Annotated in this window: 102 protein-coding genes and 2 pseudogenes (2 of these 104 only partly in view); 64 read left to right on the top strand and 40 right to left on the bottom strand. The window is 59.5% G+C overall.

The features are described 5' to 3' along the window. The 4 genes from ACF6ZU_RS24335 to ACF6ZU_RS24350 all read right to left on the bottom strand — a co-directional run. On the bottom strand, positions 1-1,427 hold the 5' portion of the coding sequence (locus tag ACF6ZU_RS24335) for a cryptochrome/photolyase family protein (protein ID WP_392887742.1). Its footprint begins 112 nt before the window's first position; only the first 1,427 of its 1,539 coding nucleotides appear in the window; its start codon is at positions 1,425-1,427; its stop codon lies beyond the left edge, outside the window. A 223-nt stretch (positions 1,428-1,650) separates the two neighbouring features. Next, positions 1,651-2,019, bottom strand: a complete 369-nt coding sequence (locus ACF6ZU_RS24340; RefSeq protein ID WP_392887744.1) for a DoxX-like family protein — start codon at positions 2,017-2,019, stop codon at positions 1,651-1,653. Further along, on the bottom strand, positions 2,016-2,468 hold the full coding sequence (locus ACF6ZU_RS24345; protein ID WP_392887746.1) for a thiol-disulfide oxidoreductase DCC family protein: 453 nt from the start codon (positions 2,466-2,468) through the stop codon (positions 2,016-2,018). Before ACF6ZU_RS24345 ends, ACF6ZU_RS24340 begins: the two co-directional genes overlap by 4 nt. 81 nt (positions 2,469-2,549) lie before the next feature. After that, the gene (locus ACF6ZU_RS24350) at positions 2,550-3,719 is read right to left on the bottom strand and encodes a PDZ domain-containing protein (RefSeq protein WP_392887748.1); all 1,170 of its coding nucleotides are present in this window, start codon (positions 3,717-3,719) and stop codon (positions 2,550-2,552) included. 207 nt (positions 3,720-3,926) lie between these two features. On the opposite strand from ACF6ZU_RS24350, the gene ACF6ZU_RS24355 reads away from it, so the two are divergent. After that, positions 3,927-4,493: a hypothetical protein gene (locus ACF6ZU_RS24355; protein ID WP_392887750.1), complete on the top strand. Its 567-nt coding sequence runs from the start codon at positions 3,927-3,929 to the stop codon at positions 4,491-4,493. 266 nt (positions 4,494-4,759) lie between these two features. Here ACF6ZU_RS24355 and ACF6ZU_RS24360 read toward each other — a convergent pair whose 3' ends face one another. Together ACF6ZU_RS24360 and ACF6ZU_RS24365 are read right to left on the bottom strand one after the other, a co-directional pair. Next, positions 4,760-5,722, bottom strand: coding sequence for a GntR family transcriptional regulator (locus tag ACF6ZU_RS24360; RefSeq protein ID WP_392887752.1), 963 nt, complete (start codon positions 5,720-5,722; stop codon positions 4,760-4,762). Positions 5,723-5,764: 42 nt separating this feature from the next. Further along, positions 5,765-7,081 (bottom strand): CitMHS family transporter, encoded by a 1,317-nt coding sequence (locus ACF6ZU_RS24365; RefSeq protein WP_392887753.1) that lies wholly within the window; start codon positions 7,079-7,081, stop codon positions 5,765-5,767. Positions 7,082-7,433: 352 nt separating this feature from the next. Between ACF6ZU_RS24365 and ACF6ZU_RS24370 the strand changes: the two genes are divergently transcribed. The 8 genes from ACF6ZU_RS24370 (at position 7,434) to ACF6ZU_RS24405 (ending at position 18,010) form a co-directional block, all read left to right on the top strand. After that, complete coding sequence (locus ACF6ZU_RS24370; protein ID WP_392887755.1) at positions 7,434-10,040, top strand: aconitate hydratase; 2,607 nt, start codon at positions 7,434-7,436, stop codon at positions 10,038-10,040. A 31-nt stretch (positions 10,041-10,071) separates the two neighbouring features. Further along, positions 10,072-11,220, top strand: a complete 1,149-nt coding sequence (gene prpF / locus ACF6ZU_RS24375; RefSeq protein ID WP_392887757.1) for a 2-methylaconitate cis-trans isomerase PrpF — start codon at positions 10,072-10,074, stop codon at positions 11,218-11,220. 65 nt (positions 11,221-11,285) lie between these two features. Beyond that, positions 11,286-11,999: a TerC family protein gene (locus ACF6ZU_RS24380; protein ID WP_392893904.1), complete on the top strand. Its 714-nt coding sequence runs from the start codon at positions 11,286-11,288 to the stop codon at positions 11,997-11,999. After that, the gene (locus ACF6ZU_RS24385; RefSeq protein WP_392887759.1) at positions 11,996-12,736 is read left to right on the top strand and encodes a transporter substrate-binding domain-containing protein; all 741 of its coding nucleotides are present in this window, start codon (positions 11,996-11,998) and stop codon (positions 12,734-12,736) included. The genes ACF6ZU_RS24380 and ACF6ZU_RS24385 overlap by 4 nt, the downstream gene beginning before the upstream one ends. A gap of 31 nt (positions 12,737-12,767) precedes the next feature. Continuing rightward, positions 12,768-13,814 carry an AbrB family transcriptional regulator gene (locus ACF6ZU_RS24390; protein ID WP_392887760.1) on the top strand — a complete coding sequence of 349 codons (1,047 nt, stop codon included), beginning with the start codon at positions 12,768-12,770 and terminating at the stop codon, positions 13,812-13,814. Between the two features lie 125 nt (positions 13,815-13,939). After that, a complete protein-coding gene (locus ACF6ZU_RS24395) occupies positions 13,940-14,461 on the top strand; it encodes a sigma-70 family RNA polymerase sigma factor (protein ID WP_392887761.1) in 522 nt (173 codons plus the stop codon). Beyond that, entirely contained in the window at positions 14,458-15,414 is a 957-nt protein-coding gene (locus ACF6ZU_RS24400; RefSeq protein ID WP_392887762.1) for a FecR domain-containing protein, read from the top strand. Before ACF6ZU_RS24395 ends, ACF6ZU_RS24400 begins: the two co-directional genes overlap by 4 nt. A gap of 118 nt (positions 15,415-15,532) precedes the next feature. After that, entirely contained in the window at positions 15,533-18,010 is a 2,478-nt protein-coding gene (locus ACF6ZU_RS24405) for a TonB-dependent siderophore receptor (RefSeq protein WP_392887764.1), read from the top strand. Between the two features lie 81 nt (positions 18,011-18,091). Here the strand turns inward: ACF6ZU_RS24405 and ACF6ZU_RS24410 are convergent, their stop codons facing one another. Beyond that, the gene (locus tag ACF6ZU_RS24410; RefSeq protein WP_392887765.1) at positions 18,092-19,588 is read right to left on the bottom strand and encodes a methyl-accepting chemotaxis protein; all 1,497 of its coding nucleotides are present in this window, start codon (positions 19,586-19,588) and stop codon (positions 18,092-18,094) included. A gap of 393 nt (positions 19,589-19,981) precedes the next feature. On the opposite strand from ACF6ZU_RS24410, the gene ACF6ZU_RS24415 reads away from it, so the two are divergent. Continuing rightward, complete coding sequence (locus tag ACF6ZU_RS24415; protein ID WP_392887766.1) at positions 19,982-22,525, top strand: hypothetical protein; 2,544 nt, start codon at positions 19,982-19,984, stop codon at positions 22,523-22,525. A 161-nt stretch (positions 22,526-22,686) separates the two neighbouring features. Here the strand turns inward: ACF6ZU_RS24415 and ACF6ZU_RS24420 are convergent, their stop codons facing one another. Then, positions 22,687-23,121, bottom strand: a complete 435-nt coding sequence (locus ACF6ZU_RS24420) for a GFA family protein (RefSeq protein ID WP_392887767.1) — start codon at positions 23,119-23,121, stop codon at positions 22,687-22,689. A 29-nt stretch (positions 23,122-23,150) separates the two neighbouring features. Beyond that, a complete protein-coding gene (locus tag ACF6ZU_RS24425; RefSeq protein ID WP_392887769.1) occupies positions 23,151-24,092 on the bottom strand; it encodes a carbon-nitrogen hydrolase family protein in 942 nt (313 codons plus the stop codon). Positions 24,093-24,194: 102 nt separating this feature from the next. On the opposite strand from ACF6ZU_RS24425, the gene ACF6ZU_RS24430 reads away from it, so the two are divergent. Next, positions 24,195-24,884 carry a winged helix-turn-helix transcriptional regulator gene (locus ACF6ZU_RS24430; protein ID WP_392887771.1) on the top strand — a complete coding sequence of 230 codons (690 nt, stop codon included), beginning with the start codon at positions 24,195-24,197 and terminating at the stop codon, positions 24,882-24,884. Between the two features lie 93 nt (positions 24,885-24,977). Then, positions 24,978-25,463, top strand: coding sequence for a DUF6130 family protein (locus ACF6ZU_RS24435; protein WP_392887772.1), 486 nt, complete (start codon positions 24,978-24,980; stop codon positions 25,461-25,463). Between the two features lie 165 nt (positions 25,464-25,628). On the opposite strand, the gene ACF6ZU_RS24440 is transcribed toward ACF6ZU_RS24435, so the two are convergent. Beyond that, complete coding sequence (locus ACF6ZU_RS24440; protein ID WP_392887774.1) at positions 25,629-26,549, bottom strand: aromatic alcohol reductase; 921 nt, start codon at positions 26,547-26,549, stop codon at positions 25,629-25,631. A gap of 91 nt (positions 26,550-26,640) precedes the next feature. On the opposite strand from ACF6ZU_RS24440, the gene ACF6ZU_RS24445 reads away from it, so the two are divergent. The 3 genes from ACF6ZU_RS24445 (at position 26,641) to tauD (ending at position 29,431) form a co-directional block, all read left to right on the top strand. Further along, a complete protein-coding gene (locus ACF6ZU_RS24445) occupies positions 26,641-27,039 on the top strand; it encodes a winged helix-turn-helix transcriptional regulator (RefSeq protein ID WP_392893906.1) in 399 nt (132 codons plus the stop codon). A 569-nt stretch (positions 27,040-27,608) separates the two neighbouring features. Further along, complete coding sequence (gene tauA / locus ACF6ZU_RS24450; RefSeq protein ID WP_392887776.1) at positions 27,609-28,595, top strand: taurine ABC transporter substrate-binding protein; 987 nt, start codon at positions 27,609-27,611, stop codon at positions 28,593-28,595. A 2-nt stretch (positions 28,596-28,597) separates the two neighbouring features. Then, the gene (gene tauD / locus ACF6ZU_RS24455; RefSeq protein WP_392887778.1) at positions 28,598-29,431 is read left to right on the top strand and encodes a taurine dioxygenase; all 834 of its coding nucleotides are present in this window, start codon (positions 28,598-28,600) and stop codon (positions 29,429-29,431) included. 40 nt (positions 29,432-29,471) lie between these two features. Here tauD and ACF6ZU_RS24460 read toward each other — a convergent pair whose 3' ends face one another. Further along, positions 29,472-29,855, bottom strand: a complete 384-nt coding sequence (locus ACF6ZU_RS24460) for a DUF6966 domain-containing protein (RefSeq protein WP_392887780.1) — start codon at positions 29,853-29,855, stop codon at positions 29,472-29,474. Between the two features lie 606 nt (positions 29,856-30,461). Between ACF6ZU_RS24460 and ACF6ZU_RS24465 the strand changes: the two genes are divergently transcribed. The 3 genes from ACF6ZU_RS24465 to ACF6ZU_RS24475 all read left to right on the top strand — a co-directional run bounded on the left by ACF6ZU_RS24465 (position 30,462) and on the right by ACF6ZU_RS24475 (position 32,836). Next, positions 30,462-31,280, top strand: a complete 819-nt coding sequence (locus tag ACF6ZU_RS24465) for a GIY-YIG nuclease family protein (RefSeq protein ID WP_392887782.1) — start codon at positions 30,462-30,464, stop codon at positions 31,278-31,280. Between the two features lie 387 nt (positions 31,281-31,667). Then, entirely contained in the window at positions 31,668-32,210 is a 543-nt protein-coding gene (locus tag ACF6ZU_RS24470; RefSeq protein WP_392893907.1) for an adenylate kinase, read from the top strand. Positions 32,211-32,218: 8 nt separating this feature from the next. Next, a complete protein-coding gene (locus tag ACF6ZU_RS24475) occupies positions 32,219-32,836 on the top strand; it encodes a hypothetical protein (RefSeq protein WP_392887784.1) in 618 nt (205 codons plus the stop codon). A 119-nt stretch (positions 32,837-32,955) separates the two neighbouring features. Here the strand turns inward: ACF6ZU_RS24475 and ACF6ZU_RS24480 are convergent, their stop codons facing one another. The 3 genes from ACF6ZU_RS24480 to ACF6ZU_RS24490 form a co-directional block, all read right to left on the bottom strand. After that, positions 32,956-33,501 carry a hypothetical protein gene (locus ACF6ZU_RS24480; protein WP_392887785.1) on the bottom strand — a complete coding sequence of 182 codons (546 nt, stop codon included), beginning with the start codon at positions 33,499-33,501 and terminating at the stop codon, positions 32,956-32,958. Between the two features lie 195 nt (positions 33,502-33,696). Beyond that, on the bottom strand, positions 33,697-34,524 hold the full coding sequence (locus tag ACF6ZU_RS24485; RefSeq protein ID WP_392887787.1) for an EamA family transporter: 828 nt from the start codon (positions 34,522-34,524) through the stop codon (positions 33,697-33,699). A gap of 215 nt (positions 34,525-34,739) precedes the next feature. Beyond that, positions 34,740-34,994, bottom strand: coding sequence for a hypothetical protein (locus ACF6ZU_RS24490; RefSeq protein WP_392887791.1), 255 nt, complete (start codon positions 34,992-34,994; stop codon positions 34,740-34,742). Positions 34,995-35,237: 243 nt separating this feature from the next. Here ACF6ZU_RS24490 and ACF6ZU_RS24495 point away from each other — a divergent pair, with 243 nt between their 5' ends. The 8 genes from ACF6ZU_RS24495 (at position 35,238) to ACF6ZU_RS24530 (ending at position 40,689) form a co-directional block, all read left to right on the top strand. Beyond that, complete coding sequence (locus tag ACF6ZU_RS24495; RefSeq protein ID WP_392887793.1) at positions 35,238-35,594, top strand: hypothetical protein; 357 nt, start codon at positions 35,238-35,240, stop codon at positions 35,592-35,594. Positions 35,595-35,874: 280 nt separating this feature from the next. Beyond that, complete coding sequence (locus tag ACF6ZU_RS24500) at positions 35,875-36,414, top strand: PAAR domain-containing protein (protein WP_392887795.1); 540 nt, start codon at positions 35,875-35,877, stop codon at positions 36,412-36,414. Then, positions 36,414-37,136 (top strand): peptidoglycan recognition family protein, encoded by a 723-nt coding sequence (locus ACF6ZU_RS24505; RefSeq protein WP_392887797.1) that lies wholly within the window; start codon positions 36,414-36,416, stop codon positions 37,134-37,136. The genes ACF6ZU_RS24500 and ACF6ZU_RS24505 overlap by 1 nt, the downstream gene beginning before the upstream one ends. Further along, a complete protein-coding gene (locus tag ACF6ZU_RS24510) occupies positions 37,133-37,420 on the top strand; it encodes a hypothetical protein (RefSeq protein WP_392887798.1) in 288 nt (95 codons plus the stop codon). The genes ACF6ZU_RS24505 and ACF6ZU_RS24510 overlap by 4 nt, the downstream gene beginning before the upstream one ends. Before the next feature lie 215 nt (positions 37,421-37,635). Next, positions 37,636-37,941, top strand: a complete 306-nt coding sequence (locus ACF6ZU_RS24515) for a hypothetical protein (RefSeq protein ID WP_392887800.1) — start codon at positions 37,636-37,638, stop codon at positions 37,939-37,941. Between the two features lie 89 nt (positions 37,942-38,030). Further along, positions 38,031-38,882 (top strand): DUF2806 domain-containing protein, encoded by an 852-nt coding sequence (locus ACF6ZU_RS24520; RefSeq protein ID WP_392887801.1) that lies wholly within the window; start codon positions 38,031-38,033, stop codon positions 38,880-38,882. 142 nt (positions 38,883-39,024) lie between these two features. Further along, a complete protein-coding gene (locus ACF6ZU_RS24525) occupies positions 39,025-39,831 on the top strand; it encodes a hypothetical protein (RefSeq protein ID WP_392887802.1) in 807 nt (268 codons plus the stop codon). A gap of 162 nt (positions 39,832-39,993) precedes the next feature. After that, positions 39,994-40,689 carry an abortive infection system antitoxin AbiGi family protein gene (locus ACF6ZU_RS24530; protein ID WP_392893909.1) on the top strand — a complete coding sequence of 232 codons (696 nt, stop codon included), beginning with the start codon at positions 39,994-39,996 and terminating at the stop codon, positions 40,687-40,689. Between the two features lie 212 nt (positions 40,690-40,901). Here the strand turns inward: ACF6ZU_RS24530 and ACF6ZU_RS24535 are convergent, their stop codons facing one another. Next, on the bottom strand, positions 40,902-41,174 hold the full coding sequence (locus ACF6ZU_RS24535; RefSeq protein WP_392887803.1) for a hypothetical protein: 273 nt from the start codon (positions 41,172-41,174) through the stop codon (positions 40,902-40,904). A 301-nt stretch (positions 41,175-41,475) separates the two neighbouring features. On the opposite strand from ACF6ZU_RS24535, the gene ACF6ZU_RS24540 reads away from it, so the two are divergent. Further along, positions 41,476-42,834: an MATE family efflux transporter gene (locus tag ACF6ZU_RS24540; protein ID WP_392887805.1), complete on the top strand. Its 1,359-nt coding sequence runs from the start codon at positions 41,476-41,478 to the stop codon at positions 42,832-42,834. Between the two features lie 89 nt (positions 42,835-42,923). Continuing rightward, on the top strand, positions 42,924-43,583 hold the full coding sequence (locus ACF6ZU_RS24545; protein ID WP_392887806.1) for a phosphoribosyltransferase: 660 nt from the start codon (positions 42,924-42,926) through the stop codon (positions 43,581-43,583). Positions 43,584-43,672: 89 nt separating this feature from the next. Here ACF6ZU_RS24545 and ACF6ZU_RS24550 read toward each other — a convergent pair whose 3' ends face one another. Further along, a complete protein-coding gene (locus ACF6ZU_RS24550) occupies positions 43,673-45,145 on the bottom strand; it encodes an amidase (protein ID WP_392887808.1) in 1,473 nt (490 codons plus the stop codon). A 127-nt stretch (positions 45,146-45,272) separates the two neighbouring features. On the opposite strand from ACF6ZU_RS24550, the gene ACF6ZU_RS24555 reads away from it, so the two are divergent. The 5 genes from ACF6ZU_RS24555 to ACF6ZU_RS24575 all read left to right on the top strand — a co-directional run bounded on the left by ACF6ZU_RS24555 (position 45,273) and on the right by ACF6ZU_RS24575 (position 48,497). After that, positions 45,273-46,169 carry a LysR substrate-binding domain-containing protein gene (locus ACF6ZU_RS24555; protein WP_392887809.1) on the top strand — a complete coding sequence of 299 codons (897 nt, stop codon included), beginning with the start codon at positions 45,273-45,275 and terminating at the stop codon, positions 46,167-46,169. Between the two features lie 153 nt (positions 46,170-46,322). Beyond that, entirely contained in the window at positions 46,323-46,766 is a 444-nt protein-coding gene (locus tag ACF6ZU_RS24560; protein ID WP_392887810.1) for an Ohr family peroxiredoxin, read from the top strand. A 70-nt stretch (positions 46,767-46,836) separates the two neighbouring features. Then, positions 46,837-47,289, top strand: coding sequence for an Ohr family peroxiredoxin (locus ACF6ZU_RS24565; protein ID WP_392887812.1), 453 nt, complete (start codon positions 46,837-46,839; stop codon positions 47,287-47,289). Between the two features lie 150 nt (positions 47,290-47,439). Next, the gene (locus ACF6ZU_RS24570) at positions 47,440-47,901 is read left to right on the top strand and encodes a MarR family winged helix-turn-helix transcriptional regulator (protein ID WP_392887813.1); all 462 of its coding nucleotides are present in this window, start codon (positions 47,440-47,442) and stop codon (positions 47,899-47,901) included. 26 nt (positions 47,902-47,927) lie between these two features. Next, positions 47,928-48,497, top strand: coding sequence for a YceI family protein (locus ACF6ZU_RS24575; RefSeq protein WP_392887814.1), 570 nt, complete (start codon positions 47,928-47,930; stop codon positions 48,495-48,497). Positions 48,498-49,123: 626 nt separating this feature from the next. On the opposite strand, the gene ACF6ZU_RS24580 is transcribed toward ACF6ZU_RS24575, so the two are convergent. From ACF6ZU_RS24580 to ACF6ZU_RS24610, 7 genes are all read right to left on the bottom strand, one after another. Next, the gene (locus ACF6ZU_RS24580; protein WP_392887815.1) at positions 49,124-50,431 is read right to left on the bottom strand and encodes an MFS transporter; all 1,308 of its coding nucleotides are present in this window, start codon (positions 50,429-50,431) and stop codon (positions 49,124-49,126) included. Positions 50,432-50,630: 199 nt separating this feature from the next. Further along, entirely contained in the window at positions 50,631-51,611 is a 981-nt protein-coding gene (locus ACF6ZU_RS24585; protein ID WP_392887816.1) for a transketolase family protein, read from the bottom strand. 2 nt (positions 51,612-51,613) lie between these two features. Continuing rightward, positions 51,614-52,501, bottom strand: a complete 888-nt coding sequence (locus ACF6ZU_RS24590; RefSeq protein WP_392887818.1) for a transketolase — start codon at positions 52,499-52,501, stop codon at positions 51,614-51,616. A 103-nt stretch (positions 52,502-52,604) separates the two neighbouring features. Then, the gene (locus tag ACF6ZU_RS24595; protein WP_392887820.1) at positions 52,605-53,696 is read right to left on the bottom strand and encodes a glycerol dehydrogenase; all 1,092 of its coding nucleotides are present in this window, start codon (positions 53,694-53,696) and stop codon (positions 52,605-52,607) included. Positions 53,697-53,826: 130 nt separating this feature from the next. After that, entirely contained in the window at positions 53,827-54,519 is a 693-nt protein-coding gene (locus ACF6ZU_RS24600) for an SDR family NAD(P)-dependent oxidoreductase (RefSeq protein ID WP_392887822.1), read from the bottom strand. Positions 54,520-54,547: 28 nt separating this feature from the next. After that, entirely contained in the window at positions 54,548-55,348 is an 801-nt protein-coding gene (locus ACF6ZU_RS24605) for a shikimate dehydrogenase family protein (RefSeq protein ID WP_392887824.1), read from the bottom strand. A 15-nt stretch (positions 55,349-55,363) separates the two neighbouring features. Beyond that, positions 55,364-56,968, bottom strand: a complete 1,605-nt coding sequence (locus tag ACF6ZU_RS24610; protein WP_392887826.1) for a GMC family oxidoreductase — start codon at positions 56,966-56,968, stop codon at positions 55,364-55,366. A 224-nt stretch (positions 56,969-57,192) separates the two neighbouring features. On the opposite strand from ACF6ZU_RS24610, the gene ACF6ZU_RS24615 reads away from it, so the two are divergent. From ACF6ZU_RS24615 to ACF6ZU_RS24650, 8 genes are all read left to right on the top strand, one after another. Further along, positions 57,193-58,344: a glycerol dehydrogenase gene (locus ACF6ZU_RS24615; RefSeq protein WP_392887829.1), complete on the top strand. Its 1,152-nt coding sequence runs from the start codon at positions 57,193-57,195 to the stop codon at positions 58,342-58,344. A gap of 40 nt (positions 58,345-58,384) precedes the next feature. Beyond that, a complete protein-coding gene (locus tag ACF6ZU_RS24620; RefSeq protein ID WP_392887830.1) occupies positions 58,385-59,557 on the top strand; it encodes an iron-containing alcohol dehydrogenase in 1,173 nt (390 codons plus the stop codon). A 125-nt stretch (positions 59,558-59,682) separates the two neighbouring features. Continuing rightward, positions 59,683-60,960: a carbohydrate porin gene (locus ACF6ZU_RS24625; RefSeq protein ID WP_392887832.1), complete on the top strand. Its 1,278-nt coding sequence runs from the start codon at positions 59,683-59,685 to the stop codon at positions 60,958-60,960. 140 nt (positions 60,961-61,100) lie between these two features. Continuing rightward, positions 61,101-62,606, top strand: coding sequence for an aldehyde dehydrogenase (locus ACF6ZU_RS24630; RefSeq protein ID WP_392887834.1), 1,506 nt, complete (start codon positions 61,101-61,103; stop codon positions 62,604-62,606). Between the two features lie 80 nt (positions 62,607-62,686). Beyond that, positions 62,687-63,928, top strand: coding sequence for a sugar ABC transporter substrate-binding protein (locus ACF6ZU_RS24635; RefSeq protein ID WP_392887836.1), 1,242 nt, complete (start codon positions 62,687-62,689; stop codon positions 63,926-63,928). An 88-nt stretch (positions 63,929-64,016) separates the two neighbouring features. Continuing rightward, complete coding sequence (locus ACF6ZU_RS24640) at positions 64,017-65,528, top strand: sugar ABC transporter ATP-binding protein (RefSeq protein WP_392887838.1); 1,512 nt, start codon at positions 64,017-64,019, stop codon at positions 65,526-65,528. Beyond that, positions 65,521-66,576 carry an ABC transporter permease gene (locus ACF6ZU_RS24645; protein WP_392887840.1) on the top strand — a complete coding sequence of 352 codons (1,056 nt, stop codon included), beginning with the start codon at positions 65,521-65,523 and terminating at the stop codon, positions 66,574-66,576. The genes ACF6ZU_RS24640 and ACF6ZU_RS24645 overlap by 8 nt, the downstream gene beginning before the upstream one ends. A gap of 125 nt (positions 66,577-66,701) precedes the next feature. Further along, positions 66,702-67,382 (top strand): GntR family transcriptional regulator, encoded by a 681-nt coding sequence (locus ACF6ZU_RS24650; protein WP_392887842.1) that lies wholly within the window; start codon positions 66,702-66,704, stop codon positions 67,380-67,382. Between the two features lie 75 nt (positions 67,383-67,457). Here ACF6ZU_RS24650 and ACF6ZU_RS24655 read toward each other — a convergent pair whose 3' ends face one another. Further along, entirely contained in the window at positions 67,458-68,474 is a 1,017-nt protein-coding gene (locus ACF6ZU_RS24655; protein WP_392887844.1) for a zinc-binding dehydrogenase, read from the bottom strand. Positions 68,475-68,823: 349 nt separating this feature from the next. On the opposite strand from ACF6ZU_RS24655, the gene ACF6ZU_RS24660 reads away from it, so the two are divergent. The 3 genes from ACF6ZU_RS24660 to ACF6ZU_RS24670 all read left to right on the top strand — a co-directional run bounded on the left by ACF6ZU_RS24660 (position 68,824) and on the right by ACF6ZU_RS24670 (position 72,114). After that, positions 68,824-69,828 (top strand): PdxA family protein, encoded by a 1,005-nt coding sequence (locus ACF6ZU_RS24660; protein WP_392887846.1) that lies wholly within the window; start codon positions 68,824-68,826, stop codon positions 69,826-69,828. A 60-nt stretch (positions 69,829-69,888) separates the two neighbouring features. After that, positions 69,889-70,767, top strand: coding sequence for an alpha/beta fold hydrolase (locus ACF6ZU_RS24665; protein WP_392887847.1), 879 nt, complete (start codon positions 69,889-69,891; stop codon positions 70,765-70,767). A gap of 63 nt (positions 70,768-70,830) precedes the next feature. Further along, positions 70,831-72,114: an MFS transporter gene (locus tag ACF6ZU_RS24670; RefSeq protein WP_392887849.1), complete on the top strand. Its 1,284-nt coding sequence runs from the start codon at positions 70,831-70,833 to the stop codon at positions 72,112-72,114. Between the two features lie 66 nt (positions 72,115-72,180). On the opposite strand, the gene ACF6ZU_RS24675 is transcribed toward ACF6ZU_RS24670, so the two are convergent. From ACF6ZU_RS24675 to ACF6ZU_RS24690, 4 genes are all read right to left on the bottom strand, one after another. Continuing rightward, a complete protein-coding gene (locus tag ACF6ZU_RS24675; protein WP_392887851.1) occupies positions 72,181-73,545 on the bottom strand; it encodes a purine-cytosine permease family protein in 1,365 nt (454 codons plus the stop codon). A 5-nt stretch (positions 73,546-73,550) separates the two neighbouring features. Further along, the gene (locus tag ACF6ZU_RS24680) at positions 73,551-74,228 is read right to left on the bottom strand and encodes an isochorismatase family cysteine hydrolase (RefSeq protein ID WP_392887854.1); all 678 of its coding nucleotides are present in this window, start codon (positions 74,226-74,228) and stop codon (positions 73,551-73,553) included. A gap of 93 nt (positions 74,229-74,321) precedes the next feature. After that, entirely contained in the window at positions 74,322-74,474 is a 153-nt protein-coding gene (locus ACF6ZU_RS24685; RefSeq protein ID WP_392887856.1) for a hypothetical protein, read from the bottom strand. Between the two features lie 269 nt (positions 74,475-74,743). Then, positions 74,744-75,787 carry an LLM class flavin-dependent oxidoreductase gene (locus ACF6ZU_RS24690; RefSeq protein ID WP_392887858.1) on the bottom strand — a complete coding sequence of 348 codons (1,044 nt, stop codon included), beginning with the start codon at positions 75,785-75,787 and terminating at the stop codon, positions 74,744-74,746. Positions 75,788-76,279: 492 nt separating this feature from the next. On the opposite strand from ACF6ZU_RS24690, the pseudogene ACF6ZU_RS24695 reads away from it, so the two are divergent. The 3 genes and pseudogenes from ACF6ZU_RS24695 to ACF6ZU_RS24705 form a co-directional block, all read left to right on the top strand. Then, positions 76,280-77,044, top strand: a pseudogene (locus ACF6ZU_RS24695) (cache domain-containing protein); the annotation flags it as partial. Positions 77,045-77,353: 309 nt separating this feature from the next. Then, positions 77,354-77,950: pseudogene (locus tag ACF6ZU_RS24700) on the top strand (methyl-accepting chemotaxis protein); the annotation flags it as partial. 689 nt (positions 77,951-78,639) lie between these two features. Next, positions 78,640-79,542 (top strand): LysR family transcriptional regulator, encoded by a 903-nt coding sequence (locus ACF6ZU_RS24705; protein ID WP_392887860.1) that lies wholly within the window; start codon positions 78,640-78,642, stop codon positions 79,540-79,542. Positions 79,543-79,622: 80 nt separating this feature from the next. On the opposite strand, the gene ACF6ZU_RS24710 is transcribed toward ACF6ZU_RS24705, so the two are convergent. The 3 genes from ACF6ZU_RS24710 to ACF6ZU_RS24720 are packed head-to-tail and all read right to left on the bottom strand — an operon-like array spanning position 79,623 to position 81,303. Then, positions 79,623-79,811: a hypothetical protein gene (locus tag ACF6ZU_RS24710; RefSeq protein ID WP_392887862.1), complete on the bottom strand. Its 189-nt coding sequence runs from the start codon at positions 79,809-79,811 to the stop codon at positions 79,623-79,625. Continuing rightward, positions 79,808-80,866: an L-dopachrome tautomerase-related protein gene (locus ACF6ZU_RS24715; RefSeq protein ID WP_392887864.1), complete on the bottom strand. Its 1,059-nt coding sequence runs from the start codon at positions 80,864-80,866 to the stop codon at positions 79,808-79,810. Before ACF6ZU_RS24715 ends, ACF6ZU_RS24710 begins: the two co-directional genes overlap by 4 nt. Beyond that, entirely contained in the window at positions 80,863-81,303 is a 441-nt protein-coding gene (locus tag ACF6ZU_RS24720) for a cupin domain-containing protein (protein ID WP_392887865.1), read from the bottom strand. The genes ACF6ZU_RS24715 and ACF6ZU_RS24720 overlap by 4 nt, the downstream gene beginning before the upstream one ends. 272 nt (positions 81,304-81,575) lie before the next feature. On the opposite strand from ACF6ZU_RS24720, the gene ACF6ZU_RS24725 reads away from it, so the two are divergent. The 6 genes from ACF6ZU_RS24725 (at position 81,576) to ACF6ZU_RS24750 (ending at position 90,475) form a co-directional block, all read left to right on the top strand. Next, complete coding sequence (locus tag ACF6ZU_RS24725) at positions 81,576-82,700, top strand: zinc-dependent alcohol dehydrogenase family protein (protein ID WP_392887867.1); 1,125 nt, start codon at positions 81,576-81,578, stop codon at positions 82,698-82,700. Positions 82,701-83,037: 337 nt separating this feature from the next. Next, on the top strand, positions 83,038-83,175 hold the full coding sequence (locus ACF6ZU_RS24730) for a hypothetical protein (RefSeq protein WP_392887869.1): 138 nt from the start codon (positions 83,038-83,040) through the stop codon (positions 83,173-83,175). Positions 83,176-83,235: 60 nt separating this feature from the next. Beyond that, a complete protein-coding gene (locus ACF6ZU_RS24735; protein WP_392887871.1) occupies positions 83,236-84,444 on the top strand; it encodes an efflux RND transporter periplasmic adaptor subunit in 1,209 nt (402 codons plus the stop codon). Then, positions 84,441-87,614 carry an efflux RND transporter permease subunit gene (locus ACF6ZU_RS24740; protein ID WP_392887873.1) on the top strand — a complete coding sequence of 1,058 codons (3,174 nt, stop codon included), beginning with the start codon at positions 84,441-84,443 and terminating at the stop codon, positions 87,612-87,614. Before ACF6ZU_RS24735 ends, ACF6ZU_RS24740 begins: the two co-directional genes overlap by 4 nt. Further along, positions 87,607-88,989 carry an efflux transporter outer membrane subunit gene (locus ACF6ZU_RS24745; protein ID WP_392887875.1) on the top strand — a complete coding sequence of 461 codons (1,383 nt, stop codon included), beginning with the start codon at positions 87,607-87,609 and terminating at the stop codon, positions 88,987-88,989. Before ACF6ZU_RS24740 ends, ACF6ZU_RS24745 begins: the two co-directional genes overlap by 8 nt. A 265-nt stretch (positions 88,990-89,254) precedes the next feature. Next, positions 89,255-90,475 (top strand): MFS transporter, encoded by a 1,221-nt coding sequence (locus ACF6ZU_RS24750; protein ID WP_392887877.1) that lies wholly within the window; start codon positions 89,255-89,257, stop codon positions 90,473-90,475. A gap of 2 nt (positions 90,476-90,477) precedes the next feature. Here ACF6ZU_RS24750 and ACF6ZU_RS24755 read toward each other — a convergent pair whose 3' ends face one another. From ACF6ZU_RS24755 to ACF6ZU_RS24765, 3 genes are all read right to left on the bottom strand, one after another. Beyond that, the gene (locus tag ACF6ZU_RS24755) at positions 90,478-91,365 is read right to left on the bottom strand and encodes a LysR family transcriptional regulator (protein WP_392893911.1); all 888 of its coding nucleotides are present in this window, start codon (positions 91,363-91,365) and stop codon (positions 90,478-90,480) included. A gap of 233 nt (positions 91,366-91,598) precedes the next feature. Further along, positions 91,599-92,705: an alkene reductase gene (locus tag ACF6ZU_RS24760; RefSeq protein ID WP_392887879.1), complete on the bottom strand. Its 1,107-nt coding sequence runs from the start codon at positions 92,703-92,705 to the stop codon at positions 91,599-91,601. A 150-nt stretch (positions 92,706-92,855) separates the two neighbouring features. Beyond that, the gene (locus ACF6ZU_RS24765) at positions 92,856-96,260 is read right to left on the bottom strand and encodes an Ig-like domain-containing protein (RefSeq protein WP_392887881.1); all 3,405 of its coding nucleotides are present in this window, start codon (positions 96,258-96,260) and stop codon (positions 92,856-92,858) included. On the opposite strand from ACF6ZU_RS24765, the gene ACF6ZU_RS24770 reads away from it, so the two are divergent. Both ACF6ZU_RS24770 and ACF6ZU_RS24775 read left to right on the top strand, forming a co-directional pair. After that, positions 96,187-96,468: a hypothetical protein gene (locus tag ACF6ZU_RS24770; protein WP_392894015.1), complete on the top strand. Its 282-nt coding sequence runs from the start codon at positions 96,187-96,189 to the stop codon at positions 96,466-96,468. The two genes, ACF6ZU_RS24765 and ACF6ZU_RS24770, sit on opposite strands and share 74 nt — an antisense overlap. A gap of 203 nt (positions 96,469-96,671) precedes the next feature. Beyond that, a complete protein-coding gene (locus ACF6ZU_RS24775; RefSeq protein WP_392887882.1) occupies positions 96,672-97,361 on the top strand; it encodes a GNAT family N-acetyltransferase in 690 nt (229 codons plus the stop codon). A 400-nt stretch (positions 97,362-97,761) separates the two neighbouring features. On the opposite strand, the gene ACF6ZU_RS24780 is transcribed toward ACF6ZU_RS24775, so the two are convergent. Both ACF6ZU_RS24780 and ACF6ZU_RS24785 read right to left on the bottom strand, forming a co-directional pair. Continuing rightward, entirely contained in the window at positions 97,762-98,880 is a 1,119-nt protein-coding gene (locus ACF6ZU_RS24780; RefSeq protein ID WP_392887884.1) for a P1 family peptidase, read from the bottom strand. Between the two features lie 170 nt (positions 98,881-99,050). Beyond that, positions 99,051-100,154, bottom strand: coding sequence for a polyamine ABC transporter substrate-binding protein (locus tag ACF6ZU_RS24785; RefSeq protein WP_392887886.1), 1,104 nt, complete (start codon positions 100,152-100,154; stop codon positions 99,051-99,053). A 111-nt stretch (positions 100,155-100,265) separates the two neighbouring features. Here ACF6ZU_RS24785 and ACF6ZU_RS24790 point away from each other — a divergent pair, with 111 nt between their 5' ends. Then, positions 100,266-101,039, top strand: coding sequence for a LuxR C-terminal-related transcriptional regulator (locus ACF6ZU_RS24790; protein WP_392887888.1), 774 nt, complete (start codon positions 100,266-100,268; stop codon positions 101,037-101,039). A gap of 138 nt (positions 101,040-101,177) precedes the next feature. After that, positions 101,178-103,889: an RHS repeat domain-containing protein gene (locus ACF6ZU_RS24795; RefSeq protein ID WP_392887890.1), complete on the top strand. Its 2,712-nt coding sequence runs from the start codon at positions 101,178-101,180 to the stop codon at positions 103,887-103,889. Between the two features lie 54 nt (positions 103,890-103,943). Here the strand turns inward: ACF6ZU_RS24795 and ACF6ZU_RS24800 are convergent, their stop codons facing one another. After that, on the bottom strand, positions 103,944-104,885 hold the full coding sequence (locus ACF6ZU_RS24800; RefSeq protein WP_392887891.1) for a class I SAM-dependent methyltransferase: 942 nt from the start codon (positions 104,883-104,885) through the stop codon (positions 103,944-103,946). A 294-nt stretch (positions 104,886-105,179) separates the two neighbouring features. On the opposite strand from ACF6ZU_RS24800, the gene ACF6ZU_RS24805 reads away from it, so the two are divergent. From ACF6ZU_RS24805 to ACF6ZU_RS24835, 7 genes are all read left to right on the top strand, one after another. Further along, on the top strand, positions 105,180-105,788 hold the full coding sequence (locus ACF6ZU_RS24805; protein ID WP_392887893.1) for a cytochrome b/b6 domain-containing protein: 609 nt from the start codon (positions 105,180-105,182) through the stop codon (positions 105,786-105,788). After that, the gene (locus ACF6ZU_RS24810; RefSeq protein WP_392887895.1) at positions 105,785-106,564 is read left to right on the top strand and encodes a molybdopterin-dependent oxidoreductase; all 780 of its coding nucleotides are present in this window, start codon (positions 105,785-105,787) and stop codon (positions 106,562-106,564) included. Before ACF6ZU_RS24805 ends, ACF6ZU_RS24810 begins: the two co-directional genes overlap by 4 nt. A gap of 52 nt (positions 106,565-106,616) precedes the next feature. Then, positions 106,617-106,898, top strand: coding sequence for a pentapeptide MXKDX repeat protein (locus ACF6ZU_RS24815; protein WP_392887896.1), 282 nt, complete (start codon positions 106,617-106,619; stop codon positions 106,896-106,898). Between the two features lie 351 nt (positions 106,899-107,249). Next, positions 107,250-107,762: a formaldehyde-activating enzyme gene (fae, locus tag ACF6ZU_RS24820; protein ID WP_160107486.1), complete on the top strand. Its 513-nt coding sequence runs from the start codon at positions 107,250-107,252 to the stop codon at positions 107,760-107,762. A 10-nt stretch (positions 107,763-107,772) separates the two neighbouring features. Then, positions 107,773-108,807: an aldo/keto reductase gene (locus ACF6ZU_RS24825; protein WP_392887898.1), complete on the top strand. Its 1,035-nt coding sequence runs from the start codon at positions 107,773-107,775 to the stop codon at positions 108,805-108,807. Further along, entirely contained in the window at positions 108,804-110,237 is a 1,434-nt protein-coding gene (locus tag ACF6ZU_RS24830; RefSeq protein WP_392887900.1) for an NAD-dependent succinate-semialdehyde dehydrogenase, read from the top strand. Before ACF6ZU_RS24825 ends, ACF6ZU_RS24830 begins: the two co-directional genes overlap by 4 nt. A gap of 166 nt (positions 110,238-110,403) precedes the next feature. After that, on the top strand, positions 110,404-111,768 hold the full coding sequence (locus ACF6ZU_RS24835; RefSeq protein ID WP_392887902.1) for an MFS transporter: 1,365 nt from the start codon (positions 110,404-110,406) through the stop codon (positions 111,766-111,768). 115 nt (positions 111,769-111,883) lie between these two features. Here the strand turns inward: ACF6ZU_RS24835 and ACF6ZU_RS24840 are convergent, their stop codons facing one another. The 3 genes from ACF6ZU_RS24840 to ACF6ZU_RS24850 all read right to left on the bottom strand — a co-directional run. Next, entirely contained in the window at positions 111,884-112,759 is an 876-nt protein-coding gene (locus tag ACF6ZU_RS24840; protein WP_392887904.1) for a LysR substrate-binding domain-containing protein, read from the bottom strand. Between the two features lie 214 nt (positions 112,760-112,973). Continuing rightward, the gene (locus ACF6ZU_RS24845; protein WP_392893913.1) at positions 112,974-114,080 is read right to left on the bottom strand and encodes a hypothetical protein; all 1,107 of its coding nucleotides are present in this window, start codon (positions 114,078-114,080) and stop codon (positions 112,974-112,976) included. A gap of 161 nt (positions 114,081-114,241) precedes the next feature. Next, positions 114,242-114,544, bottom strand: partial view of a dipeptide ABC transporter ATP-binding protein gene (locus ACF6ZU_RS24850; protein ID WP_392887906.1) — the 3' portion only. 1,344 nt of this gene lie beyond the right edge of the window; 303 of the gene's 1,647 nt are visible here — the last part of the coding sequence; its start codon lies beyond the right edge, outside the window — the gene reads right to left on this strand; it ends in the stop codon at positions 114,242-114,244.

Here is a 114,544-nt window from a genome sequence, read left to right on the forward strand (position 1 = left end):
CGCTGATTGCCCCGCAGAAGGTCGCCGTGGCGCATCAGGAAATGCCAGTAGAGCGCATTGAATGGGCACGCATCGTCGGTGGTGCTTTCCGTCACTTTGTACGCACAGCCACGGCAGTAATCCGACATGCGCTTGATGTACTGGCCACTGGCGCAATACGGCTTGGAACCCAGGTAACCGCCATCGGCATGCATGACCATGCCCAGCGTATTGGGCAGCTCCACCCAGTCGAAGGCATCCATGTAGATCGCCAGGTACCACTCGCAAATCTGGCTCGGGGCGATGCCAGCGAGCAGGGCAAAGTTACCGGTGACCATCAGCCTCTGGATGTGATGGGCGTAGGCATGTTCCAGGCTCTGACCGATGGCCTGGCGCATGCAGTTCATTTGCGTTTTGCCCGTCCAGTAGAACTCCGGCAGTGGCCTGCTGTTACCGAACGCATTGCCGTTGGCGTAGTCGGGCATTTTCAGCCAATAGACGCCCCGCACATATTCCCGCCAGCCGATCAATTGACGGATAAATCCTTCTGCGGCATTCAGCGCAATCCGGCCCGACCAATAGGCCGACTCCACATCGCTGCACAACTGACGGACATCCAGCAGACCGATATTGAGCGCCGCGCTGATGCGGGCATGAAACAGAAACGGTTCGTCGCTGGACATCGCGTCCTGGTAATCGCCGAACCCGGCCAGGCCAAAATCGAGAAAGTGTTCCCACAGCGCCTGCGCATCAGCGTGGGTCACGGGGTAGTCGAACGACTCCAGTGAACCGTAGTGGCTGGCGAAGCGATCGCGCACCAGCGCCAGCACTTCCCGGGTGATCGAGTCCGCGGAAAAGCGCGCCGGGTGGGGGGCTTTCACACCTTTAGGCAGGGCCTTGCGGTTGTCCGCATCAAAGTTCCAGGCACCCCCGACCGGACTGCCGTCGCCATTGAGCAACAGCCGCTGTTTGCGGCGCATCTCCCGATAAAAGAACTCCATGCGCAGCTGCTTCTTGCCGTCGGCCCACGCAGAGAATTCAGCGCGGGTGCAGAGAAATCGAGTATCGACATGCCACTGCATCGGCAGACCACATTCGTGGATCGACTGCTCCAGACGCCAGTCACCGCACTCGGTCAGGTGCAGTTCCTCTGGCGTTAGCAAGGCATGCCAACGCCGCAACTCGCCCGGCACCGAACCGGTGTTTTGCGGATCATCCAGGGTCACGTACTGCACGCGAACGCCGCGCTGGCGCAACGCCTCGGCGAAATGGCGCATGGCACTGAAGACCAGCACGATTTTCTGCGGATGATGGGGGACGTGGGTGGCTTCCTCCATCACCTCGACCAGCAATACCGTATCGCGCGCGGTATCCAGGTCCTGCAAGGAGGCGAGGTCGAAAGACAACTGGTCGCCCAAGACCAGGCATAGCCGGCGATTGGTGGTCATCAAACGGCATCCGGTGAATGGGGCGGGTGTCGAGCTTCTGTGGTCATAAAAACTTGTACACTTAAATATTAATGTACAAGTTCTTATAGAGGTTTTGACGAAAAACGCCAGCGGCCTTTTCAACACGCCCGCGTTTGGTCTGGGGCAATCACCCGCGAGCCCTGCTCGGCCAAGCGAAGACGCCGTTGCAGTTGTTTGAATCAGTAGTTCAGAAGGGAAGGCGTCAAGCCTTGCTGTACCACGCCACCGCGCACAGGGCGAGCCCGGCGACATTGAGTGAGACGGGATTAAAGGCCTCCCTGAGCATCGAGGGATTCACAATCGCGACGTCCAGCAACAGGCCGGTCAGCGCCGTCGCGGCAATCGCGATCGGCCACGCACTGCGTGGCGCGAACAGCAGCCACAAGGCCAGTGCAATCTCCCCGACGCCGGCAAGGTTGGCGAACAACTCCACCTGACTGATCCCGTGAGCCTGGATCATCGTCCGCTCACCCGCACTCAGCCACAGCAACTTCGGCACCAGGCCATGGTAGGCAAACATGAATGCCAGGCCGCCACGGGCGATCCAGTTGATCCGGGTCAGAGTGTTCAAATCGACGCTTTCAAAAAACGTTGTTCATGATCGGGGTCAGGCAAAAGACAGGTGTCGTATTTGCCGAAGAGTCGATAGCGATTCAAGGCAACACGATCGTAGGCCCAATCCCGCAGCCAGCGCGGAAAAATGCGTAAAAGCATCACCGCACGCCACCGGCCGGGCAGCAGGGCGGCGATCTCAAAGCATGCGTCCGAACGCACCCAAAAGTGCCGGTCGCGGATCACCGCCATCGTGTCGAATTGATCCAGAGGCAAGCCTGCCCAGGCCAGCAGTGCCTGACCTTCGGGGGACTGCACTGCCGCCAATCGGATGCGTTGTTGGTGGTCATGGCGGATCAGGAACGTTGCCCAGCCGTTGCACAGTTTGCAGATGCCGTCGAACAGGAGAACGGTCTCGCCTGGTTTGAGCAAGGGGGCGGGTGACGGTCGGGTTTGAGAGGTTGGCATGGGCGGTTCCGTTGTTGCAGGTTTCCAGTGGCTGCACATGTTCGCAGCCTTTGCAGGATGGAACCTGTTGTCTCCAAGTGTTCAAGGCCAGTCTACGACAACCGCTTGCGGATCCCCTGTGCGCATCTGGCTCAACTCAGTGTCCGCCTTGGCTTGTGTCGGGTGACAGAACTGGAAGGCGTTCTGGGTTTTTCCGCTCGGCCCTTTGGCCTCGGCCATGCACACCACCGCACCCGGCGCGCAAACGGCGGGGTTGAGTTTGAAATCCCCCCAGACGCCGGGCTGTTGCTGTTTCACTTTGGCGATATAACCCTTGAGCGAGGGTTGCATGTCGTTCGCTGCCCCGGCGATCAATTTCACCGGGCTGACCGTGGCGCCGTAAGTATGCTGAGTGGACAGCACCGCGGTGCAATACAGTGCGCCGGCCGAGGTTACGGTTTGCGCAACGGCTGCGCTGTTGGCTGGCACCGGGGTCACGGAGACCTGGGTTCCCCCAGGGCCCACGACTACCGGAACGATGCTGAAGGCGTTGCCACGCCAAACCTTCAGATTGGCCCGCGAGCCGATGGCGACCTTGGCGAGTTCCACCCGGAAATCGATGGTGTCGGCGATCGGTTTGTTATCGACGGCCACGATCACGTCCTGAGGCACGATGCCTGCCTGTTGCGCGCCGCTGCCCGGAACCGTCCCCAGCACCACCACGCCCGCCGGCGGCTGCGACAAGGCCATCGCCCGCTGCGGATCGATGGTGTCCATGCTGATGCCAACCTTGCCGCGAGGCCAGTTGGAGGGCTGGCAGCTTTTCTCAAGCCACACCTGACCGGCCGCTTCTTTACGGGCATTGCCGACCTGTTTCATTACGGGCTCGGCGCTCGCCTGGTACATCGGCACCTCGCTGAGGGCCATCTCGATGTAGTCGCACGACTTGGGGCGATACCGGTCAGGCGTTTCCCGGGTGACCAGTTTTTGCAGGTCAATGGGCGGCAGGCCTTGGGGCGCGGAAACCGTGGAGGTCGCCGGGGAGACGCTGTCAGAGTCGGCACTGGCTATCGAAGACACAACGTAGGCACTGGTCGCGACGCCAACGGCAGCCGTCATTACGCTGCTGTCCACGCCTGACGGCATGGGCAGCAGCATCGCGCCGAACAGTGCGGCGTCGGTCATCCCCCCATCAGAGGCGCAACCGGCCAGGCCAGTGAGGGAGAGGACAAAGGCAAAGCGGGTGCCTGACTTGAGGGCGTTAGCAAGCATCTCGCTTCCTTGTGATGGGGTTAGAACGGATCGTGCCGCATCATGGCAAAGTGCCGTTAGGTTGTATATCGACGATGATTCCGGCGGGATACCGCTCGTCCAATCGCCGAAAGCGGGCGATTTTCGCCGGGTGTTGTTGGACAGCAGGGTGGCCTAACACGTAGTTTGCTCGAACTTGTCTCAACGCCCCCGGCATCAGGGAAGACCATGTCGATTGCCCGCCGTATCCGGCCTGGCTTCACGGCACAGCTGAAGGTCTGGCGTTACCGCGCGAACGTCTACATGCTGGTTGAAATCAGCGAGTCATCCGATACGGCGCAATTGGCCGCGTCGCAGCCACCGGCAACGCCAACGCCGAATACCCGCACGGCCGCTCCCATGAACAGCGCGACAAACATTTCGTTCTGTGTGGCCCAGTTCGACGCCCGGCAAATTCAAGGGCTGAGCGATTATCCGTCGAGGGGGCTCATTACCAATGTCTGGCAAGGCCCGGCACTCAGCGGCACACCGGCCCGTCTCGCGATGCCTGAGTTCCAGGCATTCACTCGTTCCCAGGGTTATGACGCGACGATGCGACCGGTGTTTTGCCAACCCATCGGCACCAGCGAGCATTGCCAACAGACGGGTTCCGAAGACTTCCTGCTGACCCTGCGAACGTACTCCGCGGTGGTCAACTGCACCGACACCTTGCAGGGAGCAGAAGCCTTGCGCGCCGAACTTCTCAAGCAGTTTCCTTATCTACAGGGCTCGACGTGGCGGCCTGTCGGCAGGTGAAGGGGTTTGTTCAATGGATTCGGTTGCCGTTGATGGCGCTTGATCGATGCGCCGGCTGATTGGGTTGTATTCAGGCGAGCGTTCACTTTGCGATTTCTTTGTTTAAAGCTGAAGAGATTTATATTCTCGTATAAATCAATTTGTGTTGATTGCTCGAATGGGAGGCCGGCGACTGTCTCAGGACAGTCTTATGGCAACATCGGGGCACGAGCAAGCGAGCGCGATCCGTAAGGTCGCGCCTGGAGGGAAGTGAGAAGGGGGGAGCGTTACTCGAAAAGCGCAGGATCTACTTTTTTACGTCGGGCCTGCTCAAGGTGTTTGCGCATCTGGTCTGCCGCTGCCAGCCGATCCCCTCGTTCCAGGCAGTCGAGGATAGCGAGATGCTCCTCCGCCTGGCCTTTGCGCGGGGCTCGCGAGCTGGCTTGACGGTATTCCACAAGCCTACGCAACTGGTCGAGACGGCGGACGGTTTGCTGCAGGAAACGATTGCCGGAACAGGCCGCCAGCGTTTCATGAAACAGTGAGTTCGCCTCGAACAACTCTTGGGGAGTCATGGTCAGGTAACCGCCGTTGGCAATGAACTCCTGCTGTTTGCGACAGGTCGAGAGCGTTTCACGATCTATTTGAAAGTCGGGTGAGAGCAGGCCCGAGGGCTCGATGGTTGCGCGGAACGAATAGCTTTCTTCATACGCCTCAACCGAGTCGATCATGGGTAGAAACCGCCACCCTTGGCCTGCACGTTGTTCAACCCATCCTTCCTGCTGGATGCGTGAAAGGACCGCCCTCAGTGCGGCCCTGGACACATCGAACTGGCGCATGAATTCAATCTCGGTAAACAGCTCGGGAAGCTGTCTGCCAAGGCGTAATCCGGCAAACTTCAGGTATAGCGGATCGTCGCTGCTCTCCATCACTTCCGAGGCGAGATCCACGAGTTCATCACTGGAACGGGCTAGAAAAAAGCCTCGATTGCGGTCGTAGGTGAGCATGCCCTTTTCAACCAGGTGCCCCATGGCAAACTTGACTGGCGTGCGCGAGACGTTAAGCGTTGCTGCCAGTTGTGACTCGACCAGGTGATGTCCTACATCGAAGCGCTCGCGGCGCACGTGAGCAACTATGTCACGCGCAATGCGTGCTTGCAGAGGGCTTAGAGGCATTGGATCGAGAACCAGATAGAGCTGACCATGGAAGCACCATTCTAGCCTGTCGGTAAGCTTAACGGCAGGGACCATTTTTTTGCCTCTGCCGGAATCGCTTTGCGCTCAAAGCCTGCGTCAGCGGACTTGATAGAACGGGAACGCTCCAAACAGAAGCCCCCCCAGCAGCAGACCGAAGCTCGCCAGGATCGCCCATTTAAGGGCAAAACGTTGGTGATCCCCCAGATCCACCTTCGCCAGGGCAACGAGCAGATAGAGGGAAGGAACCAGCGGGCTGAGCAGGTGCACTGGCTGGCCCACAACCGATGCGCGTGCAATTTCCAGTGGTGTTATCCCGTATTGAACGGCTGTCTGTGCAATCACCGGGAGGATGCCGAAATAGAACGCGTCGTTGGACATGAAGAAGGTGAATGGCAGGCTGACGAGCGCGGTGAATACCGCCAGGAAAGGCCCGAAGCTCGGCGGGATGACATGTAGAAGGCTCTTGGCCATGGAGTCCACCATGCCAGTCCCCGACAGGATCCCGGTGAATATACCCGCGGCAAAAATGACAGCTGTGACGGCTAGCACGTTGGTCGCGTGAGCGGCGATACGCGCTTTCTGCTGCTCGATGTTCGGGTAATTGAGCATGATGGCAAACGCGAAGCCAACCATGAACAGGATCTGGATAGGCATGGCGCCAATGATCAGGCAGGCGATCAGTCCTAACGTCAGGATCAGGTTCGGCCAGAACATTTTCGGGCGGCGATTTTCATCGCATTCTTCGGCCGAGCCATTACCCAGCGCCATAGACCCCTTATGAAAGTCATCCAGGTGGAGGATGCCCAGGCGTGCACGCTCTTTTCTTCCGATGACTATGGCTGTGAAGATCAGGCAGCCGGCGCCCATCAGCATGCCGGGAATCATCGGCAGGAAAATCTCCATCGCGTCCACATGCAGTGCCGCTGCGGCTCGAGCCGTAGGCCCGCCCCACGGGGAGATGTTCATGATGCCGCTGGCGATGTTGACCAGGCATGTCATGCCCAGCACGCTCATTCCCAGGCGTTGGTACAGCGGCAGAAATGCAGCGCAGGCAATCATGTAAGTGGTCGAACTGTCACCGTCCAGCGATACCAGCATCGTCAGAATGGCTGTCCCTACCGAGACCTTCAGAGGGTCGCCTTTCACCACTTTCAGGATGAAGCGCACGAGCCCGTCGAAGAGCCCTGCGTCAATCATGATGCCGAAGTAGAGAATCGAGAACGTCAGCATCACACCCGTAGGTGCGAGCGTTTTGACGCCGTCGAGCATCATGGCGCCGAGGCCTGCGTAGTGGCCTCCAATCAACGCAAAAATGATAGGTATCAAGATCAATGCAATAAGCGCGGAAAGGCGCTTTGTCATGATCAGGTACATGAAGCAGATGACCATTGAAAAGCCAAGGACTGTTAGCACGGTTGAACTCCCGTTTTTGTTAGACGTGTGTGGTTCTCATCAGCGGCGTGGCTGTGTTGGAACCAGGGTTCTCAAGTCGAGGCAGGCTCGAAACAAAAGGGAGTGATGGCGGGGCTGGGGTGTGTGCGCTTGATCATGGAGGGCCTCGATTTTCTTATGTTTATTTTTTCTACCGTACCGACCGGGCGCTACGTCGGAGGAGCGACTGTGCACAGTAGAAATCGTTGGTTGGGTACATCCGATTTCAGGGGGGGCAAGAGGAACCGGATGAATCGAGATTGACCTATATCATGACAAAGTTCAATATCGCCTTCACAAAAACATTGCCCGTGCAGCCTGTGAGGATTAGCCAATGCCTATGTCAAAAGGTCGAACCGTTACCGCAAACGGAATCGAGTACCGCGTCAGTGATATCCGTGGGGTTGTGACTGACCTGGGCGGTGATTACGCAAAGCTGCCCTACAGCTTGCGAATCCTTGCGGAGAACGTTCTGCGGGGTGAGGCCGATCCTGAAGCCGCATTGAAAGTGATAAGTGCCCGCTCGAAAGACTTCGACATTCCGTTCCGGCCGGCTCGGGTTGTGCTGCAGGATTTGCTCGGCACACCCGCGCTTGTCGATCTCGCGGGTTTGAGAGATGCCGTCGCTGAGCAAGGTGGCAATCCACGCCTGGTCAACCCCGTCACGCCCACCCACCTGGTGGTGGATCACTCTCTCAATGTCGAGCGCTGGGGCGATGCCAGTGCATTGGCCGATAACGAGGCCATCGAACGTGAACGCAATGCCGAGCGCTTCCAGTTTCTGGACTGGTGCAACAAGGCATTCAGCAACCTTTCGATCATTCCGTCAGGCAAGGGCATCCTTCACCAGATCAACCTTGAACGCCTGACTACAGTCGTGGGGACTCAGCGTCGCGGCGATGAACTGTGGGCGTTCCCTGACACGTTGGTCGGCACCGACAGTCACACCACCATGATCAATGCAATTGGAGTGTTGGGCTGGGGTGTCGGCGGCATCGAGGCTGAGGCTGCAATGCTGGGCAAGTCGCTGATGTTGCGTTTGCCTGAAATCGTTGGCGTACGCCTGGAAGGCACCTTGCCTCTGGGCTATTTGGCGACTGACATCGCACTGGCCTTGACCGAGCAGTTGCGTAAAGCGGGCGTTATTGGAGCCTTCCTTGAGTTCTTCGGTCCCGGCGTCCCTCAATTGTCGCTCGCAGACCGGGGAACGCTGTCGAACATGGCGCCCGAGTTCGGCGCCACGGCGGCCATGTTCGCGATTGATGACCGGACGCTGCATTACCTGCGCATGACGGGGCGGGGCGGGCAGATTTCAGGCCTGACCGAAGCGTATGCGCGTGCGCAAGGTCTGTGGCATGACAGCCTGGCGGAGGCTGAGTACGACCGGGTCGTCACGCTCAACCTGAGCGCTGTCGCACGTTCGATTGCAGGGCCCAAACAGCCGCATCAACGAATCGTTCTGGGCCAGAAAGCGCCTGTTACCCATCTTCCTGCTGGCCTGGACAATGGATCGGTGGTTCTGGCTGCGATCACCAGTTGCACCAATACCTCCAATCCACGCGGGGTCATTGCTGCGGGGCTGGTCGCGCGCAACGCTCGCAAGCGCGGATTGAAGAGAGCGCCGTGGGTAAAAACCTCCTTTGCGCCGGGCTCCAGGGTTGTATCGGATTATCTTAAACGCTCGGGGTTGAATGAAGATCTGGACGCCTTGGGCTTCAACCTGGTCGGCTATGGCTGCACCACCTGTAACGGCATGTCCGGCCCGTTGCTCAGTACCGAAATCGAAGACGAAATTCGTGCCCGTAAACTGGAAACCGTGGCGGCGACCTCGGGTAACCGCAACTTTGAGGGGCGGGTTCATCCATTGGCGCGCGAAGTGTTCATCATGTCGCCGCCCTTGATCGTGGCGTATGCGATTGCCGGTACTTATTTGATCGACCCGGAAAAAGACGCCTTGGGTCTCGATGGCGATGGCGTGCCGGTCTACCTGCACGAGTTGTGGCCGAGCGATGAGGAATTGACTCAAATCGAAGCGGATAACCTGACCGCCGATCTGTTCGACAAGGCCTACGAAGATGTTCCGCGCGAAGCCGGCTTGATTGCCAGCGACCTGCGCGCCGGCGTCAGCGATCAATATGCCTGGCAAGCGAGCAGCACCTACATCCGCAAACCGCCTTACTGGAGCGATGCGGTGACTGCCACAGACACCACCAGGGATCTGCGCAACATGCGTGTGCTGGCCATGCTCTCGGACAACATCACCACCGATCACATCTCGCCCTCTGGCGCGATTCTTCCGGAAAGCGATGCGGGTCAATACCTGCAATCACACGGCATCGGCGTCGCGGACTTCAACTCATATGGCACCCGTCGCGGTAACCATGAGGCCGCGCAAAGGGCGACCTTCGCAAGCCCGCGCCTGAAAAACGAGTTGCTTGAAGATGGCCGTGAGGGGCCATGGACCTTGCTTCTGCCCGAGCGAGAAGTCACCACGATTTTCCAGGCTGCCGAGGTCTACGCACAACGCAAGCAGTCACTGATCGTCATTGCCGGCAAGGAGTACGGAAGTGGCTCCTCGCGTGACTGGGCTGCAAAAGGCCCGCGTCTGCTGGGTGTTCGCGTGGTCGTGGCTGAAAGCTTCGAACGTATTCACCGCACCAACCTGGCCGGCCTCGGCATTCTTCCGTTGCAGTTTGAAGCCGGCGTTACTCGCCAGAGCCTGGGCCTGACCGGACGCGAAACCTTCAGTGTCGAAGGCATCGGTGAAGACTTTCAGCCGGGCGCAAAAATCACCCTGGTGATCGAGCGTGAGAAGGGCGAGCACGAGCGCATCACGGTCGTGAGCCGCCTCGATACCTTCGAAGACGTCCGCTATTTCCGCAGCGGTGGTTTGCTGCCACAGCTTCTGATCGAAAGCCTGAAGAACGCATCCGTTAATTGATGCAACGCTGATCCGTTGGAGTAAATACAAGATGACCCAAAGACGTATTCCTGCCGTTTACATGCGTGGCGGTTCGAGCAAAGGCGTGTTCTTCCTTGACGAGAATCTTCCGTCGGCAGGCGCGGAGCGGGATGCGATCCTGCTGCGTGTGATTGGCAGCCCCGATGCCTATGGCAAGCAGATCGACGGGATGGGCGGCGCGACGTCCAGTACCAGCAAGGTTGTGGTTATCGGCAAGTCCAGCCGCGCTGATTGCGACGTCGATTACCTGTTCGGTGCGCCGGCGATTGAAACACCGGTCATTGACTGGTCCGGTAACTGCGGCAATCTCAGTTCGGCGGTGGGCCCTTATGCGATATCCGAAGGCCTGGTGGACGCACCGCGCGACGGCATCGCGGTTGTCCGCATCTGGCAAGCCAACATCCAGAAGCGAATTATCGCCCACGTTCCGATGCGCCATGGTGAAGTTCAGGAGGCGGGTGACTTCGTGCTCGATGGCGTAGCGTTTCCTGCCGCCGAAGTGGTCCTGGAGTTTCTCAATCCCGGCGGTTCGGATGGCAGTATCCTGCCAACCGGCAAGGCTATCGACGAACTGGACATTCCAGGCTTCGGTACGCTTGCAGTAACGCTGCTGAATGCCGGCAACCCGACCATATTCGTGGAAGCGGACAAGGTGGGCCTGAAGGGCACGGAAACTCAAGACCAGGTTAACGGTGACGCTCAGTTGCTTGCACGGCTCGAGACCCTTCGTGCCCATTGCACGGTGGCCATGGGGTTGGCGCAAAGCGCGGAGGAAGCGACGCGGTTGCGTCCTCACACGCCTAAGCTTTGCATGATCGCCAAACCTCAGCCCTACAGGGCGGCGGGTGGCAAACAGGTGGAGCCAGGCGACATCGACGTGATTGCGCGAATTCTCTCGATGGGCAAGCTTCACCATGCGATCACGGGCACCGGCGCTGTAGCCGTTGCGGTTGCCGCGGCGCTTGAAGGCACCTTGGTCAATCGCATCGTCGGCGACATCGGAGATCGTCAGGTGCGCATGGGACATACGGCGGGCAGCGTCGCGGTAGGGGCGAAAACCGCCTTGGTCGAAGGGGCCTGGACCGTCGAAAAAGCCGTCATGAGCCGTAGTGCTCGTCGACTGATGGAAGGCTGGGTACGTATCCCCGAAGCGGTTTGATTCGCCAGCGTCATGCCGAGCCACGCTCGGCATGAGCGCGTTCACAGAGACCCGGAGTGCTGACTTTGATCGAACTACTCAATACGCCAACGTTCTGGCTGGCAGTGGCGCAAATCATCGCCATCGACATTTTGCTCGGAGGCGATAACGCCGTTGTGATTGCGTTGGCATGCCGCAAGCTGCCAGAGGCCCAGCGTAATCGCGCCATTATCGGTGGCGCGCTGGGCGCGATAGTCCTGCGCATCGTGATGATTTTCTTTGCGCTGCAACTGTTGGCGCTGCCGTGGCTCAAGCTCATCGGTGCGGTGCTGTTGTTGTGGATCGCCATCAAGATGCTGGTTCCAGAGGAGGAGAGCGCGCATGACAATCTCACTGCCAGCCCACGACTGTGGGGTGCAATCAAAACGATTATCGTCGCGGATGCCGTCATGAGCCTGGATAACGTTGTGGCGGTCGCGGGAGCCTCCAACGGAAACCTGGAGCTGGTGATTTTCGGCATCGTCATCAGCATTCCCATCATCATCTGGGGCAGCAAGCTGGTGCTTCACTTCATGGATCGCTTTCCAGTGGTCATCACCCTCGGCGCTGCGTTGCTGGGCTGGATCGCCGGGAACATGGCGGCCAGCGATGTGAGTCTTCCAAGCCTTCCGGCGTGGTCGCATTACGCCGCCGGGTTGGCCGGCGCGGCATTGGTCTTGATGGCTGGAATGCTTGTGAAGAGTCGCCAGCAAACCGGGGGCGATGCGCCTGCTGAATCGGAAAGAGGTGAGCAGTCATGAACGTCGACAGGGAAGCTGTGCGTGAGGATCTGGCCCCCAGCGGTGTATTGCGGGTGGCCATCAATCTGGGCAATCCCGTCCTGGCCCAGCGCGATGAAAACACCGGCGATTTGGGCGGTGTTTCTGTTGCACTGGCCCATGCATTGGCCAAAGAGTTGGGTATCGCCACTCGACTGACCCCCTACGATGCCGCCGGGAAGGTCTTTGCCGCCATGGAAGACGGGCAGTGGGACCTGGCGTTCCTGGCGATCGAGCCAGTACGCGCGCAGAAGATCGCCTTTTCAGAACCTTACGTGAGTATCGACGGCACCTACCTTGTTCGAGAGCAAAGCCCGTTCCAACGTGCATCGGACCTCGATGAGCAGGGCCACAGGATTTCTGTCGGCCGGGGTGCCGCCTATGACTTGTATCTCACGCGCACATTGCAGCGAGCGGCACTCGTCAGAGGCGAGACGTCGGCGAGCGCTGTCGATCTGTTTCTTGAGCAGGGATTAGAGGCGGCGGCGGGGGTTCGCCAGCCGTTGGAGCGGTTTGCCAGGTCTGCTCAGGGCGTCAGGGTGCTGGGCGACAACTTCACGGAAATTCGCCAGGCGATGGTGGTGCCCAAGGAACGAACGCTCGCGGCTGAATACATTCAGGATTTTATCCGTCGTCGCGTGGAGGATGGTTTCGTGGCCAAGGCGCTCGCCGACAGCGGGCAACCTGATGCTCGAGTGGTGCGGCCGCCAGCGTACTGAACGTGCCTTTATCACCTCAGGGTAAACAGAAATGACCAAGGCCTCGGGCATCGTAGTTCAGCGCAGTTTTCTCTATACCCTTGTTTTGGGCGGTATGGGTGGCGTACTCGCGACCTATGCCCACTGGCCGTTGCCGTGGATGATTGGCTCGTTAGTCATGGTGTTGCTGGTTCGGTGCTTCAGCCCGCTGAATGTCCAGCCATTGCCGGGTGGCCGCAAGACAGGTCAGTGGATAGTCGGGATTGGCATCGGCCTGCACTTCAATGCCTACGTCATGGAGCAAATCCTTCTCAATATTCTTCCGGTTTTGGCAGGGGCGCTGATTACCTCGGCGGTGAGTGGCGTGGGTGTCTGGATCATGCGCAGGGGCGGGGAAGACAAGGCCACGGCTTTCTTTTCTTCAATGGCGGGTGGTTCTGCCGAAATGGTCAATCTCGGTCAGCGCAACGGCGCGAAATTGAGCCATGTTGCCGCAGCCCAGACGCTGAGAGTCGTGGTGGTGGTGCTCACCGTACCGGCGGTGTTCAAACTGCTTACCGGCAATGCCAACCTTGAGCATGTCACTGCACCGGTGGACTGGTACTGGTTGAGCATCGTGTTTTTTCTCGGGGGTGGCGTGGCCTGGCTACTGCAGCGTTTTCGTCAGCCCAATCCGTGGTTGTTCGGGCCGCTGCTGGTGACCGGCGTCGCGAGCACCTGGTTCGATTTGCACATAGGGTTACCCTTCGGAGCAAGCCAGACAGGGCAGTTGTTGATAGGGAGCAGCCTGGGTTGTTTCTTCGAACGTTCCTTCTTCCGATATGCCCCGGCATTTCTTGCCCGTAGTTTCATCGCGACCTGCGTCATGGTAGTGACTGCCGCCTTGGCCGCCGCCGGCATCGGAGGGTGCATCTCGGGGGACATCCGGTCCCTGACCTTGGGCATGATGCCCGGTGGCATTGCCGAAATGAGCCTGACGGCTGAAACGCTGCACCTGGCGGTGGCCTTGGTAACAGCCATGCAGACACTTCGGATATTGCTTGTGCTCTTTTTAGCGGAGCCTGTTTATCGCTGGTGGCTTGACCGGGTAGAGCGCTAGAGGGCGGTTGATCAATTCTCGACGTCACGGAGGACCGGACTTTGCCAGTCAAAGTGGCTATTGCAAATCACCCTGCGCACGCCTGACAATGCGAGTCATTATCACTCGCGAATTATTCCATCGTCATGTCCGCCAACGATTTATCCCTGCGTAGCGCCGTCAATGATCTGTATTGCGACCATCACGGTTGGCTCAATGGCTGGCTGCGCAAGCGTCTGGGCAATGCGTTCGATGCGGCGGACCTGACGCAGGACACCTTCGTTCGGGTCATCAAGGCGCGCAGTGCGCTGGACATTCGTGAGCCGCGACCTTACCTGTCGATGATCGCCAAGGGTTTGCTGATCGACCTGTTCCGCCGGCGTTCGCTGGAGCAGTCCTATCTGGAAGCCCTGGCGGCGATGCCCGAATGGAAGCAACCTTCATTGGAGGAACAGGCGATCCTGTTGCAGGCGCTGATGGAAATCGATCGTTTGCTGCAAGGGTTGGGAACGAAGGTCCGACAGGCATTCATCCTTTCTCAGTTCGATGGCCTGACCTACCCGCAGATTGCCGAGCGTTTGAATATCAGTGCCCGCACGGTCAACAACTACATGGCCAAGGCCATGGAACACTGCTGCCTGATGCAGATTCAGTTGCAGCTGGCATGAGTCTTTCTCCCGCTGAGTTGAAGGCCATCAGCGTTGCCGCCCGCTGGTACGCCAGGCTTCGCTCGGGTGTCGCCACCGATGCGGAACTGGCCGCCTGGAACGACTGGCTGGTTGCCGATCCTGCCCATCATCAAGCCTGGCAACGCATGGCGGAAGTCGGCGAGCAGATGGCCAGTGTGCCGGGTGCCCTGGCTTCGCCCGCGTTGCGTGGGGCGGATCGATCCCGGCGACAGGTGTTGCGCAGCGTGCTGGTGCTTGCGTCGGCCGGTTCACTGGGCTGGCTGGGCTGGCGCAGTGAAACCTCACGCAACCTGTTCGCCGATTTCCGCACGGCGGTGGGTGAGCGCCGTGAGTTCCGCTTGGCCGACGGCAGCTCGCTGCTGCTCAATACCGACACGTCGGTGAATCTTCGTTTCGACGGCCATCAGCGGGTGCTCGAACTGGTGCGCGGCGAGATACGGGTGACGACCGCTGTCGATCCCTCGCAGCGACCCTTCAAGGTGCTCACCCGGCATGCCGAGGTGCTGGCGCTCGGCACGCGTTTTATCGTCCGGTCCGATGAGCAGGGCGGTGGGGTGGCGGTGCTCGAGAAGGCGGTAGAAGTGCGTTCGGCTGGCGGTGGCTCGACGCTGCGTCTGGAGGCCGGCCAGTCCCTGGATTTCGATGGTCATTCGTTGAGTGCCATTCGGCGCAACGATGCGGCGGTCGGCGCCTGGGAGAAGGGCAGCATCATTGCGATCAATCGTCCCTTGGCCGAATTGCTGGCTGACCTTTCGCGCTATCGCCCGGGTGTGCTGCGCTTTGATCCGCGCATTGCCCAGCTGAAGGTGTCCGGTGCATTTCCCGTTGATAACACCGACCTGGCGCTGGCTGCGCTGGAGAGCGGGTTGTCGCTGCGGATCACCCGGTTCAGCCGTTATTGGGTCGATGTGTCGCGCCATGATTTGCCCTGAATTTGGGCTTGCTCGCGATAGAACTGAAAATAATTCTCCTGCCTTTGCACTTTTCATACGCATCGTTCGGCTCATCCCTCAGTGAGTTTTTACTGATGGTTATTGGGGGAGGGTAAGCATGTCTCGGGTGTACAAGTCTGGTCGTCTGGCGACCGCAGTGACGGTCGGCCTGTTGGCGACGACGGCCGGCGTCTGGACAACGGCCACGATGGCGGCGCAGGTGCCGGCGCAACAGCAGGATTCGGTGAAGTCGTTCAACATTCCCGGGGGCAGCCTGACCGAAGTGCTCAGCCAGTTCGCGAGTGCGGCGGGTGCAGCCATTTCCTTTGATGCGCGACAACTCGAAGGATTGAAGTCTCCGGGCCTCGACGGTGCGTTCGGCATCAACGAAGGGTTTGCGCGCATTCTGCGTGGCAGCGGCTTGCAAGCCGAACCCCAGGCCAACGGCACTTATGTCCTGCGCCCGGCACCGACGGCCGGCTCGGCGCTGGAATTGGGCGCGACCAACATCAACGGACAACAGCTCGGCGCGACCACCGAAAACAGCGGCTCCTACACCACTGGCGCGGTCACGATCGGCAAGGGCGAGCATTCACTCAAGGAAACGCCGCAGTCGGTCACGGTGATGACACGCAAGATGCTCGATGATCAGAACCTCAACACCATCGACCAGGTCATGGAAAAGACCCCGGGCATCACCGTCTACGACTCGACCATGGGCGGCAAGTATTTCTACTCGCGCGGGTTCCGCATGTCGGGCCAGTATCAATACGACGGCGTCCCGCTGGACATGGGCAACCTCTATGTCCAGGCCGACAGCTTCAGCGGTGACATGGCGTACTACGACCGTGTCGAAATCCTTCGCGGCGCCGCGGGAATGATGAAAGGCGCGGGAGGCACCGCCGGCGGGGTGAACTTCGTGCGCAAACGCGGGCAAACGACCCCGCACACCGACATCACGCTCTCCGGCGGCAGTTGGGACAATTACCGCGGGCAGGTCGACACCGGTGGCCCGCTGAACGCAACCGGCACCCTGCGTGGGCGGGCCGTGGTCGCCGAGCAAACCCGGCATTACTCGGTAGACGACGCCAGCCGCAAGGATCAGGTGTATTACGGCGCGCTCGACGCCGATCTGAGCCCCGACACCACCCTCGGGTTGGGCATCGCCTATGAAGATGTGGATGCCAGCCCTTGCTGGGGCGGCTTGCCACGTTACCGGGATCGCAGCGACTTGAAGCTCAGCCGCTCGACCTGCCTCGATCCCTCGTGGAACACCTGGCGCAGCCAGCGCACCACCGTCTTCAGTGATTTGACCCACCGGATCAACGACGACTGGAACCTGAAGGTCGCCAGCGTTTATACGAAAAACACCCAGGACATCAAATACGCATTCGCCTCCGGCGCTGTGACGCCCGGTATGAACACCACCGGTATGCTGGGCAGTATGTACGACTACGATCAAGTCGATTACGGCCTGGATGCCTACGTGGATGGCAAGTTCAGCGCGTTCGGCCAGCAACATGAATTGATCCTGGGCGCCAACGCCAGCCGTGCGAAAAAGGACGACTTCTACTCGGTGGCGTTTCTGCCGCAGCGGCAGAATGTGTTCAATCCTGACAAACATATCCCGGAGCCGGATGACAGTTACTTCATCGACAACTCGTCTCGCGGCGGGCCGGTGAATTCGGTGACGAAACAGAAGGGCATCTACTCGACGCTGCGGTTGAAACTGGCTGATCCGTTGACCTTGGTCGTCGGCAGCCGGGTGAGCTGGTACAACTCCGATACCGACTCCGACTTCATCAATACGGGCACCTCGGAGCATTCCAGTACAACCGAGAGCGGGCAGGTCACGCCGTTCGCCGGTGTGCTGCTGGACCTGAACGAGAACCTGACGGCCTACGCCAGTTACTCGGACATCTTTACCCCGCAAGGCAATTACCGCTCGGAAGACGGTTCGGCGCTCAAGCCGCTGGTAGGCCAGAGCTATGAACTGGGGATCAAGGGCGCCTGGTTCGACGGACGACTGAACAGCTCTTTCAACCTGTTCCGCACGATTCAGAAAGATCAGGCGCAGACGGACTACAACTCGTCGTGCCCTTCATCCGATGGCTACTGCTACGTCAATGCCGGCAAGGTCCGCGCCCAGGGGTTCGAGGCCGAGATCAGCGGTGAAGTCATTGAGCGCCTGCAACTGCTGGCGGGTTACACCTACACCCAGACCAAAACCCTCGACGACATCGACACCAGCCTCAATGGCGCCGCGTTCAACAGCTATGTGCCGCGCCATGTGCTGCGCATGTGGGGCGATTACGCCCTGAGCGGTTCGCTTGAGCGCTTCACCCTCGGTGCTGGCGTCAACGCGCAAAGCGATAACTTCCGGGTTTCACCGGCCAGCGGCGAAAAAATCAGCCAGGCAGGTTACGCGGTCTGGAACGGCCGCATCGGTTACCGCATCGACGACACCTGGTCGTTGGCGCTCAATGGCAACAACCTGTTCGACAAGCGCTACTACGCGACCATCGGTACCGAAAGCTTCGGCAACTACTACGGGGATCCACGCAACTTCATGGTATCGGTCAAGGCGAGCTTCTAACGCAGACGGACGACGCATGCCCCATTAAAGAAAAGCCCGGATCGCAGGATCCGGGCTTTTTTATCCGGGGCATCCTGATCATCACTGATGAAACGTGCGCCCCAACGCATCCAGCCGCACCGCAATCGGCGGTAACCTTTGGCTGCTCAACGCCAGCGTCTCCACATCATCCGCGGTGTTCTGCGCGATGCTCTGCACCGACTGCAAGCGCCCGACAATATCGACGCTCGCCGTGGACTGTTCGCGGGTGGTGGTGACGATGCGCCCATTGAGCTCATCGATGTGCGAGATGTCACCGCCAATCGCCTGCAACATCGCCGCTGCGTTCCGGCTGTCTTCGACGCAACGTTCCACACCTTCGTGACTGGCATGCATCGCCTCGACGGCTTGGCGGCTACCGTTTTGCAAGGCCTCGATGATCGTCCTGATTTCCTTGGTGGAGATGGCCGTGCGCTGGGCCAGGCTACGCACTTCGTCGGCCACCACGGCAAAGCCGCGGCCTTGCTCGCCGGCGCGGGCGGCTTCGATGGCGGCGTTGAGGGCCAGCAGGTTGGTTTGTTCGGCGATGCTGCTGATGACTTCCAGCACCGTGCCGATTTGCTGCGCCTGACCGGCCAGCACCTGCACGGTGTCGTTGGTGCCCTTGAGGCGTGAGGCCAGCTGCGTGATCTCTTGCTGCGCACGATTGACGCTTTCCTGACCTCGGGTGATCTGCACGCTGGCCTGGCCGGCATGCTCCGCGGCGTGTTCGACGTGCACGGCAATGTGTTCCATGGCGTCGCCCATCCGTTGCACCGAACCCGTCATCTGGGCGATCTCCGTCAGTTGATGCCTGGCGCCTTTCTCCAGTGTGTTGCTGGCCTTGGCAATCTCCTGGCCCAGTTCACCGAGGCCGTGAGAGTCGCGAACCACGCCATCCACCAGCGCGGTGATCTGCGTCATGAACTGATCGAAACGCTCGGCGAGCGAGACATGCGCGGTAGCCTTGTCACCCTTGCGCGCACCAACGGCAAGCTGCGAGGTGGCGGCGAGCATCTTGTCCAGCATGTCCTGACTTTCCACCGCATCAGCCTGGCTGTGCACGGCCAGGTAGAGCAGGGCGACCGTCTCCATCACCACATAAAAGGCGTGAACGAAAATCATCGTCCAGCCGCCGTGATGGGCCATGACAAAGACCGGGAAACCCTGGTGTTGCAGAGCATGGAAGACCACGTGATGCACGGCGATGACGGCGGCGGCCACCAGGATGGGCAGCCAGTCGCGGTAAAACGTCAGCACCGCCAGCAACGCAAAAATCCCGAAGTGGGACTCGATGACACCCTCGGCCTGATTGATGTGCAACGCGGCCATGATCATCAAGCCGGTGGCCAGCAAACAGCGCATCCAGCGTGAGCCGCCGATGGCGCGATACAGCAGCGTCAGCATAAGGCTCGTGCCGCCCCCGATGACAAACGCCTGGATAAAGGTGTCGTGCCAGAACGCCAGGACCACCGCAAAGAAGAACATCAGCCAGATCAGCCCCAGCATGATGCGGTCGGCCTTGCGGTAGTGCTCGTGGAAACGAGGGGGGACGGGCATGCACGTTTACTCCATGTTATTGCGCGAGGGATGAAGCAAGGGCGGGGCGTACTCGGGAAATCGTGAGGAGCGTAGCCGTTGGCCATCACTCTTGCCGGGTCGGCCACGCGAAGTGCGTTCAATGTCAGAAATAGAGGCAAGTCATGCTGAATTGACGGGGGAGAAAGCCGGGGTTGCCTTCGCCCGACAAGCGGGGGAAGCACGCTGCAGTCTTATGCAACTATTATCGCCGGTCGCGGTCGTCAGACCGGTAGTACAGCAAAGGGAGTGTCTGGACGAGCCAATTTGCCGACATTCCGATGATGGGCAGCACCCTCTACGTATACGTGAACTACTTTGATTGAGTTGGAAAATTTCGATGACTAACTGACTCATGGTTAGAGGTCAGAACATGTGAGAAAGATACTGATTTTTCCCGCCGCATTTATGGCCAACACCTTCGCCATGATGTTGGTCATGATCGGTTTGAGCTTACTTGGGCGGCCGGAGTTGGCCGCAGACTTTGGTATTGTGCACGGCGCGACGGTCGCGCTCTTTTATTCATTCTCCGGTAACGCGCGGAGCATCATCCTCGCTCAAAACAGGCAAGTGGAAAGTGCCTATATCTTGCGGCTGCGTTTGTTTTTAGTCCTTCCACTTTGTGTTCTTGCGTACATGCTCAGTATGGGGCTGGTGGCTTCAGGCTGGCTGTTCATTAGTTTGCTGATCGCGCGTCGGGCCTGCGAGTGGCTGGCGGAAGTATTTCTTTGTCAGCAAGAGCATGATCGCCAATCCACTCAGGCGTTGAATTTTTTTCTTATCCAGGGCGTTGTAAGTTTGCTGGTCCTGGTGACGCTCACTTTCTACAGTACCTTCAGCCTTTGGTCATTGGCTGTATGGGCGGCGTCGCCTCTCTTCTGTTGCGTCCGCCCCGAGATGCTCGCGGCCGCTTTCAAAAGAGCGCCACAGGGAAACAAGTACCTGAAACTGCTGTTGCCGCACTTTGGCTCAACGGCGGTGATCGGTGTGTCGGTGTATGTCTTCAGGCTTTTTATTGTGCTGCTGGCGGGGAGGCAACTGGCCGGTGACCTGTTTTCGGCCTTTGCACTGGGCGGGATCATGGGCGCGATCTTTACCCAGGCCTTGGGACCGACCCTGGTACGCCACGAAGTCGATGCCGGTCGTTCCAGCCCTCTGTTGCGCTGGATAAACCTGCTTGTCGCAGGCTCTGTATTGGTAGGTCTCCTGCTCATTGGCATTGCGCTATGGCGCCCGGCATTGTTGCTGTGGACCGGAAAAGCAGGATTCTTCTGGCTGGCCACAGGCTGCTCGCTCATAGGCGGGGCCGTCATGGTCAAGGCCCAAAGAATCAGGTTGCGACTGCTGCAGAGCAGCGAAAATCAGGATGCGTTTGGTTCCGATATGCTGGCCAACATCATGCTGGTCAGTTGCATTCCGTTTCTTTATTACGGCCTCGGCGCTTCCTCATTGGCGGCGCTTTATTTAATCAGCGCGTTGTTGTCCTGGGTGTTTTACGTCAGCGAGAGAGATGGCCTGTTCGGCACGCGGGTTTTAAACAAGTCAGACCGATGGATATTGGCAAGTCTGGCGTTCTTCCTGTTTATTCCATTGTTTTTTCAATTATCCAGCGGGATTTATCAGGGCCAGGCGCCCAATTTCTCCAGCGAAGGAAAACTCGCATTACTGCCTCTCCCTATTTCGATACTGGCGTGTTACGCCGGCATTGTTGTACTAGGGCGCTACACGAAAGCTCGCCTGACGTTGATCGTAGTGTTTTTCCTGTTCATGGCGATGCTGCTGACAACGCTGGTACTGGCAGCGGAAACCGGCGTCGAAGCGAAAACAAAATTGATTTTGCTCGTTCAATACATGCTGCCCGTGTTCGCGCTCGTGCTCGGGCAGCAATATGGATTGGAAAAAAGTGCAATTTCCTGGGTGGCGAAAGTCGTGTTCTTTCTGCTGCTCGTCATCGTGCCATTAGAGCTTCTGTCGACCATTAGCCGAGGCATCGGCTTACTTTCACCGTCCGCCTATTTGTTCAGCATTTACCAGCACATGCAGTATGTGCCGGTCATCTTCACGGGCGGCTTCCTCATTTCCCTGTATTCGCTTGCCGATGAAGCGGGTTACCGACGAGGCCTGTTATTGCTGTCGGCGATCATGGGCTGGTATGTGGCCTTTTCGTTCTCGATGTTGGCGGGTGCGTTCCTGATTCTCGGGACACTGGTTTTCTTTGTGCGCAGCCTGCTGCTCAGAAAAAACACCTGGCAAAGTGGCTTGATCGTGCTGTTCGTTGCCTTGGGGATTGCGCTGAGTGTGGCGTTTTTGATCAACGGAACACTGCTGCGGGAAAAAATTGGTGTCGATTGGCAGGGAGGCGATTTTTCAAGTGGTGGGTTCGATGGTGCGGGTGAGCTGAATGAGTCAGGTGGAGTCGTTCGTCTGAACAATCGTGCGGAACGACTGGTGTACTGGAAATTTTACTGGTCCGAGATTTTCAATACTGTCAGGTCATTCTGGTTGGGGCATGAAGCGGCGCCGGATAGAACCAAGTTTCCGAGTGCGCATAATTACTATCTGGACTTTATCTACAACTTCGGATTCCTGGCGATACTGCCGCTCGTAAGCCTGATCGCTTACACGGTGTACTCGGCTGCGCGAAATTCGCTGAAGATATGGGCCTCGTCGGAAGTGCTGGGCCTGATGGGGGTTGTCCTGTTCTTGCTGCTGGCAGACAACATGTTGAAGGTCGGCATGCGCCAGCCTTATCCGGGCATCATCACGTTTTTCCTGTGGGGCATCGCTATTTCGGTTTGCCTCAGGTTCAGGGGGGAGAGGGCGTCGCCAACAGCGCAGGCACCGCCCACCCAACATGCAGGGCGGGAACCCGCACCCTCGATAGCGTCCAAGATTCAGAGAGCTATCCCGCCACACTGAAGGAACGACTCATGCACAGTTCACGCTCATTGATTGCCGCGATCACCTGCCTTGCGCTGGTCTGCGAAGAAATCGCACTGATCAGCACGGCTCGCAGCAGCCAACCCTGAACCAAACGGGCGCCCGACAAGGCGCCCGTTTTCGTTGGCACTGCGCAAGCGCTATTCGTCCACGCTGACTCCTGATCCCCCTAGTTCGCTGGGGACATCCTTCAGCTTCGGCAATCCATCCTTGATACGCAGCACAGTCTCCTGATAGTGCACATGAACGCCCGGCGAGTAGGCGAGGTCCGGGATGACCGCTGCAAATACATCGATCAGCCCCATCCCCGGGTGTTCAGTGAATAGATGCCCGCCGCAGGTCTTGCACCACTTGCGGTAACTCTGTGGCGTCTTGTTGTAGGTACCGATGTTGTCCGCCCCCCGAGTCACGTGCAGCGCCTCGGGTTTCCACAGCGTGAACGCGTTGACCGGCCCGGCGGACCAATGTCGACACGACGCGCAATGGCAGTAACCCATCCCGACCGGCTCGCCGCTGACGATGAACTCGACCGCGCCGCAAAAACAGCTGCCGTTGTAAGACTGTTCAATGTTCATGGCATGCCTTCCTGATCAATGGTTTGCCTTCAGCCGTCGATGTAGCGCACCGCTGTTGTCGGTGTGCGCCGCACCTGCAATTCGAAGATGTCAGGGCGCGCGTAATGCCCGGTGACGTCGAGGGCCCGTCGCGCTGGCGCCACGAGTGCGACGTCGATGTCCGCATACAAAATCCCGGTCTCCCGGTGCAATGGACCGGCGACGATCCGGCCCTGCGGATTGACCACCACCGAGTCGCCGTCGTTGATCCGCTCCTCTGGATCGGCAAACAGTTGGGCGCGCGCGGGGAAGTCGTCGGGGATGTCACTGCCGCGCAACGCGGAGCCACTGCCGAGCACCCAGCAGCGGCCTTCGAGCGCAATGTGACGCATCGTGCTGATCCAGCCGTCGCCCGTGTCGTACGTGGGGGCGACGTAGATTTCCACCCCTTGGGCATACAGGGAATAGCGTGCCAGCGGCATGTAGTTTTCCCAGCAGATAAGCGCACCAATGAGTCCGGCTGGTGTATCGACCGCGCGCAACCCGGAGGCATCACCAAAGCCATGCACCATGCGCTCTGGATTGGTGGGCATCAGCTTGCGGTGCCGGTTGAGCACCGCGCCGTTCGCCCCGATAACGACTACGCTGTTATAGAGCGTGCCGCCGCCATTGCGCCGGTCGCATTCATTGATGCCGCACACGATCGTCACCGCATGAACCCTGGCGGCCTCGCACAAAGGGCTCAGGTCACCGTTCGTAATATCAACGGCGTTGGCCAGCAGCCTCGTGTGCAACTGGCCCATGACAGCCCCGTCCTTTCCCGCCGCCAGCCGCCAGATCCACGACGGGTAACCGGGAATGAACGATTCGGGCAAAACGATCAGCGTGGCACCTTCCGCCGCCGCTTCGGCGACCGATTGCACGGCCCGGGCGATCGTCGCGCCGCGATCGAGCAGCACGGGCGGACGCTGAATAATGGCTACCTTGGTCATGACGTTCTCCTGCACGGATGGCTTTCGAGGTTTCAGCGTGCGCGTGGGGAAGGGGCGGGACTAGTTCAGAATCTGAAGTGTTTCAGTCGCGGAGCCCAGGCAATGGAAGACAGCTACGGTCAGTTCTGCACGGTCGCACGCGGTGCCGAAGCCCTGTGCGAGCGCTGGACACCGTTGGTCGTGCGCGAGCTGTTGTGCGGCAGCAAGCGCTTCAACGAACTGCACCGCGGCGTACCCCGGATGTCCACCAACCTGTTGGCACAACGGCTGCGCCATCTGGAAGAAATCGGCGTGGTCCACCGCACGGCCACCGGCAAAGTCTGGGAGTACCGCCTGACTGAGGCGGGCGAGGAATTGCGCCCCATCATCATGGCGCTCGGTCATTGGGGGGCGCGCTGGATCGGCAGTCGCCTGCGCGATGACGAACTCGACGCGGGCCTGCTCATGTGGGACGTGCGCCGATTCGTGCGCATCGAGACATTCCCGCCCAGACCGGTGGTCATCCACTTCAAGTTCCGCGATGCCCGGCCCGGCGAGCAAGCGTGGTGGCTGGTGGTCGAGGAGGGCATTGCCGACCTGTGCCGCGACGACCCCGGCCGCGAGCTGACCCTCATCGTCGATTCCAGCGTGCGCGCATTGACCGAAGTGTGGGCAGGCGACCGCACACCGCGTGAGGTGCTTGAATCGCAAGAGCTGCGGGTGGATGGCGCACTGAAGGATGCGCAAAGCCTGTGGCGTTGGCTCGGTACCAGTGCGTTTGCAGGGACGCGGAGCGCGGCACTGACTCGGTGATCTCGCGGATGTTGAACGTGATCTTTAATCCGCAGCGGTAACCGGCTGCGGTGTGATCCAGCCTTGAATAAAATCCCGCAGGAGTAAAACGCCATGTCCCTCGCTCTCGGAAAGCTGTTTGCGCTGGCATTGGGGGGCTTTTTTTGCATTGCGGCATTCGGTCAAGGAGAGACGGATACCCAGCACCCACCAGCAATACTCCCCCTGGAATCCGAGACGCTGCCCAAACTTATTGCCTATGCGCCGTTGGCCGAGCCGCTGGCCCGTGGTGTGGTCATCATCCAGTTTCGAACAGAGCACGCCAGGATCATGCCGGTCTTTGGTAAGGCGGCGAGTACGGTCTCACCTCGTCTCGGCCACCTCCACGTCACGGTCGATGACTGGAAAGGTACGTGGGCGCACACCAGTGAAGACCCGATTATCCTGGTCGGACTGACGCCCGGCATTCACAAGGTGCTGCTGGAAGTGGCCGACCCGACTCACAAGATCATCACCAGCACGACAGTGAGTTTTACCGTTCCCGAGAATAAATCAGCGAACGTCCCCCACATGGATGAGGGCCACACGATAAAACCGTGACCGTCGTGTCTCCATCGCGAATGGCTGCGGTGTGCCCACCCCCGCCCCTGTAGGAGCGAGCCTGCTCGCGATGAACGAAAGAACACCACGAACCTCCAGAAACCCCGCGTATACATTCGCGCTCCTCATCGAAACGCGGCCCGAAGCAAACTCGCCCGCGCACAATCAAACCAAATGCTCTCCAATCCACTGCGCAACAGTGGTCGTCTCGATCCCCCACCCGGCGTTATAGCTATCCGCCTTGTCCCAAGCCACGCCCTTGCCGTCGGCAAACACCGCCCGATACTTGCGCATCTGATCATCCGGCGCAGCAGCCAGATCCGCCAACAGCGCAGGCACCGTCCATTCCACACGCTCAACCTTGCGCTTGAGCAACCGGTCAACGGTATCGGCCAACTGCCCATAGCTGAGGGTGTCGCCGGCCACGTAGACCACCTGATTCACCAACGCCGGATCAAACAGCACCGTAGCCACCAGCTGACCAATATCCTCCGGCGTCGTCACCGTCACAGCGGTCTCCCAACGGCCCAACGCACGCACAGTGTTCTGCGCCAGATCCACCACGCCAAACACCGGCTCGAACAGAAAACTGGTAAACATCCCGGTGGAAATAATCAGCCACTGCACCCGCGATTGCCCGCGCAGCAGATCGCGCACATCCAGCTGCTCATCAAACAGATCCTGCGGGCTGCCACGACCAATCACGTCGTAATCCACGCCAAACTGCCACGGCACATAACGCTTCACATCCGACTGCAACGCCGCGCGAGCGAGTTTGACTTGCGTCCCGCTACCGGCGACAAAACCAAGGCAACTGACCAGCGTGTCGAAACCGCCAAACCGCTCGGCCAACTGCTCGACGGAATCGTTCACCACATCACCCGCCAGCACCTCGATACCCAGCGCCGCCAGTTCCTCAAGGGTTTGGCGTTTGTGCGCCGACGTGGTATCGATGGCCGACGGTCGCAGCATCACCGTAACCCGCGCCTGAGGCCGAACGGCCAGCTCGCGCAGCACGGCCATGCCAAGCTCGCCGGCCCCCAGGACAAGAATGTTTTCGGTTTTTGCAGGGTTGAATGTAGGCATCGATCACTTCCAGAACGGCGAATTGTTTTTCTATCCTGTCACCCTTGGCGAACGTTCAGAAGAAGGCACACGCGTGATACCGCACGACGAAATGAGTGAAGACGAAGTCATCCGCCAGTCCCAGGCCGCGTGCGACGCACTCAGCGCCGAAGACGACGGCCTCAAGCGCGAAGTACTGACCCACGCCGGCAATCGCTGGTCGCTGGGCATCGTCCATACCCTGGGTAGCGTGGGGAAATTGCGCCACGCCGAAATTGGTCGGCGCTTGCCGGGGGTTACGCAACGGATGCTGACCCGCAGTTTGCGGCAGCTGGAACGGGATGGGTTGATTGCGCGTTTTGATCACGGCGAGGTGCCGCCGAGGGTGGATTATGAGCTGACGGCGTTGGGGCGCAGCTTCCTGGCGCGGATGGTGCCGTTGTGGACTTGGTTGCTGGAGAATGCGGAGGGGTTTAGGGCGGCGCGGGTGAGGTTTGATGGTGAGAATTGATCCATGGTAACTAAGCTGTTGCTGAGCCAGTTCGCGGTTGAATAGCCGCCCTGTTAGAACGATGGAGCTTCCGTGAAACCAAGATATCGCCCCCGCATTTACTTATTCTTCGGTGCACTGTTCATCCTGCTCGTTGATTCTCTGTTGGCTCTGGAACTATACGACGCCCTGACAACTCGGGAGTTAGACGCTTTGACAGGGCCTCGTCGTCATCACATTGAAGAGCACTTTGTATACGACGAAAAACCAGGGAGCTTCGTCTTGTATTTCCTGCAAAAAGCGTTGTTTTTGATGTTAACCGTTGTAGTAGGGCTCGTTATGCTATGGGAGGCTCTGACTGGGCGACGGGTGTTCAAACACTGATAACAGCATTTTGCTCGCCATTTGCGCTCCGAACCTCTTGGATGTCTGAGCTCGCTCCCTCATGTAACTCCCCACCCGAGCTGTCTAAGCTAATTCCATAAAATTATTTATTGAAAATTTCTTAGATCATTATCATCTATCAAAGTCCGACGCTTCTGACGCCGAACATCGCACGACCCAACCCTAATCCGCTCGGGAACAACAACATGAAAACGCTGAACTTGGCCAAGAGTCTTCTCGCGGCCGTGGGGATTGCTGCACTTTCGATTAATGCTCAGGCCGCCGAATTGACCATTGGCTACATCAATGGCATCGACCCGATCAAGCGGGCCATTGCCGATGGCGAGTATGAGAAGGGTATTGGCGAGAAGATCGATTGGCGCAAGTTCGACGCCGGTCCGGCGGTGCTGGCGGCCATGGCTTCCGGGGATGTGCAGATCGGCAACCTGGGCTCAAGCCCGCTGGCCGCAGCCGCGTCGCGCAACATGCCATTGGTGGCATTCATTGTCAGCGCGCAAATCCGCAGTTCCGAAGCGTTGGTCGTGCGTAATGGCAGCGGTATCACCAAGCCTGAGGACCTGATCGGCAAAACCGTTGCGGTGCCGTTTGTCTCGACCTCCCACTACAGCCTGCTGGGGGCGTTGAAGCATTGGAACCTTGATCCGCGCAAGGTCAACATCGTCAACCTGACGCCGGCGCAGATCACCGCCGCCTGGAGTCGTGGCGATATCGATGCTGCGTTTACCTGGTCGCCAGCCTTGGGTGAAATCCGCAAGACCGGGAAGATTTTGACCGATGCTTCAGAAGTGTCGAACTGGGGCGCGCCGACCTTCGAAGTGTGGGTAGCGCGCAAGGACTTCGCTGAAAAGAACCCGAAGGTAGTCGCCGATTTCGCTCGGGTCAGCCTGGCGGCGATTGCGGACTACTCGGCGCACAAAAAGGACTGGACCGTGGCGTCCGAGCCGGTGAAAAGCATTGCCAGACTCACCGGCGCCAATGCGGCGGACATCCCCGAATTGCTTGATGGCTCTTACTTCCCGTCGGCCGCCGAACAGAAAACATCGCAGTTCCTTGCCGGCGGCACCGCCCTGGAAATCGGCAAGACCGCCGAGTTCCTGAAAGAGCAGGGGAAAGTAGAGAAAGTGCTGCCTGACTATTCCGCCTTTGTCAGCGACCGCTTCATCGGAGAGTAAACATGACCTTGAGCCTTCGTCCCCTTGGCCCGACCATCGGCGCCGAAATCCAGGGGCTGGACCTGAGCCAGGTGTTGAGCGATCAGCAACACCACTGGGTGGAGCAAGCCTTGCTCGAACATCAGGTTTTGTTTATTCGCAACCAGGACATCACCGATGCCGAACACGTGAGGTTCGCCTCGCGTTTCGGTGATCTGCACCGGCATCCCATTTACCCGCATGTCGATCAGCACCCGGAGTTGCTGCTGATCGACACCGCCGTGACGGACGTACGCGACAACGCGATCTGGCACACCGACGTGACCTTTCTCGCCGCGCCAGCCTTAGGTTCGGTGCTTAGGGCCAAACAGGTGCCGGCCTTCGGGGGCGATACGTTGTGGGCCAATGGCGTGGCAGCCTTCGAAGCCTTGTCGGCGCCCCTCAAAGGCTTGCTCGACGGTTTGACCGCCACCCATGAGCTGACCAAATCGTTTCCGACGGAGCGCTTCGGCAGCACACCTGAAGCGCTGGAACGCTATGAGAAGGCCAGAAAGGATCATCCGCCGCTGTCGCACCCCGTGGTCAGAATCCATCCCGCGACCGGGCGCAAGGCGTTGTTTGTGAATGAAGGCTTTACCACGCGAATCAATGAACTCGAATCGAGGGAAAGCGAGGCGTTATTGGCCTTCCTGTTCCATCACGTGAGCCGTCCAGAATTCACGGTGCGTTGGCAATGGAAAACCAATGACGTCGCGTTCTGGGATAACCGCATTACCCAGCATTATGCGATTGATGATTACCGGCCGAACCGGCGGGTGATGCATAGGGCGACCATTCTTGGTGATGTGCCGTTTTGAGGGGGGCAGGGGTGTGCTGAAGATTTTAGTGTTCGATAAATCAGCTCTGTGAACGCTTGATTTCACGCGCGAGCTTTGCGGCCAGAGCGCGTAAGGCGTCAAACTTATCGTTCAGCTCAACATGCCCAGGCTTCCAGGCAAAAGCGCCGTTGACACTGGTCTGACCCAGTACCAGGTCATTGAATGAACCCATCCCGCCGTAGGCGGACAGCAAGTATTCAATGCCGTGGTAATCAGAGTTCATCACGTACACCCTGGCCTTGCGTATCCACTGGCTCCAGTGGATATCGCCATCGCTTTCCAGCACGGCGGCGAGTTGGTCCAGAACGTTGATCAATTGCTCGGTCAAAGGAGCATCCGCCAGCGCAGGCAGCGTGTCGGGGAGAATCGGGTTGAGCGAGGATTTAGATGTGATCAAGGACATAGCGGTTTGTACCGTATCGAAGTCTTCACATTTTATTTCACATGCACACTTGCTGAACAAGCGCTGATTTATTGGGCTCCAGAGGTTCTTTGAGGACTTCTGACGAGCTCCATCTTCACATTTTATTTCACATATTTTTTTGTTAATTCGCTTCGGTCGATGGGCTCACAAATGGATCCTTGTCCGCGCTTACGCGCAGATCGCAGCTGCCGAGAAAAGTGTGCACACAGGTGAACAAACTGTAGGAGCGAGCTTGCTCGCGATGGACGAAAGAACCCCGGGTAGCGTCAGGAACCCCGCGGCTACGTTTAAGACCATCGCGAGCAAGCTCGCTCCTACACGTCTGTGACTCATTCAGCGTTTACCGTGTTTCGTCGAAACCGGATCAAAGAACACCCTGTATTTGCTGCAAGACGTCGTATTTTTCACCGTATGCGCCGGAGCAGGGCTCGCAATACTATGGGGCGTTTTGCGGGGACGGCGGGCGTTCAAGCGTTGGCATTAGCAGCAGTTTGATCGCCATTTGTATCCGAACCTTTTCAGTTGAAAATACTGTTTAGTCAGCATTACCTATTGGCCAAAATCACACATAAAAAGAGAGCTGGCGTGGTCACCTTCAACTATTTCCTGAACAGCGTAGGTCTGGATCTATCAAGGGTCCGACTGGTACGGCATCAAGATCAGCGCGCTTCTCGCGGCAAGACACCTTACGATCTCTGGGTTGCCGGTGATGGGCGATTTGACGAATACCAATCCATCCAGGCACGAGACGTCTTCAGCAATGCGGGTTGGGTGGCAGCATTTGTCGCTACGCCGCTCAACGAAACGCTGTTCGTGGGTATTTACCGGGTTGCCGGTCTGTCCACCGTACCCGTGGGAACGAAGGACCCACTGACTGGCGAAGATGTCAGCGGATTGCACCTGTATGACCTGCAACCCGATGACAGTCTTTGCGATTACGCGGGGCGACTGGTGATTGAATGGGGACCTGGGTTACGCAGTTGGGTGCAACGTGCGGATAACCAGGACAAGAAAGTGCTGGAAATGCGCCGAGTTGTGATCGAGCCTCCATTTCCGGGGTTTGGTTCGTTTCGGTGGCCTATTCGGGAACTGAGTTCGATCCCTTTTTCCTGGCGCACAGCGCTGTCAGTGGTTCGTGGTGTATATGCGTTGACGTGCCTTAAAACCGGCCGGCTTTACGTGGGCTCTGCGTACGGTGCGGACGGTTTCTGGGGGCGGTGGCAGGAATATTTCGCGACTGGCCATGGCGGAAATATTGGGCTGAAGGCGCTGGAAGAACATGATTTTCAAGTCGCCATACTTGAGGTGTCTTCGTCCGCTGCGGGAGAGACGGAGATCATCGCCAGGGAAGGGGAGTGGAAGGAAAAACTGCTGACGCGGCGGTTTGGGCTCAACATCAATTAGCGCGGTTTTGGTTCGGTCGAATTGCATTGAGGTTGGGGCCGACTCGCGTAATGCCTCCCATAAAAACGGGCGCCCACAAGGCGCCCGTTTCCGTTATGACTCTTTCGCCGCTAATGCGGAGGGGCTATGTTAATTTCACGTCGTCGTTAATGGATATTTTGGTTATGGAGAACGCATCATGCTCGCAGTAGGAGTGGCGCTAGTTGCAGTAGGTTTGGTCACCGGAAATGCCGGCTTTTGGATACCCGGCTGTGTCTTCATGGCTATAGGGTGTTTTCAAAGAGTCAGTCGTCGAGACTGACTCTCTTCCCTCATGACGTTTTCTCCTTTAGCGGGTATGGGATATCGTGCTGGCCTCGAAACCGGCTTGTATTCATGGAGGAAAAATTGCGGATTTACATTACAGGTGCTTCGTGTGCGGGCGTGACCACTTTGGGTCAAAATCTCGCAACTTTAATCGGTGTACGACATGTGGATGTCGATGATTTTTTCTGGATGCCCACGAACCCTCCATTCACGACGAAGCGACCTCCCAGTGAGCGCGTGTCATTGATCCAGCAAGAATTTAACGATGATGATTGGGTGCTGACCGGTTCTTGTATGGGTTGGGGCGATGCGCTGATTTCTCATGCCGATCTGATCGTATTCGTAGTAACCGACACTTCCGTACGCCTCGAACGGCTGGCCGCACGTGAAAAGGAGCGCTTTGGAAATCGGATAACACCCGGTGGTGACATGCATGAGATACATGTGGCCTTTCGGGAATGGGCCTCGCAATACGACAATCCGAACTTTACAGGGCGCAACCGGGCATGGCATGAGGCGTGGATATCTGAGCAAACGGTTTCGGTCTTACGAATTGACGGGATGAGCAGTCCTGAAAAGATGGCTGCGGATGTGGTTGATGCGGTGGCGCAATTAACGGAGTAGTCGTAACGATGATTTTGGTTGTTGAAGGTATCAGCGCCAGCGGGAAAACTACATGGTGCGCTAAGCATGGAGGGCAGCATGTCGTTCCTGAACACGGTCGTTTTGAGAACGCGCCGAATCGGATAAACGATCCCGTCGGAGCAGCAACTTTTTGGGCAGAGCGAAACGTGGATCGCTGGCAAAAAGCGCTGACTATGGAAGACAAGTCTTCGTGGGCTTTGTGTGACAGTGACCCTCTCAAGCTCCACTACATTTGGACTCTTTGGCAGATCGGCGAGGCGAGCGAACACGATTGGCGAATGGAGTTGGACGCCACCAGAGAAACAATCGCACAAGAACGCATTGGCTTTGCCGACTGTTACATCGTTGGCCGCATAGATCCTCAGCTCGCACGAGAGCGAGCCCAAGCAGACGTCACCCGCCGACGGAGTGGGTTCGAGCTACACGTGCGGCTCCAACAAGCTCTGCTGACCTGGTACTCAGTTATGGAGGAAGCGCTTCCCGGCAGGGTGCGATTCGGGTTTCCTTCAGAAATGCCAACCTTGGAAAGTCTTGACGGAAGATATGCGGTGGCAGCCTTTGATCAAATGATCGGATCGCTCCCGCGACCTGTTCACTCCGCTTAGGGAACCGGTGTTTTAGTCGCAGTGGAAGCGGATCGACGGAAGGTGAATTAAAGATGTGTTCGCCATCTGTTAACCCCACATCTCGTTGCTACGCAGATCCATTGAACGGGGACTTGATTCTATTGACTGATGATTGCTGCCGAACCAAGCACCTGAAGCTGTGCGGACTCGGAGGAGGTGGTCGTGAGGGTGAACAGAACTTTTCGTGTCGTGTTTGGAGCCGACCATTCGTAGGAAATTGTTTGAGTTGGCCCATTTGCGGGGGATTGAGTTTGGTCGTTTTTTACCAGTGTTGAGGTAAACGGCGAGGGTGCATTGGCGACCATTCCAGTGAACAGCTTTATAGCTGTCTCCGTACTTGCCCTGCGTGCATGCAAGGCACAAAAAATCTGACCATTAGGAAGCGCAAGGACAAACGTTCCGTACTTGTCCGGAACAGACCATGCGTTGCCGGGATTACCTGCGAGGAACAGCGACGCCTTTTCCGCAGGAAGGCTTGGGATTGGCTTCAGCTTCTCTCGGAGTGTGTCCAGATTTGGAATGTTCGCCATACAAAGCGATGCATAAATTTTGGCGAATGAAGTGGCTTGGTCATCACCTTCGCTGGCAACGCAAACATTTGTACCCAGAGTGATCATGAGTAAGGTGGCGGAAAATCTGGACATGTAAACCCTCCCTGGAATGTCATGACCAAGCTAAGCAAAGTTTCAAGAAATTGCCATCCGAGTCATTTTTCGCCGTAAATATATGCGAGCAGGAGGACTCAATACTAAAAATAAAGTGTCTGCTTTTGGCCGATATCTCCCTGTCGCGACGGGCTGTAATCGACTCACAGCTGACCATCATTAGTGCCCTTGTCGTCAACCAATGATGATCGTGCCGATGGCAATCACCACGCATGCCAGTATTTTTCGGACAGTCAGTGTCTCGCCCAAGAAAAAATATCCGATCAATGCCGCGAACAATACGCTGGTTTCGCGCAATGCCGATACCGCTCCCATGGGCGCGGCGGACATGGCATAGATGACGATTCCATAGGCCAGCAGTGAAACAAGGCCTCCGAAGAAAGCCGTCATGAACCCGGGCCGGAAGGTAAATAAACTTTTCGCGTCGCGCATGCCTACATACACCAATGGCATCAAAACGCCCCACAAGGCGCACATCCACACCGTGTATGCCATCGGCGCACCGGACAGGCGAACGCCAATGCCATCCGTCACGCTATAGGCCGCAATGAAGCAACCCGTTCCCAAGGCGTAAGGCAGACTGGGAACGGCCAACTTTCGCCCTCTAAACGCCAGCGAGATGATGCCGCCTGACACCAGAAAAATGCCGAACATTGCGACTGCCCCGACCGTTTCCCCGGCAAAAAACGAGGCGGCGAGGGTGATAAGGATAGGCGAGGAGCCTCGCGAGATAGGGTAAGTTTGCCCAAGGTCTCCAACCTTGTAGCTGCGCACCAGGAACAAGTTATAGCCAACGTGCAGCACCGCTGAAAGCACTGCATAGAACCAGCTGGCTTCGGCCGGAACTTCCAGAAACAAGGCCATTGCGACACTGGCGATGGCTACTGCCACGCACATGATTGTCATTGACCAAAGTCTGTCGGCGCCACCGCGCAACGCGGCATTCCAGCTGGCATGCAACAGCGCTGCGAAAAGTATGAGCAAGATGATGTGATAGGGCATGCGCCATCCTAGGGATGATTCAGCGGGAGACTAAAGGCGGCGAAGAAAAGATCTGATAATTGATTTCGTAGTTTCGCTAGCCAGCCTAACCCACAAAGGAGCCGGGTTGCCTTAGCAATCATTGGTTTTTCGTTGTCTTTGGCGACGGACTGCTTCTGGCCGATTGTTGCCTGTCGCGAGAGGCTGCAATCGACCCATAGCTGCCGGCCAAATACTTACGGTGCACCCACGCATAGTTCCAGCAACTGAGAAAATCGGTAAATGGCGATATTTATATCGTCCATGGTTTCACCATCCCATTCTTCGATGGTTCCCAGCTCTGCTTTCAATACAGCGATTCGCTCCTTGATCTCTGCAATCTCTGCCGGACCACATTTAGAAGCCATCGCCTCCCAGTTTTCCTGGGGAATCTTCTGTTGAATTCCTAACCCTTCACGCGCCTGCATGATCAGTGTCGATAATGTGCTCATAGAGTTCCCTGCCTGGAAATGTCAGTCATGTTACTCATACAACTACCGGACAGACTGCTTTGAGTCGACAGCGATCGTCCATTGACCGTCTGCTTCTGGCCGGAAGCAGCCCGTTGCGAAATTCTGCTATTGGTCAGCTCCGATCTGCGCAATTGCGGTCGTCTTGGTGGGATCGGTGGCTGGTGGCTTCGCGTGCAGCGCAGTCGCGGACTCGCTTGATGAGGAACTGGAGGAGTTTTCACATTGGGACATTTTCTGACCGAGCCACAACTGACAGAGGTCAGAACCGCACTGTCTGAGCCATTCAATTATTTTCCAACCGATTACGACTACATCGTGCGCCACGTCAAAGGGGTCGATTCTGACGTACTGCGTGAAATCTTTTTTTCAGAAGTTGCGCCAGTGTGCTTCTCCAACCTTGCAGCAACCTTGCCCACTGTCTGGGCAGGATTTGACCCCGACTGGCTCAGAGCCGGGATCGAGGAAAGACTGGCGGCGCGTGAGCGTAATTGGTTACGCAGACAGTTTGATACGCTCCTGGTGATATGGCTGAAACACAAGTACGAGTACATGTGGAAGGAGATTGCTTGCAGGCGTTGATTCTGAACAGTCGAACGGCGCACGCTGGCGCAACGCCCGTTCCAGGAGCGCTTGTACCGCTATCCGCTCAACCGCGAGGTTTTTAAGCTGCTTGCGAGTTCGAGACCATCGCGAGCAAGCTCTTTCCTACATTCTGTTAACCCATGCAGAGGCCTGTGCTGCACGGGATACTCCGTGAACGATTTGTTCCCCAAGCTGGCATCGACAAAATCCGCGCATCCTCTTCCAAGGCAACTCTGATAAAGTCCCCCATCGTTTAATTGCTGACAGGGAGTCATGCATGGCTAAGCCGGCCGCACGTGTTACCGATCCAACTTCTTGCCCAATGCCCGGACATGGCGCCCAGTCCATCGCTTCTGGTTCCTCCGATGTATTTTTTGATGGCCTCGCAGCTGCCCGCAAAGGTGACACCTGCACGTGCGGCAGTGCGTTGGTTTCAGGCGTTTCTGCGACGGTGTTCATCAATGGCAGGAATGCCGCGCTAGTCGACACTGCGGGGAGCCACGGAGACATCGTGATTGGCGGTTCCAGCACCGTCATCATTGGCGATTCGCACAGCCCCGTGCCTTTCATTCCTCCCGTGCCACTCTCCATTCAGAAAATCTACGGACAATCCTTCGGTGTCACCGACAGCCTGACAGGCAATCCTTTGCCCTTCCGTGACTATGTCGCAACAGTCAATGGTGTAGAGACCATCGGCGTAACCGACGCTGATGGCATAGCCCACATCAAGACGTCGACTCCGGATGCCAACATTTCGCTTCACGTTAAATTCAACGCCCCTGCGCGAACGCTTCACGAGTTATCGGAGAAACAGTAATGGCTGGCAACTTCGCAACGCAGGCGACCGCACAGGAAATCAAACCTGGCGAGTTTATGTGCCCGATTCCGATTTCAGTGAATGACAGAGCCGCCACACGTGAGGCGATCATCAAAAAGGTCCAGTCGTTGGATGCGACGTTTGTCGAGCGCTCATCCTGGGGGGCGGTGAAAGGCAAACCGGATATGGAGATGGATTGGGACTACTCCATGATCGCGCTGCACCACGCGGGCCGCAGTCATAGCTGCACACCAGGCGCGGATCAGATGCAGGAGATTCAGAAAGGCCATTTGAGCCAGAAGTACGACGATATCGGCTATCACTACGGGATCGACTGCACCGGGCAAATACTGGAGGGACGTGACATCAGACTTCAGGGCTCAAGTGTCCTGAAATACAACACTGGCCTTATCGGCATTGTTCTGTTGGAAAACCTGACGACACCGGAGGAGGGTGGCGATTGGGTCGCGAAGGGACGTGTGGCCCTCGACAGCATCGGCTACAGCACGACCAATGTGATACCAGCGGCGCAAATTGACGCGTTGATGCACTTGATCGAAGCGCTGAAAAGCGTGTTCGTCATCAAGCACTTTGGTGGACACAGGGAATACCCAGGACAGGCTTCCGAAGGAAAAATCTGCCCCGGTAACATCGGGATGGAATTGGTCAGAAATATCAGGGCAGAAACTCAGTTGTTACCCCCTCCGGCGCCACAACCATGAAAAAACTACTAATCGCAGCGGTGCTTCTGGTGCTCGCCGTGCTTTACATCGGGTACTACGAAGCGCTTGAGGATGGTGACATCGAGACCATCCTGTTCATCAAGAAACACCCGACGCTTCAGATCAAGTTCTACAACATTCACGCCAATGATGGGGAGATCAGGCGGGCAGAGCGCCTGACGGAGGAGGAGCGGAAGTGGATTATTGACTACTGCAGATACCGGTTAGGAATTGATACGGCGTTGAAGACTCAGGACGACGTTGAAATGTGTAGGAAGAAATAATCAGCGGTCGGGCAAGACTAGTGGCCCGATCCAGCAACAAAAAAACGGGCGCCATTAAAACGTCCGCTTTTTAGTTATTCCTTCACCTTCCTCTGGATGTCGTTAATACCTTGGATAGTGCCGGTAAATTGCGCCATGCTGAAATCGACCGGCGTTTGACTGGCGTTATGCAACGGTTGCTGAGGGGCAGTTGAAGGTGGCTGGAACGGGATGGGTTGATCGTGCGTTTTGATCACGGCGAGGTGCCGCTTTGGGTGGATTATGAGCTGACGGCGTTGGGGAGCAGATTTCTGGCGCGGATGGTGCCTTTGTGGACTTGGTCGCTAGACTATGCGGAAGGATTTCTGGCTAGGTTTGATGGTGAGAGTGAATCTGGCAACTCTCAGAAAGCAAGGCAAGGTGGCGGAGAAATTCGTTATAAGTTTGCATTTGAAGAGTTGGATTTGAGGTTGCGGCCGGCGACTATCCCGTTGCAGCTCTTCGATCCTCGAGCTTGTTCTCCGCACATGGATACCGTCTAGTATCAATTCTGTGTATTGTTCCTTGCATCGAAAGCCAAATATGGGTAGGAACATAAAATCGTTTATTACTAGTTGGGGAGATCGGTACGATGACTGAGGGTTTTTCTCTGATTGATCTGAAAGGCGTTTCAGAGCCGCTAACAAAACTAATAGAATCAGTTTCCAAGGGTATAGGGGTGCTGTACGAGCCAACAGGAAAAATCAGAAATGCTAAGGCCGAGGCGGAAGCTATGCTGATATTGGCAGAGGCTGGAGAAAAGGTTGAGTCAGTGGCGCTTAGAGCGTTAGGGCGAATAAGTCATCAAGAAGTAAGGCGACAGAACAATATCGATGCAATCGTTAAAGGTGCAGTCGAATATCTACCGAGTGAAGTATCGGCGCAACAAATTGAAGAAGATTGGATTGTTAACTTTTTTGATCTTGGGCAGGATATCGGCAATGCAGAAATGCAGAGGATCTGGTCTAAAATTTTAGCGGGTGAAGTAGCTCAGCCTGGCAGTTTCAAATCCCGTACAGTGCAGGCAGTCAAATCTTTAAGTTTGGAGGACGCAAATCTCTTCACTCTGTTATGTGAGTTTTCGTTTGTCACTGATGGGGATGAACGAATTTTTCCAGTTTTTTCTCACGATTTTTTTAACTTCGTTCGAGCTAATGGATTAAGCACTAAAGCCGAGACTCATCTACAAAGCATTGGACTTTTAAATAGTGGAACAATTTGGTATGGGGCTACAAGATCTGAAGATAAAATATATCTTCAGTACTTTACCGAGGAGTACTACGCGTCCCCCAAGCCATCGAAAAAAACAGTAGATAAAGTTTTTATGCAAGGATTTCCTTTTACCGAGATAGGAAGAGAGCTCGCAAATATAGCCGGAGCTCAACCTAGAAAAGAATACATTGATCTATTGTGTAGGGATGGCTGCATCCATCGTTTCGAATAAAGCCGCTTCTAGTATGTGCTCAGTCATGGCGCGTCTGAAGCTTTTTGAGTGCGTTCTAGGAAAGTGGAGGTTTTTTATAATAGGTTAAGTATTTTTTTGCTTTTGATGTGCAGTTAAATAAATTCTGCGAGGAGTTAACATAATGACTATAAGTTTGGCTTGGACGAGAAAGGTAGATTCGATTGAGGAACTTATCGTAGCAACTGACAGCCGATTAGGGTTTGGCTGTCGATGGGACTGCTGTCCCAAAATAAGGATTCTACCTAGAGAAGATGCAGTAGTTTGCTTTGCGGGAGATACGATGTATGCTTATCCTATAATTTTGCAAATGCAGTCTGCCGTCGCGCAACATCCCAAACTACTTAGCCGAGCAATGGATATTACCGATTTAAAAGGCCATTTGCTGCGCATACTAAATGATATGGTCAGACTCGTTCATGATCTTCCAGTGGGGATAAGCAACGAGCCAGAAGCGACTTTTTTAATAGCTGGCTGGTCATGGAAATTAGCGGCGTTTCAATCATGGTTGCTACATTATGATGCAAGTATAAAGCGATTTACGTTTCGACCGACCGGGAGCTGGACCGGACCGAATGGAGATAAATCTATAGCTATCACCGGTGATTATAAGGAAGATTACAAAGAACGATTGATAAGTCTGCTAAGAGAAAAAAACAAGCTACAAAAAGGGGGGTTCGATATGGAACCTCTTGAAGTTTTAAGAGATATGTTGCGTGCGGGTAGCTACGACCTAATCGGCGGTGCACCCCAAGTCGTGAAGATTTATAAATACTCTAGCGCTCGGCCATTCGGCATGTTCTGGCCTGATAAGGAGTCTGGAAATATTAGTATTGGTGGTCGACCATTGCTGGATTATGAGCAGTCTCAATATGGGATTTTTGATCCGGACACAATGACTACGGTCAGTCACTCTAAAGTGGTAGTATGAAAGCCTTTATTATATTTTGACATGATAGGATTGATTTTTTCGAGAGTGGTTTGTGTTATTTGATTTATTGATGTAGTAAATTATTTGTTGTGGAAGCTAAGCCTGTCAGGTGATCATTTTATGCAGCCGAGATCTGTATCGTTGTTTCATTTTACAAAAAATATGGAAATTTTGAAGGCTGTACTAAAGGGGGGGTTCTGGCCTAGATACTGTCTAGAGGACGTGCAGTGGCAAGGGCGTAAAGCGAATGAGTATATAGCGTATCCAATGGTTTGCTTTTGCGATATACCGATGAGTCGTATTGCGGAGCATGTGGGGTTTTACGGTTCTTTCGGTATTGGTTTGACAAAGGAATGGGGAGCAAAAAATAACTTGAATCCAGTTATTTACTTTACAGGTGATAATCCCCTTCATGGAGCAATCAGGTCTCTTACACAGACTGTCATGGGGCTTGATCAAAAAGAAAAACAGCTTGGACTTAAAAGCATTAGATATATTTTGGCGCACTCCAAACCTACCAAGGGAAGGATGATTATTCTCGGGGAGCCGCAGCTAAAAGATTTTTATCAAGAGTCTGAGTGGCGATATGTTCCCCAAAATGAAGGAATAGATGAATATCTTAATTTTAGTGAGTATCAGCAAGAGGATAAGCTTGAGGCGAGCAACAATAAGACTGCGCAACTTTGCAAATTGCAATTTTTGCCCAGTGATGTTAAGTATATATTTGTGCCGACGGATGGTGAGATTCCCGCAGTTATGAATTTCATACAGTCTGAGCTAGATATGTATCCCAATGCGGATATCAAACTGTTGATGTCGAGAGTTACATCCTTAGATAGCGTTTCTCTTGATGTATGATTGCTCAGTTCCGCGAGTGTCATACGGGAGTGCTCCGGTTTTCATTAAAAAATTATCGAGCTACGTCCAGTTTGTGGCCGAACGTCCGATTTGACTATCTTCTGAATATCGGAAAAATGTGTTTTGGCAATGGACGAGACTTATGCTACTAAATAACAGCTTGGGCTGTTTCTATAGTCAAAAAAACGGACGCATTTAGCGCCCGTTTTCATTCACGCCTTCACTTTCTCCCGCAATCGCCGTCCAATCACATCCATCAAATCACACCCATCCCGCAACGGAATGGCCAACAGCTGTGAAAAGTCCTTCAACACCACCGTGTCGCAACCTAGCTCGGCGCGGAAGGCAATATTTTCCAGCACCTGCGTCACCGTCCGAATCCGGTAATCAGCCGCAGCTTGCAAAACGTCGAGTGGCGCTCGGGTATCGATGAGCAGGGAGGCCGGGATCAGGTCGATTCCGGTGAGGGGCATGTATCTTTCCATAGGTAAAACTCCGATCAAGGTAAAAACTCAAAGCAAAAGCGCTTTGCAATCCCGATCGATCAGGTCGCCAAACCCGAATCGCCATTCTGGGCGACGGGCCCGACTATAAGCCTCATCCCAACACCCCGGTAGGTGACACATTCCGAGCTTTATGTAGGATTTTTTATCCCGTCCTAGGACCCACAATCACCCCCTCTGAATCAACCAAACCCCCGCCATAACATTCATCCAACTTTGTTCATCCCCGCAACCGCTATCCTCTAGAATCCCAACCCCCGCACCCAGGCCGGACCACCACTCAATGCAAACCCCCACCACCGCAAACCCCCTCTGGAAAACCTACCTCCTTTTCCTCGGCCCCATGGTCCTCTCCAATTTCCTCCAATCCATGTCGGGCACGGTCAACAGCATCTACATCGGCCAAATGCTCGGCACCCAAGCCCTGGCGGCCGTGTCCGGCATGTTCCCCATCGTGTTTTTCTTCATCGCCCTGGTCATCGGCCTCGGTGCAGGCGCGGGTGTGCTAATCGGCCAGGCTTGGGGTGCTAAAGAAGTACACCTGGTGAAAACCATCGCCGCGACCACGTTGCTGCTGGGCGCAATCATCGGGTTGGCGGCGGCCGTGCTGGGCAGTGTGTTTGCGCGGCCGGCGTTGCAGGGTTTGGGGACGCCGGCGGATGTGTTGGATGACGCGGTGGCGTATGCGCACGTGATGATGTGGATCATGCCGTCGCTGTTGGTGTACGTGTTGTTTACGCAGTTGCTGCGCGGGGTGAGCGATACGGTGTCGCCGCTGATTGCGTTAGTGGTGTCGACGTGTATCGGGCTGGCGCTGACGCCGGCGTTGATTCGCGGGTGGCTGGGTTTGCCGATGTTGGGGATTCAGAGTGCGGCGTATGCGGGGTTGGTGGGGAACCTGGCGGCGATGGGGTGGTTGGCGTGGCGGTTGATTCGGCGCGGGCATCCGTTGGCGCCGGATCGGGAGATGTTTGCGGCGATGCGCCTGGATCGGGTGATTATCGGCAAGGTGTTGCGCATTGGTTTGCCGACCGGGTTGCAGATGGTGGTGTTGTCGCTGTCGGAGCTGGTGATTCTGGCGCTGGTGAATCAGCACGGTTCGCAGGCGACGGCGGCGTATGGGGCGGTGACGCAGATCGTCAATTACGTGCAGTTTCCGGCGTTGTCGATTGCGATCACCGCGTCGATTCTCGGGGCGCAGGCGATTGGCGCGGCGCGGGTTGAGCGGATTGCGCCGATTCTGCGCACGGGGTTGTTGATCAATGTGTGCCTGACTGGTGGGTTGGTGGTGCTGGGGTATTTGCTGTCGCACTGGTTGCTGGGGTTGTTCCTCACCGAGGAGACGACGCGGGTGATGGCGGAGCATTTGCTGCACATCATGCTTTGGAGCCTGTTGGTGTTTGGCTTCCAGGCGATCATCAGCGGGATCATGCGCGCCAGCGGCACGGTGCTGGTGCCGATGGCGATCACGATTTTCTGTGTGCTCGGGGTGCAGTTGCCGGTGGCGTATGTGCTGGACGGGCAGTTTGGTTTGCAGGGTGTGTGGATGGCGTTTCCGGTGGCGTATCTGGGGATGCTGGTGTTGCAGACGCTGTATTACAAGCTGGTTTGGCAGCATCGGAAAATTGAGCGGTTGGTGTAGGAGGGCGGGGTTGTCGTTGGCCTTCTTCAGGCTGACAATCTGGCTGTAATGCGTACCATCAGGCGTGATCGCCTGGGGAGGTTTTCCGCATGAGCCCTTCATCGCCCACCCTTCTGCAAGACCGCGCCGCTGCCGGTCGACGGCTGGTGGAGCCGTTGCTCAAGTACGCGCAGCGCCCCGATGTGATTGTCCTCGCGTTGCCCCGTGGCGGTGTGCCGGTCGCTTATGAAGTGGTGATGGCGCTGGAGGTTCGCCTCGATCTGATGCTGGTGCGCAAGCTCGGGGTGCCGACCCATCAAGAGCTGGCGATGGGGGCGATTGCCAGCGGCGGTATTCAGATTCTCAATGAGAATGCGCTGCGGGCGCACCCGATCGATCAGGCGACGTTCGATGCGGTGGTCGCGCGGGAAACCCGTGAGTTGCTGCGGCGTGAGCAGGCTTATCGCGGAGCGCGGGCGCCGGTGCAGCTCAAGGATCAGGTGGTGATTCTGATCGACGATGGCCTGGCGACGGGCGCGTCGATGAGGGCGGCGATCCAGGCGGCGCGGGTGCAGGCGCCCTCGCGGATTGTCGTCGCGGTGCCGGTGGCGCCGGTTGAAACGGCGCAGGCGTTGCGCGGTGAGGTGGATGAGTTGGTGTGCCCGATCACGGCGGGCTGGTTCATGTCGATCGGGCATTGGTACATGGATTTTTCGCAGACGGCGGATGCGGAGGTGATCGGGTTGTTGCAGCGGGCGTGGCAGCGGTAACCGATGTGCGACCTGGATCGGCGATGGCCCCCCCAGCAGAGAGCCCGCACGGTCAAGACACTGCCTTCACATGCAGTCAACGGTAGCGGTCAATCAAGCGATCCCGAATAGTCTGAAGCCGGATTATGAACCCGACCCGCCCAAATCTTCGGTTTACGCTGATGCCACGGCAACGCCTGTTCCAACTGTCCCGCCAACCGCAGTAATACATCCTCCGCGCCAAATCGCGCGGCAAACTGCAGCCCGATCGGCAACCCCAGCGAGTGGGACATTCCCAATGGCAACGAAACCGCCGGTGTCCCCGCCACATTGAATACCGGCGTGAACGGTGAGTGTGCGAACACCCGCGCGGTCCACTGCAGGCCGTCCATGTGTTCGGCGCCAACGTTGTAGGTACCGAGCGTCTGCGGCAGGCGTGGCAAGGTTGGGGTCAGCAGCACGTCGATATCCTCGAACCACCCGGCCACGCTGCGGGAAATGAGGTTACGCACCTCCAGTGCCGAGGCGAAATCCACCGCGCGCGATTGCTGGCCGTAGGCGTAGCAGGCGAGGGTGGCGGGTTCCAGGGTGGTCAGGTCGATGGGCCGTGAAGTGGCAGTGGCGAGACCGTCGATCCAGCGTACGAGGGTGGCGCACCAGATATGCGCGTTGGCTTCGACGAAGGATTCCCAAGAGGTGCCGAGCGGGGCGCTGATGCGTTCGACGTGATGCCCGAGCGCTTCCAGTTCCCGCGCTACGACGTCGGTGCTGTCGGCAATCTCGGGGTCGAGTGCGGCGCCGTTCCACGGTGTGTCGAGCAGCCCGATGCGCAAGCGTCCTGGATCACGTCCCACCTGAGACAGAAACCCCTCGGCCGGCGCGGTGGTGTAGTAGGGATCCCCCGGCGCCTGTCCCTGAACAATGTCCATCAGTGCTGCGCTGTCACGCACGGTCCGCGACAGGCCGAGCTGTACGCCGAAACCGGCAAACACTTCGTCGAGCGCCGGACCGTTGGAGGCACGGCCACGGGTGGGTTTGAGCCCGACCAAACCATTGAATGCTGCGGGCACCCGAATCGAACCGGCCGCATCCGTCGCGTGGGCAATCGGGACAATGCCGGCAGCGACCGCCGCGCCAGAGCCGCCGCTCGATCCGCCAGCCGACCGTCGTGTGTCCCAGGGATTGCGGGTCGGACCTTGCAGGGTCGACTCGGTTTCGGTGCTGAACGCCATTTCCGGTGTGGTGGTGCGCCCGAGCGTGGCGAGACCGGCAGCGTTGAAGCGTTGCATCAGGTACGAGTCGGCTTCTGCCACCAGACCTTGTGCCAGGCGGCTCCCCAGCTCGACGCGCCGGCCGGCCGAGGTGATCGCCAGGTCTTTGATCAGGAATGGCACGCCGGCCAATGGGCCAGATCCTTCAGTCACGGTGGGAGACCAGTGTTCGATGACGGCGTTGATGTGCGGATTGACCTGTTGCAACGCGCTGATCGCCAATTCAGCCAACTCCGCAGAGGTGACTTCACCGGCCGCTACCAGTCGAGCGAGAGCAATACCGTCAAGGGCTGTGTATTCGTTGAGATTCATGGGGAGCTCCAGTTGGGAGACCCGATGATAGGTTGCACTCGCTGCGCCGATTAGCCCGTTAAACCGGTATGAAATATGCCATCAGTGGCACAATCGATTCGTCCTCATTGCTTAAGGCTGGCCCGACATGATCCGAGACTTGAACGACACGCTGGTTTTTGTGCGCGTGGTGCGCCTGGGCAGTTTCACTGCTGCTGCCCACGCCTTGCAGATTCCCAAGACCACCGTCAGCCGTCGAGTCCGCGAGTTGGAGCAGGCGATCGGTGTCCAGCTGTTGCGCCGAACCACGCGGCAGCTGAGCCTCACCGAAGCCGGGGCGGTTTACTTTGACCAGTGCAAGGACATCGCGTCCACGCTGGAGCATGCGGAACTGGCGGTGCATCAATTGCGCGACGGTCCGCGGGGCTGGTTGCGGGTGACGGTGCCGTATTCATTCGGGGTCAGTTGGTTTGCGCCGTTGGTGTCCGGGTTTCGCCAGGCATACCCGGAAATCAAACTGGAGATTCTGGCCTCCCACGTGCCGCTGGATCTGGTGGCGGACGAGATCGATGTGGCGCTGCGACTTGGGGCCCTGCCGGACTCCAGTCTGATTGCCCGGCGCCTCGCCAGCTACGCCACCGGCATTTACGCCGCGCCGGATTACCTTGCCCGACATGGCCAGCCAACCACGCCCGAAGAGCTGATCGAGCACCGTGCATTGGTGTTGCATCAGGCACGGCGCGATGTGGGGTATGTCTGGCCGATGCGCAGGACGGGTGCCAAGTTCCGTCACTACCAAGTCGAACCGTCTGTGATCGCCAACGACCCGGCGCTGTTGAAGGAGGCGCTGTGTGCGGGTGAAGGGCTGAGCCTGGGTATGGATCAGAGTATGCAGGCGGATGTGCAAGCCGGGCGGTTGTGCCGGGTATTGCCGGACTGGATCGGGCCGCCGCAGGACCTCAACGCGGTGACGGCTCGCGAGCATTTGCCCTCACCGAAGGTTACTGCGTTTATCGGGTTTCTGAAGGCGCAGATATCGTCGTAGGGGAGGGCGACGCGGTTGGTACCGTTCGTCTGCAAAGCCGAGGACGACCTATTGACACAAGAACGGCTCTGGTCGAATATTGATACATCGCATACGACACGATCGAATACGATAAGAAATCAAACCCCATCGCATAACAAAGGATTCACCCCCATGAGCAAGATCGAAAAAGTCCTGGCCACCGGCAAAACCCACACCACCGCCAGCACTGCCGGCAGCGGCCATAACGGCAGCCTCGACATCACCTTGTCGTCGCCGGGCAGCGCCAAACCTGCCCATGTTTTCGCCGGGACCCAACCGCATCCGGCTGCCGAGCAACTGTTCGCCGGTGCATGGTCGGCTTGCTACACCGCCGCGGTCGGCCTGGTTGCCAATGACTTGAACGTGGTGCTGCCCGCCGACTTTTCCGTCGACATCGAAGTCGATCTCGGTCAAACCGCCGGGGCTTATTTCCTGCAAGCCCGGTTGACCCTGCGCGTGCCTGGCCTGCCACTCGACATCGCCACCACGCTGGCGCACACCGCCGATCAGATCTGCCCGTACTCGAAAGCAACACGGGGCAATATTGATGTGGCCCTGAACGTCCTCACCGCCTGATTTTTTTGCACTAAATATCGCATGCGATAAAAGCGTATACGCAAACAGTCTAACCTTAGAGAGAACCATCATGAGCAAGATCGAAAAAGTCCTGGCCACCGGTAAAACCCACACCACCCTGAGCGCTGCTGGCACCACTTCGCGCGGCCATAACGGCAACCTCGACATCGTGCTGTCGTCCCCGGGCAGCGCAAAACCGGCGCACGAGTTTTCCAACGCGCTGCCACACCCGACCGCCGAGCAATTGTTCGCCGGCGCCTGGTCGGCCTGCTACTCCGCAGCTGTCGGTCTGGTGGCCAAGGAACTGAAAGTGACACTTCCGGCCGACACCGCCGTAGACATCGAAGTCGACCTGGGCCAGACCGGCAACGCGTACTTCCTGCAGGCTCGCCTGACCCTGCGCGTACCGGGCCTGCCACAAGAAGTGGCGACGCAACTGGCGCACGAGGCCGACCAGATCTGCCCGTACTCGAAAGCCACACGCGGCAATATCGAGGTGGTTCTGAACGCCGTCACCGAGTAAGCCCTCGGCACGGCCGGTTCGACTTCGCGAGGCGGGGCGAACCGGCCGTCGGGCTTCACGACGGGTAACCGGGTCACTACCGATACTGTCGCGTACGACGTATAGTCTGGCGCTTGCGAACCGTCCGTTTCTGGCCCAAAGAGGAAGCCCATGAAAACCACTGACGAGCTGGAAACCGCTGACCTTAAACTGTCTGAATTCCTGTGTTTTGCGGTCTATTCCACCAACCTGGCCTTCGGCAAGGCTTACAAACCACTGCTCGAACAACTCGGCCTGACGTACACCCAGTACATCACCCTGGTTGCGCTCTGGGAGGCAGACGATCAAACCGTCGGCAGCCTGGGCGAAAAGCTGTTCCTCGAATCCAACACACTCACGCCGATCCTGAAAAAACTCGAGGCGATGGGTTATCTGCTGCGCCAGCGCGATCCCGAAGACGAGCGGCAAGTGCGGATCAAACTGACCCAGCAAGGCCGGGCGCTGCGGGAGAACCAACCGGAAAGCGGGCTCGCCGACGCCACGGGACTGACGCCGGAAGAATTTGTGGTGCTGCAAAAGTCGGTGGTGAAACTGCGCAACAATCTGATCAAATCGACGAAAGCCACCGACTGACAACAGAGCCTCGCTGAGGTAGTCCCATGAATCGTCGCGTTTCGCGTTCCGTCGTCTGTATTTCTGCGCTCACGTTCGGCGTGTTGTCCGGTGCGGAGGCGGTCGAATACAAGCAGGTCAATGCGACGGCCAGCACGCTCTCGTTCACCTACAACCAGTTCAGTTCGCGGGTCTACGGCACCTTCAGCCAGTTCGAAGGCACGCTGGATTTTGACACCGCGAACCCCTCGGCGGCCCACGCCGCGCTGACGATCCAGCTCGACAGCATCGATGCCGGCAGCAGTGATGCCAACGAAGAACTGAAAAAGCCCGCCTGGTTCGACACGGCCAACTCGCCGGTGGCGACGTTTGATTCGACGGCGGTGAAAGCCTTGGGCGACAACCGTTATTCGATCACCGGCAAGCTCACGCTCAGGGGTATTACCAAGGTGGTGGACGTGCCGGTGGTGCTGAAGGCCGAAAACGCCATCGGCATCTTCGACGGTCAACTGACCCTCAAACGCAGCGACTTCAAAATCGGCGAAGGCGAGTTCGCGGACACGGTGGTTTCCGACGACATCAACATTCGTTTCCGCATGGTGGCGCCGGAGCAATAGCGTTCACCAGGTGATGGCGTCAGGTCAGTCAACTAATCGGGTGACTGACACTGCGCCATCGCCGGCAAGCCGGCTCCTACAGGGTCGTGGCACTCCGCAATTCATCCGACACCGCCGACATCGTAGGAGCCAGCTTGCTGGCGATGGCGCCCGGTCAGTCAATCAATCAGGCGACTGATACTCCGCTATCGCCGGCAAGCCGGCTCCTACAGGGTCGTGGCGCTGCACATTTCGTCTGACACCACCGAAATTGTAGGAGCCAGCTTGCTGGCGATGGCGTCCGGTCAGTCAATCAATCGGGCGACTGACACTCCGCGATCGCCGGCAAGCCGGCTCCTACAGGATCGTGGCGCTGCACATTTCGTCTGACACCACCGAAATTGTAGGAGCCAGCTTGCTGGCGATGGCGTCCGGTCAGTCAATCAATCGGGCGACTGACACTCCGCGATCGCCGGCAAGCCGGCTCCTACAGGGTTGGGGCGCTGCACATTTCGTCTGACACCACCGAAATTGTAGGAGCCAGCTTGCTGGCGATGGCGTCCGGTCAGTCAATCAATCGGCGACTGACACTCCGCGATCGCCGGCAAACCGGCTCCTACACGGTTGGGTATGGAGATGATCCCGCCTCAGATCCTGTCGATCGGCACGCCGTGGTTGTTCTTCCACATCAACACCACGGCACTGGCGATCACGGCGACCACGATCAGGTAGATGTTGAACATCCACCCCATGTTCTCCGAGTACAGCCAGGTCGTCAGGTACGACGCGGTTCCGCCAAACACCGCCACGCCCAGGGAAATGCAAACCCCGAACATCCGCGTGCGGTAGCGCGTCGGAATCTGTTCCGAGATCGACGCCGGTTTGCACCCGGTGATAAAGCCCACCAACAGCAATCCGGCGGTCTGCGCCACCATCAATGTCCACGGCTCGCTGGAGATCAGCCCCCACAGCGGGAACAACGTCGCCGCAATCCCGAGCAGGGAGATCAACGCGGAAATCTTGCGGCCCCACTGATCGGAGATCCAGCCCGAGATCGGCAGGAACACCAGGTAAATCACCTGCGCGATGCAGCTCATGGTGAACGCACTGCGCGGGTCCATGCCCTTGACGCTGATGGCGTAGATCGACGCCGATGTGACCCACGTGTAGTACGTCAACGTGGCGCCCGCTTCATAGAGAAACAACCGCACGCCGTGCTGAATGATCGTGCCGCGACTCCACGCCGGCTCTTCGGACGCAGCGCCGGCACTCGGGCTGTGCTCGCTTTCCATCATGTTGCGGCGCAGCCACAGGGCGAACACCGCCAGCAGGCCACCGGTGGCGAACGGGATGCGCCAGCCCCATTCCTGCATTTCGCTGACCGACAGCCACGAGGTCAGCAACGCCATGTAGAACGTCGCCAGCAGCGAGCCGCAACCGACGGCGAGGAACACCGTGCTCGACCACAATCCACGGCGTTTCGGCGGGGCGATTTCGGCGATGTAGGCGTAGGAGGTGGTGGTTTCCCCGCCGTGGGCAAAACCCTGCACCAGCCTGGCCAGCAACAGCAGTGCCGAGGCCCAGCTGCCAATGGATTCATAGGACGGAATGAAGGCGATCAGCAGACTCGCACCGGCCATCAGCAACATGGTGCTGAGCAAGACCGCGCGCCTGCCAAGCTTGTCGGCGAGGATGCCGAAGAAAATGCCGCCAATCGGCCGTAACAGGAACCCGGCCGCGAACACCGCCAGCGTATTGAGCAGGGCAGAGGTGGCGTTGCTCTTATCGAAGAGTGCTGCGGCGATGTACACCGATGCGACGGTGTAGATGGTCCAGTCGAACCACTCCAGCAGGTTGCCGACGCCGGTGGCCATCAATGACTTTCTACGCAGGGTGGTACGTGTTTTGGCCTGCCCGATCGAATAGTCGGGCATGGTCTCGGTGATGTTATTCATTGTTGGCTCCGAGATGTTTCATGAACCACGGGATGTGGTGGGCAGCGATGAGTTGCGTAAGGCTCCCTGAAAAAACGAGGTGTCCCTGAACACACAATCCCGTAGGAGCCAGCTTGCTGGCGATCCAGGCACCGCGGTGTGTCAGGCGCACCGTGGTGATTTCATCGCCGGCAAGCCGGCTCCTACAGGGGGGCGTGGGTCAGGCGCGCAGATGCGCCAGCGCCACTTCCTCGATGCCGGCAGCATCCAGTTTGTAGTGCTCGTACAAGTGCGTCGGCGGGGCGATCAGGCTGTATTCGTCGTAGATGCCGTGGCGCTTGAGCTTCACGCCGACGCCTTCGTCCGCCAGCACTTCGGCCACCGCCGCACCCAGGCCACCGAGCACGTTGTGCTCTTCGACGGTCATCATCCGTTTGCTGCGGGCCGCGGCGCGCAGGATGGCGTCGCGGTCGATCGGCTTGATCGACGCCATGTCGATCACGCCCACCGAGTGCCCCGCGGCATTCATTTTGCGAGCCGCCGCCAAGGCCGGATGCACGGTGATCCCGCAGGCAATGATGGTCAGTTCCTCACCTTCGAAATGCTCATGGGCCTTGCCGAATTCGAAGACCACGCCGTCCTCGTAAACGATCGGATCGCGACCGCGACCGATGCGGAAATACACCGGCTTGTCGTAGGTGGCCGACGCTTTGATCGCAGCCACCAGTTGTGCGCCGTCCGCCGGCGAAACCACCGCCAGGTCGGCGATCGAGCGCATGGTGGCGATGTCTTCGGTGGCATGGTGCGAGGTGCCGTAGAAGCCCAGGGAAATGCCGGTGTGGTGACCGATCAGGCGCACCGGTTGTGCCGAGTAGGCGACGTCCATGCGGATCTGCTCGCAGCACAGCAACCCGAGGAACGAAGCGAAGGTCGCCACGAACGGCATCACCCCGCAGGTGGCCAGGCCGGCAGCGGCGGTGACCATGTTCTGCTCCGAGATGCCGAATTGCAGGTAGCGCTCGGGGTAGCGGCTGGCGAATTTGTTCAGGCCGTTGGAGTACTGCAAGTCGGCGGAACCGGCCATCACCGGGTAACCGGCCTCGGTCAGTTCGATCAGCGCATCCGACAAATAGGACAGGCCCGGGTTGAGCGCGTTAAGGCCGCGGTACTGCCAGGAATTGGGGGAAAGAGGGGCATTCATGTTCAGATCTCCATGGCTTCAATTTCAGCGATAGCGCGTTTGGCGTCTTCCGGGTCGAGGTAACCGAGGTGCCAGCCGGGTTCGGTTTCCATGTAGGAAACGCCTTTGCCCTTGACGGTCCTGGCGATGATGCACACCGGCTTGTCGCGGGTTTCATCGGCTTTGACACGGCGCAGGGTCTCGGTCACTTCGGCGATGTTGTGGCCGTCGATGACGTGCACTTCCCAGCCGAACGCGCGCCATTTTTCGTCCAGCGGCTCGATGCCGATCACGTCGTCGACCGAACCGTCGAGCTGGAAACCGTTGCGGTCGACGATCGCGATCAGGTGTTTGGCCTTGTGATGAGCGGCGCTCATCGCGGCTTCCCAGACCTGGCCTTCCTGCATTTCACCGTCGCCGAGCATGACGAACACGTCGTAGGTTTCGCCGGTGAAACGCTGGGCCAGGCACATGCCCAGGCCGCCGGAGAGCGCGTGGCCGATGGAGCCGGAAGAGAAGTCGATGCCGGGCACTTTGCGCATGTCAGGGTGATCACCCAGAGGACTGCCCAGGCGGGTGTATTCATCGAGCCATTCCTTGGGGAAGACACCGAGGTCCGCGAGGATCGGGAACTGGCCCACGGCGGCATGGCCTTTGCCCATCAGGAAACGGTCGCGGCCGGGCCACTTCGGCTCGTCGGGGCGGATGGTCATCACGTCGTAGTACAGCGCCGAGAACAATTCGGCGGCGGAAAACACCGAGGTGTAGTGGCCGGTCTTGGCGATTTCAATCAGGCGGATGGTTTCCAGGCGGACGAATTTCGCCCGGTCTTTCAACATCCTCACGGTCTCGGTGGACGGCACAAAATTGCTGGCTTTCCACTGTTCGAGTGTTTTGCGGGGTGCAGACATCTCTACCTCCAATCACAGGCATGAATTTGTTGAAGTTGAATCTCGGTGGCGGGGTGTGAACTTCAACGGGGTGGTTGTGTGTTCAACGGCGCCGGGGCAGTGCTCAGTGGGCCAGGCCTTCGAGCGCGCGCATCGCTGCGATCAGTTCGTCGCACGTCAGTGCGCCGCCCGAGACCGAGGCAAAGTTGCGTGCATGCGGGGCTTTCAAGGTGGGTTCCGCCACCTGCATCAACAGTGCATCGTCGACGTGGGTGACGCCGAGTTCGGCGAGGTTGCGCGGCAGGCCGATGCGTTGATAGAAGCTCAACATGTCGCCCATGAGTTCGGCGTCGCGATCCTCCAGCACCAACTGCACGAGCAAGCCGTAGGCGACCTGGAAGCCGTGAACCTGCTGCTGCGCGCCGGGGATTTTCGACAGGCCGCGGGTCATCGCGTGGGCAATGGACAAGCCACCGCTTTCGAAGCCCAGGCCGCTCATCAATAGCACCGCTTCAATCAAGTAGTCGAACGCGACGGTGACTTCGCCGGTGCCGGCCTGGGCCAGCGCCGGTTCGGCGTATTGACGCAGCACGTGGTAGCACTCGCGTGCCAGCGCCAGGCCCGACAGTGCCGGGCGCGCGCCGAACATGTTCACGCCACCGGACTTGAAGCACTGCTCGGCCTCGAATTTTTTCGTCAGCGCATCGGCAATGCCCGCGAGCAGAAACTGGCGCGGTGCCTGGGCGATCAGCGAGGTGTCCACCAGCACGTAGCGCGGGCTGACCAGCAAGTGACCGACTTCGCTCAGTTGATGATGGGCGTCGTAGACCACGTAGTTTTTCGAGGTCGGCGCATCGTTGGAGGCTACGGTCGGCATGGTGACCAGCGCGCGACCCGAGGTGTGGGCGAGGGCTTTGCCGGCGTCGATGCATTTGCCGCCACCGACGGCCAGGATCATGTCGAACTCGACCTTGGCGGCCGCTTTGCGCAGATCGGCAATGCCGTCGGCAGTGATCTCGCCATCGAAGGTGAGGTAGTGCAACTCGACCTCGGACCGTGCGCAGGTGTCATCGAGCCGTTGGCGGATCAGGCCGAGTACATAGCTGTCGATGACCACCACGGCCCGGCGTCCGCAGTGTGCTAGCCAGGTACCCGCCTGAGCGAGCACTTCAGTGCCCTGGACGTACCGTCCGGGCGAGCCGAAAACCAGATTCATTCAGCACCTCTCACTGTGTTGCTTCTTGTTATTCGAGGACCCGGCGACAGGTTGCCGGTGCCTCGGTCTTGTTGTGATGCATGATATATCATGTTTTTAAACGGTCAAGCGCTCAAGCGACGAGATGACGTCAGGCGATGGAATAACCGCCGTCAACCGGCAACGTTGTACCCGTCACGTAGCGCGCGTTGTCCGAAACCAGGAAGGCGATCACGTTGGCCACGTCTTGCGGCGCACCCCAGGCCTTCATCGGAATGCGCGCCATGATGCCTTCGGAACGTGCCGGGTCCTCGAACGCCCGACGCGACAGGTTAGTGAGAATCCAGCCCGGCGCCACGGCGTTGGCCCTCACGCCATCGGTCGCCCAGGCCACCGCCATGCAGCGTGTCAGCTCGCTGATCGCCGCTTTGCTCGAGGCGTAGGCCGGGGTCTTGGCAGAACCGAAAATTCCCCACATCGAGGCGAAATTCACTACCGCCCCGCGAGCGGCTTTCAGGCCGGGCAGGGCCGCGTTGGTGATGCGCAACACGGCGCTCAGGTTGACGTCCATGACCCGGTTGAAGCCTTCCAGTTCCCATTCGCGATTGTGGTCAATGATGCCGGCGGCATTGACGATGGCATCGACTCGCTCGAACTGCTCGAAGAAACCGGTTACCGCCTCGTCGTTGGTCACGTCGAGTTCCTGATAATGAATACCTTCGATACGTTGCTCGGGTTCGCCGAGGCCCACGGTGAACACTTCATAACCGTCGTCGTGCAGACGTTGTGCCGTGGCCAGGCCGATGCCGGAGCCACCGCCGGTGACGATTGCAGTTTTTTTCATGGTCTTTCCTTTGTGAGAGGAGGGCGCGTCAAACGCCCGATTTGGAAAACAAAAATTCGGCGAGAAGATCGATCTGGCCGGTGATCATGTGCGCGCCTTTATGGATCACGCAGCCACGTTCGGCGGCAGCGCTCAGTAGCGGGGTAATGTCCGGGTTCATCACCACCTCGCCGACCACTGTGCCGGGGGCGAGGGTGTCGACGGGGAGCGGTAGCGGGTCGTCGGCCTTGAGGCCCAGCGCCGTGCCGTTGATCACCACGTCGAATCCGGTTGCGTCGCTGGGGCCGGCATTGATCGACCGACCGGGAAACATCTGGCGCAGCTCGCGGACCAGTTCTTCGGCCTTGGCCGGTGTGCGATTGCTGATGACCAATTCTTCGATCGCTTCGGCGAGCAACGCATGGGCGATGCCGGTGGCCGCGCCGCCCGCACCGAGGAGCAAAACGCGCTTGTGGCGAAGGTCATGGCCCTGTTTTTTCAGGCCGCCGACAAAGCCGTCGCCATCGAACATGCGTCCGCTGAAACGCCCGTCGGGCAGGCGTTTGGCGACATTGCATACGTTCAGCAAACTGGCCGTTCCCTTGAGTTCATCGCACAATTTCGCCACCTCCAGCTTGTGCGGCACGGTGACAATCACCCCCGCCAGGTTTTCAATCCCGCGCAAACCTTCCCACGCGGTGGCGAGGTTGTCCGGTGAGACTTCCCAGGGCACCAGCACGCCGTCGTAGCCGAGCCGTTCCAGCAACGGGTTGAAGAATTCCGGGGTGCGCAAGTGTTTGGCCGGGTAGGTCAAATGGACGACGACTCGGGTTTTACCGCTGATGGGCATGTCGATATTCCTCTTTCAAAAGGGGGCTGTAGAAGCGGGTAGTGCGGCTCGCCCGAGGATCATGTCCGCGGCTTTTTCGCCGATCATGATGGACGGAGCATTGGTGTTGCCGGAGATCAGGTTGGGCATGATCGAGGCATCGGCCACCCGCAGGTTGCGCAGTCCGCGCACACGCAGTTGCGGGTCGACCACGGCCAGGTCGTCGTCACCCATCTTGCAGGTGCCGACGGGGTGGTAAACGGTCTTGGCGCGCTCGCTGATATAGGTCAGCAGTGCTTCATCGCTGCGCACATTCAATCCCGGAAAAACCTCTTCACCGGTGTACGCGCGCATGGCTGGCTGAGCGAGAATTTCCCGTGACAGATTCAACCCCTTGATCGCGACACGACGATCTTCCGGGTGGGCGAAGTAACGAGGGTCAATGTGTGGAGGGGTGTCGGCCTTATTGTCGGTCAGGCGGATTTCCCCGCGGCTCATCGGCCGCAGGACGCAGGTGTTGATGGTCGCGCCCGGTTTTTTGATGGTCTCCTGATCAAGGTCGAAAAACACGATGGGCACGAAATGCATCTGGGCATTGGGCCGTTCCTGCGCGTTGTCGGTATTGACGAACGCACAGGCCTCGGTGACGTTCGAGCTGACCGGGCCGCTGCCAAACATCAAATACTGCAGGCCATTCTTGACGGTGTTGAGGGCGTTGTCCTGGCCGTAATAACCGTACTGGCCATGGCAATAGGCGATGGTGCCGATTTCCGCATGGTCTTGCAGGTTTTGGCCGACGCCGGGCAGTTCATGCAGCAACGGAATGCCGTGGCGTTGAAGTTCTTCGGCCCGACCGATACCGGACAGCATCAACAACTTGGGTGACTGAATGGCGCCTGCGCTGAGGATCACCTCCTTGCTGCCGCGCGCCTGCACCCGCTGGCCTTTATGGGTGTACTCGACCCCCACGGCTTGATCGCCTTCGATCAGGATTCTTTGCACCGTGGCGTCGGTAACGACCGTCAGGCGATCGGATTTTTCAGCCGCACGCAGGTACGCCACGGCCGCGCTGCAGCGGCGGTTGTTGCGCGCGGTGATCTGGTTGAAGCCGACGCCATTCTGACGCTCGCCATTGAAGTCGGGCGTGAAGGGGATGCCGGCTTGCTGCGCGGCCCGCACAAACCCCCGAGACAACTCGCACACTTGCTTGAGGTCCGAGACACCCAGCGGGCCACCGGTCGCGTGGTAACCATTGTCGAAACGCTCATTGTCTTCGGCACGCTTGAAGTACGGCAGCACTTCGCGAAACGACCAACCGTCACAGCCGGCGCTGGCCCAGTCGTCGTAATCCTCATGCTGGCCGCGGATATAAATCAGCGCATTCACCGAACTCCCACCGCCCAGTACACGACCCTGGGGAAGGATGCGCTTGCGTCCATCCATGGCCGTTTGCGGTTGTGTTTCGTGACGCGACAGCAGTGGGCTGGACAACAACCGGGTGAATCCGGCGGGGATGTGGATCAGCGGATGAGTATCCCGCGGACCGGCCTCAATCAGCAGAACCGAAGCGCCAGCCTCGATCAGGCGCCCCGTCAACGCACAGCCCGCAGAGCCGCCTCCAATGACAACGTAATCGTGCATGCCTTCCTCCGAAACAGTGTTGTTCTTGTTTTCATGCATCATATATCTTCGCGCCCCCCTGACGTCAATCCCGGGTTTTTGGCCAGGCGGGTTTCGTGAAAAAAGCGCTTGGCGGTCGAAAATTAAATATGATATATCATCGATCCGTCGCGAGATGAGACTCTCGCCTACGTCCTCAAAGCAATAACAAAAAGCCTCCACGACGAGGCCAGGATGACGATGACATGACTCAAATGTTTGCTGCCCCCGGCCGCTATATCCAGGGCTACAAGGAACTTGATCGGCTGTACCGGCATGTCGCCTGGTTCGGTCGACGATTTTTGGTGATCACCACTCAGGGCCGTCTCGACAGCCTGAAACAGAGTCTTGATGCCAGTTTCGATACCGAGCACACCCAACTGCATTACGGAATTTTTTCCGGAGAAGTGACACGTCAGGAAATCCAGCGGCTTGCGGCGAGCATCAATGCCTTTGAGTGCGACGGGGTGATCGGTGTCGGTGGCGGCAAGGTGCTCGACGCGGCGAAGGCCGTGGCCAATCAGGCTAAATTGCCGCTGTGTATCGTGCCTACCGTCGTTTCCAACGATGCCCCCACCAGTTCGCTGTCAGTGCTTTACACCGAAGCCGGCGCGTTTGACGACGTGCTTTTTTACGAGCGCAGCCCGGATGTGGTGGTGGTCGATACCTGGATCATCGCCCAGGCCCCTGTGCGTCTGCTGGTGGCCGGAATGGGCGACGCGCTCTCGACTTATTTCGAAGCGCGCACCTGCGTTGAGTCGGACCGGGACAATTTTCTCGGTAACGCCGGTGCCGGGCTGAAAGAGGGCGGTGCCGGTGCCAAATCGACGCTGACCTCCATGGCCATTGCCGAGCTGTGCTATCGGGTGCTGCTTGAAGACGGCCTGCAAGCCCGGCGCGCCGCTGAACGCCAATGCGTGACCAAAGCCTTCAATCGCGTGGTGGAAGCCAATGCGCTGATGAGCGGCATCGGTTTTGAAAGCAACGGCGTGGCCACTGCTCATGCGGTGTATTGCGGCTTCAGTGAGCTGGGCGCCCGGGCGACGATGTACCACGGCGAGTATGTGGCCTTCGGCGTCGTGGTGATGCTCGTGCTCGAAGGCAAATCCAGTCGCGAACTGGATGCGGTGCTGAGGTTCTGCCTGAGTATCGGCTTGCCGGTCACCTTCGAAGATCTGGGGCTGGCCGACATCACTGAGCACGAACTCGACTGCGTGGCACGCACTGCCGCTGACCCCGGCCAGACCAGCAACGTCGAACCGTTCGAAGTCACTTTCGATGAAATGAAAGCCGCGCTGATCTCCGCCAGCGATCTCGGCCAACTCTACAAAGAAGGCGGGTCGTTGCTGGCGGTCTGAGCCCGTCAACAGCGCATACGCCATAACAACAGGTGAACTGATGAACGCATTTCAGGCAAGTCTGCCGCTCACCCTGGATTTTGAAGTCGGGGCGATCAGGCGCATGGGCGAGAAGGTCGGGACGTATGGCAAAAAGGTCTTCCTGATGGTTGACCCGTTTCTTCAAGGCAGTGACTGGGTGGCGCAGATTACCGGCAGTTTTGTCGAGCACGGCATTGAGTTTCTCGAGTGCTACGACATCGTGCCCAACCCTCGGCACACCACGATCGATCGTGCGGTCGAACAGGTTCGCAGCCACGGCTGTGACGTGGTGGTGGCTGTCGGGGGCGGCAGCGCGATCGACTCTGCCAAAGCCGTGGCTTTCGTTGCCGTCCATGGCGGCAGTTGCTGGGACTACACCGAGCGCCTGGGCGAGGTCGTCACGCGCCCGCAAAGCCGTGGCCTGCCCCTGCTGGTAGTGCCGACCACCTCCGGCACAGGTACTGAGGCGACCCCTTTTGCGGTGATCAATAATCCTGAACTGGGTCTGAAATGCGCCATCGTCAACCGGTTCATTTACCCGGATGTCGCCTTGATTGATCCGCAGATTCTGGTGTCGAAACCGCCGAAGCTGACGGCGTTGACCGCCGTCGATACCTTTTGCCACGCGCTGGAGGCGTACATCAGCATTCACTGCACGCCCTGGGTGGAAATGGTCGCGCTGGAGTCGATCCGGTTGTTCGCAGCCAATGCCCGGCAGTGCGTGGAGCACGGCGATGATCTGGAGGCCCGCGCGCGCATGGCTTTCGCCTCGACCCTTGGCGGCATGGCGATCGCCACTGCCGGAGTCACGGTTTCCCATGCCTTGGGTCAGCCATTGGGCGCGATGACCGACGCCCCCCATGGCGGCACCGTCGCCGCCAGCACACCGTATGTGATCAGTTGGACGCTGCCGGTCTGTGCCGACAAGTTCGCGTGCGTGGCCGGTATTCTCGATCCATCGACACTGAGTCTGTCGTCGCTTGAACGGGCAGAACGCCTGCCCGAGATCCTTAAGAAACTGTTCAGCGCGTTGGGCGTCACCGACACCTTCCGCAGCTACGGTTTGCGTCCCGAGCAGATCGACGAGTTTGCACTCACCGTATGGACCAGTTTCAACCAGGACCTGGCCTGTCATCCGAAGAAAATCAACAGCAAAGAGGAAGTCGCCGACATAGTGAAAATGTGTTTCTAGCCGAAGTCTCTGTCACAAAGATTTGAAGAACGTTGTTTGACCGACCCGTCAGTTGGGTTGGCGGGGTTTTGCATGCTCGAAAAACACTAAGACCAACAATAAAAATGGTTTCGGGAACAATAATAATGACCAATAAAACGATAGTTGCCGTCGGACTGTTGAGTGCCTGCGCATTGCCAGGTGCTCAGGCGGCCAGTTACTCGCCGAATAATTTTCTGCTGGGGGACTGGAACGGTGAACGCACCCGCTTGCACGAGCAGGGCGTGGATTTCCAGCTGACCTACGTCAACGAACTGGCCTACAACACCCAGGGCGGCGACGAGCACAAAGGCACTTACAGCGATCAGTTGATGATCGATACCAACTTCGATTTGCAGAAGTTGCTGGGCTGGCAGGGGGCGAGTTTTCGCATGACCTTCAGCAACCGTAACGGCGAAAACCTTACCGCCGAAGCGGGCACCAACACCTTGCTCGCCGCCCAGGAAATCTACGGCTACGGCAGCGTTACCCGTCTGGTGCAGTTCTACTACCAGCAGGCGTTACTGGATGAGCGGCTGGTGGTGAAGCTTGGACGCTTGCCCATGAGCGGCGATGTGTTCCCGTTTTCCTGCAAATTCCAGAACCTGACGTTCTGCGGCACGGTGCCCGGTTACATCACGCCCAATTGGTTCACCTGGCCTGTCAGTCAATGGGGCGCCGCGGTGGCAGCGAAGCTGACCGACGAACTGTCGCTCAATGCTTCGTTGTATCAGGTCAATCCTCGTTTCACCGAAAACGCCCAGGGCCTGAACTTTGGCAGCCCGTCCGGCACCACCGGTTATCTGGCCGTTGGGGAGTTGGCCTGGAAACCCACCCTGAACGGTTTGCCCGGCACCTATCGCGCGGGTATCTGGCGAAATACCGGTGACTTCAACGATGTCTACCACGACGTCAATGGCCAACCCATCGGCCTGACCGGCAACGCACCGGATCAGCACGATCAGGCCAGCGGTTACTACGCCATGGCCGAGCAACGGGTTTATCAGGACTCGGCAAACAGTGCCCGGGGCCTGACGTTGTTTGCCAACTTCATTCAGTCGGATCGCGATGTCTCCTACGTGGAAAAGGTCTTCCACGTCGGCGCGTTCGTCAGCGGGCCGTTTGCCGCGCGCCCTCAGGATGAAATCGGCCTGGCGATCGGCCGTCTTGAAGTGAATGACCAATCCGCCAGGCGTGTCCGTCAGCAAAGCGCGTTCACCCGACCGGCGCCGGACACCGAATACCCGGTGGAACTGTACTACGGCGTCAGCGTGACACCCGCTTTGACGCTGCGGCCCAACGTGCAATACGTCGCGAACCCCGGCGGGTTTAGCGGGGATAAAAGCGTGGTGGTGTTCGGCTTGAAAACAGAAGTCAGTTTTTAACGGATTACGCGGGTTTAACGAACATCAGTTGTGAAGAAAACCACCTGAATCAGGGCATTCCTTCGCTTGCGATTTTAATAATGCATGATATATCGTCGTCGGGCGCCTACGCCTAAAACAAAAACAGGAGACGCAACAGCATGAACACACTCGTTGATATCGCTGCGGTCCAGCAGCGTGTCGCCACCCTCAAACTGCCAGGGCAAGCCTTCATCAATGGCCGGTTCGTCGACGCGCTGAGCGGTGAGACCTTCGCCAACATTTCCCCACGTAACGGCCAGGTGCTCAATCACGTGGCGTCCTGCCAGGCCGAAGACGTCGACGTCGCGGTCAAGGTCGCCCGGCAGGCGTTTGACAGCGGCGTGTGGTCGCAACTGGCCCCCAAGGCGCGCAAAAAAGTCCTGCTGCGCTTCGCGGCGTTGTTCGAGCAGAACATGACCGAACTGGCGCTGCTAGAGACGCTGGACATGGGCAAACCAGTGTCCGAAAGCAGCGGGTTCGATGTGCATGCGGTGCTTGAGTGCCTGCAGTGGTACGCCGAATGCTGTGACAAGGTTTACGACGAAATCGCCCCTTCGGGTCCGGGCGCGCTGGGCATGATTACCCGCGAAGCTATCGGCGTGGTCGCCGCCGTTACGCCGTGGAATTTCCCGATGTTGATGGCGATGTGGAAGGTCGCGCCGGCGCTGGCGATGGGCAACTCGGTGATTCTCAAACCCGCCGAGCAGTCGCCGCTGACGGCACTGCGCATCGCTGAACTGGCCGCGCAGGCGGGCATTCCGCCGGGCGTATTCAACGTGTTGCCGGGGTTCGGTCCGACCGCCGGCCGGGCGCTTGGTCTGCACATGGATGTCGATACGCTGGTGTTCACCGGGTCTGGAGAAGTCGGCAAATTGTTCTTGCAGTACGCCGGCCAGTCAAACATGAAACGGGTCTGGCTGGAGTGCGGCGGCAAGACACCGAACATTATTCTCAATGATTGCCGCGACCTCGAGAAAGCTGCCACCACGGCGGCCAGATCAATGTTTTTCAACCAGGGCGAAGTGTGCGTGGCGCCATCGCGGTTGATCGTGGAAGAGGGGATTCGCCACGACTTTGTCGCCGAAGTATTGAAGGTGGCGCGGACCATCACCGTCGGTGACCCACTCGACCCGGCGACGCAACTGGGGGCCATGGTCGACCAGGCGCAGATGGAACGCGTACTCGGCTACATCAATAAAGGTTCGCAGGAGGGCGCGCGAGTCATCCTCGGTGGCGAGCGTGCCAGCGGTGCATTGGCCGACGGCTTCTACATTCCGCCGACGATCTTCGACAACGTCACCAACGACATGACCATCGCCCGCGAGGAAATCTTCGGGCCAGTGCTTTCAGTGATCAGCGCCAAGGATCATCTGGACGCAGTCCGCATCGCCAATGATTCGCCGTATGGCCTGGCCGCCAGTCTCTGGACCAGTGATCTGTCGCGTGCCCACTCGATCATCCGTGCGCTGCGCGCCGGCAGCGTCTGGGTCAACTGCTTCGACGGGGGCGACATCACCATGCCGTTTGGTGGCTACAAGCAATCGGGCAACGGCCGTGACCGGTCATTGCACGCACTGGACAAGTATTCGGAACTCAAATCCGCCTGGATCGATTTGCAGGACTGAGTCATCAACGGGGAATCGGTGCTGTTCGACACAGCACCTGCACCACCGATCAAAAATCAGCGCACTGGAGAATAATAATTATGAAACTGTCAGCTGTCCGTTCGATCACGACCCTGGCCCTGGCGAGCCTCATCGGCACGCACGCCTGGGCCGCTCCCAAGCATGAAATCTACAGCTTGATACCCAACACCGCGTTGTCGGGTGTGATTGACCCCGACATGCCGGATCGCACCTCGATCAACAAGGCCTTGCCCCTGAAAAAGAAGGGCGATCGCCTGCGTATCGGCTGGACCGAAATAACGTTGGGCAACCCGTGGTTCGTCTCAATGATCGACGATGCCAAAACCATCGCCAAACAGTACAACTACGACATTGAACTGCAGGTGGCGGACAGTGACGTCGCCAAGCAGAGTGCGCAGGTCGATAACTTCATTACCCTGGGCGTCGACCTGATCGTGATCGACCCTACCGATGTCCTCGGTTCCGTATCGGATGTGGAGCGTGCGGTGGCCGCCGGGATTCCGGTCATCACTGTCGGCACCGCTCCGGATGCGCGGGCTCCGGTCATCACGACCAGCACCGGCAACCCTTACGGCAGTGGTTTTGAGGCCGGGCGTTATGTCGCCGCCAAGAGTGATCCGGCCAAGGTCATCAATGCGGCCATGGTCATCGGGGTCATGGGCAATTCCACTTCCGAAAGCCGACTCAACGGCATGATTTCCGGAATCGTCTATGCCCGCGCCCAAGAGCGCAAGTTGGGTCTGTCCAAAGAAGACGCGATGCTCAAGGGCTTCAAGCTGTTTCAGCAGGTCAAAGCGAAAGGCAGCTTCAGTTGGCCGGAGGGTGGTTTCAATGTGCTGGCGTGGGGCCGTGGTGACTGGACCGAAGAGGGCGGGCTGGCGGCCACTGAAGACATCCTTTCGTCCCAGGGCGACAAGCTCAATCTGGTCCTGGCGGAGAACGACTTCATTGCCATTGGAGCGATCAATGCCCTCGAAAATGCCGGTAAGAAAAACAGCGTGATGGTGGCTTCGGGGGCTGGCAGCTTTCGTGTGGCGCTGGACCTGATCAAGCAAGGCAAATTGCTGGTCACCGCCACCAACAGTGGTTCGGAAACCGGTGTGGCCGCGATCGAGCTGATCCACCAGATGCTCGACAAGGGCCTGGATGCGAACAACCTGCCGTTGGCGTCTTACTTCCCGGTCACGCTGATCACTCCGGACAACGTCGACACCTACATCAAGGCTGACAGCCAGCCGCCGACCACCGCAACGGTCCCGCCTTTCCGTTCCATCGAGCAGATCAAAACCGCGATGAAGTGATTTCGCGCGGATGAAACGGCCTGTAGCCGCTGGGTTTCCTGTCAGCGGTTACAGCTCGAATGGCGACAGTTTAAAGACGGTGAACAGTATGAATGCGATGCACAAAACCGCCGTAGAGATGCTGGATATCTCGAAGCGATTCGGTGGTATCAGCGCGTTGAACAATGCGAATTTTTCAGCGTGTGCCGGTGAAATTCACGCACTGATGGGCGAGAACGGTGCCGGAAAATCAACCTTGATGAAGATCCTTTCCGGGGCCTATGTGCGCGATTCCGGAGGGGTGAGCCTGAATGGCGAGACCGTCGATATTCGCAAGCCCGGCGATGCCCTCAAGCTGGGCATTTCGATCATCTATCAGGAGTTCGCCCTGGCGCCGCATTTGTCGGTCGCCGAAAACATCTGCATCGACGATCTGGGCAAGAGCAAAGGGTTCGTCCAATGGGCGGCCATGCGCGAAAAGGCCCGGGGGATTCTGGATGAACTGGGTTTCAGCGATATCGATGTGCGCCAGCCGGTCGGCAGTCTGCCGGTGGCCTATCAGCAAGCCGTGGAGATCTGCAAAGCGCTGTCGCGCAATTCGTCGGTGCTGGTCTTCGACGAACCGACGGCCGTGCTCACCTCTCACGAGGCCGAGAAGCTGTTCAAAATCCTTGATGAGTTGCGACGCAAAGGCGCGTGCATCATTTACGTGTCGCATCGCATGGATGAAATCTTCCGGATCTGCGACCGCGCCACGGTGCTCAAGGACGGCCGGACGGTCGGCACGCTTGAACTGGCTGACATCACCGAACGTGGTCTGATCGAGATGATGATCGGTCGTGAACTCAGTGACCTGTTTCCCCCCCGTAGCAAGCAGCTTGGCGAGGTGTTGCTTAAAGTCGAGCACCTGAATGCCGGACCTTTGGTGCGCGATGTGAGCTTTGAGATCCGCGCGGGCGAAGTCCTGGGCTTTTGTGGGCTGGTTGGCGCCGGTCGCACCGAAACCATGCGGACGATCTTCGGCGCGGATCGAAAAACGTCCGGCAGCCTCTACCTCGACGGCCGCGAAATCCACAACCGCAGCCCTCGCGAGGCCATTGCCAATGGCATTGGTCTGTTGCCCGAGGACCGCAAGCAGCAAGGTGTGCTGCTGGAAATGTCGATCCGGGTCAACGGCGCACTGCGTCCCGACAGTCCCTATACCGGTCGCATGGGCTGGATTGCCAGTGGCCGGGAAACCCGGGGGATCGAAACGTTGCGCCAGCAACTGGCGGTCAAGACTCACTCGATCGAGCAACTGGTGGGTGATCTTTCCGGCGGCAACCAGCAGAAAGTCGCCCTGATGAAGTGGGTCGATGCGGGCTGCCGCGTGCTGATTCTCGACGAGCCTACTCGCGGTGTGGACGTAGGGGCGAAAACGGAAATCTACCGGGTCATCAATGACCTCGCCGAGCAAGGCGTGGCAATCATCATGGTCTCCTCGGAAATGATTGAAATCATCGGCATGTGTGATCGCGTGCTGGTGATGCGCGAAGGCGCGATCGCCGGCGAACTGGTGGGCGAGCGCATTAGAGAACAAGAAATGATTTGCCTGGCAATGGGAGTCGAGCACCATGAATAACCCTAATTCCAAGCTGGCCACGGCCGAGCTTCTACAGGAAAACAATCGCGCTCAAGAGGGCCGGAAAGACCGGCGTTCGTTGCAGCGGCTGTTTTTGCAACACAACGCACTGGTGATGCTGGTGCTGTTGGCCATCATCGCCAGTGTGTTGTCGGCGGACTTTTTCACGTATCAGAACATTGGCAACCTGTTGCGCCAATTGACGCCATTGCTGTTGGTCAGCGTCGGCATGTTGATTGTGATCCTCACCGCGGGCATCGATTTGTCCGTGGCCTCGGTCGCTGCGGTCGGTGGCATCGTGGTTGCGATGACCCTGAATGTGCTGCCGGTCGAAGGAGGGGCCGGATTGCTCCTGGCCGTGGCGATCGCGGTGGCCTCCGGCGTATTGATGGGGTTGGTGACGGGCACCTTCATCGCCTACTTTCGCATGGCGCCTTTTATCGCGACGCTGGCGATGATGACGGTCGCTCGAGGGCTGGCGTTCATCCTCTCCAACGGCCAGCCGCAAAGGCTGGATGACAGACTGGTCAGCGCCGGCCTGCTGCGTGATTTCGGTCGATTGGCCGATGGCGTGCTCGGCATTCCCTGGCCGGTGTGGCTGGCGGGGTTGGTGACGGTCGTGTTTGCCTTGATCCTGCGTTACAACGCGTATGGTCGCTTGACCATTGCCTGCGGCAGCAACGAAACGGCGGTGCGCCTGGCCGGTATTCCGGTGGAGCGCTACAAACTGGCTGCCTATGGTATTTGCGGTGGCCTTTCCGCGTTGGCCGGTGTGGTGATCGCTTCGCGTTCGGGGGTCGCAACACCCAGCGCCGGCATGGCGCTGGAACTGGATGCCATCGCGGCATGCGTGATCGGCGGCGCATTGCTGTCCGGTGGCAAAGGCACGATTTTTTATACCGTGGTGGGCGTGCTGGTGTTGGGGTTGATCGGCAACATCATGAATCTGCTGAGCGTACCGGCCTATCCGCAGCAGATTATCAAAGGCGCGATTATCGTTATCGCCGTGTTACTGCAAGGCGTCGGTCGCCGGGATGCGCGCATTTAGGCTAACCGTCGGCCGGAGTGGCAGGCGCAATTTGATGATGTATGATGCGTTATCCGCGTTTCAGGTCGGCAGATTCACAAGTCCGTTCCTTTACGCACACTAATCGACCTGGAGATCGAGTGACCGTGACCGTGCATAAGCCCATTGATAAAGGCAACTTGAGTGAGCGTGTGTATTCCATCATTCGCACTGCGTTGATGGACGGGCAGTATCAACCCGGCGACCGGTTGCGCATCAGCACATTGGCCGAAGAGTTCGGTGTTTCAATCACGCCGGTGCGCGAAGCGATATTCCGCCTGGTCAGCGATCATGCGCTCGACATGAAGGCCGCGACTTCGATTTATGTGCCGGAGCTGACGGTCAGCCAGTTGCGTGAAATCCAGTTGATCCGTCATTTGCTGGAAGGCGAGGCCGCAGGGGTGGCGGCTCAGCGGATTACCAAACCGGAAATCGACAAGCTCGAAGCCATTCAGGATGCCTTCCAGAAGGCCGTCTCCGTCGACTACAAGCAGGCAGCCTTGCTCAACCGGGAGTTCCATTTCGGTTTGATCTCTGCGGCGCGCATGCCGGTGGTGTCGAAAACCCTGGAAAACATGTGGGTCATCATGGGGCCGCTGCTCAGCCGGTTTCATGCCGAGGTGCCCAAGCGAGAGCTGGCCAGTGCCAAGCATAAGCATTTCGAAGTACTGGAAGGCTTGCGCACCCGCGACTCGGCCAAGGCCAAAGAGGCGTTGCAGGCCGATATCGCCTGGGGCGAGTTGATGATTGATTGGCTGGAGAAAAAGGAAACCCTGGCTGAAGCGTAATCGCGCCCGCTCTGTCGGATCCTGCTGAACCTGTCGCCCGAGGCTCCACTCCAGGAGTCTCGGGCGATGGCGTTTTCAGGGTTGGCCGAACGGGGAGGAGGGTGTTTCGTTCAACCGCGCCACCCACTTCCCACCTGCTCCACCTTGCTTGAGCGCATGCAGGGCCTGTGGGAGATTGCGAAATTCGAAGACCTGACTTTTGGGTGTCGTCAGTCGCCCCGAAAGCACACCTTCGAGCAACTGTTCTCCGGCGTGTCTCAGCCGTTGCCGATCACTGAGGCTGGCGTGGGCATGGAAACTGTTAAGCGCCACTTCATGCAGGGAAATGGCGGTGCTGAAGGCGGGTAACGGTGAGGTTTCCTGGCGATCCTGAATGCACACCAAGTGACCGTTGTAACCGAGCAAGGGGGCCAGCGCGGCTGCATGAGTGCCGCTGACGGTGTCGAACACGGCGTTGAGTCGACGCTCACCCAGCCGGGCCTGAAGCGTTTGCTGCCAGTCAGCGTCCCGGTAGTCGAATACGCCAACGGCGCCCACTGCCTTCAAATGCTCGTGATGCTTTGTGGCTGCCGTCGCCCACACGCGATAGCCCGCTTGCGCGGCCAGTTGCACCAACAACAGACCGACCGCACCACCGGCCCCGATCACCAATACATCGTTCGGCCCGGTCAGCGGCACTTTTTCCAGGGCTTGCCAGGCGGTCAGGCCAGGGCAGGGCAACGATGCGGCGACGGTGTCATCCAGCGCGGACGGTACCGTCAGCACGGTGGCTGCATCGAGCAAACAGTATTCGGCAAAACTGCCATCGCGCTCCAGCGACTGGTGATACGCCACACGGGTGCCCGGCTTGATCGGCACACCGGCGCCGCAGGCAACCACGATGCCTGTGCCATCAACGCCGGGCACGTGACCCGTGTTCCACGCGGGATGACCCCTCTCGATGATTTTCCAGTCCACGGGGTTAAGCGCCAGTGCGCGGTTAGCCACCAGCACTTCACCCGGGCGCGGTTCCAGCAGCGGCTTGCGGATCAATTGCAGACCGTGGATACCTTTGCCAGCGGTCCAGGACCAGGCGGCGTAATCAGCGTGCATTGTGTGTCCTCTTGAAAAATCGAATCCGGCGAAAGGCGTTGAGCAGGCAACGCTGCGCCACACGTGAGGGCATCAGTATCCTTGTCGGGTTCGCTGAGCAGAACGACTGTTTTCGCAAAGGTGTTGTGAACAGAAATCAGCAATCTCTCCCACGACGCAGCGGCCATCGACCCCGCTCAAACCACATTCTGTGAATGCCCGCCCCACGTTTTGCACCTTGAAGGCCCACCCCGTCGGCCTAGGATGTCCACAGCGGTTGCACCCAGGCGTCGGCCCGTAAAACCGGGCTTGTTCCCAGGTACTCCCGATAACAAAAAAGACACGCCTTGATCGGACTGGAGAGAATCTGATGAAACCCCTGATTGGACTTATGCTCGGCGATGTAACCGGCATTGGCCCTGAGTTGGTCGTCAAGCTGTTGTCGACACCTGAGGCACGTGAGCGCGCGGATGTGGTGATCATTGGTGACGAGCGGGTGCTGGAACTGGGCATGCGCGACGCTGACCGGCGCATCCCTTACCAGAAAATCACCCGCCTCAGCGAGGCCGATCACACCCAGGCCGCGGTGCCCCTGATCGATCTGCACAACGTCGATCCGGCGTTGTATGAGCGCGGTGTGGTCAATGCGGAGTCCGGTCGGCTGACCGGCGAAACCCTGAAAATCATGACCGACCTGGCACTCGCCGGGGAGCTGGACGGCATCTGCTTCGCGCCGTTGAACAAGGCCGGCCTGCATCGCGGTGGCTGGCACTACCACGACGAGCACCAGATGTTCGCGGCCTGGACCGAGCACGCCGGATACTTCGGAGAGGTCAACATCATCCCGCAGTTCTCGACCTTTCGCGTGACCTCCCATGTGGCGCTGCGCAAGGCGGTCGACATGGTGCAACCGGATCGCATCGAAGGCGCGTTGCAACTGGCCCACGATACCTTGCGCGCCCTGGGCAACAACGCTCCGCGCATCGGTGTCGCCGCCCTCAACCCCCATGGCGGCGAGAACGGTCTGTTCGGTGACGAAGAGATCACCATCATTCGCCCGACGCTCGAAGCCTTGCGCCTCAAAGGCCTGGCCTGCGAAGGACCGTTCCCCTCGGACACGGTGTTCATCAAGGCGCGCAACGGCGATTTCGACGCGGTGGTGATCATGTACCACGATCAGGGCCAGATCGCGACCAAGCTGCTGGGCTTCTCGTCCGGCGTGACCCTGACCGGTGGCCTCAAGACCGTCTATGCCACCCCGGCCCATGGCGTGGCGTACGACATCGTCGGCAAAGGCATCGCCGACGTTGGCGCCATGGCTGCCGCGTTCCGTGTCGCCGCCGATAACGCCGCCGCGCGCAAGTTCAAACGCTGAGACCCACAACAAGAGCAGGGCGTAACGCCCAGGCCAGAGACACCCATCGAGGCTGAGACCATGTTCGAGAATTTCACCAAGACCATCACCAAGACCAGCGGTGCCGATATCGTCACTGTCGTGGGAGGCGAGGGTCCGCCCTTGCTGCTGATGCACGGCAACCCGTTCAACCACCTGTCCTGGCACAAGATCGCCCCCCGCCTGGCCAAGGATTTCACCGTGGTCTGCACCGACTTGCGCGGCTATGGCGACAGCTCGAAACCCGAAGGCGGCGGCGATCATTCGGCGTATTCGTTCCGCGCCATGGCCCAGGATCAGGTCGAGGTCATGCAGCAACTGGGCTTCGAGCAGTTCTATGCCGCCGGCCATGACCGTGGCGCGCGGGTCCTGCACCGCATGTGCCTGGACCATGGCGACAAGGTGCTCAAGGCCGGCTTCGTCGACATGCTGCCGCAGCACTATCTGCTCAACAACGTCACGCGCCAGTGGGGCAAATTCTCCTGGCACTGGTTCTTCATGACCCAGGACGCACCGACGCCAGAGCGCATGATGAATGCCGACCCGGAGTTCTTCATCCTGCGCAAGCTGTCGAAGACCGACCAGGGCACCAGCTTCTTCGGGCCTGAGGCGCTGGCCGATTACATCCGCTGCATCAAGAACCCGGCGACCACCCATGCGATGTGCGAAGACTATCGCGCCACGTTCGGCATCGACCTGGACATGGACACCGCCGACTACGACGCGGGCCGTCGCATCGACAACCCGGCGCTGATTCTCTGGGGCGAGAAGGGCGGCGTGGGCCGCAACCATAACGCCGCGGACATCTGGAGCCGCTACGCCACCAACATCGTGCAGACCGCCACCGTGCCTTCGGGCCATTACCTGCAGGAAGAGTGCCCTGACGAGACTTACGAGGTGCTCAGCGGTTTCTTCAAGTAACGCCATGACAGGCGGTCCGGGATGACCGCCTGCCCACTACAACTATAAAAAAAGGTGGAAAAAATGATTCCGACTACGCTGGCGCAAAAGCGCAGGGCAACGCTGACTTTCGTGTTGCTGTGCGTCATGGCCTTCATCATGTACGTGGACCGTACCAACCTCGCGGTCGCCGCCCCGACGATCAGCAAGGAGCTGGGTTTCAGCAACACCAACCTGGGCATGATGTTCTCCGCGTTTGCCATCGCCTACAGCTGCTTCATGATTCCCGGCGGCTGGTTCAGTGACCGGATCGGTTCACGCAAGGCGATGTTGCTGTACGGCATTATCTGGTCGGTCGCGACCATCGCCACGGGTCTGGTCAGTGGCCTGGTGGTGCTGGTGATCGCGCGTTTCGTGGTCGGCATCGGCGAGGCGCCGATCTACCCGACGGCGGCGCGCATGATCGCCCGCGCCATCCCCATCACCCAGCGCGGCACGGCGCAGGGCATGATGCATGCGTCGGGACGCCTGGCCAACGCACTGGCGCCGTTGATCGTGACGTTCATGATCATTCAGTTTTCCTGGCGCATGACCTTCGTCATCCTCGGTGTGGTGACGTTGATCTACATGTTCGTCATGTATTTCAGCCTCAGTGAATCGAAGAAACTGGTGGAGGCCACGGCCGCTGCCCCAGTGGTGCCGGTGGCCGCCATTCCCGTCAACTGGCCGCAAATGCTGCGCAGGGTCTGGCCGGCGGCGGCAACCTGCTTTTGCCATGGCTGGGTGTTGTGGTTTTTCCTCAACTGGATTCCGTCGTTCTTCACCCAGCGCTACGGCATGGACCTGACCCACACCGCGATGTTTTCGACCTTCGTGCTGCTCGGCGGCACCGTCGGCACGGCGGTGGGCGGCATGCTCTCGGACTGGCGCTTCAAGGTCACCGGCAACCGCCTGCGCTCCCGTCGCGATCTGATCATCTTCGGCTTCCTGGCCTCGATCATCGGCCTGATTCCGCTGATGTTCACCCACGATCTGATGATCTGCGCCTGCGGCCTGAGTTTCTCGTTCTTTTGCTCGGAACTGGCGGACTCGCCGCTGTGGGTGATCGGTACCGAGGTGTCCCACGCGCACTCCGCGACTTCCAGCGCCTGCACCTTTACCGGCATGGCATTGGCGGGTGCCGTGTCGCCGGTGGTGATTGGCTGGTTACTCGACATCACCGGCAATAACTGGTCGGTAGCCTTCGGCGCGTCGATTGCCGTGGTGTTGGCGGGGCCGGTCTTGGCGATGTTCATCACGCTGGACGACGAGCCGGCACCGGAGCCGGTTTCATCGCTGCATTCGAATGCGGCGATCACTCAGGGCTGAACGCTCTGACTGGCTGAACCCGCAGCGGCACGACATCAACCAGGATCGATGTCGTGCCGTTCGGTTTTACCGGGCCCCGGCGTTCAGTGCCGGCGAACGCGCGCCAAGCCTCATCAGCCAGTAATAGCTCAGCGCAGGCACCAGCAGCCCGACGATCCAGGCCAGGTCAACGCCGTCCAGCGCGCTGGCCACCGGACCGACGTACAAGGTGGTGTTCATGAACGGAATTTCCAGCGCTATCGCCAGCAGGAAGCTGCCACAGGCGATCCAGTTGATGCGGCCGTAGATCCCGTTCAGGTTGAAAATGTCGTCGATCCGGTACTGGCCTTTGCGCAGGCAGTAGTAGTCCACCAGATTGATCGCCGTCCACGGGATCAGGAAATAGCTCATGAAGAAAATGAAGTTGAGGAAGAAGCTGATGAAGTCATCCTGACTGATGGTGCACAGCGCCGTGGCCAGCAGGCTGATCAGCAACATGAACAGCCCGCGCACCCGTGGGGTGACCTTGAGTCGGGCGAAGGGCTCGATCACGGTGATGGTCGACATGAAGGCGCCATACAGGTTGAAGACGTTGATCGACACCTGGCCATAGAGAATGAAGACGAACAGCAGCACCGTACCGCTGCCGAACAGCCCGGCGACATGCCCGCCGACGTTGCTGGAAAAATCGCCGATGCCGACGCTGAGCATCGCCCCGAGAATCATCATCCACGCACCGCCGATGACGGTGCCGGCGTAGCTGTACCAGAACACCTGGGCGGTTGGCGTGCTGCTCGGCAGGTAGCGCGAATAGTCGGCGACGTAGGGCGCGTAGGACAGCTGCCAGGTCACCGCAATGCTCACCGCCACCAGAAATTTCGACAGCGAAAAACCCGTCGGCAACCATTGCTCCGCCGGTATCGGCAACTGCAAGGCGAGCAGCGTGGCGGTGCAGAACACCCCCAGCGACAGCAGCGACAACCACTTCTGCACGCGATGAATCAGGCGATAGCCATACAGCGCAACGACAAAGCACAGCGCACCGATCAGGCAGACATTGCCCGTCGCCGGCAACGGGCTGACGGATTCCAGGGCCTGGGCGGCGAGCAGCGTGTTACTGACGAAGAACCCGAGGTAGATCAACATCACGAACAGCAACGGCAGCACCGCGCCGAGCACGCCGAATTGCGCACGGCTCTGGATCATTTGCGGAATGCCGAGCTTGGGGCCCTGGGCGGAATGCGAGGCCATGAAAATCGCCCCCAGCAGTGAGCCGATGATGATTGCCAGTGCGCTCCAGAACAGGTTGAGCCCCATGACCACCGGCAACACGCCGGAGGCGATGGTGGTGATGTTCATGTTGGCGCCGAACCAGATGAAAAACAGCGAACCGGGCCGGCCGTGGCGTTCGGCTTCGGGGATGAAATCGATGCTTCTTTTTTCGACTTGCATGGCGATCACTCCTGAGTCCGGGCGAGGTGGGTGTTCAGACGGGCGATGGTGCTCTCGAATTCGTGCGGCTGATGGGCGAAGCAGTCCGGGTGTTCCGGGATCAGGCTCAGGTAATCGAGATGTTCCAGGGCGCGCAGGCACTGGCGGCTGGTGAGGATTTCCAGCGCGTAAACCCAGTTGGCCATGATCAACAGTGCGGAGTGATGCCCCGCGAGGGTGGTCGTGGTGCAGGCGTCGCTGACCAGGCGGATCCGGTAACCCAGCGCGAAGGCGTCGAACACGCTGCTGAGTACGCAGACATCGGTCAACACGCCGCTGATGATCAACGTGTCGACCTCCAGTGCCTTGAGCCGGGCATCCAGGTCCGTGCGGTGAAAGGCGCTGTAGCGGCCTTTGTCCACGATGTGCTCAGCGGGTTGCGGTGTCAGTTGGTCGAGGATTTCCACCTGCCGGGTACCGGCGCGGTAGCTGCTCGGGCCACCGTCGGCAGCCCGTGGCTCGCCGCGCGGCAGGTCGCTGCCGTCGGCCTGATTGATATGGCGGGTATAGATGACCGGTACCCGCTGATGGCGGGCGGTCTCGAGCAAGGCCGCCGTGTTGGCGACGACGGTGTCGAAGTGTTCGAGGACGAAACCGTCCTCCTGTTGCATGTCGATGATCAACAGCGCGTTTTTATTGTTCATTGGGCAAACCTGATCATGAGCCGAAGCACAATGCACCGTGCATACCGCGCCAGTGAGGCGGTATGAAGTGCGTGGGTTTCTATTCGGGCAGGCTCAGTAAACGGGTTGCCAGAAGCCGTTCTGCTTGGCGGAAACGCTGGCGCGCAGGCGCTTGAAATGGATATGCGAAGCGGTCCATTCACCGCGCAGGTAAGCCTGCTCGGCGCCGGAGGGAGGGGAGAGTGATGGGAGACGACCATTGAACATGGGAATCGATCCTACACGTCAGGCAACAATCCCTGTAGGAGCGAGCCTGCTCGCGATTGCGGTGTGCCAGACACATCAGTTTTGCCTGTCAGACCGTCATCGCGAGCAGGCTCACTCCTACAGAGGGAAGTGGGCTCAGCGGAACCTACACGTCAGGCTCAAAACCCTGTAGGAGCGAGCCCTGCTCGCGATTGCGGTGTGCCAGACACATCCATTTTGACGGTCAGACCGTCATCGCGAGCAGGCTCGCTCCTACAAGGGCGGTGGACTCAGCGGAACGCCGGGACCACGTGTTTGATAAACAGCTCCAGGGACTTTTTCTTTTCCGCGTGGGGCAGGCTGTTATCGCACCAGAAGCTGAACTCGTCGACCCCCAGTTCCTGGTAGTACTTGATGCGCGGAATGATTTCTTCCGGGGTGCCGATCATGGCGGTCTTGTGCAGGCTGTCCAGTGCGAACTCCGGACGCTCGGCGAATTTCTCCTCGGGGCTCGGTGCCAGGAAGCCGTTGACCGGGGTCTGCTTGTTGCCGAACCAGGCGTCGAAGGTGCGGTAGAAACGCGAGATCGCCTTGGCCCCGACTTTCCAGCCTTCAGGGTCATCGACCGCGTGGACGTGGGTGTGACGCAGCACCATCAGTTGCGGGCGCGGTACGTCCGGGTTGTTGTCCAGCGCGGTCTGGAATTTGTTCTTCAGGTCGAGGACTTCTTCATCGCCCTTCATCAGCGGCGTGACCATCACGTTGCAGCCGTTGGCCACGGCAAAGTTGTGCGAGTCCGGGTCGCGGGCGGCGATCCACATCGGCGGGTTCGGCTTCTGGATCGGCTTCGGCACGCTTGTGGAGGTCGGGAATTTCCAGATGTCGCCGTCGTGGGCGTAGTCGCCTTGCCACAGGGCGCGAACCACCGGGACCATTTCCCGCAGGGCCTGGCCACCGGACGAGGCGGGCATGCCACCGGCCATGCGGTCGAACTCAACCTGGTAAGCGCCACGGGCCAGGCCGACTTCCATCCGGCCGTTGCTGATCACGTCCAGCAACGCGCATTCACCGGCTACCCGCAACGGGTGCCAAAACGGCGCAATGATGGTGCCCGCACCCAAATGGATCGTGGTGGTTTTGGCGGCCAGGTACGCCAGCAGCGGCATCGGGCTTGGCGAGATGGTGTATTCCATGGCGTGGTGTTCGCCGATCCAGACCGTGCTGAAACCACCGGCCTCGGCCATCAGGGTCAGTTCGGTCAGGTCCTCGAACAACTGACGGTGGCTGACGCTTTCGTCCCAGCGCTCCATGTGCACGAACAGGGAAAATTTCATGACGCTTACCTCGAATCTTTTGTTATCGGCCTGTCGACTGCGGGCCTGGTGCCTGGAATGAGCGCTGGGCGCTCCCGGGGGTTCTCGCCGCTGTGAAGCGCGTCGCGGAGTACGGCTGGTCGGCTGATTGATTATTGGTATACCATAATATGGAATATCCGCAAAATATTTCTCCCCGACGGTCGTATGACTCACCTCACAAGGAAGGCGAGCTAGATGAACATAAAACAAAAATTGATCCTGGCCTTTGCAGCGATCGCCAGCCTCCCGGTCATTCTGGTCGCTGTGCTGATCATCCTCAACGTGCGCCAGGAGGCACGGGAAACCTTTATCGACAGCAGTGGGCGGGAGATCCGTCAGGTCGAAAATGCCATGCAGCTGTTCTTCGAAGGCATCAGCCAGAACGTGGCCTACCTGGCTGCCCATCCGCAATTGCACAGCATCGACGGCGACGTGAAGCGCTACCTGGCCAGCGATGCCGCGCAAGTGGCGATGGGCGAACACGATCAGCAGCTGTTCCAGCTGTTCGCGGGGCTGGCCAAGAGTCATTCGGCCTATGCCTACCTGTCATTGGGCACCGAAGACGGCGGCTACGTGTTCTGGCCGGGCGACCCGAAACTGGCCGGTTACGATCCCCGAACACGCCCTTGGTACAAGACGGCCATGGCCCAACCGGGCAAGACGTTACGCACCGATGCCTATTACTGGGCGGCCGACAATGTGGTGCTGGTCAGCACGGTGCAAAGCTTCGCCAATGGCCTGGGCAGTCACGGCGGCGTGGTGAACATCGACGTTTCACTCAAGCAGCTCACCGATCTGGTCAAGCAGATCAAGCTCGGTGACAACGGCTACCTGATGTTGATGGAAGGCAACAACACGGTGCTGGTCGATCCGAACGAGCCGGCCCACAACTTCAAGAAACTCAGCGAGCTGGGCGACGGTTACCGTCAGTTGGGCGAGGCCGGCAAAGGCCTGGTCGAGGTCGAATTGGCGGGTGAGCGCTACATGGCTTTCGTATGGCCGTCCGAGGCATTGGGCTGGCGTTTTGTCGGGGTGGTCCGGGAAAGTGAAGTGATGGCCGGCGCCACTCGGCTCACCTGGATCATTGCGGCGATTGCCCTGATCTGTGCCGGACTCTTCGCGATGGCCGGGGCGTGGTTTGCCGGGCTGATCGTCAAACCGATCCGTGGCGTGGCCAGCGGCCTGGAAGGCATCGCGCAAGGCGAGGGTGATCTAACTGCGCGCCTGACGGTGCGCGGGCAGGACGAAACGGCGCAATTGGCGGGCTGGTTCAATCAGTTTCTCGAAGCGATCCGCACACTGATCCAGCGTATCGGCCAGGCGGCGGGGCAAATCCACAGCAGCTCCGGCAGTGCCACTGAGGTCTCGGTGGAAATGGCTGAAGTCGCCTCTCGCCAGCGTGAGGCGGTGGACATGGTGTCCACGGCATTTCATGAAATGGTCGCCACGTCCAACGAGGTCGCGCGCTCCTGCAGCCAGGCTGCTGACTCGGCCGACAACGGCCAGCGTCAGGCGCATACCGGGCAGCAGCAGATCGATGCGGCGGTGAATAACGTCGGGCGTTTGAGCCAGGAGATCGGCCATTCCGCCCAGGCGATGGAACAACTGGAACAGGACAGCAACGACATCCAGTCGATCCTTGGCACCATCCGCTCGATTGCCGAACAGACCAACCTGCTGGCCTTGAACGCGGCCATTGAGGCTGCGCGTGCCGGGGAGCAGGGGCGTGGTTTTGCGGTGGTGGCCGATGAAGTCCGGGCGCTGGCCAAGCGCACCGCGGACTCCACCGGTGAGATCGACGGCCTGCTCGGTAACCTGGCGCGGCGCACCCATCAGATGGGCAAGCAGATGCACGCCAGCCTGGAGGTGTCGCAGGAGACGGTGGTGTCGATCAACGAGGCGCGGGAAAGCTTCGGCCTGATCCGTGAGTCGGTGGATGTGATCCGCGACATGAACACCCAGATCGCCACGGCTGCGGAAGAGCAGCACCAGGTGGCGGAAGACATCAATCGGCACATCAGCCAGATTCACGGGGATGCGCAATTGGTTGCCAGCCTCGCGGACTCCACCCGCCAGGACGCGAAGAACCTGACGGCGTTGTCCGAGACCTTGAATCAGTTGGTCAGTCGTTTTCGCACCTGAACAACCGCCATCGCCGGCAAGCCGGCTCCTACAGGTTCGTGCCAGACAAACACCAATCCCTGTAGGAGCCAGCTTGCTGGCGATCCAGACGACGCGGTGTACCTGAACAACGCCCATCGCCGGCAAGCCGGCTCCTACAGGTTCGGTGTCGTGCCAGGTAAACATCAATCCCTGTAGGAGCCAGCTTGCTGGCGATCCAGACGACGCGGTGTACCTGAACAACCGCCATCGCCGGCAAGCCGGCTCCTACAGGTTCGGTGTCGTGCCAGGCAAACACCAATCCCTGTAGGAGCCGGCTTGCTGGCGATCCAGACAACGCGGTGTACCTGTACAACCGCCATCGCCGGCAAGCCGGCTCCTACAGGTTCGGTGTCGTGCCAGGCAAACACCAATCCCTGTAGGAGCCAGCTTGCTGGCGATCCAGACAACGCGGTGTACCTGTACAACCGCCATCGCCGGCAAGCCGGCTCCTACAGGTTCGGTGTCGTGCCAGACAAACATCAATCCCCGTAGGAGCCAGCTTGCTGGCGATCCAGACGACGCGGTGTACCTGTACAACCCCCATCGCCGCCACCCTTTCGCTTATGAAAAATCTTCACAAGTTCAATGAACAATGACCCGCTTATTCAGAGGTATCGAGCCGGTGCGTCTGTGATATTTTTTCACTAATCAAAGTGAGGAAGACAATCGTGGATAACCGGGCAGGCGAGATGCAGGTGTTTGTACGGGTCGTCGATGCCGGCAGCTTTTCGCAAGCGGCGCGGCAGATGCTGATGACCCCTTCAACGGTGAGCAAACTGATCGTTCGGCTGGAACTGCGCCTGGGTGTGCGTCTGCTGGAACGCTCGACGCGCAAACTGTCGCTGACCGATGAAGGGCGCATTTACTACGAACGCAGCAACGCGTTGCTGGCCGAACTCGACGATGTTGAAAGGGTCCTGGCACAAGGTGCACAGAAAGCCCGGGGGACCGTGCGCATCAATGCGTCGGTGGCGTTTGGGACGCTGGCGATTGAACCGAATCTGCCGGCGTTCTGGGAGGCTCATCCGAATATCCAGATCAACCTGTCCCTGTGCGATGACATCGTCGACATGTACCTGGACCGAACCGACGTCGCCTTTCGGGTGGGCGTGTTGACCGACTCGACGCTGCGCGCGCGGAGCATCGGTATTGCCCGGCGCAAGATGGTGGCTTCTCCTGGCTATCTGGAGAAATACGGCGTCCCCGAGACGCTCGAAGACCTCGCCGAGCATAACTGCCTGAGCTTCAATTTCCGCCGTTCCAGTCCCGTCTGGCCCATGCATCAGAACGGCCGCATCGTCGATCGCATCGTCCAGGGCAACCTGCAGGCGAACAATGGCGAGACGGTCAGGCGCATGGCAATCGCCGGTGTCGGGATTGCCCGATTGGCGGACTTTCACATTGATGAGGATCTGGCGACGGGGCGGTTGGTCGAGGTGCTGGCGCAAACCGGTCATGATTGCGAGGAAGTCCATGCGCTGTATCAGGGCGGGCAGCATGTGCCCCAGCGTATCCGGACGTTCCTCGACTTTATGGTGCCGCGCTTGCAGGCGTTCATGAACCGGGGATGAAGCGGTGGCGCGGAGGTTATAAAAACCTATTCCTGTAGGCGCCGGCTTGCCGGCGATCCACGCGACAGGGTGCCCCTGACTCACCGACGAGCAAACCGCCTGACTCGCGATACGTTAGCCAGCGCCAGGGCAAGAACAAACAGCCCAACACCGACAACCGTCAGGATGTTCTGTCCTTTTTCATCCAGGCATTGGGCCAACATCAAACACACCAGCGCTGCCAATTGAGTCAACAACAGCAGCGCATTCACGACAGAACGGGGGCTCATGGTGCGTCGCTCAACCCCATCGGCGCATCCACCCGCAAACGCAAGACATGAAAGGGCGGCTGACTGTCGTCTTCCCCCGCATTCAGCAACGGGTGGCGGTGCAACTGGTTTGCCGTGATGTAGAGCCACTTGCCCTGCGCATCCAGTTCGACCCCGTCAGGCCAGCCGAGCAAACGGTCGTCCTGAGCCAGAATCCGGTAGCCGGCCGGGGAGGCCAGCCCGATGGCACTGTTGGCGATGTCGGTCACATACACGTTGCCCTGCGCATCGACATCAAACCCGTCGCAATGCGGCTTCTCGCACCAGTATTCCACCGCTTCGCTCAACGGCGCGGTGCCAGCAGGTTGCGCAAGAAGATCCGTGGCGATCCGGTAAACCTGGCGCGTCGACATCGAACCGAAGTACACCCAGCGACCCAATGGGTCGATGGCGATGGGATTGAGGCCGTAGCGATAGGGTATGACTTCGCCGTCCGGTGTGCGCAGCGAAAGGGCCTTGCCATTGATCATCAACGGCACATCACCGGGCATCAGCCCCGGGTAGCATTCCAGCGAACGCCAGGACAGGCCGGTTTGCAGGTCGACCACGACGATGGCCGGGTAGTCGCTGGCCCCGCTCGGGTTCATGGTCATGTCGGCGATGTAGATACGTTGGCGGCGCCAATCGATGACAAAGTCCTGGGTAAAGGAACTGGCGCGCAACACGTTCTGTGGCAGCACGATCAGGCGGTGCAGGCACTGCTCGCGATCATTCCAGGCAATCAACCGCGGCTGCTGCCCCGGCGCCCCCATGTCGAGGATCCAGACCATGCCATCCGGGTCGGTGCGAATGCCGATCACCGCGGACATGCCACGACCATCCGCCGTCGGCCTGGCCGCCCAGGTGGCATCGGGATAAGCCGGATGTTCGCCGTCCTCGGTCACGGCCCGCACCGAGATGTCGGGTGCAATGATGGCCGACACGGACACCAGCACCCGACCGTCCGGCATCACGGTCGGATTACCGGGACGCTCGACCGGAAAGGTCGCGAAAATCTCCAGTGGGCCGCTGTTCATGGCTTCGCCTGCACGAACGATTCGGCGGTGCCGCTCGCAGGGTCGACAAAAATGATGTCGCTTGGATCACGTCGCGGGGTGTCGACCGAGACCATGAACAACGGGTGTTCGAGGATCTGCGGCATACCGTGGATGGTGAACTTCTTGAAGAACAGCATCTCCCCCGGACCCACCTCGAACTCTTCGCGGTCGCCCATGAAAAAGGTCGCGCGCCCGGACAGCACAATCAGGTACTCGTCACAGGTGGCGTGGTAGTGCGCAGGCGTCGGGTGATACACACGAAAGACCCGGGCGCTGGCTTCGTCTTCGTCGGTCAGACGGGTGTCGACCAGCAGCGTTTCAGCGGTTTCGGGGAAGGTCTTGACGATCTCGTCGAGATTGAAAGAGGCGTGGGGAGCTGCCTCGACCAGTTTTTTTCGGGTGTTTGCTTCGGTCATCTTGAAACCCTCATTCAGGCGTCTGTCGAAGACGCTGTGATGTGTTTGTGGGTTCAGGATAGGGACTGGGTGGATGGCCGAGAACGCCGTGGACGTGCACAAGATTTGAGAATAAAAATAACAATTCGGCCCGCAGGCATGCGCGTCGGGACGCCGGGCTTTTGCGAATTCAATTCCAAACAGCTACGCCCGAAGGCGCGTTTCTGACGCACACGGCCTGCGGCATAGTGACGAATACTCACTCATGCTTCCCGCTGTGCCGGAGACAAAAAATGCAAGTCAGAGCTGCCGTTCTAAGACACATGAATGTTGCGCCGCCGTATGCCCAGAGCAAACCGATCAGCATCGAAACCATCGAACTCGCACCACCGGGACCAGGCGAAGTGCTGGTGCGGATCCGTGCCGCGGGCCTGTGCCATTCGGACCTGTCGGTGATCAATGGCGACCGCCCGCGGCCGATGCCGATGGCGCTCGGTCATGAAGCGGCGGGAGTGGTCGAGGCGCTCGGCGAAGGGGTCAGCGATCTGGCGCCGGGCGATCACGTGGTCATGGTGTTCATGCCCAGTTGCGGCCACTGCCTGCCGTGCGCTGAAGGTCGGCCGGCACTTTGCGAGCCGGGGGCGAAAGCGAATGCGGCCGGTACGCTGATCACCGGCTCGGTGCGCCTGAGCAGTTCGGCCGGGCACGTCCATCACCATCTGGGCGTCTCGGCGTTTGCCGAGTACGCGGTGGTGTCACGCAATTCCGTGGTCAAGATCGACCGGGACCTTCCGTTTGTTGAAGCGGCGCTGTTTGGCTGTGCGGTGCTGACAGGCGTCGGTGCCGTGGTCAATACCGCGCAGTTGCGAGTGGGCTCGACCGCCGTGGTCATCGGTTTGGGCGGTGTCGGCCTCGCATCGGTGTTAGGGGCGAGGGCGGCCGGGGCAAGCAAAATCATTGCGGTCGACCTGTCGCCCGACAAGCTCGCGCTGGCCAGGGAAGTGGGCGTCACGGCGGTGGTCAATGGCGGTGATCCGGATGCAGTCGAGCAGGTTCTGCAACTGACTGCGGGCGGCGCCGACTACGTGTTTGAAATGGCCGGCTCGATCCGCGCGCTGGAAAACGCCATGAAAATGACCCGGCGTGGCGGCATGACCGTGACCGCCGGTCTGCCACCGCCCGGTTCGGCGCTGCCGGTCAACGTCGTTCAACTGGTGGGGGAGGAGCGCACGCTCAAAGGCAGCTACATCGGCACCTGTGTGCCGATCCGCGATATCCCGCGTTTCATCGAGCTTTACCGGGATGGCCGCCTGCCGGTGGATCGGCTGCTCAGTGGCCGGCTTAAACTGGACGACATCAACGAAGGCTTCGACCGTCTGCACGATGGCAGCGCGGTGCGTCAGGTGATCGAGTTCTGACCAGTAACAGGGACTATTACCAAGTATTAAGTGTGTGAGGAGATGATCGCTTGATCATCTCCTTTTTTATTGCGGCTAAATAAACACGCCTTGTTTAAATCAGTCTTTTTCGGTTGCGGCGCGATAAAAACGGGCCATGCCTCAACCATCGGTGAATGCGCTTCACAAGTCATTGTCGGCCTGTGTCCTCTCCTGACTATGGTGTGGGGCAAGTCCTTCTGCTAGAGCATTCGCTCTTGTCTTTTAGTCAATATTGTTTTCGTTTTCCTGCGGTTTATCTCCGGTAAGTGGTGCTGGAAAATCCTGTCCATCCTGATCACTACCGAGATTTTTTCACATGACTTATTTCAAGAAAGTTGTTGCCGTACTTGCCACCTTGAGTGCTCTTTCTGCGTCGTTTGCAGTGAGCGCGGAAGAGTCGGGCGCCTTTGTCGATCGCAATAAAACACTGAATGAACGCTCTGTCGAAAGTTGATCAGGCCATGCCTGATCAATTAACCGAGTTTCAGTTTTAGCCACTTCGGAGCGTCAATAAGTGAACTTGCATATAACGGGTAACCCACCCGCATCCCCAGTCAAATCGAAGCGGATAAAAGGTGCGGCGTTTGCAGCGCTCAGCCTTGCCCTGGCGGTTGCGTTGAGCGGTTGCGGGCCGGATAAAGACAGCAACGTGGCCGTCACCCCGAGCGTCACGGTCAGTCAGCCGCTCCAGTCGGTGATCACCGACTGGGACAGTTTTACCGGACGCTTCGAGGCGACCGATTCGGTCGACGTGCGTTCGCGGGTCAGCGGCTATCTGGAGAAAGTCGCGTTTCAGGACGGTGCCATCGTCAAGAAAGGCGATTTGCTGTTCGTGATCGATTCGCGCTCCTTCCAGGCCGCCGTGGTCCAGGCGCAAGGCAAGCTGGCGCAGGTGCGTTCGCAACTGGCCCTGGCGGAGCAGGAGTTTGCACGGGCCAACGTCCTGATCGAATCCAGAACCATTGCGCGCAGCCTCTATGACCAACGTTTGCAAGCGCGTCAGGCAGCGCAGGCCGAGGTGCTGAGTGCCGAAGGCGCATTGAGTGCCGCGAAACTGGACCTGGAATTCACCCGCATCACCGCGCCCATGAGCGGGCGCATTAGCCGCAAGCTGATCAGCGAGGGCAACCTGGTCAACGGCGGCAACAGCAGCGCCACGTTGCTGACCACCATCGTCTCGATTGACCCGATCGATATCTACTTCGATATCGATGAGCAGAGTTACCTCAAATACCGCCGCCAGACCCCTGCGGCCGCCAACCAGAGCCAGGTGCGCATCGCCCTGCCGGGTGAAGTCGAGCCGAGCATGACCGGGCGCATGGACTTCATCGACAACCGCCTCGATCCGTCGACCGGGACCTTGCGGCAGCGGGCCCGGGTCAGTAACCGGGACCTGCGCCTGAGCCCGGGGCAATTTGGTCGGGTGCAGTTCTCCAGCCAGGCGCCATACCCGGCGCTGCTTCTGCCCGACACCGCGATCAGCATCGATGCGACGCGCAAGGTCGTGTATGTGCTCAATGCGCAGAACAAGGTCGAAGTCCGTCCGGTGACCCTGGGCAAACTGCATGACGGTTTGCGCGAAATCGCCAGCGGCTTGCAGGCGCAGGATCGGGTCATCGTCGATGGCCTGCAACGTGTGCGGGCCGGTGATACGGCGATCGGCGAGGACCGCTCGCTGGCCCGCACGGCGCAGAACGCGACTCACCAGGAGGCGCCGCTATGAGCCTGGGACGCACGTCCATCGAGCAACCGGTCCTGGCAATTGTGCTGTCGATCGTCCTGATGATCATCGGCGGCCTGGCCTACCTGGTGTTGCCGACGTCCGAGTACCCGGACATCGCGCCGCCCACCGTTGTCGTCACCGCGACCTATCCCGGGGCGTCGGCGCAGACCGTGGCCGAGACCCTGGCGATTCCCATCGAGCAGGAGGTCAACGGTGTCGAAGACATGCTCTACATGTACAGCCAGGCGACGTCCGACGGCAGCCTGAACCTGACGGTGACGTTCAAAAGTGGCACCGATGTCGACAAGGCGCAGGTGCTGGTGCAGAACCGTGTGGCGCTGGCGACGCCGCGTTTGCCCGAGCCGGTGCAGCGCAGTGGCGTGACGGTGCGTAAATCGTCGCCGACACAGCTGTCGACGATCTTCATTTCCTCGCCCAAGGGCACTTACGACCAGTTGTATGTCTCGAACTTCGCGATCCGTAACGTCGCCGATGTGCTCAAGCGGATCGATGGCGTCGGCGACATCAACCCGTTGGGGGCGCGCGAGTACTCGATGCGGATCTGGCTTGATCCGGAGCGTGTCGCGGCATTCAACCTGACACCCGCCGACATCATTGCCGCGGTGCGTGCGCAGAACACGCAAGTGGCTGGCGGGGTGATCGCCCAGCCACCGGTGGCCTTCCAGGCGTTTCAGCCGAACCTTATCTTCGAGGGTCGCCTGAAAGAACCGGCGGATTTCGACAACATCGTCCTCAAGTCGGGTACGGCCGGGCGCCTGGTGCGCCTCAAGGATGTGGCCCGCACGGAAATCGCCGGGCTGGCCTACGTCAACAACACCTACTACCTGCGCAACCCGGCCATCGGCCTGCAAGTGTTGCAACGCCCGGGTGCCAACGCGCTGGCGACAATGAAAGTGGTCGAAGCGACCATGGAAAAAATCGGCAAGGAGTTCCCTGAAGGCATCGAATACAGCATCGGTTACAACCCGACGGCGTTCATTGCCGACAGCATCGGCGAGCTCGGCAAGACCATCTACGAGGCGGTCATCCTCGTGGTGCTGGTGATCATGGTTTTCCTGCAAGGCTGGCGGCCGTCGATCATTCCGATCCTGGCCATTCCGGTCTCGCTGGTGGGCACCTTTGCGGTCATGGCGATGCTCGGTTATTCGATCAACAACCTGACCCTCTTCGGGCTGGTGCTGGCCGTGGGCATCGTGGTCGATAACGCCATCGTGGTGGTGGAGAACGTCGAACGACACCTGGCCGAGGGCAAGAGTCCGCTGGAAGCGACCATTGTCACCATGCAGGAAATCGGTGGTGCGTTGATCGCCATTACCCTGGTGCTGTGTGCGGTGTTCATTCCGACGGCGTTCATTCCCGGTATCTCCGGTGAGTTTTTCCGCCAGTTCGGGGTAACGATTGCAGTGGCCACGGCGATTTCGCTGTTCAACTCGGTGACCCTGTCGCCGGCGCTGGCGGCGATGATCCTGCGCCGGCATGCACCACAAGCGCATCACGCCGCTAAAACAGGCGTGCTCAAACGGGCGGCTGAGGGCTTCAACCGGGGCTTCCTGAAACTCTCCTCGGGCTATGCCGGCAGCGTGCGCGGCCTGGTGGCCAGAACACCGTTGATGCTGGCGATCTACGCGGTGCTGATCGCCGCGACTGCCTACCTGTTGGTGTCGACGCCCAAGGGATTCATCCCGGTTCAGGATCGAGGCTACCTGGTGGTCATCGTGCAACTGCCCGATGGTGCATCGCTGGAGCGCACCAACGAAATCTCGCAGCAGATCGAGGCGATTGCCCTGCAGGTGCCAGGCGTGGACCGGGTGCCAACGTTCTCCGGGTTCTCGATGGTGACCGGCACCAGTTCCTCGAACTCGGCGGGCCTGGCGCCGGTGTTCCAGCCGTGGTCCGAGCGAAAAGTGCACGGACTGACCTCGGACCGGATCGCCGAAGACTTGCGTGAACGTTTGAAAGTGGTCAGCGGTGCGACGGTGATTGTTGCCACGCCACCGCCGGTTCAAGGCTTGGGCAGCACCGGTGGTTTCTCCATGCGTTTGCAGGACACTGCCGGGCTGGGCACCGAAGCCCTGGCCAAAGCGACCGACGACCTGATTGCTGCCGCCAATGCCACCCAGGGCATGACCGGCGTGTACTCGCCGTTCTCGGCCCGCACGCCACAGGTGTTCGTTGAGCTGGACCGTGAACGGGCAGAAATGCTCGGCGTGCCGAGCAGCCAGATCAACCAGGCCATCGAAACCTACTTTGGTTCGTCGTACATCAACGACTTCAACCTCGTCGGGCGGACTTATCGCGTCACGGCGCAGGCTGACCTGCCGTACCGCGTCACGCCGGAAGATCTGGCGCGGGTCAAGGTGCGCAACGATGCCGGGCAGATGGTGCCGATTGCCAGCGTGACGCGTTTGCATGAGGCGCTGGGGGTGGAGCGATTCCCGCGCTACAACCTGTTCCCGACGGCGGAAATCAACGGCGATACCTTGCCCGGCCTGGGTTCCGAATTCGGCATCAAGACCATGGAGCGCCTGGCAAAAGAGACGCTGCCGGCCGGTATCACTTATCAGTGGACCGATCTCAGTTACCAGCAGACCACGGCGGGCAACATGGGGCTGTTGGTGTTCCCGCTGTGCGTGATCTTTGTCTACCTGGTGCTGGCGGCGCAGTACGGCAGCTGGAGCCTGCCCCTGGCGATCCTGCTGATCGTGCCGATGTGTCTGCTGGCGGCTGCCGGTGGCGTGCGCCTGATGGGACTGGACATCAATATCCTGACGCAGATCGGTTTCATCGTACTGGTGGGGCTGGCGGCGAAGAACGCGATTCTGATCGTCGAAGTGGCGAGGCAGCAGGAGAAGGAAGGCCAGGGCATCGTCGATGCCGTGGTGGAAGCGTGTCGCCTGCGTTTGCGTCCGATCCTGATGACATCGCTGGCTTTCGTCCTGGGTGTGCTGCCGTTGGTGATGTCCGAGGGCGCGGGTTCCGAAATGCGTCAGGCCGTCGGTTCGGCGGTGTTCTTCGGGATGATCGGCGTCACGTTGTTCGGCCTGTTGTTTACCCCGGTGTTTTATGTGCTGATCCGTCGCCTCGCGGGCGGCGAGCGTCAGGCGAAGGTCACTTCCATCCATTCTGAACAGGGCGTGGCCCATGAATAACTTTCTTCGCACTCCCGGCCTGGTGCTGGGGGCGGCGCTGCTGAGCGCCTGTGCTGCACCGGTCATGCCGCCCCGGTCCGAGGTGCCGGTGGAGCGTTTCGTCAACGCTCAAACCGCACAGCCGACAGGCGTCACCGACCTTTGGTGGACGCGTTATCAGGACCCGTTGCTGGACCGTCTGGTCGAGCGTGCCCTGGGACAGAACCTTGACCTGCAGATGGCCCTGGCACGGATCGATGCCGGGCGCGCGCTGCGCAACATCAGTGCGGCGTCGGGCAGCCCGCAGGTTGATCTCGGGGCGAGTGCCGCACGTCAGCGGATCTCGGCGGATCAGGCGGGTTTCAGTGATTCGCTGATCACCGAACCGGTCTCGGCCGGGCTGAGTGCCGCCTGGGAGATCGATCTGTTCGGACGCATTCGCGAAGGTGTGCGGGCCGCGGATGCGGACCTCGACGCGACCGAGGAAGAGGCGCGGGGTGTGCGGGTGGCCTTGATCACTGAAGTGGTGCAGGCCTACGCCGAGGCGCGCGGGCTGGAGGAACGCCTGGCGATCGTCAAGCAAAGTGCGGCCAGTCAGGCGGAAACGCTGCAGCTCACCGAGCAACTGTATGCGGCCGGGGATACGCCGGAAGCGGACGTCCTGCGTGCGCGCTCGCAATCGGATACCACTGCCGCTCAGGTGCCGGCACTGCAACTGGAGTGGCAACGTTCGCTGCATCGGTTATCGGTATTGCTGGCCCTGCCGACGGAGCGTTTGTACCAGCAATTCAAGGACAGCCCGGCGCAGGTTTCCACTGTTTCGTTAATGGACGCCGGCACGCCGGCGGACCTGCTGCGCCGTCGACCGGATATCCGCGCCGCGGAGGCACGTTTGATTGCAGCGTATGCGCGGGTCGGGGTGGCCAAGGCTGATCTGTTGCCACGCTTGAGCCTCTCCGCTGCGCTGGGGTCGCTGGTCGATGGCGTGAGCGCTGCCAGTCTGGCGGGGTCGACATTCTGGCTGGCCGGTTTGAATGCCAGCGTGCCGGTGCTCGATGGCGGTCGTCGGCGCAACGTGGTGGACCTGCGCGATGCGGAGGCGCGGCAGGCGTTGTTGAGTTACCGGCGTACCGTGTTGACAGCGGTTGCCGAAGTGGAATCGGCGCTGGCCGCTGCGCAACGCAATACCGAACGCCAGGCATCCCTGGCCAGCGCGGCCAGCCAGGCCAGCGCCGCCGCCGCGCAGATTCAACGCGCCTGGCAGGCCGGGGAGACGCCGTTTCTGGATGTGCTCCAGGCGCAGCGGGTGCAACTGGCGGCGCAGAATGCATTGTCCCGGGTCAAGACGGCGCAGTGGCAGAATCAGGCGACGTTGGTGAATGCGTTGGGTGGGTAAAGCGGGGGGGGACCTGAACAACCGCCATCGCCGGCAAGCCGGCTCCTACAGGTTCCGTGTTGTGTCAGGCAAACATCGATCCCTGTAGGAGCCAGCTTGCTGGCGATCCAGGCGACACGGTGTACCTGAACAACCGCCGCTCCTACAAGTTCGCGGGGCGTGCGGGATTACGGAGCGATCGATCCGGAGTGATCGGAACGCTGCCCCGTTTTTCCGCGACGACCAGCTCCCTAGCATGGCTCCACTCATTACCGTGGAGTTTCCCATGAACGATCTGCAGGCTTTACCGGCCGCCGCTGCGCTCGCGCAAACGCAGCCATCCTCCTGGCGCGACTGGCTTTCGGTGTTTTCCGTGGCCCTTGGCGCCTTCGCCTTTGTCACCACCGAATATTTGCCGGTGGGCATCCTGCCGCAAATCGCCAACAGCCTGGGCATCACCGACGGCGTGGCGGGGTTGATGGTGACCGTGCCGGGGATCGTCGCGGCCGTCGCGGCACCGGCGATCATGCTCGGCGCCGGGCGGATGAACCGTCGTCACCTGTTGCTGCTGTTGACCCTGTTGCAGGTGGTGTCGAACCTGGTGTCGGCGTTCGCGCCGTCGCTGGTGATCATGCTGTTGGGCCGCGCCTTGCTGGGCGTCGCGCTGGGCGGGTTCTGGGCGGTGGCGATTGCGGTGGCTGCGCGTCTGGTCAGTGAATCTCGCGCGGCCAGGGCCACGGCGCTGATCTTCGCCGGAATCACCCTGGCGACGGTGTTTGGCGTGCCGTTCGGGACGTTCCTGAGCACGTTGTTTTCCTGGCGCGTGTCGTTCGCGGTGGCGGCGGGTCTGGCGTTGCTGGCGTTTATCGCACAAGGCCTGACCTTGCCTTCGCTGCCTTCACGTGAAGGCTTGCGCGTGCGGGCGCTGCTGGATTTCCTGGCGCGCCAAAACGCCCGGCGCAGCATGTTGCTGTTGGCGTTGGTGGTCGCCGCCCACTTTTCGGCCTACACCTACATCGCGCCGTTTCTCAGCCGCGAAGCGGGCTTCTCGGCGAGCGCGATCACGTCGGTGCTGCTGGGGTTTGGCCTGGTCGGCATGCTGGCCAATTTCGCCATGGCCAGCGGGGTAGCCCGGCATCTGCGGGCGTCATTGGGCGCGGTGGTGTTGCTGATGATCATTGCGCAGCTGGCATTGCCGCAGCTGCAAGGGATCGGCGTGGTGTTGGCGGTGTTGCTGTGGGGCATTGCCTATGGCGCCATTCCGCTGGGCGTGAGCACCTGGATGCAACTGACCTCGCCGCAATTGCCCGAGGCCAGTTCGGCGATGCTGGTCACCATGTTCCAGGTGGCCATCGCCTCAGGCTCGCTGTTTGGTGGCCTGATGGTTGATCATCACGGCGTGCCGTCGGCGCTGTGGCTGGGGGCCGGCATCGGCTTGACGGGACTGGCGGTGATGCTCAGTTTCGGCGTCGGCAAAACCCCGATTGCCGAAGCCCTGCAACGCTGAATTCAGCCTTTGAGAATGTTGTCCTTGAAGTAGTCGATCAACACACGCAACCGGGGTGCGGTCTGCTTGGACGCAGGCCAGAGCATCCACAGGTTGCCGCTGTGGTCCGTGTAATCCTCCAGCACCACCTTCAGCCTGCCGTCGGCCAATGGCTGGCGGATTGAAAAATCCGGCAGGCAGGCAATCCCCACCCCATCGATCGCCAGGTACGTCAGCGGGTCCATCGTGGTGCAGGTCATCGACTTCGCCAGGTTCGGCTCGATGTGCGTTTCGCCGATGCGCAGCGGCCAACGCTCGATCATCCCCGTCGCCGGAAACTTGTGCAGCAGGCACACGTGATCGATCAGTTCGTCCGGGTGTGTCGGGTTGCCATTGCGCTCCAGGTACGCGGGCGACGCCACCAGCTGCAGTTGATAGCCCCCCAGCTTGCGCGCCATCAATCGCGAATCCTGCGGTGCGCCCGTGCGGATCACCGCGTCGAAACCTTCCTCGATCACATCCACCATGCGGTCCGACATGTCCACGTCCAACTCGATGTCCGGGTAGGCGCGGATGAACCCGGCGAGCACCGGCATGATCAACACGTTCTGGATCGGCACGCTGATGCGCACTTTGCCCCGGGGATTGGCGGACAGCTCCAGCAACTCCATTTCCGCCGCTTCCACTTCGCTGAGGATGCGTTTGCAGCGGTCGAGAAACAGCTCGCCTTCGGTGGTCAGGGTGACGCTGCGGGTGCTGCGATGAAACAGGCGCACGCCCAGGCGCTCCTCCATCCGCGCGACGCTCTTGCCCACTGCCGAGGCGGAGATTTCCAGCAGGCGGCCGGCTTCGGTGAAGCTGCGGGTTTCCGCCACCTGGATGAAGGCAGTGATGCCGCTGAGGCTGTCCATCATGGGCGGTGTGCTCGGTGCGGGGGAGGGTTAACGCAGAGTAGAGGCGGGCGGGGGATTTGCAAAGCGGGGGGATTGAATGGGGTGTTTTTTCAGGGAGATCGAGTTGCCGCCAATCGCGAGCAGGCTCGCTCCTACAGTGGATTTTCAGTGAACACCCAATGCGTGTCCGACGAAGATCCACTGTAGGAGCGAGCCTGCTCGCGATGGCGGCTGAACAGTCAGCGAAGAGCTTAGGCAGTGGCCTGATAGAACGGGTAATCAGTAAACCCAACCTCAGTGCCGCCATAGAACGTATCGCGGTCATACGCATTCAATGGCCGATCATGACGAATGCGCTCCGGCAAATCCGGGTTGGCAATGAAATCCCGCCCGAACGCCACCAGGTCCGCATCCCCAGCGAGCAGAATCTGCTCCGCCGAGGCCGCCGTAAAACCACCGGCCGCGATGATCACGCCGTCGTAATGCCGACGAATCAACTGCGCCGCCACCGGGTTCTGATCCTTGCTCTCATCAATCGAATTCCCCAATACCCGCGGCTCGATCAGGTGCAGGTACGCCAGTTTCATCGGTGCCAGTTGCTCGGCAACATAGACAAACAAAGCCTCTGGATCACTGTCCTTCATGTCGCCGAAATTGCCGCTCGGCCCAAGGCGCACCGCCACCCGATCACTGCCCCACACCGCAATCACTTCACGGGTGATGTCCAGCAGGAAACGCGCTCGCTTGGCGATGGTGCCACCGTAGGCGTCGGTGCGATGGTTGCTGCCGTCCTGCAGGAACTGGTCGATCAGGTAACCATTGGCGCCGTGGATTTCCACGCCGTCAAAACCGGCTTCCAGGCCACGTTGTGCTGCGCTGCGGAAATCTTCGACCAGCGCCACCACTTCCGCTTCGCTGAGCGCGCGGTGCGGGGTACTCGGCACCCAGCCGCTGGCGGTGTAGGCCACGCCGTTGTAGTCGACGGCAGAAGGCGCGACCGGTTGCGCGCCATTGGGTTGCATGTCGCTGTGGGACTGGCGGCCGGCGTGAAACAGTTGCAGGAAAATCTTCCCGCCCTTGGCGTGGACCGCCTCGGTGATGGCCTTCCAGCCAGGGATCTGCGCATCGTTGTACAAGCCCGGCGAACCGAGGTAACCGTTGCCGGTGGTGGACACCACGGTGGCTTCGGAAATGATCAGCCCGCCGTCGGTAGCCCGCTGCGAGTAATACTCGGCCATCAACGCGCCGGGCACGTCGCCGGGCTCGGAACGCATGCGTGTCAGCGGTGCCATGACCACGCGGTGGGAGAGCGGATTCGGGCCGATCTGGATCGGGGAAAGCAGGGTAGGGTGATTCATGGTGACCTCCAGTAAATGTCTGGAGGTCACCTTAGGTGAGTCGCAACAGGAGAAAAACGGGCCAGCGATCCAGACTCTCCGGACGTTCAACTCCATAATCGATGGGCGCCCGGTCCGTAATGCGCGAACCGGGCGTCAATTGGGGTTACTTCAATGCACGGCGATCGGTGCGGTCACGGTCTTGCCCAAGGCCGAGCGCACGGTGATCGTCGGGCTCGGTGTCGGGCCGTCGCCCGTTGTGGTGACGGACAACCTCCAGCGCGCACCGGTACCGCTTGGCGTGAGCGTCGCGGTGCCCAGGTTGAGCTGGCCGCCCGTGGTCGATGCACTGACGGTGATGCTGTTGCCCGCCGCCCGCGAAGTCGTCCCGGCCAGGTCCCAGGTGTAGCGATTGTTGCTGCGCACGCTGACGGAGGCGCTGGTCACCAACAGGTCTTCATTGACCGCCGCGGCGCCGCTGACCGCTACGGACACTGTCGCCGGTTTCGCCGACACCGCGCCCAGTTTGTCGCGGGCTTCGTAGGTGAACAGTGCCGTGAACGGCGCCGCTACCGTGGCCGGCGGTGTGTAGAACACGCGAACACCGTCGGTGCTGACCGAGCCCTGGCCCGAGTCCGGCTGGGTCAGGCCAACCACCTGGAGCGGCAGGTTACCGTCGGGATCAGTGTCGTTGACCAGCACGTTAATCGTCACCGGCTGGCCGTTGCTGTTGGTGGCGCTGTCATTGTTGGCCACGGGTTGTTTGTTCGGGCCTTCATGATCATCGTCGTCACCGCCGGTGCGGAAGGTCGGCAGTGCAGCAGAGTTCACGTAGGTGACCCCGTCCCAACCGGGCAACGGCGTGGGCATCAACTGGAACTGCCCCGGATGCTCGACATCCCAGCGCAACAGCATCGACGAGTCTTCGTGCTGGGTGTTGTGGCAGTGTTCCATGTAGGTGCCGGCGAACTCGCGGAAGTGAATGGCCATTTCGACATCCACCGAACTGTCGATGCCCTCGCCGATGCGATAAACATCCTTGCGCGCCCATTTTTCCCATTCCGGCGGCGCCTTGCCGTCGCGGCTGAGGATCACGCCTTCTTCGAAATGCACATGCACCGGGTGGTTCCAGCCGTTGCCGCCGTTGACGATTTTCCACACTTCAAGCGTGCCGTCGCCGGAGAACCCGGCATCGGTCGGGCCGTTGGCCAATTGCGGGGCGGCACTGAGCCGGCGCGGATCCATGTCGTAGCCAAAACCACCGTCGGTCTTGACCGTCCAGGGCGCTTCGTCGGTGCCGTCGGAGCGACCGAAGATGAACTCGCGATGCCGCGCCACTTTGAGCTTGGCCTGATCGCTGGGGTTGTCGCGATCGATGGTCAGCGGGATCATGACTTTTCCGGCGGGCTTGCCCGGTTTGGCTGGCTCATAAGCCACCGGGTCCATGCTCAGGTCCTGGCCGGAATAGGGTTGCACCAGCAGTTGCAGGAACTTGCCCACCACCGGGTCGCCCTTGTCCCATTGCGGGCCTTTGCTGGTCTGTTTGATCACCGCTTTGTATTTCTCCGACAGCACGTCGGCCAGGGCCAGTTCGTTTTTCTCCGGGCCCTTGCCGGTCTTGTGTTCCAGCAGGTTGACGAAGTACAGCTTGTCCCCCGGCTTGATGCCGTTTTTCGCAAAGTTGACGATGATGTCGAAGCGCTCGGCAATGCCTTGGGTGGGCAGGATTGCATTGTGGTCCTGCAGGTCGCCATCGCCGTCCAGGTCCATGCTGCCGTCGAAGGGCACGCTGTGTTCCATGAGGTTGCCATCGTTGCCGACCATGTGGAACGGCACGCGGTTGTAGGAAATCCCAGAGCCTGAAGGGCCCTGGAACTCGCCGCTGTTGCCGCTGATTTCCCGCACCAGGGCAAGCTTCAGATAGCGCGACACCGAGCCGTTGAGGATGCGGAAACGGTAGCTGCGCGCGCGAACTTTCAGGCGTGGCTGGTACTGCCAGTTGACCAGGATCTGATCGCCGAGAAAGCCGTCGGTGTTGAACGGGTTGAACCACAGCTGGCCGTTTTCGTCCCAGGCCTTGTCGGCGACCACCAGGTTCACGTCGTAATCGCGGTTGCCCCAGGGCATTGCCGAGCCACTGGGCAAGCGCAGGTTGACGCCGTCGTCGATGGCCTCGTTGCCGCGATCGAGGGCGCTGTAGTAGTTCATCATCACCGCGTTGCCCTTGTAGACGTTCTGCGCGGTGAAATCGAGCATGTGGTCGTGGAACCAGTGGGTGCTCATGGTTTCACGCCAGTCGCCGCGGATCCTGATCGTGCCGTTCTCGCAGGTTTTCAGCCCGGGACTGGCATCGTTGACGTAGAGCTTTTCCCCCGGCGAGCAGGGGAACGCCGCGCGTGGATCCTGCGCGTTGGTGTTGATCGTGTCGTAACCGGCCAGTTGCAGCGGCCAGCGATAGTCGTAGTACTGGCCCGGAAAGAAAAACGCATTGGCATAGCCGTCACTTTCGGCCGGAGAGTGGCCGTTATGTTCGTGGGTGCTGATGGTGTGCAGGCCGAAACCGGCGTTGGCCGCAGGATCGATCGGCAGCGCGTTGTAGTGCCGCATCAGCAGCGGTTGGCCATAGCGGACCATGAGCAGTTTGGGCGGTACGGTGCCGTCGAAGGTCCACAGCGAGTTGTGATTTTGCACCGGCATTTTCGAGTGGAAACGCACGTCGATGGCCTTGGTGGTGCCGGCGGTTTCCGGGATGTCGGAGGTCTGGTAGTAGAGCCCGCCGGGGGCGAACTCTCCCTTGGCGTAGTTGTGCAATTGTTGCCGGTCGCGCAAGCCGAGGTTGGTCCGTGCACCGGCTTGCACGGTCTTGAACTGCACTTGCGGGTAGAACTCGTTCCAGCGCTGGTGCGACCAGCCTTTTCCCGGTGGCCGGCCCTCTGCCGGTGAACCTACCGGATGGCGGTTGAGGAAGGTTTCGATCTGCGCTTTCCAAGGGTTGCGGTCCAGCACATTGGAAAATTGCGACGGAAACGGGAACAACCCCGGCTGCCGCAAAAAGGCATCCAGTGCGGCGCTCGACGGGCCGCTGCGGGCGACGTTGTTCGGGTCTTGCTGCGGCGCCGGGCCGAGGGTCGGCACGGGAAACGTCAGCGTCGGCGGCGGGGTGGTCGGGTCGAGTTTTTCCCCGCCGAACTCTTCGAACAGCAGCAGTTGCTGAGTGAACGGTTCGGCACCGAACAACGGGCTGGGTTTGCCGTTGGTGGGGAAGTTGAACGACGTCTGCACGGCGGGAGGCAGCACGTTGTCGGCACGCGGCGTATCGCGGTCGCCGAACACGCCGTTGGGCAGGGCGAGGGCGCCTTGATTGGCTTCCGGCAAGGTTTTCAGGGCTTCCAGCGCCGCCGCGGGATCGGCTGGCGGGTTGTTGAATGCCGACGGATCGGTCGGTGGCGGTGGCCCGAAGTCATCGAGCGGAACGGCATTGGCCGCCGTCAGGCTGAATGTCATGAGCATCACCGAAGTGATGCCCTGCGCCCGGAAAAAGCCGGACGACTTGTTCGCAGGAACTGAGCTTTTCATGGTGGTTCTCTGGGGGCATGCCGGGGTGTCGGCACTGGCGGAAAACCTCGACGCAAAAGCTGAGCCATTGCCTGAAAATGTAACCAGATCAAGGTGTTGGGCTGAAATCGGGGCGGGGAAAGTGTTAACGGAATTTATCAGCTGGGGGATATTCCTCACTCTTGGGGAGGGCAACCTCGAGTCGGTTGAAATGTCCTGCGACCGGTAATCCGCAACCTTGCATCTGCCTCCCGGCCGCCATCGCCGGCAAGCCGGCTCCTACAGTTGATCGCCATACGGCAAATTTCCCTTGTAGGAGCCAGCTTGCTGGCGATAGCGCCAGAACATCCGCCACAGCAGCCATTTGACTCACCACCCCGGTCACGCCACCGCGGTATGATAGGCCCGCCCGCCTCAAGAGCCAGAGCCTCGATGCCCCAGATCACCCACTTCAAGACCCCGTGCCCCGAGCACCTCACCAGCCAGATCCTGCAGATGGTCGTCGATAACCTGAGCGACATCAGCATGGTCGCCATCCCGCCGAGCAACCTGTTGTACAACGTGTACCAGTACGCCATCGGCTATGAAGTGCACCTCTATCTGGAAGCGCTGAACGGCACGAAAGGGATTGCGGTGGAGTTGATCGTCGCGACGGACGTGGATGATCCGGACACGGTGATCGGCTTTCTGCTGTACCTGCCGATCAAGGACGATCCCGAAGCCTGCGGCGTGGCGTACATGGCGGTGCAGGCCGGCCATCGGCGCCAGGGCGTGGCACGCAGGATGCTGCGGGAAATGGTCGGTCGCTACCCGCACGCCGAACTGACTTGCGCGGTGGCCAAGGTGCCGTGGTTCGAGTCGATGGGGTTTCAGGTAGTGGGTGTGCGCGGCACCCAGGTGCTGATGAACACCCGCGATCACCGTTCCGAAGGCTTGATGGGCGTGCTGGACGTGGCGTCGATCTACAGCTCGCTGGAGGTGCGGCAGATTCATACCTACCTGCTGCAAAAACACGGCAAGCGCGCGATGCTCGATGCGGAGAAGCAGCGGGATCGGCATCTGGATCAGTTGACGTACAAGGCCAACGAATTTTTCCGCCAACGCACCAGCGAACACCGGTAACTGTGGGAGCGAGCCTGCTCGCGATGAGGGAGTGTCAGTCGATATCAACTTTGCCAGAAAGACCGCAATCGTCGGAACGCCGCCCGGAGCCGGCTCGCTCCCACAGGGGGTGTTGCGTGGGGTTTCGGAATGCAAAAAAGCCCGGCCAATGCCGGGCTTTTTCTGGTCTTGAATTCGTGCACTTAAAAAAGAGCCTCAACGCTCTTTGATGGGGAGGAAGCAGAGCCCTTGAGGCCCAAGATGCACGTGAAAAAAGCGGCGAGCTTGGTAGGGGTTCAGATCACTCGCCACTTACGCAGCCGCTAGAGTTGAGCAAACAGGCGGCTGCGTACATCCATCGTAGGAACATGGGGTTTAGCGCTCAAGTACCGCTAGTCGCCTCCCTGAATCCCCAGCCCGCTCAAGCCTGTTCCCCCGGCCAGCCGGCGCGGCGCAAGGCGTTGAGCAACGTTTCGGCGTCCAGTCCCGGCACCGCATGGCCATTGCCTTCGGCGGTGTCGGAGGCGAGCAGGGCGTTGATGATCGCTTCCTCCACGGCTTCTGTAGCGGCGAGGAACAACTCGCTGATGTGGTCGTTGTTGACCATGCGCAGGTTGTCGGTGGTCGGCGCCTTCTTGCTTTCATACGCTGCCGCCGGCACGTCGTTGCCCGTGGCAAAGGCAATGAAGATGTCGCCGCTGTGGTCTTCGTTACCGCCACCGGTGCGGGCCAGACCAAGGCTGGCGCGCTGGGCGAGGCGGGTGCATTGATGGGGCAGCAGCGGCGCATCGGTGGCCAGGCAGACGACGATCGAACCCATGCCCGGATGCGGCAACGACGCCTTGAGAAACGGCGAGTCGGCCTGTTCCATGTAGCGTCCGACCGGGTAACCGTCGACACGCAATTCGTTGCGGATGCCGTGGTTGGCCTGGACGATGGCGCCGACGGTCCAGCCGCCCTGGGCACTGTTCAGGCGCCGCGAAGCCGTACCGATGCCGCCCTTGAATTCGTGGCAGATCATGCCGCTGCCGCCGCCGACCGCGCCTTCGGTGACTGGCCCGCCTGTTGCCCTGCGCAGGGCTTCGGCGACGTGCTCGACCTTGACATGGAAACCGTTGATATCGTTGAGCAGGCCGTCGAAGGTTTCCAGCACTACCGGCATGTTCCAGTAGAGCCGTCCGTCGTCGGGTTGCTGCTCACGGTCCAGCACGATCAACGCATCGCGCACCACGCCCAGGCTGTGGGTATTGGTGAAGGCAATCGGGCTGGTCAGCAGCCCGGCTTCGCGGACCCATTCGAGGCCGGTGGCATCACCGTTGCCGTTGAGCACATGGACGCCGGCGAAGCACGGCTGCTGGCTGGTGGAGCCGATGCGCGGTTCGATCACCGTGACGCCGGTGAGCATGTCGCGGCCCTGCGCGGTACGGCCTCGCACGTTGCTGTGGCCAACCCGCACGCCGGGTACGTCGGTGATCGCATTGAGCGGGCCAGGTTGCAGTTGGCCGAACTGGAGGTTCAGGTCGCGGGCACGTGGTTTCATCGTTTCTCTCATCTTCAAATTTATCAGTAATGTTCGAGTTGGACTCGGACCCTGTGGGAGCGAGCCTGCTCGCGAATGCGGTATGCCAGCTAAGGTGATGTCGTCTGACACGCCCTCTTCGCGAGCAGGCTCGCTCCCACATTTGGATTTGCACAGGTCGCAAATCGGTTTCACTGCCCGTTCTTGACCTTGCTCCAGATCCGCGTACGCACCCGTTCGGTGGCCGGCGGCAGCGGCTGCAAGGTAAACAACGTGGCCAAGGCTTCGGCCGACGGATACACCGCCGGGTTGTTGCGCGTCGCCTCAGCCACCAGTGGCGTGGCGCTGCGGTTGCCATTGGGGTAGGACAGGTGATCGCTGACCGGCGCGATGACGTCGGGGCGCATCAGGTAATCGATGAACGCCAGCCCTTGCTCCGGGTGCGGCGCGTCCTTCAGCAACACCAGCGTGTCGAACCACACCGGCGCACCTTCCTTCGGCAGGCTGTAGGCGATCTTCACGCCGTTGTTGGCCTGTTCGGCGTTGGTCTTGGCTTCCAGCATGGCGCCGGACCAGCCCACCGCGACGCAGATGTTGCCGTTGGCCAGGTCGCTGATGAATTTCGACGAGTTGAAGTAGGCGATGTGCGGGCGCAGTTTCAGCAGCAGCGCTTCGGCCTTCTTGTAGTCCTCGGGGTTGGTGCTGTTGGGCGGCAGGCCGAGATAGTGCAGGGCGACCGGCAGCATCTCGGACGGCGAGTCGAGCATCGCCACGCCACACTGACCGAGCTTGGCCAGGTTGGCTTCGTTGAACACCAGCTCCCAGGAATCCACCGGCGCCTTGTCACCCAGCGCGGCGCGAACCTTGTCGATGTTGTAGCCGATGCCGTTGGTGCCCCACAGGTACGGCACGGCGTACTGGTTGCCCGGGTCGTTGTTGGCCAGTTTCGCCAGCAGGTCCGCATCCATGTTCTTGTAGTCCGGCATCTGTGCGTGGGGCAGGGGCGCCAGGGCGCCGGCCTTGATCAGGGTCGGCAGGCTGAAGTTGCTTGCCACCACCACGTCATAGCCGCTGCGGCTGGTCAGCAGTTTGCCTTCCAGCACTTCGGCGCTGTCGAAGGTGTCGTAGACCGGTTCGATTCCGGTGTCACGCTTGAAGTCGTGCAGGGTGGTGGGGCCGATGTAGTCGTACCAGTTGTAGACGTGCACGGTCGGAACTTCGACGGCCATCGCCGACAGCGAAACGCACAGGCACGCGCTCAGTCCGAGATTGATCTGTGGATGGCGACGACTCATGATGCGGCACTCCTGGCCTGCTGCAGGCCGGTGATGAACAGGTGCTTGCAGCGTATCGGCAGGCCGGGGACACACCCATTCCCATCATGGGTTACTCGAAAGGGGTAGAGCGTGGACGCGTTGCTGAAGGAAATGCCGGTGCACCAGGGGCTGGCCCGGGTATTTGGCGCGCTGGGGCAGGACGGTTTCTGGCGTGCGTTGGTGGACACCCTGCGACTGTTGGTGCCGCTGGACAATGCCTTGGTCGCGGTGATGCGGCCGGGGCGGGTGCCGCGCCTGCTGATCGATTTCGACGCCAAGGGCAGCGCCGACGAGCATGAAGAACTGGCCGGCTACAGCGCCGGTATGTACCTGCTCGATCCGTTTTATCAGGCCGCCTGCGCCGGCATCGCCGATGGCTTGCACAGCCTTGATTCACTGGCCCCCGACCAATTCCAGCAGAGCGAGTATTACCTGAGCTACTTCCGCTCGGTGGTGGGCGGTGACGAATTGCAGTTCATGATCAACACCGACGGCGCGGTGCTCGGTTTGTCCCTGGGCCGCGCGACCCGTTTCAGCCTCGAAGAGCAAGGCCGGTTGCTGTGCGTGCGTGACTGGGTGCTCGCCGCGATGCGCCGTCACGTGCAATTAACGCCGGCGGGAGGTCCGGTGGCCGAAGCCGTGGCCGGGGATCTCGCGACGTTGCTGGATCGCTTCGACGCACGCCTGACGGTGCGGGAGATCGAAACCGCGCGATTGATCCTTCAGGGCTTCTCAAGCAAGGCGATTGCCCAGCAGCTGGGCATCTCTCCGGAAACGGTGAAAGTGCATCGACGCAATGTCTATCACAAGCTCAATGTGAACGGGCATGGGGAGTTGTTTGCGCTGGTGTTGCAACCGCGTTGATTTAACACCGACCCCCTGTAGGAGCGAGCCTGCTCGCGATGGCCATTTCCGAGCCACGGACCTGTTACTTTTTACAGTATCGGTCAAACCGAAAAAGGCTCAATCTTTCCTCGATCAGTGCGAAGGATCGACGAAGCCGTGAACTCCAACCACCACGCCACTACCCCAACCCTGTCGGTTATCGATCCACGCGCCTTGGCAATCCGCAGCGTGGGCTATTGCCGGCATCCGGACAGCCCTGAGATTGACTTGCGTATCACCCGGCAACGCTTCGATGCGCCAGGACGGCTTACTGAATCCTGGGATCCACGGCTGTGGGGCACGACACCGAAGGCGAATCTGGCGCAGGTTTACTGTTTGAGCGGTCAGCCGTTGCTGACGGATAGCGTCGATGCCGGGTGGCAGTTGAGCCTGCTGGATCAAACCGGCTTGCCCCGTTCGTTCTGGGACGCGCGAGGCAGTCAGCGTCATACCGACTATGACGATCAACGGCGTCCGGTCGCGGTGACGGAGCAGGGCTATACAGATGCGCCGCGGGTCGTGGAGCGATTGATCCATGGCGGTTCCGCTCCGGTGTTTGCAGCGCACAACCAGTGCGGGCAGAAAATCCGCCATGACGACCCGACCGGCTCGCAGTGCTTCCCCGAACGCGGACTTTTCGGGGCGGTGTTAAGGGAAGAGCGGCGCTTCCTTACCGATCTGGACTTGCCTGACTGGCCTGGTGACCCCGATGCGCGAGACGAACTTTTAGAAGGCCAATCATTCATCACTCGTCACACCTTCAATCCCATTGGCGAGCTTCAGTGTCAGACCGATGCCAAGGGTAATGTCAGGATTTTTGCCTATGACGTGGCGGGCAAACAGAGTGAGGTTTGGCTGCAATGGGCGGGCGCGGGTAAATCGCCTCAACGACTGGTCGGTGCCATCCATTACAACGCCCATGATCAGGTGGAGAGCGAAACCGCCGGCAATGGAGTGGTAACCAGCGCGGTATACGGTGCGGATGACGGTCGGTTGATCAGGTTGGTGGCACAAGTTGGCAATCAGAAAACGCTGCAGGATCTGAACTATCGCTACGACCCGATGGGTAACATCGTCGAGCTTGAAGACAAGTCTCAAGTTGTGACGCATTTCAATAAACAGCAGATCGAGCCGATCAACCGCTACCGGTACGACAGCTTGGATCAACTGGTCGAAGCCCGAGGTTGGGAAGTCAGCCATCCGAGTCATGGCCCGGCGCTCCCGGAACTGCAGCCCACGCCGCTGGACCCTAACCAACGGCGTAGCTACATCCAGCAATTCGAATACGACCGGGCGGGTAACCTGATTACTCGCCACCACAGTGGCGCACCGGGTTTATCGCTGTTCACCTCCGCCCTGAGCAACCGAAGCCTGGCGCAACACAGTGATGGATCCTTGCCGGATGAACCTGAAATAGCATCCCGTTTCGATGCCTGCGGCAACCAGTTGGAACTGCAACGTGGTCAAGCCATGAGTTGGGATACACGTAATCAGTTGAGCCGGGTGACCTTGGTCAACCGCGCAGACGAACCTGACGATTACGAATGCTACCGCTATGACCGCCCCGGCCATCGACTGCGCAAGGTCCATTTCACCCAGACCAATCGCCGAACCCTGCGCACGGAAGTCCGCTATCTCCCCAATCTGGAAATACACCGACAGACCGATGGTGAAGAACATCATGTCATCAGCATCGAAGCCGCGCGCAATAGAGTGCGGGCACTGCATTGGCCCAATGCCGAGCAAAAGGATCAACTGCGCTACCCACTCAGCGATCTCATCGGTTCCAGTACATTAGAGCTGGACGAAGAAGGAGGAGTGCTGACCTGGGAACACTATTATCCCTTTGGCGGTACGGCGTGCTGGGCGGGCAAAAGTGCATGGGTGGCGAAGTACAAAACCTTTCGTTATTCAGGGAAAGAGCGCGATGCGACGGGGCTTTATTATTATGGATATCGGTATTACGCGCCTTGGTTGCAGCGGTGGGTTGCACCTGATCCCGCAGGTGATGTTTCCGGGCCAAACAGATACGTTATGGTGGGGAATAATCCAATAGTTTTTTTTGATCCGAAGGGCTTGGAAAGGAAAAAAAGGGAAGATCAAAATGTTGACCTTGATTCATCCAAGGGAGACCACGCATCCGCTCAAAGTGAAACAAGTCAAAGCGGTTGTGGCAATGAAAGGGCGCCAGTGCTGATACATCAGGTTGCTAAAAGTCATATGAAAAAACCAGCTGGGCCCGAACAAATATTTATTCTCACAAAACGTGATGATAAGTATTCTTTTACTCAAAAAGAAACCGGGGATCACTACGAGATAGACGGTCTGTTCTCGTTTGTAATTCCAGAAAATGATCCTGATAAAGTTTATGTTGGTTTGAAAAATGAGCAATTGGATTCGAAAGGAAAACCCAACAAGAAACGATTTCATCAACCTTTTTTTGTTGAGAGTCACTCATCCTTGCTGGACGGTAAACCTGTTTATTTTGCAGGTGATATTGTAGTTGAAGATGGGGAACTCAAGTTCTGGACTGATGGCAGTGGTCATTATAAGCCAACGACCGAGCATCGTTTAAATAATCTTTCCGATGCGGTTAAGAAGATGCTTTTGGATACTAAGTTTCGTCATTACGATGCACTGGCTAAATCGGAGCTGCAGGAGATGGAGTACTTTTTACGAGCGCCGGAGCTGTCGGACGAAAGTTCGAGCAGCGAAGAAAGCAGTCTGAGTGATGATGACGAAAATCTTAATTATCTTAATGCGCAGCGGAAAAAAAGTTTTAAAAGTGGAAAGGCCTCGGACAAAAAAACCAGAGTGAATGCCAACTGAATTTCAGGCTGCGGGGTTCCCCTGCAACATGGAATCTCCCGCAGAAAGCAGCGTTCAATCCCTGAGCTGAAACACCAACGCCTTCAACCCGCACTCAATATCCGCATCCGGAAACTCCGGCGGATTCTCCAGCCGTTCCTCATACCCCAGGCTTGGCGCTTCGCGCATGACGCCATCAATCAGGAAATCCGCACCGAACGCCGGGTCGTTCATGCAGGCCAGCACCGTGCCCTGTGGCGTGAGCAATTCCGGCAACCGACGCAATACCCGCTGGTAATCCTTGGTCAGCAGAAAACTGCCTTTCTGAAACGACGGCGGGTCAATGATCACCAGATCGTATGGGCCCTTGCCAATCACCTTGCCCCAGGACTTGAACAGGTCATGGCCAAGGAAACTCACCTTGCTCATGTCGTGGCCGTTGAGTCGGTGATTGTCGCGCCCACGGTTCAGGGCCGGGCTGGACATGTCCAGGTTGACCACATGCTCCGCGCCACCCTCGACGGCGGCTACGGAAAACCCGCAGGTGTAGGCGAAGAGGTTCAACACGCGCTTGCCCTCGGCGTTGGCGCGTACCCAATCGCGGCCGTAGCGCATGTCGAGGAACAACCCAGTGTTCTGCTTGCGGCCCAGGTCCACGCGATAGCGCAGGCCACCCTCGGTGATGGTCATGTCCTCGATCACTTCCCCGACCAGCCACTCGGTGGTGCTTTGCAGCAGATAACGATGTTGCAACGCCAGGGTGTGCGCACCGGACTGGGTCCACTCGGCTGACCGGGTGATGTCCATCAGCCGCTGTTTCAGCGCCTCCAGCTGTTCGGCTTCCGGCTCTTTGAACAGCGACACCAGCACCACACCCTGCAACCAGTCAACCGTCAGTTGCTCCAGCCCCGGCCAGCAGCGTCCGCGACCATGGAACAGCCGGCGGGTTTCGGCGGGAGCCGTGGCCAGCGCAGTCAGCAGGTGGTCGTGCAGGGTGGTGAGCGCTTCTGAATTCATCGGGTCGGGTCGGTCGTTTGAGGGGGCGGCATTTTAACCACATTTGCATGCCATGGGCTGACAACTCGGTTTCCTGTAGGAGCGAGCCGGCTCCGGGCGGCGTTCCGACGATGGCGCCGTATCAGTCGCCAACTCTGTCACTGACATACCGCCATCGCGAGCAGGCTCGCTCCCACAGGGGGAGTAAGGGGGGCGTGAGTTATCACGATTAATTTAACTTTACGTGAGGATTTGGCGATCTGTCGGCTTCCATACTCGGCCCCAACGAATAACAACAACCGCCGGGAGCCGATCATGTCGCCGTCATCCGCTTCAACCCATCCACGCTGGCTGCGGCTCACCCATTGGCTGAATGCCCTTGCGGTGCTGGTCATGGTCACCAGCGGCTGGCGCATCTACAACGCCTCCCCGCTGTACGACTTCAGTTTCCCGAAAGGCATCACCCTGGGCGGCTGGCTCGGCGGTGCGTTGCAATGGCATTTCGCGGCGATGTGGTTTCTCGCCATCAACGGCCTCGTCTACCTGGTCGTCAACATTGCCAGCGGCCGTCTCTCTCGGCGCTTTTTCCCGGTGTCACCCAAAGGTGTTGCGCATGATTTATGGTCCGCGTTGCGCGGACGCCTGGGGCACGCCGACCTGAGTCATTACAACCAGGTGCAGCGGCTGGCGTACCTGTTCGTGATGGTCGACATCTCGCTGCTGGTGATCTCCGGGCTGGTGCTGTGGAAGTCCGTGCAGTTCCCGTTGCTGCGCGAATTGCTCGGCGGCTACGACGCTGCGCGGCATGTGCATTTCATTGCCATGGCGCTGTTGATGGCTTTCGTGGCGGTGCATCTGGTGATGGTCGCGCTGGTGCCGAAAACGCTGATCGCCATGATCGTCGGTCACAAGGAGTCCGTATGAAAAAGCCCATCGAAGGTCTGGACGAAGCTTCCATTCTGGCCGACGCCCGCAAGATCATCGCCCCGCAAATCGAGGACCGTTCCCGTCGCTCGTTCCTGCTGCGCGGCCTGACCCTTGGCGGTGTGGCCATGCTGTCCGGTTGCAACATCACCGACAACGACAGCGTCGAAACCGCGTTGTCATCCATGTCGCGGTTCAACGATCGGGTGCAGGGCTGGCTGTTCAACCCCAACGCACTGGCGCCGACCTATCCGGCGTCGATGATCACCCGGCCATTTCCGTTCAATGCCTTTTACGGCATCGACGAAGCGCCGACGGTCGAGGAAGAGAGCTATCGACTTGAGGTCACCGGCCTGGTCGCCGACAAGCGCAGCTGGCGCCTCGAAGAGCTGCGCGCCATGGCGCAGAACGAGCAGATCACCCGGCACATTTGCGTCGAAGGCTGGAGCGCGATCGGCCGTTGGGGCGGTGTGCGCTTCAGCGATTTTCTGAAGCGGGTGGGCGCGGACACCGATGCCAAATACGTCGGTTTCAAATGCGCCGACGATTACTACACCAGCATCGACATGGCCACCGCGCTGCACTCGCAAACCCTGCTGGCGCTGACCTATGACGGTGCCGTGCTGCCACGGGAATACGGCTTCCCGATGAAGCTGCGCATGCCGACCAAGCTCGGCTACAAGAATCCCAAACACATCCAGGCGATTTTCGTCAGCAACACCTACAGCGGCGGCTACTGGGAAGACCAGGGCTACAACTGGTTCGGTGGCAGCTGACAGCGCCCGACACCTTCACACACCCGCAACCTGTGCTCCAAGGAGTTTCATCATGAAAAAGTTGACCACCGTCGTCCTGTCCATGTGCCTCGCCGTAGGTGCCGCCAGCGTGTTCGCCGCCGAGGCGACTCCCTCTAACGGCATGAGCAACGACAGCATGAGCAAGGACTCGATGTCCAAGGACGCCATGAAAAAAGACACGATGAAAAAGGATGCCATGAGCAAGGACACGATGAAAAAAGACGCCATGTCCAAGGATTCGATGAGCAAGGACGGCATGAAAAAAGACGCGATGTCCAAGGACGCCATGAAAAAAGACGCCATGTCGCAGTAACCCCAAACCACACAATCTTCCCTGTGGGAGCGAGCCTGCTCGCGATGGAGTGTCAGTCGATGACAGGTTGACTGGCACACCATCGCGAGCAGGCTCGCTCCCACAGGAATTACGGTTATTCCAGGGTATGACTTGAAGTCATAGCCTCATGACTTTTAATGGTTACAACCCCGCCAACCCCCAGTGTTAAAAAATCGCAAACACAGCTCATCAACAACAAAAAAGAGCGTTTGCACCCATGACTGATTCCCTCCGCCACGTCCTGCGCTCTTCAACCCCCGACCACTGCCACGCGACCTCCACGGTCCGCGTGCGTTTCTGATCACCCAACTCCCTGAAGAGTAACGACTCATGAAAGAACTCGACCTGTACATCGGTGAAGGCTTCGAAGGCCCAGGCGTCAATGCCGCGCACATCAACATCCTGATCGGCCCGCGCAACGGCCCGGCAGGGCAGGCCTTCGCCAACAGCCTGGCGTCGCCGAGCCAGGGCCATTGCCCGTTCATGGTGATCGCCCAGCCGAACATCCCGGTCAAGCCGATGACGCTCTACGTCAACAAAGCCGCGATCGGCAGCGACCTGCACGGCAACGCCACATGGGGCGCGTCCCAGGCCGGTATCGCCAAGGCGGTGCTCGAAGCGCTGCTCGACGGCACCTTGCCGCCGGAAGCCGAAGACGAGTGGGCCATCGTCACCGCGAACTGGGTCAACCCGGCGTGCGACGACCTCGATGCGGTCTACCTGAACAACTACAACGCCTGCCGCACGGCGATCCGTGCCGCGCTGACCGGCAAGCCGGAAACCGCGCAACTGGCGGACGTGGTCAATCACATCAGCAACCCCTTCTACACGCCAAAAGCCTGAGGTCCGCGCCATGCAATACATTCGTTTGGGCAACTCCGGCCTTGAAGTCTCCCGCCTGTGCCTGGGCACCATGAACATGGGCACCCCGGACTGGAAACCGTGGATCTTCGACGAGAAGAAAAGCGAGCCGATCGTCGCGCACGCACTGGACAACGGCGTGAATTTCATCGACCTCGCGGACTTCTATTCCGCCGGCGTCGGCGAGGAAGTGGTGGGGCGCATCGTCAAGCGCCTGGCCCGTCGCGAAGACCTGGTGATCACCACCAAAGTCGGCTACGGCACCCGTAGCGGCATCAACGCCAGCGGCCATTCGCGCAAGCACATCATGGACAGCATCGACGCTTCCCTGAAGCGTCTGAACATGGATTACGTCGATGTGTTCATGCTGCATTACTTCGACGTGAACACCCCGGTCGAAGAAACCATGAGCGCGATGAACGACATCGTGCGTTCCGGCAAGGCCCGTTACATCGGTGTGTCGACCATGCTCACCGGGCAACTGGCGAAGATCCTCATGGCCTGCGAACGCAATGGCTGGGTCAAGCCGATCAACATGCAGCTGCAACTGAACTGCGCCTACCGCGAAGAAGAGCGCGAGATGATTCCGTTCTGCCGCGACCAGGGCCTGGGCGTTTCGGTGTTCAGCCCGCTGGCTCGTGGCCTGCTGACCGGTGACGCGCAGTCGACCCGCAACCAGACCGACTTCTTCACCCAGCAGATGTACAGCGACGAAGCCTCCTTCGAGATCGCCCATTCGGTGCAACGCGTGGCCCGTGCTCGCGGCGTGTCCAACGCGCAGATCGCCCAGGCCTGGGTCGCCAACCATCCGGGTGTGGATTGCATGCTCGTCGGCGCGGACACCACCGAGCAGTTCGACAGTGCCCTGGCGGCGCTGGAGACCAAGCTCGATGCCGAAGAACTGCATGAGCTGGAGCGCAACTACACGCCGTGCGACGTGATCAACGATTACACCGCCGGCAAACGCATCCTGCGTTCGGCCCGTCCGGGTCTGGAACGTTTCAACCTGACTGAGGCGGTGGCATGAGCGCGTTGATCCGTAACGGCAATTTCATCGACGGCCAATGGTCCAGCGGTGGTTCGACCTACCCGGTGTTCAACCCGGCCAATGGCGAGTTGATCACCGACGTACAGAAGGCCGGTGCCGAAGAAACCAACCAGGCCATCGACGCTGCCAACCGCGCGCTCCCGGCCTGGCGCAAATTGACCGCCAAGGAACGCAGCCAGAAGCTCAAGCGCTGGAGCGAGCTGATGCTCAGCAACCAGAAGGATCTGGCCACGTTGCTCAGCCGCGAACAGGGCAAGCCGCTGGCCGAAGCCATGGGCGAAGTGGTGTACGCCGCAAGCTTTCTGGAGTGGTTCGCCGAAGAAGCCAAGCGCGCTTACGGCGATGTGATTCCGAGCCACAAGGCAGATGCGCGGATCATCGTGGTCAAGGAAGCCATCGGCGTGGTCGCGGCGATCACCCCGTGGAACTTCCCGCTGGCCATGGTCACCCGCAAGGTCGGCCCGGCGCTGGCGGCGGGTTGCACGATGATTCTCAAACCGTCCGAAGAAACGCCGTTGTCCGCGTTCGCTTTGGCGGTACTGGCTGAACAGGCGGGCATTCCGGCTGGCGTGTTCAACGTCGTGTCCGGCGATGCCGTGGCGATTGGCGGCGCGCTGCAAGCCTCCGGCATCGTGCGCAAACTGTCGTTCACCGGCTCGACCCGCACCGGCAAGTTGCTGATGCGCCAGGCCGCCGACACCTTGAAAAAGGTCTCGCTGGAATTGGGCGGCAACGCGCCGTTCATTGTGTTCGACGACGCCGATCTGGACGCCGCCGTCAAAGGCGCGATGGCCTCGAAATTCCGCAACACCGGGCAAACTTGCGTGTGCGTGAACCGCTTCTTCATTCAGGACGGTGTCTACGAAGCCTTCACCGGCAAACTCGCCGAAGCCGTCGCTGCGATGCGCGTCGGCAGTGCGCTGGATGGCGAAACCGAACAAGGTCCACTGATCAACACGGCGGCGCTGGCCAAGGTCGAACTGCATGTGAGCGATGCATTGGAGAAGGGTGCCAAGCTGTTGTGCGGCGGTCGTCGTCATGCATTGGGCGGCACGTTCTACGAGCCGACCATCCTTGCCGAAGCCAACAGCGAGATGCTGATCGCCCAGGACGAAACCTTCGGTCCGGTGGCCGCGTGCTTCCGCTTCAAGGACGAAGCCGAGGTGCTGCAAAAAGCCAACGACACGCCGTACGGCTTGTCGGCCTACTTCTACAGCCGCGACATCGGTCGCGTGTGGCGCATGGCCGAAGGCCTGGAAGCGGGCATGGTCGGGATCAACGAGGGGATCATCTCCACGGAAGTGGCGCCATTCGGCGGCATCAAGGAATCGGGCCTCGGTCGCGAGGGTTCCAAATACGGTCTGGAAGACTACCTGGAAATCAAATACCTGCTGATGGGCGGCCTCTAAGCCCCACAGCTTCACCCTGTGGGAGCGAGCCTGCTCGCGATGAGGGCATAACTTTCAACATCTATGTTGACTGACCCTCCGTCATCGCGAGCAGGCTCGCTCCCACAATTGGAAATCAGCGTTATCGGTTTCATTTCTCCGTCTATAACAACAATTGGAGACCTACATGTCTGTTCAACCGGTAAAAATCGACGACCTGCCTATCGGTCGCTTCCACCTTAAAATCGCCGGCCTGACCTTCGGCGCACATTTCACCGACGGCTACATTCTCGGCCTGATCGGTATCGCATTCACCCTGCTGAGCCCGCAAATGCAACTGGATGCATTCTGGCAAGGCCTGATCGGCGCTTCGGCATTGATCGGGCTGTTTCTCGGCAGCCTGTTTTTCGGCTGGATCTCCGACAAGGTCGGGCGGCAGAAAATCTTCCTCGTCAGTTTCGTGCTGATCACTATCGCATCGGTGATGCAGTTCTACGCCGAGACCGCCATGGGCCTGTTTCTTTGCCGGGTGTTGATCGGCATCGGCCTGGGCGGTGACTTCAGCGTCGGCCACGCCATGCTCGCCGAGTTCTCGCCGAAGAAGCATCGCGGCGTATTGCTCGGTTCGTTCAGCGTGATCTGGACCTTCGGCTACGTGGCAGCCACCTTTGTCGGCACCGCGATGCTCAGCCTCGGCGATGATGCCTGGCGCTGGATGCTGGCCTCGTCGGCGATCCCGGCGGCGTTGATTCTGATTGCCCGGATCGGCACCCCGGAGTCGCCGCGCTGGTTGGTCAATCAGGGACGGATTGCCGAGGCGCGTGCGATCGTCAAGAAGCACCTGGGCGACAACGTCGAACTCGACGAAACCCAATCCACTGAAACCCGATCCGGCTACGCGGTGCTGTTCAGCCGTGAATACCGCAAACGCACGGCGTTCAATTGCCTGTTCTTCGTGTGCATCGTGATGCCGTATTTCGCCATCTACACCTTCCTGCCGTCGATCCTGCAGAAAATGGGCCTGGCGGAAGGTTTCGGCACCGAGCTGATGCTGAACATGCTGCTGATCCTCGGCGCGCTGATCGGCATCTGGTGCACGATCAAATTCTCCCGGCGCGGGTTCCTGATCAACTCGTTCATCATCCTCGCGGTCGCGTTGTTCATGCTGGCCGTGTTGCCGAGCAGTGCGGCGTTCCTGATGGTGCTGGTGTTCGGGCTGTTTACCCTGGTGTTGTCGGCGGTGAGTAATCTGGTGGGCGTGTTCCCGGCCGAGAGCTTCCCGACCGAAGTGCGTGCCAGCGGGATCGGCCTGGCCACGGCGGTGAGTCGCCTGGGTTCGGCGGTCAGCACTTTCCTGCTGCCGGTGAGTGTCGCGGGGATTGGCCTGAGCCCGACCATGGGCATCCTGGCGGCAATCCTGGCCATTGGCGCGTTGTTGTCCTGGGCCTGGGCGCCGGAGACCAAGTCGCTGACGTTGAGCCAGGCGTGCAAGGCGCAGAGCCCGGTAGAGGGCGGGGCGCCGGTGGCCGTCAAAGCCGCCGCCACGGTCTAAAAAACTGGCGCAGATCCAAATGTGGGAGCGAGCCTGCTCGCGATGGAGTGTCAGTCGACATCAATGTGGCTGATACACCATCGCGAGCAGGCTCGCTCCCACAGGGGGGCGTGTTTCAGGGGTTGCTGACCAGCCCCAACCAATCCGTGAACAACCGCACCTTCGACAACCCCTGCTTGTCGTTCGCCACATCCAGCCAATAGCCATATGGCCCGAGCACTTCCACCGGGGTGATCGGCACCAGGCTGCCGTTCGCCAGTTCCTTTTCGATCATCTGCCGATCGATCACCGCCAATCCACCGCCCGCCAGCGCGGTGTGAATCACCTGATCCAGGGTGCTGAATTCCAGCCCTTGCCCCGCATCGACATCGTCCCGGCCCATCGCCGCCAGCCAGTTCTCCCAGACCTTCAGGCGTTTGCCGTCATGCAGGATGTGCAGCAGCGGAAACTGCCGCAGGTCCGGCGGCTGGCCATTGACGAACAACTCCGGGCTGGCCACCGCCATGTGCCGTTCCATCACCAGTAACTGGCTGCTGCAATGGCTGGCCGCTTCGAGGCCGAAGCGGATGTGGCAGTCGATTTCCGCCAGGTTGTCGTGGCCGCCCTGGTTGGTCACGCTGAGGCTGATGTCCGGGTAGCGTTGGCAAAAGGCGCGCAAGTGCGCCGACAACCAGCGCGTGGCCCAGGTCGGTGGCGCGACGATGCGCAGGCGCTGGCGCAGGTTGGGCACGCGCACGGCTTGCAGGGCGCGTTCGATGTGGTCGAAGGCGTCGCTCAGTTGCGGGGAGAGGGCCAGACCGGTTTCGGTCAGTGACAGGCCTTGTGGGGTGCGGATGAATAGCGCCACGCCGAGGTAATCTTCGAGCTGCTTGATCTGACGGCTGACCGCGCCTTGGGTGACGTTCAGACCGAGGGCCGCCTGGCTGAAACTGCGATGCCGCGCGACCTCTTCGAAGACGCGCAGCATGTTGAGCGAGGGCAGTTGACGCATGAAAGGGTGACTCCGGACCTGACGCCGAGGAGGGGCAGGTTTACTGTTTTTGGTGAATATTCTGTAGGGCGTATCTGACTCCTGTGTGATGGGCTGATGCAAGTGTTGTTTGGGCTGACGCCATCGCTGGCAAACCAGCTCCCACAGGTTCGGTGATCCCCGTAGGAGCCGGCTTGCCGGCGAAGACGTCCTCATAAACGCTGAAAATCCCGGATCAGAAGTAATACCCGATGTTCATGTACAGCTGATTCTCCCAATGATCGGTGCCCCCAGCCCCCAGGCTCTGGGTGTAGCTGCTGCCACCGATGTACGGGTCATTCTTGCCATACAGCCACTCGGTCGCGATCCACAATTTGCTCAAGGAAAACGACGTGCCGAGGATCAAGCGCTCCGAGGTCTTGAACTCGCTGGCGGATTTGTCGAAGGCGCTGTAGTTGGCGTACAGCTTCACGCCGCTGATCTGGTCGAACAGGTATTTGCCGGCGACGTCGTAGCTCAGGTCCGCCACGTACAGATTGCCGCGACTGGCGACGTTGTAAGTGCCGTCGTAACCACCGAGGGTGACCAGCTCATCCGTGCCGGCGTTGCGCGGTGACATCTGTTGCCGCGCCGCTTGCAGCTGCACGCCCCACGGACCGTTCTTGCCCAGGTAGTGCACGGCCACGGCGTTGCGTCGGCCGTCGTTGTCGGTGTCCTTGTTTTCCAGGGTCGAGGTCAGGCCGGAGAGCCCGACTTCGGATTTCCACGGCCCCAGGTCCAGGGCCTTGGCCACCCGAAGCACGATGGTGTTGCGTTCCTGGTTGTCGCTGCCGTCGCCCACGTAACTGTCCGCCCCGGACACCACGCTGGAGTAGGTCACGCCTTTGCTGGTGCCTTTGCCTTGCCACGCCGGGCGCAGGTAGTAGCCGGCCTGGACGTTCCAGTCGCCGCTTTGCTGGATGTACTTGGCGCCGACCTGTTGCACGTCTTCCAGGCCAATGACGTTGCCCAGGGTTTCATAGAAGGTGCTGCCGAAGTACGGCTGCAAACCGAATGGCACGGTGTTCAGGCCGACCTGCACTTGCTGGTCGGGGTTGAACTTGTAGCCGGCCCAGGCGAATTTGGCGAACTGGATAGCGTCGTGGTGCTTGGTGTACTGGTACGGATAGGACTTGCCGTAGAAACGGTACTGAGCCTCGCCGATCCAGGTGTCGGAATTGTATTTGGCACTGAGGAAAATAGTGTCCAGGCCGAACTCGCGGATGTCACGATCCGGGTCGTAGTCCCAGCGGGCGCGAACGGCGCCGCCGAGGTCGAGGTTGTCGGTCACCTGAACCGCCATGGCCGGGGCCGCGAAGGCACCCAGCAGCGGAATCAAGGCGATGGAACGGATAGCACGAGGGGGAATTGCGCGCACTGTGATACTCCCGATTTTCTGATTATTGTTGGCAACAGCAACCCATGCCGCAGCGAACGCTGCGACCTGGGGAAAGGGTTATGGGCTTAGTTGGCTTGCGGTCGGATCAGCCTCAGCGCGGGCTCCGCGACAGGCACCACCGGTATCGCCGAAGCGCCGGGGGCCGCCGCCAGCAAGGTCTGGGTGTAGCTGTTCTGTGGACGCAGCAACACCTGTTCCGCCGTGCCGTATTCCACCACTTCGCCCTGGCGCATCACCGCGATGTAGTCGCTGATCTGCGCCGCCACGCGCAGGTCGTGGGTGATGAACAAAATGCTCAGGTTCAGCCGCTGTTGCAGCTCGGCGAGCAACTCCAGCACCTGTTTTTGTACCGAGACATCCAGCGCCGA

The sequence above is a fragment of the Pseudomonas migulae genome (assembly GCF_043225285.1).
GTDB lineage: Bacteria > Pseudomonadota > Gammaproteobacteria > Pseudomonadales > Pseudomonadaceae > Aquipseudomonas > Aquipseudomonas migulae_C.

Bases quoted from the DNA above. Each gene is read 5' to 3' on its own strand.
- ACF6ZU_RS24345 (WP_392887746.1), bottom strand. From the start codon at position 2,468: ATGCCAACCTCTCAAACCCGACCGTCACCCGCCCCCTTGCTCAAACCA.
- ACF6ZU_RS24350 (WP_392887748.1), bottom strand. From the start codon at position 3,719: ATGCTTGCTAACGCCCTCAAGTCAGGCACCCGCTTTGCCTTTGTCCTC.
- ACF6ZU_RS24355 (WP_392887750.1), top strand. From the start codon at position 3,927: ATGTCGATTGCCCGCCGTATCCGGCCTGGCTTCACGGCACAGCTGAAG.
- ACF6ZU_RS24360 (WP_392887752.1), bottom strand. From the start codon at position 5,722: ATGGTCCCTGCCGTTAAGCTTACCGACAGGCTAGAATGGTGCTTCCAT.
- ACF6ZU_RS24370 (WP_392887755.1), top strand. From the start codon at position 7,434: ATGCCTATGTCAAAAGGTCGAACCGTTACCGCAAACGGAATCGAGTAC.
- prpF (WP_392887757.1), top strand. From the start codon at position 10,072: ATGACCCAAAGACGTATTCCTGCCGTTTACATGCGTGGCGGTTCGAGC.
- ACF6ZU_RS24385 (WP_392887759.1), top strand. From the start codon at position 11,996: ATGAACGTCGACAGGGAAGCTGTGCGTGAGGATCTGGCCCCCAGCGGT.
- ACF6ZU_RS24390 (WP_392887760.1), top strand. From the start codon at position 12,768: ATGACCAAGGCCTCGGGCATCGTAGTTCAGCGCAGTTTTCTCTATACC.
- ACF6ZU_RS24395 (WP_392887761.1), top strand. From the start codon at position 13,940: ATGTCCGCCAACGATTTATCCCTGCGTAGCGCCGTCAATGATCTGTAT.
- ACF6ZU_RS24400 (WP_392887762.1), top strand. From the start codon at position 14,458: ATGAGTCTTTCTCCCGCTGAGTTGAAGGCCATCAGCGTTGCCGCCCGC.
- ACF6ZU_RS24405 (WP_392887764.1), top strand. From the start codon at position 15,533: ATGTCTCGGGTGTACAAGTCTGGTCGTCTGGCGACCGCAGTGACGGTC.
- ACF6ZU_RS24410 (WP_392887765.1), bottom strand. From the start codon at position 19,588: ATGCCCGTCCCCCCTCGTTTCCACGAGCACTACCGCAAGGCCGACCGC.
- ACF6ZU_RS24420 (WP_392887767.1), bottom strand. From the start codon at position 23,121: ATGAACATTGAACAGTCTTACAACGGCAGCTGTTTTTGCGGCGCGGTC.
- ACF6ZU_RS24425 (WP_392887769.1), bottom strand. From the start codon at position 24,092: ATGACCAAGGTAGCCATTATTCAGCGTCCGCCCGTGCTGCTCGATCGC.
- ACF6ZU_RS24430 (WP_392887771.1), top strand. From the start codon at position 24,195: ATGGAAGACAGCTACGGTCAGTTCTGCACGGTCGCACGCGGTGCCGAA.
- ACF6ZU_RS24435 (WP_392887772.1), top strand. From the start codon at position 24,978: ATGTCCCTCGCTCTCGGAAAGCTGTTTGCGCTGGCATTGGGGGGCTTT.
- ACF6ZU_RS24440 (WP_392887774.1), bottom strand. From the start codon at position 26,549: ATGCCTACATTCAACCCTGCAAAAACCGAAAACATTCTTGTCCTGGGG.
- ACF6ZU_RS24445 (WP_392893906.1), top strand. From the start codon at position 26,641: ATGAGTGAAGACGAAGTCATCCGCCAGTCCCAGGCCGCGTGCGACGCA.
- tauA (WP_392887776.1), top strand. From the start codon at position 27,609: ATGAAAACGCTGAACTTGGCCAAGAGTCTTCTCGCGGCCGTGGGGATT.
- tauD (WP_392887778.1), top strand. From the start codon at position 28,598: ATGACCTTGAGCCTTCGTCCCCTTGGCCCGACCATCGGCGCCGAAATC.
- ACF6ZU_RS24460 (WP_392887780.1), bottom strand. From the start codon at position 29,855: ATGTCCTTGATCACATCTAAATCCTCGCTCAACCCGATTCTCCCCGAC.
- ACF6ZU_RS24475 (WP_392887784.1), top strand. From the start codon at position 32,219: ATGATTTTGGTTGTTGAAGGTATCAGCGCCAGCGGGAAAACTACATGG.
- ACF6ZU_RS24480 (WP_392887785.1), bottom strand. From the start codon at position 33,501: ATGTCCAGATTTTCCGCCACCTTACTCATGATCACTCTGGGTACAAAT.
- ACF6ZU_RS24485 (WP_392887787.1), bottom strand. From the start codon at position 34,524: ATGCCCTATCACATCATCTTGCTCATACTTTTCGCAGCGCTGTTGCAT.
- ACF6ZU_RS24490 (WP_392887791.1), bottom strand. From the start codon at position 34,994: ATGAGCACATTATCGACACTGATCATGCAGGCGCGTGAAGGGTTAGGA.
- ACF6ZU_RS24500 (WP_392887795.1), top strand. From the start codon at position 35,875: ATGGCTAAGCCGGCCGCACGTGTTACCGATCCAACTTCTTGCCCAATG.
- ACF6ZU_RS24505 (WP_392887797.1), top strand. From the start codon at position 36,414: ATGGCTGGCAACTTCGCAACGCAGGCGACCGCACAGGAAATCAAACCT.
- ACF6ZU_RS24510 (WP_392887798.1), top strand. From the start codon at position 37,133: ATGAAAAAACTACTAATCGCAGCGGTGCTTCTGGTGCTCGCCGTGCTT.
- ACF6ZU_RS24520 (WP_392887801.1), top strand. From the start codon at position 38,031: ATGACTGAGGGTTTTTCTCTGATTGATCTGAAAGGCGTTTCAGAGCCG.
- ACF6ZU_RS24525 (WP_392887802.1), top strand. From the start codon at position 39,025: ATGACTATAAGTTTGGCTTGGACGAGAAAGGTAGATTCGATTGAGGAA.
- ACF6ZU_RS24530 (WP_392893909.1), top strand. From the start codon at position 39,994: ATGGAAATTTTGAAGGCTGTACTAAAGGGGGGGTTCTGGCCTAGATAC.
- ACF6ZU_RS24535 (WP_392887803.1), bottom strand. From the start codon at position 41,174: ATGGAAAGATACATGCCCCTCACCGGAATCGACCTGATCCCGGCCTCC.
- ACF6ZU_RS24540 (WP_392887805.1), top strand. From the start codon at position 41,476: ATGCAAACCCCCACCACCGCAAACCCCCTCTGGAAAACCTACCTCCTT.
- ACF6ZU_RS24545 (WP_392887806.1), top strand. From the start codon at position 42,924: ATGAGCCCTTCATCGCCCACCCTTCTGCAAGACCGCGCCGCTGCCGGT.
- ACF6ZU_RS24550 (WP_392887808.1), bottom strand. From the start codon at position 45,145: ATGAATCTCAACGAATACACAGCCCTTGACGGTATTGCTCTCGCTCGA.
- ACF6ZU_RS24555 (WP_392887809.1), top strand. From the start codon at position 45,273: ATGATCCGAGACTTGAACGACACGCTGGTTTTTGTGCGCGTGGTGCGC.
- ACF6ZU_RS24560 (WP_392887810.1), top strand. From the start codon at position 46,323: ATGAGCAAGATCGAAAAAGTCCTGGCCACCGGCAAAACCCACACCACC.
- ACF6ZU_RS24565 (WP_392887812.1), top strand. From the start codon at position 46,837: ATGAGCAAGATCGAAAAAGTCCTGGCCACCGGTAAAACCCACACCACC.
- ACF6ZU_RS24570 (WP_392887813.1), top strand. From the start codon at position 47,440: ATGAAAACCACTGACGAGCTGGAAACCGCTGACCTTAAACTGTCTGAA.
- ACF6ZU_RS24575 (WP_392887814.1), top strand. From the start codon at position 47,928: ATGAATCGTCGCGTTTCGCGTTCCGTCGTCTGTATTTCTGCGCTCACG.
- ACF6ZU_RS24580 (WP_392887815.1), bottom strand. From the start codon at position 50,431: ATGAATAACATCACCGAGACCATGCCCGACTATTCGATCGGGCAGGCC.
- ACF6ZU_RS24585 (WP_392887816.1), bottom strand. From the start codon at position 51,611: ATGAATGCCCCTCTTTCCCCCAATTCCTGGCAGTACCGCGGCCTTAAC.
- ACF6ZU_RS24590 (WP_392887818.1), bottom strand. From the start codon at position 52,501: ATGTCTGCACCCCGCAAAACACTCGAACAGTGGAAAGCCAGCAATTTT.
- ACF6ZU_RS24595 (WP_392887820.1), bottom strand. From the start codon at position 53,696: ATGAATCTGGTTTTCGGCTCGCCCGGACGGTACGTCCAGGGCACTGAA.
- ACF6ZU_RS24600 (WP_392887822.1), bottom strand. From the start codon at position 54,519: ATGAAAAAAACTGCAATCGTCACCGGCGGTGGCTCCGGCATCGGCCTG.
- ACF6ZU_RS24605 (WP_392887824.1), bottom strand. From the start codon at position 55,348: ATGCCCATCAGCGGTAAAACCCGAGTCGTCGTCCATTTGACCTACCCG.
- ACF6ZU_RS24610 (WP_392887826.1), bottom strand. From the start codon at position 56,968: ATGCACGATTACGTTGTCATTGGAGGCGGCTCTGCGGGCTGTGCGTTG.
- ACF6ZU_RS24615 (WP_392887829.1), top strand. From the start codon at position 57,193: ATGACTCAAATGTTTGCTGCCCCCGGCCGCTATATCCAGGGCTACAAG.
- ACF6ZU_RS24620 (WP_392887830.1), top strand. From the start codon at position 58,385: ATGAACGCATTTCAGGCAAGTCTGCCGCTCACCCTGGATTTTGAAGTC.
- ACF6ZU_RS24625 (WP_392887832.1), top strand. From the start codon at position 59,683: ATGACCAATAAAACGATAGTTGCCGTCGGACTGTTGAGTGCCTGCGCA.
- ACF6ZU_RS24630 (WP_392887834.1), top strand. From the start codon at position 61,101: ATGAACACACTCGTTGATATCGCTGCGGTCCAGCAGCGTGTCGCCACC.
- ACF6ZU_RS24635 (WP_392887836.1), top strand. From the start codon at position 62,687: ATGAAACTGTCAGCTGTCCGTTCGATCACGACCCTGGCCCTGGCGAGC.
- ACF6ZU_RS24640 (WP_392887838.1), top strand. From the start codon at position 64,017: ATGAATGCGATGCACAAAACCGCCGTAGAGATGCTGGATATCTCGAAG.
- ACF6ZU_RS24645 (WP_392887840.1), top strand. From the start codon at position 65,521: ATGAATAACCCTAATTCCAAGCTGGCCACGGCCGAGCTTCTACAGGAA.
- ACF6ZU_RS24655 (WP_392887844.1), bottom strand. From the start codon at position 68,474: ATGCACGCTGATTACGCCGCCTGGTCCTGGACCGCTGGCAAAGGTATC.
- ACF6ZU_RS24660 (WP_392887846.1), top strand. From the start codon at position 68,824: ATGAAACCCCTGATTGGACTTATGCTCGGCGATGTAACCGGCATTGGC.
- ACF6ZU_RS24665 (WP_392887847.1), top strand. From the start codon at position 69,889: ATGTTCGAGAATTTCACCAAGACCATCACCAAGACCAGCGGTGCCGAT.
- ACF6ZU_RS24670 (WP_392887849.1), top strand. From the start codon at position 70,831: ATGATTCCGACTACGCTGGCGCAAAAGCGCAGGGCAACGCTGACTTTC.
- ACF6ZU_RS24675 (WP_392887851.1), bottom strand. From the start codon at position 73,545: ATGCAAGTCGAAAAAAGAAGCATCGATTTCATCCCCGAAGCCGAACGC.
- ACF6ZU_RS24680 (WP_392887854.1), bottom strand. From the start codon at position 74,228: ATGAACAATAAAAACGCGCTGTTGATCATCGACATGCAACAGGAGGAC.
- ACF6ZU_RS24685 (WP_392887856.1), bottom strand. From the start codon at position 74,474: ATGTTCAATGGTCGTCTCCCATCACTCTCCCCTCCCTCCGGCGCCGAG.
- ACF6ZU_RS24690 (WP_392887858.1), bottom strand. From the start codon at position 75,787: ATGAAATTTTCCCTGTTCGTGCACATGGAGCGCTGGGACGAAAGCGTC.
- ACF6ZU_RS24710 (WP_392887862.1), bottom strand. From the start codon at position 79,811: ATGAGCCCCCGTTCTGTCGTGAATGCGCTGCTGTTGTTGACTCAATTG.
- ACF6ZU_RS24715 (WP_392887864.1), bottom strand. From the start codon at position 80,866: ATGAACAGCGGCCCACTGGAGATTTTCGCGACCTTTCCGGTCGAGCGT.
- ACF6ZU_RS24720 (WP_392887865.1), bottom strand. From the start codon at position 81,303: ATGACCGAAGCAAACACCCGAAAAAAACTGGTCGAGGCAGCTCCCCAC.
- ACF6ZU_RS24725 (WP_392887867.1), top strand. From the start codon at position 81,576: ATGCAAGTCAGAGCTGCCGTTCTAAGACACATGAATGTTGCGCCGCCG.
- ACF6ZU_RS24730 (WP_392887869.1), top strand. From the start codon at position 83,038: ATGACTTATTTCAAGAAAGTTGTTGCCGTACTTGCCACCTTGAGTGCT.
- ACF6ZU_RS24740 (WP_392887873.1), top strand. From the start codon at position 84,441: ATGAGCCTGGGACGCACGTCCATCGAGCAACCGGTCCTGGCAATTGTG.
- ACF6ZU_RS24745 (WP_392887875.1), top strand. From the start codon at position 87,607: ATGAATAACTTTCTTCGCACTCCCGGCCTGGTGCTGGGGGCGGCGCTG.
- ACF6ZU_RS24750 (WP_392887877.1), top strand. From the start codon at position 89,255: ATGAACGATCTGCAGGCTTTACCGGCCGCCGCTGCGCTCGCGCAAACG.
- ACF6ZU_RS24755 (WP_392893911.1), bottom strand. From the start codon at position 91,365: ATGGACAGCCTCAGCGGCATCACTGCCTTCATCCAGGTGGCGGAAACC.
- ACF6ZU_RS24760 (WP_392887879.1), bottom strand. From the start codon at position 92,705: ATGAATCACCCTACCCTGCTTTCCCCGATCCAGATCGGCCCGAATCCG.
- ACF6ZU_RS24770 (WP_392894015.1), top strand. From the start codon at position 96,187: ATGAGCATCACCGAAGTGATGCCCTGCGCCCGGAAAAAGCCGGACGAC.
- ACF6ZU_RS24765 (WP_392887881.1), bottom strand. From the start codon at position 96,260: ATGAAAAGCTCAGTTCCTGCGAACAAGTCGTCCGGCTTTTTCCGGGCG.
- ACF6ZU_RS24775 (WP_392887882.1), top strand. From the start codon at position 96,672: ATGCCCCAGATCACCCACTTCAAGACCCCGTGCCCCGAGCACCTCACC.
- ACF6ZU_RS24780 (WP_392887884.1), bottom strand. From the start codon at position 98,880: ATGAAACCACGTGCCCGCGACCTGAACCTCCAGTTCGGCCAACTGCAA.
- ACF6ZU_RS24785 (WP_392887886.1), bottom strand. From the start codon at position 100,154: ATGAGTCGTCGCCATCCACAGATCAATCTCGGACTGAGCGCGTGCCTG.
- ACF6ZU_RS24800 (WP_392887891.1), bottom strand. From the start codon at position 104,885: ATGAATTCAGAAGCGCTCACCACCCTGCACGACCACCTGCTGACTGCG.
- ACF6ZU_RS24805 (WP_392887893.1), top strand. From the start codon at position 105,180: ATGTCGCCGTCATCCGCTTCAACCCATCCACGCTGGCTGCGGCTCACC.
- ACF6ZU_RS24810 (WP_392887895.1), top strand. From the start codon at position 105,785: ATGAAAAAGCCCATCGAAGGTCTGGACGAAGCTTCCATTCTGGCCGAC.
- ACF6ZU_RS24815 (WP_392887896.1), top strand. From the start codon at position 106,617: ATGAAAAAGTTGACCACCGTCGTCCTGTCCATGTGCCTCGCCGTAGGT.
- fae (WP_160107486.1), top strand. From the start codon at position 107,250: ATGAAAGAACTCGACCTGTACATCGGTGAAGGCTTCGAAGGCCCAGGC.
- ACF6ZU_RS24825 (WP_392887898.1), top strand. From the start codon at position 107,773: ATGCAATACATTCGTTTGGGCAACTCCGGCCTTGAAGTCTCCCGCCTG.
- ACF6ZU_RS24830 (WP_392887900.1), top strand. From the start codon at position 108,804: ATGAGCGCGTTGATCCGTAACGGCAATTTCATCGACGGCCAATGGTCC.
- ACF6ZU_RS24835 (WP_392887902.1), top strand. From the start codon at position 110,404: ATGTCTGTTCAACCGGTAAAAATCGACGACCTGCCTATCGGTCGCTTC.
- ACF6ZU_RS24840 (WP_392887904.1), bottom strand. From the start codon at position 112,759: ATGCGTCAACTGCCCTCGCTCAACATGCTGCGCGTCTTCGAAGAGGTC.
- ACF6ZU_RS24845 (WP_392893913.1), bottom strand. From the start codon at position 114,080: ATGGCGGTTCAGGTGACCGACAACCTCGACCTCGGCGGCGCCGTTCGC.